The 115,343-nt window shown below is 38.6% G+C and carries 113 protein-coding genes and 1 pseudogene (2 of these 114 cut by a window edge); 71 read left to right on the forward strand and 43 right to left on the reverse strand.

Annotated elements, in window-relative coordinates; translation table 11 throughout:
- The 17 genes from HMPREF9455_RS04090 to HMPREF9455_RS04170 form a co-directional block, all read left to right on the forward strand.
- Positions 1-225, forward strand: partial view of a DUF3876 domain-containing protein gene (locus tag HMPREF9455_RS04090; RefSeq protein ID WP_006798338.1) — the 3' portion only. Its footprint begins 90 nt before the window's first position; 225 of the gene's 315 nt are visible here — the last part of the coding sequence; its start codon lies off the left edge, out of view; it ends in the stop codon at positions 223-225.
- 65 nt (positions 226-290) lie between these two features.
- Complete coding sequence (locus HMPREF9455_RS04095; RefSeq protein WP_006798339.1) at positions 291-911, forward strand: DUF4141 domain-containing protein; 621 nt, start codon at positions 291-293, stop codon at positions 909-911.
- A gap of 2 nt (positions 912-913) precedes the next feature.
- Positions 914-1,915 (forward strand): conjugative transposon protein TraJ, encoded by a 1,002-nt coding sequence (gene traJ, locus HMPREF9455_RS04100; RefSeq protein WP_006798340.1) that lies wholly within the window; start codon positions 914-916, stop codon positions 1,913-1,915.
- A gap of 45 nt (positions 1,916-1,960) precedes the next feature.
- Complete coding sequence (gene traK / locus HMPREF9455_RS04105) at positions 1,961-2,584, forward strand: conjugative transposon protein TraK (protein WP_006798341.1); 624 nt, start codon at positions 1,961-1,963, stop codon at positions 2,582-2,584.
- Between the two features lie 8 nt (positions 2,585-2,592).
- Positions 2,593-2,883 (forward strand): TraL conjugative transposon family protein, encoded by a 291-nt coding sequence (locus tag HMPREF9455_RS04110; RefSeq protein ID WP_044215458.1) that lies wholly within the window; start codon positions 2,593-2,595, stop codon positions 2,881-2,883.
- Positions 2,864-4,222 (forward strand): conjugative transposon protein TraM, encoded by a 1,359-nt coding sequence (traM, locus tag HMPREF9455_RS04115; RefSeq protein ID WP_006798343.1) that lies wholly within the window; start codon positions 2,864-2,866, stop codon positions 4,220-4,222. The genes HMPREF9455_RS04110 and traM overlap by 20 nt, the downstream gene beginning before the upstream one ends.
- A 125-nt stretch (positions 4,223-4,347) precedes the next feature.
- The gene (traN, locus tag HMPREF9455_RS04120) at positions 4,348-5,298 is read left to right on the forward strand and encodes a conjugative transposon protein TraN (RefSeq protein WP_006798344.1); all 951 of its coding nucleotides are present in this window, start codon (positions 4,348-4,350) and stop codon (positions 5,296-5,298) included.
- Between the two features lies 1 nt (position 5,299).
- A complete protein-coding gene (locus HMPREF9455_RS04125; RefSeq protein WP_006798345.1) occupies positions 5,300-5,884 on the forward strand; it encodes a conjugal transfer protein TraO in 585 nt (194 codons plus the stop codon).
- Positions 5,885-5,924: 40 nt separating this feature from the next.
- Positions 5,925-6,383: a DUF3872 domain-containing protein gene (locus tag HMPREF9455_RS04130; RefSeq protein ID WP_006798346.1), complete on the forward strand. Its 459-nt coding sequence runs from the start codon at positions 5,925-5,927 to the stop codon at positions 6,381-6,383.
- Positions 6,384-6,553: 170 nt separating this feature from the next.
- Positions 6,554-7,162, forward strand: coding sequence for a M23 family metallopeptidase (locus HMPREF9455_RS04135; RefSeq protein WP_006798347.1), 609 nt, complete (start codon positions 6,554-6,556; stop codon positions 7,160-7,162).
- A gap of 64 nt (positions 7,163-7,226) precedes the next feature.
- The gene (locus HMPREF9455_RS04140) at positions 7,227-9,356 is read left to right on the forward strand and encodes an AAA family ATPase (RefSeq protein ID WP_006798348.1); all 2,130 of its coding nucleotides are present in this window, start codon (positions 7,227-7,229) and stop codon (positions 9,354-9,356) included.
- Between the two features lie 149 nt (positions 9,357-9,505).
- Complete coding sequence (gene hsdR, locus HMPREF9455_RS04145; RefSeq protein ID WP_044215553.1) at positions 9,506-11,893, forward strand: EcoAI/FtnUII family type I restriction enzme subunit R; 2,388 nt, start codon at positions 9,506-9,508, stop codon at positions 11,891-11,893.
- 4 nt (positions 11,894-11,897) lie between these two features.
- On the forward strand, positions 11,898-13,334 hold the full coding sequence (locus HMPREF9455_RS04150; RefSeq protein ID WP_006798350.1) for a class I SAM-dependent DNA methyltransferase: 1,437 nt from the start codon (positions 11,898-11,900) through the stop codon (positions 13,332-13,334).
- Complete coding sequence (locus HMPREF9455_RS04155) at positions 13,334-15,307, forward strand: restriction endonuclease subunit S (protein WP_006798351.1); 1,974 nt, start codon at positions 13,334-13,336, stop codon at positions 15,305-15,307. The genes HMPREF9455_RS04150 and HMPREF9455_RS04155 overlap by 1 nt, the downstream gene beginning before the upstream one ends.
- A 13-nt stretch (positions 15,308-15,320) precedes the next feature.
- Positions 15,321-16,565 carry a hypothetical protein gene (locus HMPREF9455_RS04160; protein ID WP_006798352.1) on the forward strand — a complete coding sequence of 415 codons (1,245 nt, stop codon included), beginning with the start codon at positions 15,321-15,323 and terminating at the stop codon, positions 16,563-16,565.
- A 166-nt stretch (positions 16,566-16,731) separates the two neighbouring features.
- Positions 16,732-17,820 (forward strand): putative phage abortive infection protein, encoded by a 1,089-nt coding sequence (locus HMPREF9455_RS04165; RefSeq protein ID WP_006798353.1) that lies wholly within the window; start codon positions 16,732-16,734, stop codon positions 17,818-17,820.
- Between the two features lie 34 nt (positions 17,821-17,854).
- Positions 17,855-18,529: a hypothetical protein gene (locus HMPREF9455_RS04170; RefSeq protein WP_006798354.1), complete on the forward strand. Its 675-nt coding sequence runs from the start codon at positions 17,855-17,857 to the stop codon at positions 18,527-18,529.
- 269 nt (positions 18,530-18,798) lie between these two features.
- Here the strand turns inward: HMPREF9455_RS04170 and HMPREF9455_RS04180 are convergent, their stop codons facing one another.
- The 7 genes from HMPREF9455_RS04180 to HMPREF9455_RS21630 form a co-directional block, all read right to left on the reverse strand.
- Positions 18,799-18,984, reverse strand: coding sequence for a hypothetical protein (locus HMPREF9455_RS04180; RefSeq protein ID WP_006798356.1), 186 nt, complete (start codon positions 18,982-18,984; stop codon positions 18,799-18,801).
- The gene (locus HMPREF9455_RS04185; protein ID WP_006798357.1) at positions 18,981-20,225 is read right to left on the reverse strand and encodes a PcfJ domain-containing protein; all 1,245 of its coding nucleotides are present in this window, start codon (positions 20,223-20,225) and stop codon (positions 18,981-18,983) included. The genes HMPREF9455_RS04180 and HMPREF9455_RS04185 overlap by 4 nt, the downstream gene beginning before the upstream one ends.
- 61 nt (positions 20,226-20,286) lie before the next feature.
- The gene (locus HMPREF9455_RS04190) at positions 20,287-20,700 is read right to left on the reverse strand and encodes a PcfK-like family protein (RefSeq protein WP_006798358.1); all 414 of its coding nucleotides are present in this window, start codon (positions 20,698-20,700) and stop codon (positions 20,287-20,289) included.
- Between the two features lie 40 nt (positions 20,701-20,740).
- Positions 20,741-21,076, reverse strand: a complete 336-nt coding sequence (locus HMPREF9455_RS04195) for a hypothetical protein (RefSeq protein ID WP_006798359.1) — start codon at positions 21,074-21,076, stop codon at positions 20,741-20,743.
- 30 nt (positions 21,077-21,106) lie between these two features.
- A complete protein-coding gene (locus tag HMPREF9455_RS04200) occupies positions 21,107-21,367 on the reverse strand; it encodes a hypothetical protein (RefSeq protein WP_006798360.1) in 261 nt (86 codons plus the stop codon).
- A 44-nt stretch (positions 21,368-21,411) separates the two neighbouring features.
- Positions 21,412-22,413: a hypothetical protein gene (locus HMPREF9455_RS04205; protein ID WP_006798361.1), complete on the reverse strand. Its 1,002-nt coding sequence runs from the start codon at positions 22,411-22,413 to the stop codon at positions 21,412-21,414.
- 19 nt (positions 22,414-22,432) lie between these two features.
- Positions 22,433-22,669, reverse strand: coding sequence for a hypothetical protein (locus HMPREF9455_RS21630; protein ID WP_006798362.1), 237 nt, complete (start codon positions 22,667-22,669; stop codon positions 22,433-22,435).
- Positions 22,670-23,134: 465 nt separating this feature from the next.
- Here HMPREF9455_RS21630 and HMPREF9455_RS04210 point away from each other — a divergent pair, with 465 nt between their 5' ends.
- A complete protein-coding gene (locus HMPREF9455_RS04210) occupies positions 23,135-23,419 on the forward strand; it encodes a helix-turn-helix domain-containing protein (protein ID WP_006798363.1) in 285 nt (94 codons plus the stop codon).
- Positions 23,416-23,709 carry a helix-turn-helix domain-containing protein gene (locus HMPREF9455_RS04215; RefSeq protein WP_006798364.1) on the forward strand — a complete coding sequence of 98 codons (294 nt, stop codon included), beginning with the start codon at positions 23,416-23,418 and terminating at the stop codon, positions 23,707-23,709. The genes HMPREF9455_RS04210 and HMPREF9455_RS04215 overlap by 4 nt, the downstream gene beginning before the upstream one ends.
- A 70-nt stretch (positions 23,710-23,779) precedes the next feature.
- Here HMPREF9455_RS04215 and HMPREF9455_RS04220 read toward each other — a convergent pair whose 3' ends face one another.
- The 3 genes from HMPREF9455_RS04220 to HMPREF9455_RS04230 are packed head-to-tail and all read right to left on the reverse strand — an operon-like array spanning position 23,780 to position 26,639.
- On the reverse strand, positions 23,780-24,136 hold the full coding sequence (locus tag HMPREF9455_RS04220) for a hypothetical protein (protein WP_006798365.1): 357 nt from the start codon (positions 24,134-24,136) through the stop codon (positions 23,780-23,782).
- Between the two features lie 2 nt (positions 24,137-24,138).
- Positions 24,139-25,380, reverse strand: coding sequence for a site-specific integrase (locus tag HMPREF9455_RS04225; RefSeq protein WP_006798366.1), 1,242 nt, complete (start codon positions 25,378-25,380; stop codon positions 24,139-24,141).
- A gap of 29 nt (positions 25,381-25,409) precedes the next feature.
- Positions 25,410-26,639, reverse strand: coding sequence for a site-specific integrase (locus HMPREF9455_RS04230; protein WP_006798367.1), 1,230 nt, complete (start codon positions 26,637-26,639; stop codon positions 25,410-25,412).
- Positions 26,640-26,932: 293 nt separating this feature from the next.
- On the opposite strand from HMPREF9455_RS04230, the pseudogene HMPREF9455_RS20950 reads away from it, so the two are divergent.
- From HMPREF9455_RS20950 to HMPREF9455_RS04275, 10 genes and pseudogenes are all read left to right on the forward strand, one after another.
- Positions 26,933-27,103, forward strand: a pseudogene (locus HMPREF9455_RS20950) (tyrosine-type recombinase/integrase); the annotation flags it as partial.
- 101 nt (positions 27,104-27,204) lie between these two features.
- Positions 27,205-28,542: a hypothetical protein gene (locus tag HMPREF9455_RS04235; RefSeq protein ID WP_006798369.1), complete on the forward strand. Its 1,338-nt coding sequence runs from the start codon at positions 27,205-27,207 to the stop codon at positions 28,540-28,542.
- Positions 28,532-29,215, forward strand: coding sequence for a DUF2971 domain-containing protein (locus HMPREF9455_RS04240; protein WP_006798370.1), 684 nt, complete (start codon positions 28,532-28,534; stop codon positions 29,213-29,215). The genes HMPREF9455_RS04235 and HMPREF9455_RS04240 overlap by 11 nt, the downstream gene beginning before the upstream one ends.
- Positions 29,216-29,319: 104 nt before the next feature.
- Entirely contained in the window at positions 29,320-31,509 is a 2,190-nt protein-coding gene (locus tag HMPREF9455_RS04245; RefSeq protein WP_006798371.1) for a hypothetical protein, read from the forward strand.
- Between the two features lie 263 nt (positions 31,510-31,772).
- Positions 31,773-32,408: a helix-turn-helix domain-containing protein gene (locus HMPREF9455_RS04250; RefSeq protein ID WP_006798372.1), complete on the forward strand. Its 636-nt coding sequence runs from the start codon at positions 31,773-31,775 to the stop codon at positions 32,406-32,408.
- Between the two features lie 193 nt (positions 32,409-32,601).
- A complete protein-coding gene (locus HMPREF9455_RS04255) occupies positions 32,602-32,871 on the forward strand; it encodes a hypothetical protein (protein WP_006798373.1) in 270 nt (89 codons plus the stop codon).
- 125 nt (positions 32,872-32,996) lie between these two features.
- Positions 32,997-34,025, forward strand: a complete 1,029-nt coding sequence (locus HMPREF9455_RS04260) for a DUF3871 family protein (protein ID WP_006798374.1) — start codon at positions 32,997-32,999, stop codon at positions 34,023-34,025.
- Positions 34,026-34,064: 39 nt separating this feature from the next.
- Positions 34,065-34,634: a uracil-DNA glycosylase family protein gene (locus HMPREF9455_RS20605; RefSeq protein ID WP_006798375.1), complete on the forward strand. Its 570-nt coding sequence runs from the start codon at positions 34,065-34,067 to the stop codon at positions 34,632-34,634.
- A gap of 631 nt (positions 34,635-35,265) precedes the next feature.
- Complete coding sequence (locus tag HMPREF9455_RS04270; RefSeq protein ID WP_006798376.1) at positions 35,266-35,850, forward strand: hypothetical protein; 585 nt, start codon at positions 35,266-35,268, stop codon at positions 35,848-35,850.
- Positions 35,851-35,985: 135 nt separating this feature from the next.
- Positions 35,986-36,363, forward strand: coding sequence for a hypothetical protein (locus HMPREF9455_RS04275; RefSeq protein ID WP_006798377.1), 378 nt, complete (start codon positions 35,986-35,988; stop codon positions 36,361-36,363).
- A gap of 197 nt (positions 36,364-36,560) precedes the next feature.
- On the opposite strand, the gene HMPREF9455_RS04280 is transcribed toward HMPREF9455_RS04275, so the two are convergent.
- From HMPREF9455_RS04280 to HMPREF9455_RS04290, 3 genes are read right to left on the reverse strand one after another with little or no spacing between them, the layout of a single operon-like run.
- Positions 36,561-37,337: a TatD family hydrolase gene (locus HMPREF9455_RS04280; RefSeq protein ID WP_006798378.1), complete on the reverse strand. Its 777-nt coding sequence runs from the start codon at positions 37,335-37,337 to the stop codon at positions 36,561-36,563.
- Complete coding sequence (locus HMPREF9455_RS04285) at positions 37,324-38,031, reverse strand: hypothetical protein (protein ID WP_006798379.1); 708 nt, start codon at positions 38,029-38,031, stop codon at positions 37,324-37,326. The genes HMPREF9455_RS04280 and HMPREF9455_RS04285 overlap by 14 nt, the downstream gene beginning before the upstream one ends.
- A gap of 25 nt (positions 38,032-38,056) precedes the next feature.
- Positions 38,057-39,037 (reverse strand): polyprenyl synthetase family protein, encoded by a 981-nt coding sequence (locus tag HMPREF9455_RS04290; protein WP_006798380.1) that lies wholly within the window; start codon positions 39,035-39,037, stop codon positions 38,057-38,059.
- 181 nt (positions 39,038-39,218) lie between these two features.
- On the opposite strand from HMPREF9455_RS04290, the gene HMPREF9455_RS04295 reads away from it, so the two are divergent.
- Together HMPREF9455_RS04295 and HMPREF9455_RS04300 are read left to right on the forward strand one after the other, a co-directional pair.
- Positions 39,219-40,214, forward strand: a complete 996-nt coding sequence (locus HMPREF9455_RS04295; protein WP_006798381.1) for a glycoside hydrolase family 43 protein — start codon at positions 39,219-39,221, stop codon at positions 40,212-40,214.
- A 9-nt stretch (positions 40,215-40,223) separates the two neighbouring features.
- Positions 40,224-41,366, forward strand: coding sequence for an aldose epimerase family protein (locus tag HMPREF9455_RS04300; protein ID WP_006798382.1), 1,143 nt, complete (start codon positions 40,224-40,226; stop codon positions 41,364-41,366).
- A gap of 95 nt (positions 41,367-41,461) precedes the next feature.
- Here HMPREF9455_RS04300 and HMPREF9455_RS04305 read toward each other — a convergent pair whose 3' ends face one another.
- The 4 genes from HMPREF9455_RS04305 to HMPREF9455_RS04320 form a co-directional block, all read right to left on the reverse strand.
- Positions 41,462-42,220, reverse strand: coding sequence for a hypothetical protein (locus HMPREF9455_RS04305; protein ID WP_006798383.1), 759 nt, complete (start codon positions 42,218-42,220; stop codon positions 41,462-41,464).
- Positions 42,221-42,363: 143 nt separating this feature from the next.
- Positions 42,364-43,062 (reverse strand): MIP/aquaporin family protein, encoded by a 699-nt coding sequence (locus HMPREF9455_RS04310; RefSeq protein WP_006798384.1) that lies wholly within the window; start codon positions 43,060-43,062, stop codon positions 42,364-42,366.
- 241 nt (positions 43,063-43,303) lie between these two features.
- Entirely contained in the window at positions 43,304-44,791 is a 1,488-nt protein-coding gene (gene glpK / locus HMPREF9455_RS04315; protein ID WP_006798385.1) for a glycerol kinase GlpK, read from the reverse strand.
- 127 nt (positions 44,792-44,918) lie between these two features.
- Positions 44,919-46,508, reverse strand: a complete 1,590-nt coding sequence (locus tag HMPREF9455_RS04320) for a glycerol-3-phosphate dehydrogenase/oxidase (protein WP_006798386.1) — start codon at positions 46,506-46,508, stop codon at positions 44,919-44,921.
- A 296-nt stretch (positions 46,509-46,804) separates the two neighbouring features.
- Between HMPREF9455_RS04320 and HMPREF9455_RS04325 the strand changes: the two genes are divergently transcribed.
- Positions 46,805-47,569 (forward strand): DeoR/GlpR family DNA-binding transcription regulator, encoded by a 765-nt coding sequence (locus HMPREF9455_RS04325; protein WP_006798387.1) that lies wholly within the window; start codon positions 46,805-46,807, stop codon positions 47,567-47,569.
- Between the two features lie 21 nt (positions 47,570-47,590).
- Here the strand turns inward: HMPREF9455_RS04325 and HMPREF9455_RS04330 are convergent, their stop codons facing one another.
- Positions 47,591-48,898: a Na+/H+ antiporter NhaC family protein gene (locus tag HMPREF9455_RS04330; protein ID WP_006798388.1), complete on the reverse strand. Its 1,308-nt coding sequence runs from the start codon at positions 48,896-48,898 to the stop codon at positions 47,591-47,593.
- Positions 48,899-49,565: 667 nt separating this feature from the next.
- Between HMPREF9455_RS04330 and HMPREF9455_RS04335 the strand changes: the two genes are divergently transcribed.
- Positions 49,566-50,144: a hypothetical protein gene (locus HMPREF9455_RS04335; protein ID WP_006798389.1), complete on the forward strand. Its 579-nt coding sequence runs from the start codon at positions 49,566-49,568 to the stop codon at positions 50,142-50,144.
- Here HMPREF9455_RS04335 and HMPREF9455_RS04340 read toward each other — a convergent pair.
- The 7 genes from HMPREF9455_RS04340 to epsC form a co-directional block, all read right to left on the reverse strand.
- Positions 50,116-50,883, reverse strand: coding sequence for a hypothetical protein (locus HMPREF9455_RS04340; RefSeq protein WP_006798390.1), 768 nt, complete (start codon positions 50,881-50,883; stop codon positions 50,116-50,118). The two genes, HMPREF9455_RS04335 and HMPREF9455_RS04340, sit on opposite strands and share 29 nt — an antisense overlap.
- Positions 50,884-50,998: 115 nt before the next feature.
- Positions 50,999-52,357: a cell envelope integrity protein CreD gene (gene creD, locus HMPREF9455_RS04345; protein ID WP_006798391.1), complete on the reverse strand. Its 1,359-nt coding sequence runs from the start codon at positions 52,355-52,357 to the stop codon at positions 50,999-51,001.
- A gap of 62 nt (positions 52,358-52,419) precedes the next feature.
- Positions 52,420-52,719 carry a winged helix-turn-helix domain-containing protein gene (locus HMPREF9455_RS04350; protein WP_006798392.1) on the reverse strand — a complete coding sequence of 100 codons (300 nt, stop codon included), beginning with the start codon at positions 52,717-52,719 and terminating at the stop codon, positions 52,420-52,422.
- A 2-nt stretch (positions 52,720-52,721) separates the two neighbouring features.
- A complete protein-coding gene (locus tag HMPREF9455_RS04355; protein WP_044215461.1) occupies positions 52,722-53,327 on the reverse strand; it encodes a hypothetical protein in 606 nt (201 codons plus the stop codon).
- A gap of 193 nt (positions 53,328-53,520) precedes the next feature.
- Positions 53,521-53,976, reverse strand: coding sequence for a hypothetical protein (locus HMPREF9455_RS04360; RefSeq protein ID WP_006798394.1), 456 nt, complete (start codon positions 53,974-53,976; stop codon positions 53,521-53,523).
- A gap of 104 nt (positions 53,977-54,080) precedes the next feature.
- Entirely contained in the window at positions 54,081-55,598 is a 1,518-nt protein-coding gene (locus tag HMPREF9455_RS04365; RefSeq protein WP_006798395.1) for a TlpA family protein disulfide reductase, read from the reverse strand.
- Positions 55,599-55,629: 31 nt separating this feature from the next.
- A complete protein-coding gene (gene epsC, locus HMPREF9455_RS04370; RefSeq protein WP_006798396.1) occupies positions 55,630-56,448 on the reverse strand; it encodes a serine O-acetyltransferase EpsC in 819 nt (272 codons plus the stop codon).
- 183 nt (positions 56,449-56,631) lie between these two features.
- Here epsC and gdhA point away from each other — a divergent pair, with 183 nt between their 5' ends.
- The 3 genes from gdhA to HMPREF9455_RS04385 all read left to right on the forward strand — a co-directional run bounded on the left by gdhA (position 56,632) and on the right by HMPREF9455_RS04385 (position 59,444).
- On the forward strand, positions 56,632-57,969 hold the full coding sequence (gdhA, locus tag HMPREF9455_RS04375) for an NADP-specific glutamate dehydrogenase (protein WP_006798397.1): 1,338 nt from the start codon (positions 56,632-56,634) through the stop codon (positions 57,967-57,969).
- 196 nt (positions 57,970-58,165) lie between these two features.
- Complete coding sequence (gene mtgA, locus HMPREF9455_RS04380) at positions 58,166-58,906, forward strand: monofunctional biosynthetic peptidoglycan transglycosylase (RefSeq protein WP_006798398.1); 741 nt, start codon at positions 58,166-58,168, stop codon at positions 58,904-58,906.
- A gap of 7 nt (positions 58,907-58,913) precedes the next feature.
- A complete protein-coding gene (locus HMPREF9455_RS04385; protein ID WP_006798399.1) occupies positions 58,914-59,444 on the forward strand; it encodes a hypothetical protein in 531 nt (176 codons plus the stop codon).
- An 8-nt stretch (positions 59,445-59,452) separates the two neighbouring features.
- On the opposite strand, the gene HMPREF9455_RS04390 is transcribed toward HMPREF9455_RS04385, so the two are convergent.
- A complete protein-coding gene (locus HMPREF9455_RS04390; RefSeq protein ID WP_006798400.1) occupies positions 59,453-60,580 on the reverse strand; it encodes a GyrI-like domain-containing protein in 1,128 nt (375 codons plus the stop codon).
- A gap of 392 nt (positions 60,581-60,972) precedes the next feature.
- Here HMPREF9455_RS04390 and HMPREF9455_RS04395 point away from each other — a divergent pair, with 392 nt between their 5' ends.
- The 5 genes from HMPREF9455_RS04395 (at position 60,973) to HMPREF9455_RS04415 (ending at position 65,515) form a co-directional block, all read left to right on the forward strand.
- Positions 60,973-61,554 (forward strand): PspC domain-containing protein, encoded by a 582-nt coding sequence (locus HMPREF9455_RS04395; protein WP_006798401.1) that lies wholly within the window; start codon positions 60,973-60,975, stop codon positions 61,552-61,554.
- 8 nt (positions 61,555-61,562) lie between these two features.
- On the forward strand, positions 61,563-61,898 hold the full coding sequence (locus HMPREF9455_RS04400) for a PadR family transcriptional regulator (protein WP_006798402.1): 336 nt from the start codon (positions 61,563-61,565) through the stop codon (positions 61,896-61,898).
- Positions 61,899-61,910: 12 nt separating this feature from the next.
- Entirely contained in the window at positions 61,911-63,410 is a 1,500-nt protein-coding gene (locus HMPREF9455_RS04405) for a PspC domain-containing protein (RefSeq protein WP_006798403.1), read from the forward strand.
- Positions 63,411-63,595: 185 nt separating this feature from the next.
- Positions 63,596-64,072, forward strand: a complete 477-nt coding sequence (locus tag HMPREF9455_RS04410; protein ID WP_006798404.1) for a hypothetical protein — start codon at positions 63,596-63,598, stop codon at positions 64,070-64,072.
- Positions 64,073-64,558: 486 nt separating this feature from the next.
- The gene (locus HMPREF9455_RS04415; RefSeq protein ID WP_006798405.1) at positions 64,559-65,515 is read left to right on the forward strand and encodes a tetratricopeptide repeat protein; all 957 of its coding nucleotides are present in this window, start codon (positions 64,559-64,561) and stop codon (positions 65,513-65,515) included.
- Positions 65,516-65,520: 5 nt separating this feature from the next.
- Here HMPREF9455_RS04415 and HMPREF9455_RS04420 read toward each other — a convergent pair whose 3' ends face one another.
- The 4 genes from HMPREF9455_RS04420 to HMPREF9455_RS04435 all read right to left on the reverse strand — a co-directional run bounded on the left by HMPREF9455_RS04420 (position 65,521) and on the right by HMPREF9455_RS04435 (position 69,016).
- The gene (locus tag HMPREF9455_RS04420) at positions 65,521-66,102 is read right to left on the reverse strand and encodes a DUF1287 domain-containing protein (RefSeq protein WP_006798406.1); all 582 of its coding nucleotides are present in this window, start codon (positions 66,100-66,102) and stop codon (positions 65,521-65,523) included.
- Between the two features lie 28 nt (positions 66,103-66,130).
- Positions 66,131-67,111: an alpha/beta hydrolase family protein gene (locus tag HMPREF9455_RS04425; RefSeq protein WP_006798407.1), complete on the reverse strand. Its 981-nt coding sequence runs from the start codon at positions 67,109-67,111 to the stop codon at positions 66,131-66,133.
- Positions 67,112-67,141: 30 nt separating this feature from the next.
- On the reverse strand, positions 67,142-67,912 hold the full coding sequence (locus HMPREF9455_RS04430; protein ID WP_006798408.1) for a hypothetical protein: 771 nt from the start codon (positions 67,910-67,912) through the stop codon (positions 67,142-67,144).
- Positions 67,913-68,320: 408 nt separating this feature from the next.
- On the reverse strand, positions 68,321-69,016 hold the full coding sequence (locus tag HMPREF9455_RS04435) for a helix-turn-helix domain-containing protein (protein ID WP_006798409.1): 696 nt from the start codon (positions 69,014-69,016) through the stop codon (positions 68,321-68,323).
- 292 nt (positions 69,017-69,308) lie between these two features.
- Here HMPREF9455_RS04435 and HMPREF9455_RS04440 point away from each other — a divergent pair, with 292 nt between their 5' ends.
- Positions 69,309-70,031: a pirin family protein gene (locus HMPREF9455_RS04440; protein ID WP_006798410.1), complete on the forward strand. Its 723-nt coding sequence runs from the start codon at positions 69,309-69,311 to the stop codon at positions 70,029-70,031.
- Positions 70,032-70,092: 61 nt separating this feature from the next.
- Here HMPREF9455_RS04440 and HMPREF9455_RS04445 read toward each other — a convergent pair whose 3' ends face one another.
- Positions 70,093-70,917: an MBL fold metallo-hydrolase gene (locus HMPREF9455_RS04445; protein WP_006798411.1), complete on the reverse strand. Its 825-nt coding sequence runs from the start codon at positions 70,915-70,917 to the stop codon at positions 70,093-70,095.
- 556 nt (positions 70,918-71,473) lie between these two features.
- On the opposite strand from HMPREF9455_RS04445, the gene HMPREF9455_RS04450 reads away from it, so the two are divergent.
- A complete protein-coding gene (locus HMPREF9455_RS04450; RefSeq protein WP_006798412.1) occupies positions 71,474-72,019 on the forward strand; it encodes a DUF4924 family protein in 546 nt (181 codons plus the stop codon).
- 1 nt (position 72,020) lies between these two features.
- Here HMPREF9455_RS04450 and HMPREF9455_RS04455 read toward each other — a convergent pair whose 3' ends face one another.
- A complete protein-coding gene (locus HMPREF9455_RS04455; RefSeq protein WP_006798413.1) occupies positions 72,021-72,401 on the reverse strand; it encodes a hypothetical protein in 381 nt (126 codons plus the stop codon).
- Positions 72,398-72,952 carry an RNA polymerase sigma factor gene (locus HMPREF9455_RS04460; protein ID WP_044215462.1) on the reverse strand — a complete coding sequence of 185 codons (555 nt, stop codon included), beginning with the start codon at positions 72,950-72,952 and terminating at the stop codon, positions 72,398-72,400. Before HMPREF9455_RS04460 ends, HMPREF9455_RS04455 begins: the two co-directional genes overlap by 4 nt.
- Positions 72,953-73,177: 225 nt before the next feature.
- Here HMPREF9455_RS04460 and HMPREF9455_RS04465 point away from each other — a divergent pair, with 225 nt between their 5' ends.
- From HMPREF9455_RS04465 to HMPREF9455_RS04485, 5 genes are all read left to right on the forward strand, one after another.
- Entirely contained in the window at positions 73,178-73,603 is a 426-nt protein-coding gene (locus HMPREF9455_RS04465; protein WP_006798415.1) for a DUF6249 domain-containing protein, read from the forward strand.
- A 103-nt stretch (positions 73,604-73,706) separates the two neighbouring features.
- Positions 73,707-74,057: a hypothetical protein gene (locus tag HMPREF9455_RS04470; protein ID WP_006798416.1), complete on the forward strand. Its 351-nt coding sequence runs from the start codon at positions 73,707-73,709 to the stop codon at positions 74,055-74,057.
- A 219-nt stretch (positions 74,058-74,276) separates the two neighbouring features.
- The gene (locus tag HMPREF9455_RS04475; protein WP_006798417.1) at positions 74,277-76,787 is read left to right on the forward strand and encodes a TonB-dependent receptor; all 2,511 of its coding nucleotides are present in this window, start codon (positions 74,277-74,279) and stop codon (positions 76,785-76,787) included.
- A 181-nt stretch (positions 76,788-76,968) separates the two neighbouring features.
- A complete protein-coding gene (locus HMPREF9455_RS20955; RefSeq protein ID WP_169312436.1) occupies positions 76,969-77,754 on the forward strand; it encodes an IclR family transcriptional regulator in 786 nt (261 codons plus the stop codon).
- 9 nt (positions 77,755-77,763) lie between these two features.
- Positions 77,764-78,411, forward strand: coding sequence for a DUF1349 domain-containing protein (locus HMPREF9455_RS04485; protein ID WP_006798419.1), 648 nt, complete (start codon positions 77,764-77,766; stop codon positions 78,409-78,411).
- Between the two features lie 33 nt (positions 78,412-78,444).
- On the opposite strand, the gene dprA is transcribed toward HMPREF9455_RS04485, so the two are convergent.
- The 3 genes from dprA to HMPREF9455_RS04500 all read right to left on the reverse strand — a co-directional run bounded on the left by dprA (position 78,445) and on the right by HMPREF9455_RS04500 (position 81,664).
- Positions 78,445-79,566, reverse strand: coding sequence for a DNA-processing protein DprA (gene dprA, locus HMPREF9455_RS04490; protein WP_006798420.1), 1,122 nt, complete (start codon positions 79,564-79,566; stop codon positions 78,445-78,447).
- A complete protein-coding gene (locus HMPREF9455_RS04495; RefSeq protein WP_006798421.1) occupies positions 79,567-80,238 on the reverse strand; it encodes an ABC transporter ATP-binding protein in 672 nt (223 codons plus the stop codon).
- Between the two features lie 106 nt (positions 80,239-80,344).
- The gene (locus HMPREF9455_RS04500) at positions 80,345-81,664 is read right to left on the reverse strand and encodes a UDP-glucose dehydrogenase family protein (protein ID WP_006798422.1); all 1,320 of its coding nucleotides are present in this window, start codon (positions 81,662-81,664) and stop codon (positions 80,345-80,347) included.
- Between the two features lie 667 nt (positions 81,665-82,331).
- On the opposite strand from HMPREF9455_RS04500, the gene rluF reads away from it, so the two are divergent.
- From rluF to HMPREF9455_RS04525, 5 genes are all read left to right on the forward strand, one after another.
- Entirely contained in the window at positions 82,332-83,360 is a 1,029-nt protein-coding gene (gene rluF / locus HMPREF9455_RS04505) for a 23S rRNA pseudouridine(2604) synthase RluF (RefSeq protein ID WP_006798423.1), read from the forward strand.
- Between the two features lie 408 nt (positions 83,361-83,768).
- A complete protein-coding gene (locus HMPREF9455_RS04510) occupies positions 83,769-84,272 on the forward strand; it encodes an RNA polymerase sigma factor (RefSeq protein WP_006798424.1) in 504 nt (167 codons plus the stop codon).
- Complete coding sequence (locus HMPREF9455_RS04515; RefSeq protein ID WP_006798425.1) at positions 84,262-84,870, forward strand: hypothetical protein; 609 nt, start codon at positions 84,262-84,264, stop codon at positions 84,868-84,870. The genes HMPREF9455_RS04510 and HMPREF9455_RS04515 overlap by 11 nt, the downstream gene beginning before the upstream one ends.
- Before the next feature lie 221 nt (positions 84,871-85,091).
- Entirely contained in the window at positions 85,092-88,784 is a 3,693-nt protein-coding gene (gene purL / locus HMPREF9455_RS04520) for a phosphoribosylformylglycinamidine synthase (RefSeq protein ID WP_006798426.1), read from the forward strand.
- Between the two features lie 55 nt (positions 88,785-88,839).
- Positions 88,840-90,375 carry a hypothetical protein gene (locus HMPREF9455_RS04525; RefSeq protein WP_006798427.1) on the forward strand — a complete coding sequence of 512 codons (1,536 nt, stop codon included), beginning with the start codon at positions 88,840-88,842 and terminating at the stop codon, positions 90,373-90,375.
- Positions 90,376-90,435: 60 nt separating this feature from the next.
- On the opposite strand, the gene HMPREF9455_RS04530 is transcribed toward HMPREF9455_RS04525, so the two are convergent.
- Complete coding sequence (locus tag HMPREF9455_RS04530; protein WP_006798428.1) at positions 90,436-91,602, reverse strand: DUF418 domain-containing protein; 1,167 nt, start codon at positions 91,600-91,602, stop codon at positions 90,436-90,438.
- Between the two features lie 160 nt (positions 91,603-91,762).
- On the opposite strand from HMPREF9455_RS04530, the gene HMPREF9455_RS04535 reads away from it, so the two are divergent.
- The 6 genes from HMPREF9455_RS04535 to HMPREF9455_RS04560 are packed head-to-tail and all read left to right on the forward strand — an operon-like array spanning position 91,763 to position 95,854.
- Positions 91,763-92,173: an acyl-CoA thioesterase gene (locus tag HMPREF9455_RS04535; RefSeq protein ID WP_006798429.1), complete on the forward strand. Its 411-nt coding sequence runs from the start codon at positions 91,763-91,765 to the stop codon at positions 92,171-92,173.
- Positions 92,174-92,183: 10 nt separating this feature from the next.
- Entirely contained in the window at positions 92,184-92,591 is a 408-nt protein-coding gene (locus tag HMPREF9455_RS04540; protein ID WP_006798430.1) for an acyl-CoA thioesterase, read from the forward strand.
- Positions 92,592-92,632: 41 nt separating this feature from the next.
- Positions 92,633-93,253 (forward strand): outer membrane beta-barrel protein, encoded by a 621-nt coding sequence (locus tag HMPREF9455_RS04545; RefSeq protein ID WP_006798431.1) that lies wholly within the window; start codon positions 92,633-92,635, stop codon positions 93,251-93,253.
- 38 nt (positions 93,254-93,291) lie between these two features.
- Positions 93,292-94,002 carry a histidine phosphatase family protein gene (locus HMPREF9455_RS04550; protein ID WP_006798432.1) on the forward strand — a complete coding sequence of 237 codons (711 nt, stop codon included), beginning with the start codon at positions 93,292-93,294 and terminating at the stop codon, positions 94,000-94,002.
- A 6-nt stretch (positions 94,003-94,008) separates the two neighbouring features.
- Complete coding sequence (locus HMPREF9455_RS04555) at positions 94,009-94,938, forward strand: hypothetical protein (RefSeq protein ID WP_006798433.1); 930 nt, start codon at positions 94,009-94,011, stop codon at positions 94,936-94,938.
- 46 nt (positions 94,939-94,984) lie between these two features.
- Positions 94,985-95,854, forward strand: a complete 870-nt coding sequence (locus HMPREF9455_RS04560) for a cation diffusion facilitator family transporter (RefSeq protein ID WP_006798434.1) — start codon at positions 94,985-94,987, stop codon at positions 95,852-95,854.
- A gap of 4 nt (positions 95,855-95,858) precedes the next feature.
- On the opposite strand, the gene ygiD is transcribed toward HMPREF9455_RS04560, so the two are convergent.
- Together ygiD and HMPREF9455_RS04570 are read right to left on the reverse strand one after the other, a co-directional pair.
- Positions 95,859-96,689 (reverse strand): 4,5-DOPA-extradiol-dioxygenase, encoded by an 831-nt coding sequence (gene ygiD / locus HMPREF9455_RS04565; protein WP_006798435.1) that lies wholly within the window; start codon positions 96,687-96,689, stop codon positions 95,859-95,861.
- Positions 96,690-96,767: 78 nt separating this feature from the next.
- Positions 96,768-97,424, reverse strand: coding sequence for a YceI family protein (locus HMPREF9455_RS04570; protein ID WP_006798436.1), 657 nt, complete (start codon positions 97,422-97,424; stop codon positions 96,768-96,770).
- A gap of 220 nt (positions 97,425-97,644) precedes the next feature.
- Here HMPREF9455_RS04570 and HMPREF9455_RS04580 point away from each other — a divergent pair, with 220 nt between their 5' ends.
- From HMPREF9455_RS04580 to HMPREF9455_RS04590, 3 genes are all read left to right on the forward strand, one after another.
- Positions 97,645-98,556 (forward strand): LysR family transcriptional regulator, encoded by a 912-nt coding sequence (locus tag HMPREF9455_RS04580; protein WP_006798437.1) that lies wholly within the window; start codon positions 97,645-97,647, stop codon positions 98,554-98,556.
- A gap of 14 nt (positions 98,557-98,570) precedes the next feature.
- The gene (locus HMPREF9455_RS04585; RefSeq protein WP_006798438.1) at positions 98,571-99,362 is read left to right on the forward strand and encodes a tetratricopeptide repeat protein; all 792 of its coding nucleotides are present in this window, start codon (positions 98,571-98,573) and stop codon (positions 99,360-99,362) included.
- A 145-nt stretch (positions 99,363-99,507) separates the two neighbouring features.
- Positions 99,508-100,782 carry a peptidase U32 family protein gene (locus tag HMPREF9455_RS04590; protein WP_006798440.1) on the forward strand — a complete coding sequence of 425 codons (1,275 nt, stop codon included), beginning with the start codon at positions 99,508-99,510 and terminating at the stop codon, positions 100,780-100,782.
- A 45-nt stretch (positions 100,783-100,827) separates the two neighbouring features.
- Here the strand turns inward: HMPREF9455_RS04590 and HMPREF9455_RS20615 are convergent, their stop codons facing one another.
- The 3 genes from HMPREF9455_RS20615 to HMPREF9455_RS04605 all read right to left on the reverse strand — a co-directional run bounded on the left by HMPREF9455_RS20615 (position 100,828) and on the right by HMPREF9455_RS04605 (position 103,584).
- Positions 100,828-102,300, reverse strand: a complete 1,473-nt coding sequence (locus HMPREF9455_RS20615; protein ID WP_006798441.1) for a M56 family metallopeptidase — start codon at positions 102,298-102,300, stop codon at positions 100,828-100,830.
- A 34-nt stretch (positions 102,301-102,334) separates the two neighbouring features.
- The gene (locus HMPREF9455_RS04600) at positions 102,335-102,691 is read right to left on the reverse strand and encodes a BlaI/MecI/CopY family transcriptional regulator (protein ID WP_006798442.1); all 357 of its coding nucleotides are present in this window, start codon (positions 102,689-102,691) and stop codon (positions 102,335-102,337) included.
- Positions 102,692-102,921: 230 nt separating this feature from the next.
- On the reverse strand, positions 102,922-103,584 hold the full coding sequence (locus HMPREF9455_RS04605) for an OmpA family protein (protein ID WP_242052374.1): 663 nt from the start codon (positions 103,582-103,584) through the stop codon (positions 102,922-102,924).
- Between the two features lie 829 nt (positions 103,585-104,413).
- Here HMPREF9455_RS04605 and HMPREF9455_RS04610 point away from each other — a divergent pair.
- Positions 104,414-105,871 carry an ATP-binding cassette domain-containing protein gene (locus HMPREF9455_RS04610; protein WP_006798444.1) on the forward strand — a complete coding sequence of 486 codons (1,458 nt, stop codon included), beginning with the start codon at positions 104,414-104,416 and terminating at the stop codon, positions 105,869-105,871.
- Between the two features lie 77 nt (positions 105,872-105,948).
- The gene (locus HMPREF9455_RS04615; protein ID WP_006798445.1) at positions 105,949-106,467 is read left to right on the forward strand and encodes a putative periplasmic lipoprotein; all 519 of its coding nucleotides are present in this window, start codon (positions 105,949-105,951) and stop codon (positions 106,465-106,467) included.
- 63 nt (positions 106,468-106,530) lie between these two features.
- Here HMPREF9455_RS04615 and HMPREF9455_RS04620 read toward each other — a convergent pair whose 3' ends face one another.
- Positions 106,531-107,001: an outer membrane beta-barrel protein gene (locus tag HMPREF9455_RS04620; protein ID WP_006798446.1), complete on the reverse strand. Its 471-nt coding sequence runs from the start codon at positions 106,999-107,001 to the stop codon at positions 106,531-106,533.
- 271 nt (positions 107,002-107,272) lie between these two features.
- Between HMPREF9455_RS04620 and HMPREF9455_RS04625 the strand changes: the two genes are divergently transcribed.
- The 7 genes from HMPREF9455_RS04625 to porN form a co-directional block, all read left to right on the forward strand.
- On the forward strand, positions 107,273-107,824 hold the full coding sequence (locus HMPREF9455_RS04625; RefSeq protein ID WP_006798447.1) for an IS1096 element passenger TnpR family protein: 552 nt from the start codon (positions 107,273-107,275) through the stop codon (positions 107,822-107,824).
- Complete coding sequence (miaA, locus tag HMPREF9455_RS04630) at positions 107,824-108,738, forward strand: tRNA (adenosine(37)-N6)-dimethylallyltransferase MiaA (RefSeq protein ID WP_006798448.1); 915 nt, start codon at positions 107,824-107,826, stop codon at positions 108,736-108,738. The genes HMPREF9455_RS04625 and miaA overlap by 1 nt, the downstream gene beginning before the upstream one ends.
- A 20-nt stretch (positions 108,739-108,758) precedes the next feature.
- Complete coding sequence (locus tag HMPREF9455_RS04635) at positions 108,759-109,964, forward strand: DUF763 domain-containing protein (protein ID WP_006798449.1); 1,206 nt, start codon at positions 108,759-108,761, stop codon at positions 109,962-109,964.
- A gap of 101 nt (positions 109,965-110,065) precedes the next feature.
- On the forward strand, positions 110,066-111,757 hold the full coding sequence (locus HMPREF9455_RS04640) for an LIC_10190 family membrane protein (protein ID WP_006798450.1): 1,692 nt from the start codon (positions 110,066-110,068) through the stop codon (positions 111,755-111,757).
- Positions 111,758-112,107: 350 nt separating this feature from the next.
- Complete coding sequence (locus HMPREF9455_RS04645) at positions 112,108-113,061, forward strand: PorP/SprF family type IX secretion system membrane protein (protein WP_006798452.1); 954 nt, start codon at positions 112,108-112,110, stop codon at positions 113,059-113,061.
- Between the two features lie 306 nt (positions 113,062-113,367).
- Positions 113,368-114,792, forward strand: a complete 1,425-nt coding sequence (porK, locus tag HMPREF9455_RS04650) for a T9SS ring complex lipoprotein PorK/GldK (RefSeq protein WP_006798454.1) — start codon at positions 113,368-113,370, stop codon at positions 114,790-114,792.
- Positions 114,793-114,849: 57 nt separating this feature from the next.
- Positions 114,850-115,343, forward strand: the start of a protein-coding gene (gene porN / locus HMPREF9455_RS04655; protein ID WP_006798455.1) for a type IX secretion system ring subunit PorN/GldN. It continues 553 nt past the right edge of the window; the window shows 494 of its 1,047 coding nt (coding positions 1-494); the start codon lies at positions 114,850-114,852; its stop codon lies off the right edge, out of view.

The following is a 115,343-nucleotide window of genomic DNA, read 5'->3' on the forward strand; positions in this document are numbered from 1 at the left end:
GGTGCACCTGCGATAAGAATATATCGCAACATCTCCCGAAAGAAGGGAGGCATCCGCCTCTGCCTTACTTACAACAACCCGCTGGTGGTCTGCGATTGTACGGTCTACAACGTATTCGGTCTGCATTATATTGAGCTGTACGAGCGTATCGAGATTACTTACAATCGGGAGCAAGAGGTCTTGCACCTTTCCGCTTTCGGAGAATATGTCCGTCAGGAGGATTAGTCCTTTCAAGGGCTACCTCCGGCTTCGGACGGTAAACGGGTAATAACAATTAAAAAATAACGAATATGAAGAAAATACTTTTCTGCCTTATGGCATTCATGACGCTGTGTACCTATCAGGTAAAAGCACAATGGACGGTGATTGACCCCTCCAATCTGGCACAAAACATACTGACTGTTTCCAAAACAGCTACAACTGCCAGCAATGTGATAAACTCCTTTAAAGAGATGCAAAAAATCTACGATCAAGGAAAGCAGTATTACGATAAATTAGAATCGGTACATAGTTTGATTAAAGATGCCCGCAAAGTGAAAGAAACGGTAGAATTGGTCAGCGAAATATCGCAGATCTATTCTACCAACTTCAACAAGATGCTATCCGATAGGAATTTTAGTGTTAATGAGTTGGAAGCTATATCGAACGGATATGCCAAGCTATTGAACGAAAGTGGCAACCTGCTCGCGGATATAAAGAATGTCGTTTCCCTTTCCAATGGACTCTCTATGACCGATGCCGAGCGTATGTCGATCATAGATGATATACACGCCAAGATGCTTGAACATCGCAACCTTGTCCGCTACTTCTCCAAGAAAAGCATTTCGGTGTCTTTTATCCGCAGTCAGGAAAAAGGAGATATGGAGCGAGTTAAAAGTTTGTATGGTAATCCATCCGATAGATATTGGTAATCATGACACTGCTAGCAATAGATTTTGATAACCTGCATCAGCTTCTGAGGAATCTGCATCAGGATATGATGCCCCTTTGTGGTGATATGGTCGGTGTTGCTAAAGGAATAGCCGGACTCGGTGCACTCTTTTATGTAGCTTCCCGTGTATGGCAAGCCTTGGCACGGGCAGAACCGATAGATGTATATCCACTGCTCAGACCTTTTGTCATCGGACTTTGTATTATGTTCTTTCCAACATTTGTACTCGGTACGATCAACGCTGTTATGTCTCCTGTGGTAAAAGGAACGCATACCATATTGGAAACACAAATGACAGATGTGCATTCTCTGCAAGCCGAGAAAGAACGATTGGAATACGATGCACGGCTGCGTGAAGGAAAAGCATGGCTGGTCGATGACGAGGTGTACGACCAAAAGATGAAAGATCTAGGAATTACGGATGCTGCCGAAATGATCTCCATGTGGGGAGAACGTACCTGGTATGATATGAAAGTGTGGTTTCGTCAACTGATTCGGGATTTCTTTGAACTGCTGTTCAATGCCGCAGCCCTTACCATTGATACCCTGCGAACGTTTTTTCTGGTGGTGTTGTCAATCTTAGGACCTCTGGCATTTGCCCTCTCGGTTTATGACGGTTTCCAATCGACTCTGACCAATTGGATTTCCCGCTACATCTCAGTCTATCTCTGGTTACCTATTGCCGATCTGTTTTCGGCAGTGCTTTCCAAGATTCAGGCACTCATGCTGCAAATGGATATAGATATGTTAAGAGATCCGTCCTATGTGCCGGATGCCAGTAACGGTGTATATATCATTTTTTTCATCATTGGCATTATCGGATATTTTTCTATTCCGAGTGTTGCGGGTTGGGTTATTCAGGCAGGTGGCGGTAGTGCTACCCGTGGAGTAAACACAATGGCGAGCAAAGGGGCTGCGATGGCAGGAGGTGTTGCCGGAGCTGCGTCAGGTAATGTCGCCGGTCGCCTGATGGGTAAGGAATAAGCAGTCACACAGTATTGATTTATTAATTCAAAATAAAACGAACAAATGGAGTTCAAGAGTTTAAAAAATATAGAAACATCCTTCAAACAGATACGCTTGTTCGGTATTGTCTTTGTCTGTATGTGTACTATCATAACGGGTTATTCCGTATGGTCGTCGTACAACTTTGCCGAAGCTCAACGTCAGCGTATTTATGTATTGGACGGTGGCAAGTCCTTGATGCTTGCCCTGTCCCAAGATATGACACAAAACAGACCAGTGGAAGCACGTGAACACGTTAAGCGTTTCCACGAGCTGTTTTTCACTCTCTCACCCGATAAAAAAGCCATCGAAAGCAACGTAAACAGGGCATTGTTCCTTGTCGATAAATCGGCTTTCAAATACTATCAGGACATGGCAGAAAAAGGGTACTACAATCGCATCGTGTCGGGGAATATCAATCAAATTGTACAGGTAGACAGCATTGCCTGTGACTTTGATAGTTACCCTTACAAAGCGGTAACCTATGCCAAACAGATGATTATCCGGGAGAGTAATGTTACCGAACGCAGTCTGGTGACACGCTGCAATCTGATCAACTCGGTACGATCGGACAATAACCCTCACGGTTTCACGATGGAGAAATTCGAGATTGTGGAGAATCGGGATATTCGGATATCGGAAAGGTAGGCAAAGTTATGATACAAAAAATAATGAATTGCATCAATGAATGGTTGGAGGATGGTCTGCGAGGAATACTCGGCAGGCTTACCCCTGACAGACGGATTATCCTTGTGATAACGATGTTCTTCGTTTTTGGTGGTCTTTCCATCTACATGACCTTTTCCTCTATTTACAATTTCGGTAAGAATAAGGCCGAAAAGATGCAGATGGAGCAGATCGAATCGCTGAAACTGCAACTGGAACAACAGCGAGATAGTATTAACAATCTAAACAACAATTACGAATATGGACGAACAAATCAATAACAAAGCGAATCAGGAGGAAGAACCTGTTCCCGAAATCAAGAATGAGGTTAAAAAAGAACCTCCGAAACCACCAAAGCAAGAACTATCAATGGCGGAGAGACAGAAACGAAAGAAGATGTTGATTCTGCCGCTGTTCTTCCTACTCTTCGGTGGTGCGATGTGGTTGATCTTTGGTCCGTCGGATGATGGAAAAGAGCAAGCGGTAGGACTTACAGGTTTCAATGCCGAACTGCCCGTGCCAAAAGACGAGGGCATTGTGGGAGACAAACGGGATGCCTATGAGCGGGAAGCCATGCGACAAAAGGAGCAGGAGAAAATGAAATCTTTGCAGGATTTTTCCTCCATGTTCAACGATACAGAGCAAAGTAATTATGAACAAAAGGACAACGCTTACAATAGTTCGCTAGAAGCAGAACAGCCCCGAAGTTCAACTCCCCGAACGATACAGTCCTCGGCAACTGCTTATCAGGACATCAACAAACAATTGGGTGACTGGTATGAAAAGCCTGCCGAAACAAGCAGACAATCACAGTCTGACATGGAACAGCGGATACAGGAATTGGAACGAAAACAGGAAGAAGCCCAAGCTAAAAAGGCGGAAGAGGACGAACAGACAGCCTTGCTTGAAAAATCGTACCAGATGGCAGCACGCTATATGCCTGCACAGCAGAAAGAACAACCAGCAGAAGAAACGAGTGTGACACCTACAGGAGATAAGATCAAAGTACAACCCGTTAAACAAGTACATCAGAATGTCGTATCTCTACTATCTGCTCCAATGTCCAACGATGAATTTATCGCCTCGTACAGCAAACCCCGAAATACAGGATTTTTGACTGCCGCAGGTAATGAAGAAATAAAGGATAAAAACAGCATCCGTGCTTGTGTAAACCAAACCGTGACCCTAACCAATGGTAAAGAGGTACAACTCCGTCTTTTAGAACCAATGAGGGCTGGCAAGATCTTGATACCTGCCAATACTTTGGTAACGGGAGCTTGCCGTATCGGGGGCGAACGTCTGGAGGTAACGATCAATTCCATTCAGTATGCAGGAAACATTATTCCGGTTGAACTGCAAGTCTATGATATGGATGGTCAATCTGGAATCTTTGTTCCCAACAATGACGAGGTAAAGGCAGCCAAAGAAGTAGCTTCTACATTGGCATCATCGGCAGGAACAAGTATTATGATTTCAGATAATGCCGGCTCACAATTAGCAGCCGATATGGGTAAGGGTTTGATACAAGGGGCTTCACAGTATATCAGTAAAAAGATGAGTGTAGTAAAAGTTACCCTCAAAGCAAACTACAAGCTCCTGTTACTACCCAAAGAAAATTAATAAAACCACTAAAAAATCACCGTTTCAAACAGCGAGAGCAGAAGCAAACTTTATTTTGATTATGCCGAGTCGTGAGAAACGGGCAATCCAAAAATTGAATGTTTAACGAATTTAAAATCAAAAGTATGAAACGATTCTTTTTAATATTAACACTTGCTGTAAGTGTATTTACAGCCCATGCACAAGAAGTATCCCAAGATACCATTGTGGTACAGACCAAGCCGACAACGGGTGACTATTACGAGAGTTTTACCCGTCCGCTGACCTTTGATAGAATGATACCACCCTATGCGTTGGAGGTTACTTTCAATAAAACGGTACACGTAATATTCCCATCAGCTATACGCTACGTTGATTTAGGTTCGACAGATCTTCTCGCTGCGAAAGCCGATGGTACGGACAATGTATTGAGAGTAAAGGCTGCTTTGCGGGACTTCAGTCGGGAGAGCAACTTGTCTGTCATTACCGAAGATGGTGCATATTATAGTTTCAATGTAAAATATGCGGATGAACCTGTAAAACTGTCTGTTGAAATGACTGACTTCCTGCACGATGGTGAAGCGGTGAATCGGCCTAACAATGCTTTGGCGGTCTATATGCAGGAATTGGGGCAAGAATCCCCTTTGCTCGTCAAATTGATTATGCAGTCCATACATAAGAACAATGACCGGGAAATAAAACACATCGGCTCAAAACGTTTTGGAATACAACACACGCTGAAAGGTATTTATACCCATAACGGACTGCTATATTTTCATCTGCAACTAAAGAACTCATCCAACGTACCGTTCAATGTGGACTTTATCACATTTAAGATTGTGGATAAAAAAGTAGCCAAACGTACCGCTATTCAGGAGCAGGTAATTTGGCCGCTTCGTGCCTACAATAATTTGATGCTGATAGGTGGACAGCAGACAGAACGCATGATTTTCACTTTGGCGAAGTTTACGATTCCCGATGACAAAATGTTGGTGGTGGAATTGAACGAACAAGAAGGTGGACGCCATCAACGGTTTACATTGGATAATGCCGATTTGGTTCGGGCAAAAGTTATTAACGAACTAAAAGTGAAATAAAATGAAACGGTTATATCTTATAGTAACGATTGTGTTGTACCTGGTCTTTACAGACCAAGCATACGCACAACGCTCACTGCCGGGTATGCGAGGCATACAACTCACGGGTGGTACGGTAGATGGCATTTATTCATCCAAGAACGATAATGAAGCGGGATATTATTTCGGTGTAGCAATGGCGACCTATGCCAAGAACGGAAACAAATGGGTATTCGGTGCAGAATATCTGGAACGCTACTACCCTTATCGGGAAACACAATTACCAATAGCTCAATTCACGGCTGAAGGAGGTTATTACTACAATTTTCTGACTGATCCGTCCAAGACTGTTTTCCTTTCTTTGGGTGGTTCTGCCCTTGCAGGTTATGAAACATCAAATTGGGGCGAAAAGACCTTATACGATGGCTCTACACTTCAACATAAAGATGCTTTTATCTATGGCGGGGCTATCACACTGGAGATTGAAACGTACCTGACAGATCGTGTTGTGCTACTTGTTACGGGGCGAGAACGCATCCTCTGGGGCAATTCTACGGGACATTTTCACGGACAATTCGGTGTAGGAATCAAATTTATAATCAACTAAGAGGCACAGCCTCTTTTGTTTAACAAAATATACAAATACAATGATGAAAAAAATAAAGACTTTTTTCGGGATAACAGCGTGGCTGGCAGCGATAATGCTGCTGGCCTCAGCCTGTAGTAACGATATGGATATTAATAAGGTTTACGCATTTGATCTGGTTTGTATGCCAGTTCAGAAAAAAATCGTTCAGGGAGAGGTGGCGGAGATCCGTGCACAGATTGTAAAGGAAGGGAACTTTCAAGATACAAAATTCTACATTCGTTATTTTCAAGTAGATGGTAAAGGGCAATTACAACTCGATAACGGAACTGTGCTTTTACCCAACGATTTATATCTTTTGGAAAAAGAAACGTTTCGGATGTATTACACATCTCATAGTAATGATCAGCAAGTGGTAGATGTGTATATTGAAGATAGCCACGGACAGGTCGTGCAAAAGACATTTTCTTTCCAAAATGACCGGGATGACGAGGAAGATTTACCAACTGAAGCGGAATAGCCATGATGACAATGATGGTAATCTCATACATAGTTACTTGGGTAAATATGATTTATGCTTATGTAACTGCTCCTACAGACATTGAGCTATGGGGTGAAGAAATTGAATAGTGAACAATCAGATAAACGCTCGAAGATTCTTTGGGCGTTTGTCCTATATAAAACTTGACAATGAAATATATAATAATCCTATTGATAGCTTTACTCCATCTGCCTGCATGGGGACAACAAAGCAATTTTTCAAACAGAAAATCACAAATAGAACAATGTATGAAGCCGATTTATTCCATTACAGAATTTCAGCAAATAGCGGATCCTTTACAACTGACCATTGACGAATTATCAGACTATCCCGTAATATCTCCAATAAAGAAGTCTGGGCGTATCTCATCAGGTTTCGGAATGCGAAAACACCCATGTTACAAAAGACGACGTTTCCATACAGGAATTGATATTCCACAGATAAAAGGAACTCCCGTCTATGCCACAGGTAATGGAATAGTGACAGCCATAGGTTATAATTCGGGGTATGGCTATTTTATAGAGATTCAACACGCTGGTGGGTTTCGTTCATTCTATGCACATTTAAGTCGGATATTCGTAAATGTAGGGGATAAAGTATATATTACTCAACAGATCGCCTGTGTGGGTAGTACAGGGGTAACAACAGGTAGCCATTTGCATTACGAAGTGAGGAAAGGGAGACGTTATTTGAATCCAATAGGTTGGTGTTATTGCCTGCTTGAAACAACAAGGTCTTTCTTGTTAAATAACAGATAGATAATACTGAATTTGTGTTAATATTTTCATAACTTTGTTCTATTCTTTATTATCTCTAATTTATATGAAAACAAAACTTGATAGATTTAAGGTCTATAACTTTCGTTCAATAGAAGAAAGTGATTGGATAGAGGTTGCTGACAACTCTTGTTTAGTAGGTACAAATGAAGCAGGAAAAACGAACCTTCTTATTGCTTTATGGAAGTTAAATCCGGCGAATAATGAACCGATTGTACCATTAGACGATTTTCCAAGACATTTATATAGTAACTATAAAGCGGATAAGCATAGTGAAGATGTTTTTATTGCGGCTGATTTTATTTTAGATGATACTTTTCAAACAGAAATATCTGAAGAGTTGAAGTGTGATAAAGAGCAAGTAAAGAGAGTGTTGGTGAAAAGGAAGTATGATGGTGCTTATTATATTTCATTTCCATACTCAAAAGTAGATTCATACCCAATAGAGAGTTTAAACATAACGATTCACAACTTTGAAACAAATCTTTACAAAGATGATGTTTTTATTAAAGAAGATGTAGGATTACAACAAACAATAAAAGATTTCATAGGTCAACTTACTTCACTAATCACCGAAACCTGCTTTTCAAAAGCGGAAGCTGAGGCTATAATTGGTAATATAAAGAATTTCGGTGAAAAAAGTTTTGGAAAGAAAAAAAATCTACCAGATTTTTTTAATCTACATCTTATCGCACCAATTCAAAAAATGCTTGATGCTTTTAATGGTAAACCTATTGAAACAACAAAAGAAGTAAGACAAAAAATATTAAAGAAGATTCCTAAGTTTGTTTATTATTCTGACTATGGTAATCTTGATAGTGAGATATATTTACCTCGAGTTATTGAAGATTTTAAAAGAGAAGATTTAGGTGAAGCTGCACGGGCAAAAGTAAGAACTCTTGATGTTTTATTTAAGTATGTGAAATTATCACCTGAAGAAATTTATGAATTAGGTAACGATCGAAAGGTTATTATTAAGAAACTTGACTATAATAATAGAGAGGTTAGTTCTGTTGAACAAGATCTAAATGAAGAAGAGGTTAAGGAATGGTCGGATAAAAAGCGAGAAAGGAGTATCTTGCTTGATTCTGCCGCATCACAATTAACAATTAATTTCAAGAAATGGTGGCTACAAGGAAATTATATCTTCAAATTTGTGGCTGATGGGCATCACTTCAGAATAAATGTTTCTGATACTTTACGCCCTGAACCAATAGAACTGGAGGGTAGAAGTCGTGGTTTGCAATGGTTCTTCAGTTTCTTCCTTGTGTTTTTAGTCGAAACAAAAGAAGGACATTCAAACACGATATTACTCTTAGATGAACCTGGATTATCTCTGCATCCTCTCGCTCAATATGATTTAGCGAAGTTTTTCAGAAAGTTGTCAGAAGATAATCAATTAATTTATACTTCCCATTCGCCATTTTTGGTTGACATGGATAATTTAGCTAATGTTAAGGCTGTATATGTTGATTCAGAAACAGGGAGAACAAAAGTCTCTTCAAACTTAAGGTATAATGCAAAGGATGCAGAGAAGTCTATATATCCAGTTCATGCCGCCTTAGGACTTACTGTTTCGGATACCTTAATGTTAGGCTGCTTGCCTATTCTTGTGGAAGGTCCAAGTGATCAGATATATCTAAATCTGATTAAAAGATATTTGATCAGTACAGGGGATTTGAAAAATTCAAAAGAAATTGTTTTTATTCCAGCTGGAGGAGTAAAGGGAATGGCTCCACTCACAAAGATTCTTTCATCAAGAGAGGATTCTTTACCGTATGTTCTTCTTGATTCGGATAAAGCAGGTAGAGATTATCAAAAGCAACTTAAAATAGGTCGCTATAAAGATGAACAGGATAAAGTCTTAGAGGTCTCATCCTTCTTATCGGAAGGTGATTATGAAATTGAAGATTTAATACCTGCATCAGTTATTATACCAATTATTGATAGACAATATAGGTGCGATCAATATTTTGAGGATTTTTATCAAAAAGGATCTCCGATTGTTAATCAAATAGAGGCTTGGGCAAAGAAGTATAATATATCATTAAACGAGGGCTGGAAAGTTGAGATTGCACGAGCGATTCAAAATCGTTTCGATAAAATAATGGAATCTCTACCAACAGAATTAAAGGATAAGTGGATAAATCTCTTTGAAACAATTACAAGAGAATAATTGTCAATGATGTAAAATAAAAAAAGCAAAAGGATGCTGTTTTTGTATACGGTATAAATATTATTAGAAAGACTTGATTAAATATTTGTCAAGTCTTTTTTCTGAGTATTTTTGCATATACTTAGGAATAATTTAGTCCAATGTATACTATGAATAAAAAAGACTTGTCTGAAGCTGATATAAAAGCAAAATACATAACTCCGGCAATATTAAAAGCTGGCTGGGATGAGTATACTCAATTGGGACGTGAGATATATTTTACAGATGGACGCATTTATGTAAAAGGAAAAGTAGCAGCAAGAGGGAAACGAAAATTTGCAGATTATATCCTATTTTACAAGCCTAATGTGCCTATAGCAATTATTGAAGCAAAAGACAATAACCATACAACAAAAGCAGGAATTCAGCAGGCTTTAGATTATTCTAATATTTTGGATATACCTTTTGTCTTCAGCAGTAATGGTGATGGATATTACTTTCATGATAAAACAGCTACAAATGGACAAATAGAAACAGAATTATCCATAGATCAATTCCCAAGTCCTGAAACACTTTGGAGAAAATATAAGCAATACAAAGGAATTGGAACAGAAGATGTCGAAAAAGTTATTTCAGCGGATTACTATCAAGATACTTCGGGCAGATCTCCTCGCTATTATCAACAAATAGCTGTAAATAGGACAATAGAAGCTGTAGCTAAGAAGCAACCAAGAATTTTACTTGTAATGGCAACTGGTACAGGTAAAACTTATACTGCATTTCAAATTATTTATAGACTCTGGAAAAGTGGTTCGAAAAAGAGAATCTTATTTCTAGCAGACAGAACAGCCCTAATAGATCAGACAGCACGGGGTGATTTCAGGCATTTTAAAGATGCTATGACCATCATAAAAAACAAAAATATTGACACAGCCTATAATGTATATTTAGCATTGTATCAGGGTTTATCCGATAATAAGTCCGAAGATGCGTATAAGCAATTCAGTCCAAGTTTTTTTGATTTAGTTGTAGTTGATGAGTGTCATAGAGGCAGTGCAAAAGAAGAAAGTAAGTGGAGAGAAATTTTAGATTATTTTAAAACAGCCACCCATATAGGTATGACAGCCACTCCAAAGGAAACTACAGAAGTTTCTAATATACATTATTTTGGAGAACCTGTTTATACATATTCATTAAGGCAAGGTATTGATGATGGGTTTCTGGCCCCCTACAAGGTGGTGAAAATTACACTTGATATTGACGCTGAAGGCTGGAGACCTCCCCTAGGTTTTTTAGATAAAGATGGAAACCCTGTAGAAGACAGAATCTATAACCGTACCGATTTTGATAAAAACATAGTTGTTGAAGAACGACGAGTGTTAGTTGCAAAAAAAATAACAGAGTTTCTAAGAGGCAATGATCAATTTGCTAAAACAATTGTTTTTTGCATCGACATTGAACATGCAGAGGGTATGCGAACAGCTTTAGTTAATGCTAATACTGATTTGGTTGCGTTGAATAGCAAATATGTAATGCAGATAACAGGCGACAACGAAGAAGGGAAAAGAGAATTAGATAATTTTATAAATCCGATGGAGCGTTATCCTGTAATAGCAACTACATCAAAGCTAATGACTACTGGTGTTGATGCTCAAACATGTAAACTTATTGTTTTGGATAGTAATATTGGTTCCATGACTGAATTTAAACAAATAATAGGTAGAGGAACTCGTATAAATGAAGAGTATGGTAAGACATACTTTACTATAATGGATTTTAGAAATGTGACCAATCTTTTTGCTGATCCCACATTTGATGGAGATCCTGTAATGATTAAAAGTGTTTCGGAAGATGATGATATCTCAGGAACAGACGATGAAATAACAGATGAACCGATTGTTGATATTATCGACGGTGAACCGGTTGATTTCCCAGAAGGAAAGCAATCGAAAGTTGAAGGAGGTGGAGATATAATTACCGCTCCAAACCTAAGGGAAAAAGTAAGAGTGGATGGAGTAAGAGTAGCCATAATCAATGAGAGAGTGCAGTATCTTGGCTCTGATGGAAGAATAATCACAGAAAGTATAAAAGATTATACAAAAAAGAACGTAAAAGGAAAATATACTTCTTTGGAAACATTCTCACAATTTTGGAATGATGCAGATAAGAAAAAAATAATTGTAGATGGTTTGGAAGAACAGGGCGTATTCTTTGATATTCTGAGAGAAGAAGTAGGTAAAGACTATGATCCATTTGACCTTATATGTCATGTTGCATTCGATGCAAAACCTTTGACTCGAAAAGAGAGGGCTAATAATGTGAAAAAACGAAACTATTTTTCGAAATATGGAGCACAAGTACAGCTTGTGTTAAAAACCCTTTTAGATAAATATGCTGATGATGGATTACTTACTATTGAAAGCTTAGATGTATTAAAACTGTCACCACTAAACACATTAGGCTCTCCTATAGAAATTATAAATATTTTTGGGAGTAAAGAAAAATATCTTGAAGCATTAAAAGAATTACAAAACGAATTGTATAAAAAAGTAGCATAAGAGAATGGCAAATGTTGGAGCTGTTATTAGCAGCATAAGAAATATAATGCGTCAGGACAGGGGTATATCCGGCGATGCTCAGCGATTAGAGCAATTAGGTTGGATGTTATTTCTGAAAATAATTGATGATAAAGATAAAGAATTAGAGATACTTAAAGATGATTATATTTCAGTTATCCCTGAGAAATTTCAATGGCGAAACTGGGCTGCAAACTCAGAAGGGATAACTGGTGAAGAATTATTGGGTTTTATTGATAGTACATCTCATCATGATTTAGGTTTATTTGCAACACTTCGCTGTTTGTCAAGCAAAACAAATCCGAAGAGAGCCGCAATTGTAAAAGAGGTGTTTGATGGCTCAAACAACTACATGAAAAGTGGCTTTGAGATGCGTAAGGTTATTAATAAGCTTAATGAAATAGACTTTAATCGCTCCGATGACAAACATATCTTTGGTGACATATATGAAAGTATTTTGCAAGAATTAAGGGATGCCGGAAACAAGGGTGAGTATTATACGCCAAGAGCGATAACTCAACTTATGACCCAAATGACCGACCCTAAGTTGGGTGAAAAAATCCTTGACCCAGCTGCCGGAACAGGCGGTTTCTTAACAGCAGCTATTGAGCATAAAAGGGATCATTATGTAAAAACAGTAGATAATGAAGCTACGTTACAGTCTACGATTACAGGTTGGGAATTGAAACCTGTAGCTTATGTGTTGGGATTAACTAATCTTATACTTCATGGTATAGATATCCCCGATTATCAGTACATAGACAGTCTAAAGAAAGAATATAACAGTATAGACAAGAAAGATCAGGTAGATGTAATCCTTGCCAATCCGCCATTTGGAGCTAGTATTGCTGATGGAGTAGAAACGAACTTTCCTGCCATGTACAGATGTCGTGAAAGTGCCGATTTATTTGTTATTTTAATGCTCCAAATGCTAAAGCCTACAGGTAGAGCAGCCATTGTATTGCCTGATGGATCTATTACAGGAGAAGGAGTGAAATCCAGAATCAGAGAAAAACTTTTGACAGATTGCAATTTGCATACTATTGTTCGTTTACCTCAAAGTACATTTTTCCCTGCTACAGTAAGTACAAACTTATTGTTTTTTGAGAAAGGTGCACCAACCAAAGAGATATGGTATTACGAGCATCGTCTTCCTGAAGGTCAAAAAAGTTATTCCAAAACAAAACCAATAAAATTCGAAGAGTTTAAGCCACTTATTGAATGGTGGAATAACCGAGTGGAAAATGAAGTGGCATGGAAAGTAAAAGTAAAGGATTTGAATAATTGGGATTTAGATATTAAGAATAGCAATACTGTAACAGAGGACATAACTTTAAGTACAACAGATGCTATCCTAAAGCTGAAAGAGTCCATTAATAAATCAAATTCTATCATTGACGAATTGGAAAATCTACTAAAATAATGGCTAAAGAATATTTCATTAAAGATTTTCTAAAAAGGATAAAACGTCCCATTGAATTAAATGGAGATGAGGAATATAAATTAGTTACAATAAAAATGAACCATAATGGGGTCATTTTACGAGAAAGGAAAAAAGGTTGTGACATCAAGTCAAACATGTATATAGTCCATGAAGGAGATTTTATCCTTTCCGGAATAGATGCTAGAAATGGAGCATTTGGGATTATCCCTCCTGGACTTGATGGAGCTATAGTTACAAATGATTTTTGGTATTTTGATTTAGAAGAAGATATTATATCAAAAGAATTATTTCTTGAAATAACTTCAACTGGCTGGTTTGATGAAATCTGTAAAAAAGGAAGTGATGGCACAACTCAAAGAATTCGTTTACAAAAAGATAAATTCTTTAATCAAAAAATATGGCTTCCTGAAAAAGATGAGCAAAAAATAATTCTTGAAAAGATTCGCAGTTTTAAAAGTAAGTTTAAAATACTTTCTAAACAAATTGAATATCAACAAGAATTACTGCAAAAGTTTAAACAAGCTATTCTTCAAGATGCAATACAAGGAAAGTTGACTGCAGATTGGAGAGAGCAAAACCCTGATGTTGAATCAGCAAGTGAGTTATTGAAACGCATAAAAGCAGAAAAAACTAAATTAATCAAAGAAAAGAAGATAAAAAAGGAGAAGCCATTACCCCCAATTAAAGGAGATAAAATCTCATATGCATTACCTGAAGATTGGACGTGGTGTTATCTTGGTGATATTTGCTCAAAAACAGGTTCTGGTAGTACTCCTAGGGGAGGAAAATCTGTTTATACTAGTTCAGGAATTAAATTTATCAGATCTCAAAATGTTTATGATAGTAGTTTGATTTTAGAGGATATAGTTTTCATCTCAGAATCAACCCATAAATCAATGTCTGGCACAAAAGTTATCGCAAATGACTTACTGCTAAATATTACAGGAGGTTCAATAGGTCGTTGCTGTCAAGTTCCAAATGATTTTGATGAAGCAAACATAAATCAACACGTTGCAATTATTAGGGTAATTCAACCTATCCTAAACAGCATTATCCATATGATCATATGTTCACCATATTTTCAAAATAAAATCATAGAAGCTCAAACAGGTGCAGGAAGAGAGGGGTTACCTAAAAACAAAATGGATATAATACCTATTCCTCTACCTCCTTTTATAGAACAACAAATAATTGTTGAAAAAGTAGAATCATTACTGGGAAAATGTAATCAACTTAGTGTTGAAATAGAAAATCAAAGAAAATATAGCCAATACTTACAGAAAGCTTTATTTAATGAGGTTTTTGAATTAAAAGAAAAGAATACCCAAGAAAAAACTACTCTAACAGAAACAAAATCTAAGGCACAAACAATTTCATTAAAGCCGACAAATATAGATTACTATAAACGCAGTGTTTTGGCTGCTGAAATTGTTTGGCAATTACACAAGGAGCCAACATTAGGACACTTAAAGCTCCAAAAACTGATTTTCCTCTGTCAGAAGACGGGCAACATGCAGCTACACACTAACTTCCTTCGTCAAGCAATGGGGCCATATGACAATCAGTTGATGCGTTCCGTCGATAAACAGCTCAAGGATCACAAATGGTTTGAGTATAACTCGGCAGAAAAATTGAAATATCAACTTTTAGAAAAAGCAGGAGAACATCATGCTGATTATCTAAAGTATTTTTCTGAAGAAAGTAGTAATATCCAATTTATTATAGACACTTTTAAGTTAGCAAAATCTAATGTTGTTGAAATAGTTGCAACATTGTACGCCTGCATGGAAAATATATTAGAGGAGAAAAATATCATCTATTCAGAAAGCTTACTGATTCAGCGATTTTATGAATGGTCGGAAGAAAAACAAAAATTCTCAGAAGAAGAAGTTCAATCTGTTTTAAAAAGAATGAAAGAAATTGGAATTGTACCTGATGGATTGAAAAATTAAAATAATTTAGCCTATGCCCCTGCAATTATCTGTCAACTATTATAATGATGAAGAAGCGAAGCTTTTCAAAGAATACGATAATTATACCGTAATTAATCAAATGATTCGGCATAATCTTGTTATTTCAGAAGATGAGTTTAAATCATATATGCTGTTTACAGAATATGCTGATGAAGATGGGTGGAGAACCTATAGAGATTTAGCAGATAGAGTTCAACACCGTTTAGGTGACATAGAAGACTTTTTAGATTTTTCACAAGGTTCAATACAAACTAAGATGTCTTCTACCCGAATGAATGATTCTCGGATGACAGAAAGGATTGGGGTATCATTAGGGCTTAATGTTATAAATAAGTTTCATAGTTTAACCGAAGCCGATTGGGCAATTACTCCCAATGTCTATATTGGAAGCAAAAGAGTAAAAGATTTTGATTATCAAATTCCAATGGCTTCTGATGGATCAAGATTCATACAGGTAGAAAATAAAGGTTCTGTTAATGATAATAACAATAATAAAACCTCTTCAGTTAGTACCCACTATCGTAGTATAAAAGGGAAAAAAGAATCTATTCTTGACAGTGAGAAAGCTCAAGGTATAGCGAGACATCAAAATATCTATTACGGAACAATCGGTGTCTTGGATAATCATAATACAGCAAAGGTTTGGTTGGTCGATCCGGAAGCCTACTATATAAATTGGAATCCGAAAAAATATAAACTAATATCAAGATTAATCTATTATGCGAAGTTATTTAAAGAAATTGGTATTAATATAAATATTCAAAACCAACTATATATTCGAATAGAAGAATTAATACAATCTCAAAACTATATGGATTTCAATAATAAACCATTGAAATCCAATCATGGTCTACGAGTTAGTATGGTACATACAAAGAGCTTTGCTTCAATTAATTATAATGAAGTCCTTGGATCTTTTTTCTTTATTAAAAGAAATGATGGCATTCAAGCATTCATGATAGCTATCCCCAAATCACTCATCAATCTTATTATTTCTCAAGATTTTGAACAGATTCTAAATTATGAATATATTAATGATGAGATGAATGATAAGGTTACGGTTGGACTAAGGGTTAGATTAAGTCAAGTTACAGAAGAAGTTCAAGAATCTGAGCTGCAATTTGTACTAAATAAAAAGGCTAAAAGCTATGATTATCAATCTTATCAGAAAATAGACTACACTAATAGTGGTCGAATTTTTGGAATAATATCTCCTAAATTAGGAACACAGTTCTGAGACTAAAGCTGTTGTTGAAAATAATTGAGTCAGTGACAGAAGTATGGATGACTAGTTTGAAAACACCTGTCATATAGCTTTATCTGATGTTTTTTATGGGCATTTTACAGAAAATAATTTTTAATATGGTAAAGTTATTATATATAAAAATAAAAAGGAGAAACCGATGACTGAAGATGGTGATAATGAGAAAGAATTTAGCATTGGATACACAATTGGAATCGCTTCTATAATTTGTATTATTCTATGGGTTGGGGGTATGTTTCTAACACAGTGGTATGCCAATAGCCATTTTGAGGTTGGTGCCACAGATGGTAATAAATATGCATTGTTCGGAGATAGCTTTGGGGCTGTAAATGCACTTATATCTGCTTTCGCTTTTGCAGGAGTTATTGTTGCTATAGTTATTCAACGAAACGAACTAAGACTTCAAAGAAAAGATCTTGAGTTACAAAGGAACGAGTTTTCAACTCAAAATAAGACATTACAACTACAACGTTTTGAAAACACTTTTTTTAATATGCTAAGTTTGCAACAACAGATTGTAAATGACTTATATTACAAAGAAACGATTAAAGATCATATAATTGAAGATGCACCCGACCCATCACTAGGAAGACTAACAAAGGAAGTCCTTGTTGAAAAAACAATACAGGGGCGTGAATTATTTTTCTTTTCATTTAGAGAAATTGTACATCATATAACAACGAGTGATGGACAAAAAAAAGACGTATCGGGAATGAGAGGGTATTTGTATTTTAAAGGATTAGGAAGTTATGAGAATAGTTATACTCCATCCTATTTTGACCATTATTTTCGACATTTATATACTATCATAAAATTCGTTGACAAGTCTGATTTTTTATCATTTGAAGAAAAATATAAATATACAACAATGGTTCGAGCGACTTTATCTCGTTATGAATTGGTATGGCTATATTACAATGGTCTTTCTTCTGTAGGAAAACAAAAATTTAAAAAACTAATAGAAGAATACTCGCTTTTGAAAAACATACGAGAAGATTTACTAACTCTCAGTAAAGAGAATACGACTATAATCGCTGCCAAAGGTTTTAATCAAAAATGGATATTCGACAAGGGCTATTCTGGAACTGACTATGAGTTTTGGGTTACAAATATTGAAAATGACAATGATAAATACCACGTAAAAGCCTTTTATAACAATAATGATCTTGAAGAAGGTCTGAGAAAAGCCAATGAATGGCAAACATTTTACACCAAAGAATTGATATAAATTATTTGCATCCTATTTACATAAAAATGACAGAATGAATAACGGATTAAAATACATACTAATTGGCGTAATGTTTTTCCTGATAATTTTATCAGTTATTGCGTTGATTGAAATACATGTTTTGAATAGTAAAATTTATAATTTTTCTTTTTCTCCCAAAAGTGTTTCCAATTACCTCAGCACTTACTCTGAATATAAGACTTTGTTTATTTTTACTGTAACTATTATTACTGCGTATTTCGGATTAGAGAGACTAAATGAAGCGACCAACACTAACATATTAAAGATTAAACAAGACCGCTTTCAGGAATGGCAATCATCTATAGAACATAGGCTCATATATGCAGATACAGACAATCATCAAATTAGAAAAGTTTTTGCACATAAAAGATTAAGATTCTTTAATGATTTATACAAGGTGGATTTTACTATTAAAGATATAAACCAATTGACACAATTATTCGGTCATTTTAAAGATATAACATCTTTTATCGAGTCGCAAAATGATACATATGTAAAACAGGGTGGTATATACCCTACCCATAAGTACGCATATTCATATGATGCTTTTCGTTATCTGTTTCTGGGTTGTTTGTCTGAACACTATATTAAAATAGATGAAGACCTTGCAGATTTATTTCTGAATGAATTGCCAAAAGACCGCATGATAAACTCCCAGTTATATGAATCGGTAATATCAAGACGTTAGAGGAGCAAAGCGTCTTATACGGCTTTTTGCTTCTTTTTCTCCGCGCAAAGTTCTGCTAACAGCTCATGGAAAAAGAAGTGGCGGAAATTTCTCTCCGCCGTCAAGTTTTTAATTTTCGTTTCAGTTCTTCAAGTTGTTGAAGCATAAACGTGTGATTCTCTCCAACTGTATGCCCCGAATCCATCAAAAAGGGACTATCTCGACACAATTTACATTGTTTAATAGCTTTGTTTAGGTGGGTTACTTCGATAACCTTCCCTGTTATATCTTTAATTTTCATCGCCTTTTATTTCTGATTTAAACACATACCAACTATCTCTACAACTCTCTCCAAGTAGATTAAATGCTCCTGCCAGATTGCTACTTTGAGCAAATTTGTTAGCTTCCAAAATGGATTTGACCTCTCCCAACTTTTGGAAGCCAACAAATAAGGTATAAATATTATCTTTCATCATGCTACTAATCTATTTTCTATCAGTGATATATTTTGCTCTACAAGTTGAATGATTCGATTGTGGTGCTTGGTGTTCTTATTACACACTCCACGACTCTGAATAACCTTTAATTGAGAAATTGACACCTCTATTGTTTCAATGCGTTTGCCATCAATACAAGCTGAGAGTATCAGCGAATCGGCTTTTGAGTAGTAACCTCCTACGCAATGATGCATCATTTTCCCTTCCAAGATTATCTCCGCTATGCTCTCCAAGACACGAACACTAATAGTACCATCCGAAAACGCAAGTCCAAAAAAATTGCCTTTTTGTTCTCTGAATGAATCTTCTTTTGCGAGTTGCTTTTCTATTTCGGCTTGTGCATCTGCTTTGGCTCTCTTGATCACATATCGGTCATGTTCTGCTTTGAGGTCTTTGGGGCAGACGTATTTTGCATTGTGCAAATCTTTATCAAAGAATCGAAGCATATCTATATAATCGCACCAAAGAATTGCATCTTCAATTTTATATTTGTTTCTGATAGCTATTTTGATGGATTGCCAATAGCTGTCAATATTCTTCCAACTCATATTCATAATACGCTCTAATAGATTGACATAACCTGCTTTAATAAGTGTTTCGGCTCTACTATCGCTCAATAGAGTACGGAATAAGTCTAATGGGTTCTGTCCGTACAATGCTTTTTTATAACCGGTTCTTTTTAGTTCGGGTATAAGTTTCTGACGTGGGTATATTTCGCCCATGCTTCCTATCTTGTCATAGACATTTATGTAAAACTTATTGTTCGTATTCTCGTTTCTTAGTTCCAAAGGAGTATGAAATATCCATGAATCAATACAACATGTTCCCATCGTTTGGCGAAGTTTGGCAAAAGTGCAATGTTTCCCATCGTAAGCAATCCATCGTTGCATCACTTCGGAATAGCTGAGTTTTGTCGATTCTCCTATTTTGACATCATAGCTTAACATGATGGTGCGTATCACTTGATAGCCTTTGTGAGCCGTAATAATATTCATGTAATAACTATCATCGAATGTGCGTTTCTTGGTGGTCTTGACTATCAATTTGGATTGACAATTTGGGCACTCGCATCCCAAAAGGGTATTTGCTAATTCTCCCATCCCTTGCCATGTGTGACCGCACTTGGTACAGGTAACGATTCCTTTTTCGGTTCTGCGTCCAACATATTGGATAACGTGGTCATATCCCCATTGGATTTGCGTTTTGGTAAGTTTAGGCAATGTTTTACTTGCTTCTACTACTTGTTTTGGAGTTTATTGTTTGGTTTCATCGGTCGATAATTTAAAAGTCAAATAGACTTGGTTGGGTATTTAATGCTACTCTTTTGGCTTTCTTGGTTGGCTGTGTCATCTTTCGGTAGGCTTCGTCTTGTGCCTTTTGCATAGCTTCTTGTCGAGCTTGTTCTTTTTCTTCGGCTGACAATACGACTACATGATTAACTGCTACTTTTGCATGGTTTATAGGAGTGCCTATTTCTATTGAATCTTCGTCATAAAAATGTACCGCCATGCCGAATATCTCATCATCGTGAAAACCATTACAACCGCTTTTCTGCACCTGGTTTAGAATATAAGTCACACAATCCTCTAACTTCTTTTCGGGCAGGGAGTAACGAAATGAAAAAAGTAAATCGATCTCGGCACGTTTGTCTAAATATGCTTTTATCGTATTTTGAAAATGGTTTGTTGCTTTCATATCTTTGGGTATTATGGGGCAGGGTTACCGCCCCTTATTGTTATTTCACTTCGATTATTTTATCAATTCTACCATATATCATGGCTCGTAAACTTGTTTTATCTACTGCTTTGTACTCTTGGAATGAGCCGTATTGCTTCACGATATAGGTTCTCAGTATCTCGGAGAAGTCAAAACGGTAACCACTTAACGGTATGGCATTTTTGAAATAGCTGTTGTGATTTACATTTTTAGTAATCCAGTTTTTTTCTTCTCTGTTCAAGCTTTCTTCAGCGTTTACTTTCTCTCTAAGTTGGTACACTTTAGAGCCTTTCAGAGCATCTAATTCGGGAATATCCCATTTCACAAATTTGGTTGCTATTATTGTTGTTCTCATTTTATTGGATATTTGTGGAGGATTGCTCCTTTAAATAATTTCATCTTCTTGCATAACTATATGCTCTTTAGGTATATTTATTCCATAGTTTTGAGCATCCATTTTTAATAATCGTGCTATTTGGGGATAGTTGGTATCAATCCAATCAAATTCGTCTACAAAATTGTATTTGTCATCTATTCCCATTGCCGTCTCATTGGTCACTAAAATACCTTTAGGGATTGTTATTTCGCCATAATTTCTAAAATTGATGGCTACGGAATTGGCTGTTACTTTTCTATTCTTTTTCATTATATCCGATGTTTTATGTATATATTTTCTTAGTATTCTGATAATTAGTTTAATCCGAAGTAGTAGGCTAAGCGTTGTTCTTGTGATTTAGAAAATATCCATCCTGCTAATCTCTTTCCGTTAAAGGTCAGTCGGTTGTTAAATTTTCCTCCCATTGCTTTGAGTTCGTCTTTGATAGCTCTTGTTTCTCCGAATACGGCAACGGCTTTGGCTGAATACTCTACTACTGTGCAACCGTTCTTGCTTGTGCCGTTCTTGTCACTTGGTGGCATTGGTGGTGTATCATCATTCTTCTTGATGCGGATGTTATCTTCACACCCTGCGGTGTAGGCAAATTCCTTTATCATACCCTCACGGCTGTACATGGATACTTTTTCAATTATCCATCCGCTATATTTACTTTCACCTAAATAGTACCCTGCACCCATAGAATATTTCTCCCGATGTTCATAATCTGCATTGTACTCCGCTAAATAGGCTGTTTCCTCGAAGTTGGATGCATGTTTCCGCATTTCAGAAAAGATGTCTCTTTTGTGAGTTGAAAAGCCTAAAATGACAGTCCGTGTTGTTCTTGATGCAAAGTAGTCGCTTTGGCTGTCGCTCTCATCTTGTTTCAGCCTTGCCACGATAACGCCCAAAGTATTTTCGGGAAGTATTTCGGCAAAACGTTTGCTCCCGATTGCTTTGACTTCCTCTACTCGTATGCGTTCCTTTTCTTCCTCGTCCGCTTCTACATTGGCTTTGGCTTGTGCTTCTTGCAGAAGTATTGCTACTTCAAAGCTGTCTATAAATTGAAGGTTGTCGCTGTCATAATAGAAACCAATGCCAAACTTCTCTTTCAATGGTCGGATAATATCGGCTGTATGAAAATCTTTTGTCGTTAGGTTTATCAATTTGTAAGTGATACCCCATTGATTTTTTGTAATGTCGTACACTACATAGCTGTGATAACTGTACCCCTCCATTTGGATAACTTGGTTAATCTCTACCACTTGCACTGCTCTGTCTATTTCTTTGTTCGCTCCTAATAAAAATACTTTGCTCATAATTCTAAGTTTTAAAGGGTTATAAATAAGTCAGCATGAGACAAATAAGAGTGATTACAGCACCCAACATCAGCAAGCACGAAAGAATACCCCGAATCACATCATAAAAGAGATACAAGCCTACCAAAGCCCAAATAAAGCCTGCTCCCCATAAGGAGTAACCCACAATGATTAAGACTATTTTCAAAACCCAGCCTATGCTAATTGGAAGGTAGGAGGATCGTTGTTTCTTGTTTTTTTCTGCCGTTAGTTTCATAATTTCTGACCTTTTTTTTAACGCTATGCCGTATCGGAGCCGGTGAGGAGTATTCGAGTTTCAGAAGCTTAAAAAGGGGGAGTGTTTAGCTCTGCAAGGTTTTGACGAATAAATACGCTCGCCCGAATAGATACAAAAGAGGGAAAGAGGAAGATTTTTCGCCAAACCCTTTAGGGCTTGACCTTGCTGTCAGCGTGAAGAACACGGAAATACCTTTGCGACTGAAATCGAATACTCATTAGGCTCTGATGACATTTCGCTTAAAGGGGAAGAAATTATGAAACAGGTGGAAAAAATTCCGGTTACTCTTTCGTGGAACTATCGAAAGAGTATAAAATTTGGCTTTAGGTATAGACAAGTACAGCCTAAAGCTACCAGCCTGTAGATTACTTATATATGCTGTAATTTAATGACTTATATTTGCTCTCCCCGTAATCATAGTATGAACAGAAAAAGTAAATTACTATGGAGATAATATATATAGAAGCCCGAACATTCGAGGCAATGATGCAACGTTTCGAGACTTTTGTCCGAAAAGTAGATAAGTTATGTGAGCCACATGTCGGTAAAAAGTTGACAGAATGGTTAGATAATCAGGATGTATGCCTAATCCTGCATATAAGTCCTCGTGCATTGCAAACTTTGCGAGATACCGGAAAACTGGCATATACGCAGATAGACAGAAAGATGTACTACAAGCCTAAGGATGTAGAGAAACTTATCAGCAACCTAAAAATGCAAGGAAAATGAGTGAGATTATAGCAAAAGATCATGAGCGAGTTAAAGCTCTTTTCAGCTCATTCGACAGAATGTTAGATCAGTTGGAAATGGTTTTGAGGAACTATAAACCGACATTAAATGGAGAGCATTTTCTAACAGACGTAGAGGTTGCTGAGCGGCTAAAAGTCAGTAGAAGGACATTGCAACAATATCGTAGCGAAGGCAGAATCTCATATTTCAAATTTGGCGGTAAATCCCTCTATCGGGAGTCAGATATTCAGCGGATTATGGAAAAAAATTATTGTGAAGGGTGGGAGTAGCTCAACACCTATTTGTCTATCTGTATTTAATTAAGCACCCCGAAAGGAAATAATTCCGGGGTGCTTCTTTTTAGTTCAATGTCGCATTCTGTAATGGCAATACAAGCGTTGTCAGGATATTGCCCCTTATGACTTTATTTATAATCCATTTTCGAAGAATATCCACATTAGGAGATTGTAACCGAAAAGTAAGAGCAATTATCATTTCCAATCCGTAGTATTCAGAATAGATATTCTTTCCTTCAACTTTGCAAGGCGATGAAAGATCACCACCTGCAATGCCGGATTTCTCTATTGTACGAACTTCTCTTTTTGCTGTTTGGTAGAAAATACCAAACAAATTGGCTATCTCAGGAATAGTCATTTTGACTTTACTCGGAATGTTTACGCTTCCATTCTCAGTGATTGTTATTTTATACTTATCCATCGCTAAACAGTTTTAGTTTTCTTATTTTGAGAACGTTTATTTGCTGTAGTCGTCGCACTTTTTTTCCTTCTCTTTATTAGTTTATCCATATCGTCCGAGATCTTCTGTTCTGTGATTTGTGCGTAAACTTGCGTGGTAGAAATATTTGCGTGTCCCATCATTTTGGCAATGCTCTCAATGGGAAGCCCTGCCGAAATCGCCAGCGTTCCAAAGCTGTGGCGACTTTGATGGTACGAGAGATTCTCCTTCAAATCTATCAATTTACCGATCTGATTTATTTCATACCAGATCTTATCCCGAATGGGTAAGGGAAATACAGGTTGGCTGTCATCCGTAGTATTGTAAAGCATAAGAATTTGTTCTGCTATCGGATGTAAAGGGATAAATGCTTCAACATCCGTTTTTACCCTCCGTTTTCGGATATAGAGCCTTCCTTCTGCTGTTTTACCGATATGATGCGGATACAGACGGTGCATATCTACATAAGCGAGCCCTGTCAATGAAGAGAAGATAAAAGCTCTGCGTATCAATTCTAAACGAGCATCGGGCATCGGGGTTTCCATCATGGCTTTTAGATCAATTTTACCTATGTGGCGATGTTTCGGTGGATCTTTCTTCTCGTACCTTACATCTTCGAGTGGATTACTTCTTAATACTTCTTGGTCGATAGCAATATAGATCAGACGATTTAGCCAGGTTAGTCCTCGATTTATATATGAGTTCTTTCGGTTATGCTCAGTTTTTAAATAGAGTTTAAACGATTCTCCAAACTCTTCGGTTATAGCTTCAAAAGCAATATCTTCCATTCCTCTGGAGCAAAGAAATTCTTGCAGATTGTTTTGCATAAGTCTGGAATCCCTATGGGTTGAAGTGGAATTGATCTCTATTGAGCGGAGTCGTAAGCGTTCTAACTCTACCTTACCAGCTTCAAGAAGCTTGGTGGAGATTGAGTTTACTCCGACTATGGTATTCTTTAAAAGTTCACTGCTGACCGCTCCGTGTTCTTTTAAGATGTGTTCGTAGGTATGTTCTACGCGTCGTCGAAAAGCATTGAGTTGATTATTACTTCTTTCGTTTTTGGGTTCTCCCTTTTTGGTATTCCAATCATCGACCAGGCAATAGATGCCCGTTGTAATAACAGTTGGTTTCCCGTCAATAGTGATCCGACACATAATGGCTGTTGTTCCGTCTGCTTTTACTTTGTTCTTGTTGATGTAGAATAATATTTTGAATGTACTGCGCATTGTATTTCTATTTATAGGATTTGTAATGATTAAAGGACTAATTTCAGATCTTGCGTTGCTTCGATGAGCTTATCCATATCCTCGAATAGCTTTTTGGGCGTGACACGGGCATAGATCTGAGTTGTTGAAATATTGCTGTGCCCGAGCATTCTGCTGATGGTTTCAATAGGTACTCCTTCTTCGAGCGTAATCAGGCTTGCGAAGCTATGTCGCCCTGAATGATAGGTCATTGGTTCTTTTACACCCGCTAAAACTCGCAATCCTTTCATGTTGGCTTTTACCATTTCCGGCGATTGCCACGGAAATATGGTATCTCTGTTTTCGTCTTTGTATTTTTCGATCAATGCAATGGCTTCGGGTAATAGTTTAACCCTTGCCCGATAATCGGTTTTCTTTCTTGCATATTTAAGCCAGAGCTCACCTCCTTCATCCGTGAAAAGATTATCTTTGGTTATACGGATAACATCGGCGTAGGCTGTACCTGTATAGCAGGCGAAGAGAAACAAATCTCTGGTGAAACGAGTAGAAGGACAACGGGCTGGAATTTCCAAATCTCGGACTTTCTCAAAGCTCTCCCGACTTAAAGCTTTAGGGGTGGCTTCTTTTTGCTTGGGTAGTTTATAGTAGGCAAAGTGCAATTTCTCTGAAATACCTTCCTTAAAAGCTATTTTGCAGATTTTCTTCAAGATGGCCAAGTAATGGCGAACGGTTTGCATCGCATAGCCTTGTTCGCCCAACACCGAATCTTGATACTCCCGAATGAACTGTTCATTCAACTGTCCGAAAGCAACATCTTTAGTCTTGAATTTCTTTTTGATGAATTTAGCCAACGAGCGGTGTGTATATTTATATGTGGAAAGCGTAGTTGGCGCAACATCAATTCCAACACGAGCTTCTAGTTCTTCTATGTGGCGACTCAGAAGAGCAAGCAGGGTCATTTGTGCCCCCATACTACCTTGAAACAAATTCTTAACCGCTTCTGCATCGAAAGGTTTCTTTCTCCCCACCAAACTATCGAATGCCGAATGGACACCAAGTAGAAGTTTTTCTATTTTCAGATTAATTTCAACTGCCTCACGGCTCTTACCGTTTAGCCGGCTTTCACGTGGATTCCATAAGTCAGGAGTACAGGATAGCTTACAACTAAATTGAGACATAGAACTGTTGACAGTAATACGCCCCATAATTGGAGTTTTACCCGATTTGTCGGGAGAGCTTTTTTTGAGGTAAAGCAAAACCTTGAATTTTTCTTGTTTCATATTCGCTTATATTTTTTGAGGTTTCTGCCGTCGTTGCTACGACGGCAAAGTTACTTGTTATATAAGCGCTCTTTATTACGCAAAAATCAGTAATTCAAAGAAATAGAATCAGGGTTTCAAACTATTACCTGCTATCAGTTACCTATTCGTATTCGGTAACTGAGTGGCTAACGATTTGGTAACTGAACCACTTCTTAAATCGGCTTACTCGGTTTTTGCACAAATCAGCAAATCCATTAAGTATTAACCTGTTGATGTTTTACTTCTTACATCTGCATACGGTTCTTTTACGGCTAATTACTTATGTGGCCAGACATTCATTTGCAACCATTTTGAAAAGGTCTGGTATTAATGTAGCTATTATAAGTGAGGCTTTAGGACATTCAGACTTAAAGACCACTCAGATATATTTAGATAGCTTTGAAAATAGTCAAATTGATGAAGCTATGAAGAATTTATTGTAAAATATAAAAAGGGAGTAATTTGATTTTAAATTATTCCCTTAATAATTTAAGAATCTTATCTATGCATTTAACTATCTTTACTTATAAAAATCTGATAAAGCATGAGAATATATTTAGATAACTGTATATATCAAGATCTCAAAAAAGAAGAGAATAAAACATTATATAGTTCAATAATAGAAAGTAAACAATACAATATTTATCTATTTTCAGAAGCACATCTTTATGATTTATCAAGAGATGTAACAAATGAGAAATATATTGATATGGAATTTATTGAATCCATATGTGAAAATAATTGTTTATTAAATGATGCTAGTGGTGCTAGATTGCTGACTCCCAAAGAATATTACAATATGTATGATTGGGAAAATCTAATTAAAAGTGAAGATATATTTAAGAGTGAAGACCCTTTTATTAAATTGATAATGGATATGTTTAAAAATATTCCACTGCCTTTTAATTCTATTTTTAAATCAGATCTTTTTTCTTCTAAATATCCCAAAGAGTTTGTTGAGACTATGACAGAGCCTTCTGATCTTAAGGAATATACAGAGTTAATGCTTAAAGCTAGTGACCAAATGAAAGAGCATCCTTTCTTTAAAGGTATATTACAAGGTAATAGAGAAGTAAATACCACTAAAGAATTTTATATAGCAATTGGAATTAATGGTTTTGATGGAGAAAAGATCACAGATAAAGAAGAGTTTAAGCAATCATATGTTAAATATATAAACCAGAGCCATAAGTTTATAAAGAATACTAAAGTAGATTCCTATCAGACATTTATTAATATGTATATGGGGTTAGAAATCCTCAACATTGTAAAAGGGAAACCCCAAAAACAAAAGTTTACGAACTTGATGAATGATAGTAGACATGCATATTTTGGGGCAGGTTGTGATATTGTAGTCAGTAAGGATATAGACTTCATAGAGAAAACAAAGTTCATATATGATATATTTGATATAAATACATTGGTATTATCCTTTGAAGACTTTAAAAGTATTCCTAACCTTAATGATGGGAATAATTTCAACGAGTTAATTAATGAAATTACAAATATTTCAGAATATCTATATAATAACAACTTGAATGGAGAGGATAATAAAGTATTATCTATTGCATTAAGTAAAATATACATAGGATATTTTAATATGTTATATAGAGTAGAACATGAAAATAAATGGTCTTTTATTATCACGAAGAAAGTTGATGAATATAAGAACAAATCCTTAATTAAGGAAATAGAACTTATAACAAATATTTTAATAAATAATCTGGGAGAAGATATTAATAATAAAGCCTTTTTTAGTAGAGATGAAATAATTAATGAATGCTGGAATGGTAGAACATGGTATTTAGGACAAATGGGAATTTATTTAAATTTCAGAAATATAATTGAATTAATATTTTATAAAACCATAGATGAAAATTAACTTTGGAAATAATTCAACTACCAATGCTATGAAAATATATAAATACCACACAATCAATATTAATTTGCTGAATTCGTTAAGGAATAAAACAAATTGGTACAGCAAGTTATCTTATCTTAATGATCCTTATGAATGTTTATTTATAGACAACACAAACACTACTGTGTATAAAAATCTTGTATCAACCTTAAGTGTTTGTTGTTTTTCTAGAAATATGAATAATATTTTAATGTGGTCACATTATGCAGATAGCCACAGGGGTGTGTGTTTGGAATGGGAAATAGATGAAGAAGCCCCTCACATAAAAGGAGCTCTGAATCCTATTACCTATGATAACAAATTAGTAACCTTGGAAGAGGTTAAAATAACCAAAGAAGGATACTTAGATTTAAATGTAGGAGATAATGGTAAGTTTATCTTTCAAAAGTTAAAATATTGGGAGTATGAAGAAGAAATGAGGATATATAATATTGATGAAGACCCAAATTCAAATCCAAGAGGAAAATCTAAGGAATTTTTAGGAAAGCTAACAAGTATATATTTTGGAAAAAATGTTATAAAAGATACTATAGAGCTAGTGAAGTTCAACACCTCTCACATTCCTAATTTGAAATACTATAAAGTTGATTTAAATACTGATGAGATGGAATATAACAATTTAACACAATTGTAATAATTGATTTTTCAATCTGTGCATACAAATAAATCTCACTTACTTCCTAATAACAATATAAACCTAAGTGAGCAAAATGCAGTCTCAGGTACATTAAAAATAAAATGGCTAAAACAATAAGCATACTAGATAGTTTAAAAAAGTATGGAGTTGCAAAAGAAGAAGAAGAAGAAGAAGAAAAAATAATTCCTAAAGAGATAATAGAAAATCAAGTCAAGGATTTATTTTCAGAAGCAGTCTTAGATACTCTGGCAGATGCAAAACCAGAAGCAACAATTAATTCCATTCACAAAGGTTATTTTATGACTTGGGGTTCATCTCAAGGTTTCACAGATGAATACAGACTATCTAATTTTATCCAAAAGTTGCCTCATGGAATTGTAGACAAGAAGGCTACAGGGGTAGGTGCAACAACCTTAGAACTCAAATCACCCAGACATTCAATAATAGTAGCACCCACTAAGAAACTAGCCTATAGTAAATTTAAATGGGCTGAAAATAATCTGAACCCTAAAAAAGTGCTATATGTTGGCACTTCCATAGGAGAATTCAGGGACAGGGTAAGTAAAGATGAAATCATTAATCATATGGAGCAAAATTCTACTCAACCTCTAAAGTTTTTAGTGGTAGCAGACAGTTTAGATTATTTGATGAATATACTAGGGGAAGAAGCCTATAAACATTGCTTCCTAATGGTAGATGAGATAGACCTTCTCCAAGCAGACAGTAACTACAGACCTAATTTAGAAACAGTAATAGACCACTATTTTAAGTTTGATGTAAAGAACAGGTGTATTGTAACTGCTACAATGGGTGAATTCTCCAATCCTCTATTCCAGAATGAATGCAGATTTGAAATAGAAGAATTATCCCACAAGAAAAGAGATATAAGGCTTATACATATCAATCAGTCTAACAGCATCAATCATGCAGTCACAGGGTTGATAAAAAAATATCCAGAAGATAAGATATTGATAGCCTATAATACAGTCTCACAGGTAAAGAATATTATATCTATGCTGGATGAATCTACACAGAAGGAATGTGCTATCATGTGCAGTGAATCAAGCAGGAATGATGCAGGAAATTATTATTACCCATTGAAAGATGATTCTACATTACCTAAGAGAATCAATTTTATGACATGCAGCTATTTTTCTGGAATAGATATTAATGATACATATAACCTTATCACTGTTTCTAATGTAAAGTATGCACATCAAATGCTTACTACCAAAAAGATAACTCAAATCTATGGAAGGTGCAGGGTTAAAGATGGGATATTAAGTGATACCATAATCTATAATACTACAGAATATGAGCCTAAGTTTAAAAGGACTACAGCTAAATATAGAAATACACTGATAAAAAAGGCTAATAAAGTCTTAGATATAATAAAAGCTGCTGATATTATACAGGATAAGGATAAAGATTTGGAGGACTTATTCAAAGTAGTAAAAAATGCTATTTCTGATAAAGCCCTTGAAACCCCATTCAGAGGTCAGCCAATTCCACTTATAAGACCTACTATAAATGAAGGAAAATATGACATAGCCTACCTTAATATTGATTTTCTGGTAGAAAGAGAACAGCTATTTAATGATTTATATGTTAATCAAGAGAAACTATATAAAGCCTTAGTTTCAGAAGGACATCAGGTCATAGAGATACAATATAAAGATAATATGACTGATGAAGAAAAATCAGCAGAACAGGGAATAGACAACCATTTCACAGATGACAGAGAAGAATTAATAGATTCATTACAAGCTACTTTAGTTACAGACCTGAAAGAGAAAGCAGATAAGCTGCCTACAGGTGTTCTAAATAAATATGTTACAGAAAAACTAAGGACTTGCAGTAAAGAGGAAAAACCACTCTTGGATAGGTTTATAAAATTGAATGAATTTGTAGAATCAGACAAACTCTTAGACTACCTCTATGAAATAAGGCATAAGAATATTAAAGCCCTTAAAAGCCTCAACAATACAATTATGTTCTGGTGTCTGGCAGAAAACCATCCTCTAAGAATAAGCATGAGAGAAGCCTTTGAAAAAGGTAAAGAATATACTCCAGAAGAAATACATGAGAAGATAGAGCCAATAGTCAAATATCATTTCCATAAGACTATAAAACCAAGAACCTCTATCAGCTTATTTAAGGCTTATTTTGAAGTATCCAGACCAAGAAATAGCTATGTAGTCATAAAAGAAAATCCTCTCAATTTTGAAGAGAGAAAGACCTCTATAGGCAAAAAAGATAATAACCTCCTAAAATATTTTGAAATTAATTAAAATTCTGATTATCAACAAAATAGCTTATTAAATATTTGCTGAAATCAGATATTTTACTTATCTTTGTGCTTATAAATCAAACAAATAGACTATTCTACAGAAATGCCTCTTTAGTCTAAGAGGAGCAGATTCAAAAGATTTCATTTAACTAAGGGTATGCAAATTGTATGTCATACTATAATACCTACTATTTAAGTATAATATATAATAAGTAGGTAATATAGTATAGCATATGTTTTGCACACCCTGCAAAAGTAAGTATAATGAAATCATACACATTGATTCCAAATGAAGCAGGGAAAATATTTAAACCAGAAGATTTATATACTATTACCTGTATGTATCTGACAGCTAAGGATGATTATACAACTAATTCTACAAGGGAACAATTAGCTCAAATTGCAGGATTATCCTTTGCCTATATAAAAGATAAATTCCTTCCAAGATTAAGGAAATCAAAATTCTGTGAAATAGAAGGATATACAGAATTATCAGATAGCCAGATAAGAAAGAGGAATAAGTATATATTGCCTCAACCTATAACCAATTACAGAATAATAAGTAAAGAAATGTTGGAAGATACAAATCTTACTCCTACAGAAAAGGGTATAATAATTGGACTGTACTCTTTGACTGTAAATAACTCCTTTAATATTGGATTCAATAAAAGTCAAATATCAAAGTATTTAAATATAAGTAGAAACTCATATCTAAAATATGAAAAGTCTTTGATTGAGAAGGGTTATATAGAACTTCTTTCAAATGATACTACAAATGACAGACATGGAGATTTTAGTGAAGGAATAGTTTTAAATTGCAGTTGGTTAGGTACAAAAGAATTGAATAGAAAGGTGTATGAATCAACCCATAACAATGCTAATTTTCAAGAATTGGGGTAAAGGCTTGTATTATCCCCATTAGTATAATATTAACTATTCTTACTCTTTGAGAAATTGAAAGAAAAAAAATTAATTATTTTTTTTTTCAAAAAGGTCTATGCATCCACAAGCACTAGATAACCAAACTACACCCCCTCCATCTTTTGCAGTGAGGGGATAGTCCCCCTGCACAACAACAATAATATTTAAAGTTATGAATGGACTAACATTTTTAGAAAGTTGGAGTGTGAGCCAATTTAAGCAAAACCACCATGTAGAAAAGATTGAGATTAAGAAAAATGAAGCTACAGGAAAATGCTTCTTTGTCTATGGATTTGAAACAGGGGCTTGCAGTAGTAAGGTCAAAACAGGGGAATTGAATAACCCTGTAATATCACAAGTCTGTGCCTCTGAGACAGGGGAAATGTTCTACCTTCTGCATCAGAAAGGGGAAAGCAAGGCTATGACTTTAGCAGTATTATAATAAACAGATACAGGGAAGATTAAAGTCTTCCCTTTTTATTTTAAAGTATATTCTGCTCACTTAGATATATAAATAATATAGAAACAAAGTGAGCATATTAATCATTAATAAAAAATTTACTCCATATGGAAACAATGCAATTAGTACCAGTAAAAAGCAATCATAGAGATGTAATGATTCCACAATCCCTTCCTTATCAAGATATAATAGAAATTACACATACCTGTGACTGCAATCCAAGCCCTTTTATAGAAGCCAATACCAAAGAAGCAAGTTTACATCATTTAAAGCATGAATGTATTGTACCTGTCTTTTCTAAGGATAATGAGGTTACTATCAGCCATACTAACTTTATAGAAACAGTTTGGGATGCTGCAAGTAGTTTCTTTCCAAATGAGACTATTTTACAGCCAGATATAAGAGTTTCTCATGTAGTCAAAGGTAGGATTCCAGAAGCTATAAATAAGCCTGTCAGTCAGCTTTTAGAGAGTGATAAGACTATTTATTATGAAAGGATGGCTTTCTGCCTTGAAGTACCTACTATTTATCAGGATATAGAAGGAAATAGATTAAATCTTTCTATTGGTGGAGTAAGAGCCTTAAACCATGAAAACCTTTATTCTAAAAAAAGTGTAGAGAAATTCAAGATATTTATTGGTTTTACCAATAAAGTTTGTACAAACCTATGTGTATCTACAGATGGGTATAAGTCAGAATTAAGAGTTATGAGTTTGGAAGAACTATTTAAGCATTCATTACTCCTATTTCAGCAATACAACCCTAACAGGCATTTACAACTTATGTCTTCTTTGCAAGATTCTTATTTAACAGAACATCAATTTGCACAATTAATAGGCAAAAGTAAACTCTATCAGTGTTTACCTAATGCACAAAAGAAGTTATTACCTACTATGGAATTTGGAGATACCCACATCAATGCAGTAGCTAAAGCTTATTATAATGATAAGAATTTCAAAATAGAAGAAGGTGCAGATGCTATTAACCTGTGGAAAGTCTATAACTTATTCACAGGTGCGAATAAGAATAGTTATATTGATAATCTATTGGATAGGTCTTTGAATGCAACTGAATTAGTAGAAGGTATTAATAGGGCTTTGCATGGAGATAGAGAGTATAGATGGTTTATTGAGTGAAATTTTCTATTTTTACAAGAAATATAAATATTGAATACCATGAATTATAAAACATTCATTTTAGAAAAAGGGAAGCAATATGAGACATTAGAGGATATTCTTCCTGAAAGTGGAAATTTAGACATTCTTTTTATTGCAAAAACTCCTGCAACTATAAGTGTAAATAAAGGTCATTATTTTCAAGGTAAGCAAGGTAGAATGTTCTGGAATAAATTAGCAGATTATCACATATTAAATGTACCTTATGGTGAGTATGAGGATAATTATCTATTAAAAAATAATTATGGCATAACAGATATAGTAAAGATTCCAAGAGATTTTGGGAATGAGCCTTCTAAAGAAGAATATAGAGAAGGTTATCTCAGAATTTTGAAGATAATTGAAAGGTATAAACCTATGGTCATTGTTTTTGTCTATAAGAAAGTCTTAGATGAAATCTTATCTATAAAATATGGAGTTAAAATAAAAACTGACTATGGATTCAACTCTCAATATGATTCAGATTTTAATTCTAAAGTATTTGTCTATCCAATGCCAGGTACACCATGTACAAGGGAAACCTCTGAACTAGCAATGACTGAATTGTCCAAAATCATGAGGAATAGATAATTCTTAATCAATTTCTCACTTACATCTATATATAACAAACAATCTAAGTGAGAAATATTAGAAATTTATCTCTTTTTTTATTATTGTTGTATTAGCCTCATTCAGTAATGGATGGGGCTTTTTAATTATTAATGTATGGGATTATTTTTACAAATAATAGGTCATATTGTTATAGGGTATATTATTATGTATGTAATATGCTATGAGGATAGACCTACAAGAAAGAAGAAATAGTAAACAGAGAAAGTATTATTTAATGAATTTATTATTACCCTAACTCACAGCCACACCTATATATGAATTGGAAGGACTTAATTCAAAAAGTAATTGAATATTTGATGTATATCTGCTTAAATCTTGTATTTTTGCAGTATGCTAGAAATTAAATTATTGCGAATGAATATATAAGTTTAACTAAGACATATTTTTAGAAAGAAGTATTTGCTTTTTACTAGTGTAGTCCTAAAATACCACATCAAGACATCACAGCAGTAACAAAGTAGGTGCTACATCTTTTATAGGTGTGGTTTTCCTTATTTTGTGTGATGTGGGTAGTGGTATACCTAGGACTCCAATCTAAGTGATAAGCCACATCTTCTTTTTGTAGGTATGGCTACTAAAAAGAAAAAGTATGAGAAAAAGAACATTATTGCCATTGTTTATTATGCTGTTACTTGCATCGTGTAGTAGTGATGATGAAAAAGAGAGTATAGTTGCACCAGAATCTATTGAGGGCATATGGAATGTAACGAATTATTCTGGAAATATAAACAGAAAGTATACAACCTATTATGACTATCTTGATGGAACAAAAAAAGTAGAAGAAAATACTCCATCAGAAGATGATGAACCTTGGGATAATAACTTAACATTTGGTAGAAATATCTGGGCTTTTAATGCAGACAAAAGTATGACAACCCAAAATTCAGATATAAAAGATATGAAATTTGAAAAGTATCTAGTTGATACTAAAAATAATCTTCTGTTACTGTATAAAACAACTAATACATCTGTTCCAGATTCTTATAAAATAGAAGAATTTACAAGTAAAAAATTGGTTGTTTCAATCAGCAAAGAAATAAAAGGCATTTGGGACACAGATGGTATTTATGAAAAAAATCCACAAAGACCTTTAGAAAATATTCTCATTGGATACAAAGACATATATTACGATGGTACTAAATATGATAAAATAATATTTGAGAGAGTAGAATAGCTTACCAATATAAACTTCTATTCCATCCATTATGATAGGAAATAATGAAATAGTAAGTAATCTTTAATGAAATGTTAAATATTACTTACTATTTTTGTGTAGATAATCAATAGACTAACTGAATATTCTCTGCTTATGAATTCAGATTTAAAAAAAGAAATACTAAAAATTATTTCTGATATTGAATATGATGATACTTCCATATTTGAAAAGCTCAATTTATATGGAACCTTAAATCAAACAATAAAATACTTTGAAAATCTTATTCAGACTAAATATAGAAATAGGTTAAATCGCTATTTAAAAGAATACACAAAAGAGTATTATGTATACATAGATGAAATTATTAATCATTATTGCAATGTCTTTAAAGAGAGAGAGTATAAAAACATCTTATTAGAAAAAGAACTAAGGCTTAAAATAATAGATGAAATTACACGAGAAATAAAAATAGAGTATATAGGAGAGGATTACTACATAAGTAAAGACTATTATACAAGAAAAAATTATTAACCCAACTCCAAATGTTCTCTAAAATGTTACCAGCCTAAGAAACCTTGTTCAAGGCATAAAGAAATCACCCTGTAAAACACTATTATACAGTCAGATATATTTTTAATAAAATTCAGATTGTTATTCTTTCCAGGCGTGCCTCTTCAACCACTCGAGCACCTCTCCTTTTTCTGGTTGTAGCGGGTGCAAAGATAAAATTATTTTTTCAATCCGAACAGCTTTATTGCATTTTCTGTTGTTATTTCTCCTACTTCGTTTAAACTAAGGCCAAATATTTCAGCCAGTTTTTCAACAACCTTTATCGTATACGAAGATTCGTTTCGCTTGCCACGATAAGGTACAGGAGCGAGATAAGGAGAATCGGTCTCAATGATTATTTTAGATAAATCGACCTGCTTCAGAACAGTTGACAATGTAGAATTTTTAAATGTAACAACTCCGTTGATTCCCAATAAAAAGTTTTCTAATCCAAGTATTTCAGCCAGTTCGTTCTCACTTCCACCAAAACTATGGAATACCCCTCTTAACTTTTCAGGGCCTACATTCTTAATACATTCTACACACTCCAATATAGCATCACGTGAATGTATTGCTACCGGTAAATCATACGCTATACTCCAGCGAAGCTGCTCTTCAAAGACCTGTCTCTGTTCTTTTTCATATGTCTTATCCCAATAGAGATCCAGCCCTATTTCACCAATAGCGATATAGGAACGTTTCGAAAATTGCTGTTTAATAATTTCTAATTGAGAAAGCCAATCCTCACCTACACTTGTAGGATGCAGTCCCATCATCGGAATGCAATAATCTGTATATTTGCCGGCTATATTATGCAAACGCCCTATTGAATCCACATCAATATTCGGAAGCAGGATCGTTTCCACACCCGCTTGTTTTGCTCTCAGAATCACTTCTTCGATATCATTATCAAATTCTTCGGAATAAATATGTGAATGCGTATCAATTATTTTCACGATCTTCTTTCTCTTTTTCGTCTTTTCTCAGATAATACACAACTCCGTATTCTTTACATCTTTCCAAACGTTCTTTAGCGGGAAGATTTGCAAAGGCCGACTCAATCTGGTTCCATAACGTAGACAAGACATTATCTATATCTTTCCTTTGTTCACTAAGTATATCCAACTGGCGGGCGGTCGTATTCTGATATGTTTTCTGATTAAAATAGGCATCCTTAAATTGCGAAAAGGCTACGTTTACCCTCGCAATAGTAGGATTGTAGATAGGTGCTCCCCCCTGCCCCAGCCGGGCTTGCTCTCCCTTCATAAGGCTATCTCCCCAGTACAGCAATGCATCATTACTCGTTAAATCGGGTACCGTAAAATTATCCGGATCGATATTATAAAGTTGCTTCTGCTCCTTTTTTATTTCGTTACGGATAACACACAAATTCATAACCTGTATAAAATGCGATATATAGAGCCTGGCGTTCTTCACCAGTTTCTGAAATTTCCTATTCGATGCAGCCTGTGTCTCAAGACTATCTCGATAACGAAGCTGCGCATTTTCAAAGTTACGCAGCATTAATTCCATTTTGCGGATATCAAGGGATATGACACCTTGTCCGAAAAGGGAATTATGTTTTTCTATTGCTGCTTTCAACGCCTTTATTCGTGCATTATCTGTATTGGGCAAACGACGATACGGCATAATAATAAGGGTTAATGTTTAGAATTTAGGATATCCGGGATGTCAGATTTTTCGCTAGTTTAAGCAATTCAGTCTTTCTTTCATCAATTATACTGACTTTATCCAGACAACCCATTGCTTTCTCATAATAATCACTGATAAGCTTTTCTGACTTCGTTTTCAGATCAAGTTTATCGTATATCTTAGTTACCGCCTCAATTTTTTTATTTTGCTCAAAGTCCGTTTTATCTATCCATGTCAGCAATTCGTTTCTAGTCAATGGATCGGCTAATGCAGTAATCAACAGAAATGTTTTCTTATTACATAGTATATCACCGCCTATCTTCTTCCCGAAGCTTTCGCTATCGCCGTATACATCAAGTAAATCATCCTTCAACTGAAATCCCAGACCTACATTTATCCCGAATTCATACAGATTATCAGCATCTGCATCCGGAGCACCTGCCACAATAGCTCCTTCCTTTAAGGCACAGCCTAACAATACTGCTGTCTTCAATCGTATCATTTCCAGATATTCAGGGATTGTAACATCCAGCCGTTGTTCAAACTCCATATCATATTGTTGCCCACAGCATATTTCTGTTGCAGTTTCAGAAAATAAATCCAATACACGGGGTAATTGCTCCGAGTCTGTTTTAGCAATTTCCTTATATGCCTCAATAAGCATTGCATCACCCGAAAGCACGGCCGTATTATCATTCCATCTAATATGAACGGTCGGTTTACCTCTACGCATATCAGCCCTGTCCATGAGGTCGTCATGTAAAAGTGTAAAATTGTGGAACACCTCTATAGCCAGCGCTATAGGGATAACCCTCTCCACATCCTCTTTATATAAATTATATGACATAAGGGCCAAGGCAGGGCGAACCCGTTTGCCACCCAGAGAAAGTATATAGGTTATAGGATCGAAAAGTGACTGTGGTTTATTCTTATAGTTTATCTGAGTGATTCGAGTATTTACAATATCTAAAACCTCATCGAAGTTATATAGAGACTTCTTCATTGATCAGTAGTTATTTACAATTACAATTAATATTCTATGAGACGGAGAACCTTTCTTTTATTGGTGCACTCTAGCAAAGATAGTTTATTAACAACAAAAATCAAAATATTCTAAAATAGAACATTTTAATTTGAAATTATTCCTATTTTTATGGGTCATTAACAAAAAAGTGATTTTTTTCATGAAAAACTACTATTTACTACTTATTTCAAGCTTATTTATTATTCAGGCATGCAGCCAGAATAAACAACCCGGACAAAATGTTAAAGAAACGGCTGGCAATCCGATTTTTGAAGGACGGTATGCCGACCCCGAAGGTATCATCTTCGACGATAAATACTGGGTTTATCCTACATACTCGGCTCTTTATGAAGACCAGGTATTTATGGATGCTTTTTCTTCACCCGACTTGGTGAACTGGACAAAGCATGAACGCATAATAGATACCGCTTCCGTGAAATGGATTAAACGTGCCATGTGGGCGCCTGCCATTGTAAAAAAGGATAGCAAATACTTCCTTTTTTTTGCAGGAAACGATATCCAGAACGATGACGAATACGGAGGTATAGGAGTTGCTGTTGCCGACAAACCGGAAGGTCCGTTCAAAGACCATATCGGCAAACCGCTTATAGAAAAGTTCTACAATGGGGCGCAACCTATCGACCAGTTTGTATTCAAAGACAAAGACGGTAGCTATTACATATATTACGGAGGATGGAGACATTGCAATGTCGCTAAACTGAACGATGATTTCACAGCTATTGTTCCGTTAGAAGATGGCACAATGTTTAAGGAAGTGACCCCAGACAAATACGTAGAAGGCCCGTTCATGTTCATCAAAGACGGCAAATATTACTTCTTGTGGTCGGAAGGCGGATGGGGAGGACCTGACTATAAGGTGGCTTATGCTATTTCCGACAGTCCGTTCGGTCCGTTCGAGCGCATTGGCACAATTCTCGAACAAGACCCGAATATAGCCACAGGAGCCGGACACAATTCCATTATCCACGAACCGAAGTCCGATAAATGGTATATGGTATATCATCGTCGCCCGCTTACTGAAAAACACCGTGACGACAGAGAAACATGTATAGACGAAATGTTCTTCGATGAAAACGGACATATCAAGCCGGTGAAAATGACAAATGAAGGTGTGAAAAGTAATCCATTAAAATAAACTTTAATTATGAAGAAAATGTTTTTTGCAGCAATCGCTGCTAGCCTGCTTTTTGTAGGATGTAATGAAAAAGCCCCTGTAGGAAAGCTTACGGAATCAGGCTTGGATAAGAAGAATTTTGAAACGGAAGTCAATGGAAAGAAAACAGATTTGTATGTACTTACAAATCCTGCAGGAATGGAAGTTTGTATAACAAATCTCGGAGGCCGTATTGTTTCTATTATGGTTCCGGATAAAGACGGGAACAAAAAAGATGTTGTATTGGGATTCGACTCTATTCAGGACTACATCAATATACCATCTAACTATGGTGCTATCATCGGACGTTATGGTAACCGTATCGGAAACGGAACATTTCAGATTGATGATGTAAAATATGATTTACCAAAGAATAACTTCGGACATACTCTGCATGGTGGTGACAAAGGATTCCACACCGTAATTTTCGACGCTAAACTTGCAGCCGACAATATATTGGAACTAACCTATCTGTCGAAAGACGGAGAAGAAGGCTTCCCTGGCAACCTGAATGTGAAAGTAACCTACATTCTTGGCGACGACAACGCACTTCAGATAAAATATGAAGCTGAAACAGATAAACCTACTGTCGTGAATCTGACTAACCATTCATATTTCAACATGGACGGCGATCCTACTTCTAAAAACACAGACTGGTTGCTGACATTGCATGCAGATCAATACACTCCTATTGATTCTACGTTCATGACTACAGGTGAAATACTTACAGTAGAAGGTACACCAATGGATTTCCGTACACCGACTGCTGTTGGTGCAAGAATCGACGATGCTACTTTCACTCAACTGGTAAACGGTAAAGGATACGATCACAACTGGGTATTGAATACAGGTGGTGATATCAACAAAGTCGCCGCTACATTAGAGTCCCCTAAAACTGGTATCGTATTAGACGTATATACTACCGAACCGGGAATGCAGTTCTATGCAGGTAACTTTATGCAAGGAACCGACAAGGGCAAAAAAGGTATTGTTTACCAACACCGTACAGCCGTATGTCTCGAAACTCAGAAATACCCTGATACTCCCAACAAAAAAGACTGGCCTACAACTACGCTTCGTCCGGGAGAAAAATATCAGAGCGAAACAATATTCAAATTCTCTGTAAAGAAATAAGCTTTCATCTTATATGAAACAATGGGAAGCAGTCCGGATATCCGGACTGCTTCTTTCTTTAACACACAAACTTACGTTTAATTAAAAAGGAGTGGCTAAAATATATCTAATGCAATCTGCAGATTCGCTTCATTATTAGCAGGATTAAACATACCCATCACCGACACGGGCAGCGTGTAGTTTCCAAACTTTAACTTCTTCGATGCTGTAACATTAATATTTACAATCCCCGCATCTTTTGCATAAAAATGCGCATCGGTACCGTCCTCCGGATTCAGTGCAAATGCCCCGGCAACACCCAGATCCACATCTACTATACCTCCCCTGAGAACAGGATAATCCATAGATACATATGTTGAATAAAGGTTCTTCTCGTTCAGAGCCCCTCTGTCGCGCCCGAAAACAACTGTTGCCCAGCTAATATTAAGAGGGAAACTTCCCTGAAAACGGTATGCTACCGAGATATCGATAAAATGCCCCGTATCCCGCGCACTGTAATTAAACACCTGCCTGTTGTTATATGTCGCATCTTTCGAGAAGTTATAGATATCCCACAACGCAACAGTAAACCCACTCTTGGAATAAGACATGTAATAGTCGAATTCTTTATAATCACCTGTAAAGCCGGCACCACCCCACAGTCCTACAGCAAAACTGTTGCTCTTATCCTTAAGATGTAAATCAACAGCTCCTAAAGCGGTATTGGTCACCTGCAATCCTCTCCAAAGATGCATATTTTTCAACTGCAGGGAAAAATCTACCGGGGTATACTTCTCTTCATCCTGAGCAAGCAAAGATAATGACGGCAATAAGCAAAGGAATAATGCGAGAATTGTTAGTTTAAAGTATTTCATAATTAACTATTTGAAAGGTTATAAAATGGGGCATAACCCGAGAATAAAGCAATACGACTCCCACCCTATGCCTGAAAAGACATAGTTATATTGCTACAATAATATGATTAATGAGATATTTTCAGAATGCCCCTTCGAATTATTTAAGCGGCGAGAGCAATATACAATAAGGCGGCAAGCGATCCGCCACATATCGGCGCCACAACTGGCAGCCACGCATATCCCCAGTTACTGTCCCTTTTACCTTTTATCGGTAATATAAAATGGGCAATCCGGGGGCCAAGATCACGGGCGGGATTGATTGCATAACCCGTTGTTCCACCCAGCGACATACCGATGGCTACAATAAGGATGGCAACAGGCAATGGTCCTGCTATTTCCGCACCGGCAGCATAAAGGATACCAAACACAAGAACGAATGTACCGACAACTTCACTAAAGAAATTAGAGAACCAGTTTTTTATAGCCGGCCCCGTACAGAATACCCCCAGCTTTGCATTCGGATTTTCTTCCTCATCGAAGTGTGGTTTGTACATAAGATAGACGATACATGCGCCAAGTATAGCGCCTAACATCTGGGCTATAATATAGCCGATAATACTGCCTTTGAAGCTGCCTGCAATAGCCAGACCTATTGTTACGGCAGGATTGAGGTGAGCACCCGAAAACGGAGCTGAAATGAAGGCACCCACAAATACGGCGAATCCCCAACCGAAGGCGATAACTACCCATCCGGCGCTATTACCCAATGTTTTCTTTAAAGAGACGTTTGCACATACGCCTGCACCAAAAAGTATAAGTATGGCTGTGCCAATGAATTCGAATAAAATATCTTGTCCCATGGTCTTAATTATTAAAAGGTTAATTTAGTTCTGTATTATTTTAGCTTGCCAGCTCCCCGAGCCGGACGAAGAACCCGGGACGAATCCTTCATCATGACTCAATTTAAAATAACGACTAATTAGTGTTGTGTTTTCAAGATAAGGTCTCAGACCTATTTATTACTTTTATATCTGCAATAACAATAATCAGTTACGACTAAACAATACTGCATAAATCATTCATTTTTTGCGCATCAATTATTTACTTCACCCACGATTGTGCGCGGTATATCGCTTCAGACCATTTTCTCTTTGCCAGATGCATATCTACTTTCGGATCGGCTTCGAAACGGGAATCTACATGCCATTGCTTCTTCACTTCTTCGATATTTTCCCAGAAGCCGACAGCCAATCCGGCCAGATAGGCTGCTCCTAAGGCTGTTGTTTCCGTCGTTTGCGGACGAATTACTGTTTGGCCTAATACATTGGCTTGAAACTGCATCAGCAGATCATTCTTTGCAGCACCTCCGTCCACTCTCAGCTCTTTCAATCCCACACCTGCATCCAGAATCATAGCATTGATAACGTCCATAGTCTGGTAAGCAATACCTTCGAGTGCTGCACGCGCAATATGAGCAGCAGTAGTACCCCGCGATATTCCGACAATCGTTCCGCGTGCATACTGATCCCAGTATGGAGCACCCAGCCCGGTCAGAGCAGGGACAAAATATACATCACCATTATCAGGCACCTGCATCGCCAGTTGCTCTATTTCGGAAGAGGAATTAATAACTTTTAGACCGTCACGCAACCACTGAACGATAGCACCTCCCACAAATATGCTCCCTTCAAGCGCGTAAGTCGTTTTTCCGCCGATTTGCCATCCGATAGTAGTTACCAGGTTATTTTTCGACACAACAGGTTTTTCCCCGGTATTCATCAGGATAAAACAGCCTGTGCCGTATGTGTTCTTTACCATACCGGTATCCACGCACATCTGCCCGAACAATGCAGCCTGCTGGTCTCCCGCAATGCCTGCAATCGGTACTTTAGACGCGAAGATCGTAGTCTTGGTATGTCCATAAACTTCACTCGATGCGCATACTTTCGGCATCATGCTTTTTGGGATATTAAACAGTTTGAGCAAATCATCATCCCATTCCAATGTATGAATATTGTATAACATAGTGCGTGAAGCATTGGATACATCGGTAGCATGCACTTCTCCTCTGGTCAGTTGCCAGACAATCCATGTATCTACAGTGCCGAATACAAGCTGCCCTTTCTCGGCTTTTGCCCTGGCTCCTTCCACATTATCCAGTATCCATTTTACTTTTGTTGCGCTGAAATACGCATCTACGATCAATCCGGTCTTGTCTTTAATATAAGGTAGGAGTCCTTCGTTTTTCAGCTTATCGCAATATTCGGATGTCCTTCTGTCCTGCCACACAATCGCATTATAGACCGGATCGCCCGTTTCCCTGTCCCAGACAATGGTTGTTTCACGCTGATTGGTGATTCCTATCGCGGCAATATTAGTACCGTTAATACCGATTTTCGTAATTGCTTCGGCAGCAACGGCAGCCTGCGAAGCCCAGATTTCATGCGGGTTGTGTTCTACCCATCCGCTTTGTGGAAATATCTGCGGAAATTCCTTTTGTGCAACAGAGCATATTTCTCCCTTATGGTCAAAGACTATAGCTCTTGAACTTGTAGTTCCTGCATCGAATGATAAGATATACTTTTCCATGTGGTTGATATTGATTAGGTTAAAAAAATGTGTCTTTTTTAAGGTCTCAGACCTATTTATTGCTTTTATATCTGCAACAGTAATAGTTAGTTATGACTAAAAATATTACATTAAATACTTTTTTCACTTACTTATCGGGATTATACGGAACGAGCAGATAATGTTGGGCCAGTTCTGTGAACTCCTGCACCTGTGCTTTCTCCCATTCCATATCCTTTCCTGTTTCTTTTGCCATTATAGATGCTACCTCCGGAGCAATATCGATGGCTGCGCGTGCATCCAGAAATGTGGCCCGTAACCTTCGGGATAAAACATCTTCGACTGTTATAGCCATTTCCTCCCTGACTGCCCATACAACTTCAGCCCCCGTATAATCGAAACGCGGATGAAGCTTTCTTGCCAGTTCGGGTCTCTCTTGCTGCAGCTTCTGTATTTTTTCGTAATCGCTGCCATATACATAACTGAAATCCGACCTGTCAACATTTTCTTTGTATCCGTGTATTTTCAAATCCCTTGTCACACACTCTTTCCGGGGCAGGCTTCCGATTGGCAAGGCTCTGTTTACAACATCTTCGGCCATATCGCGGTATGTTGTCCACTTCCCGCCTGTGATGGTAATAAGCCCGCTATCTGATATAACTATTTTATGACTGCGTGATATTTCTTTTGTTTTCTGCCCATCGGTTCCTTTTTTGGGTGCAGCCAGTGGCCTTAATCCCGCAAATACCGAAAGTACGTCTTCACGTTTCGGTTGTTTTGCCAGATATTGACCTGCCGTTTTAAGTATAAATTCGATCTCTTCCTCCAACGCCTGCGGCTCAAGCACGAACTCTTTCAAGGGGGTGTCGGTAGTACCCAGAACTACTTTTCCATGCCAAGGCACGCCAAACATCACCCGCCCATCGCTGGTCTTCGGTATCATAATTGCGGTATCACCTCCCAAAAAAGATTTATCTACTACAAGATGTACTCCCTGGCTGGGACGTACAATATTATCTTTTTCCGGAGCATCCATCTTCATCAGGTCATCGACGAATATTCCGGTCGCGTTTATTACTACTTTCGCCTGAAGGGTATATTCTTGTTTTCCTAATTCGTCATATACTTTCACTCCCGCAATCTTTCCGGTTTCGTTTTTAATCAAATTCGAAACTTTTACATAATTTACAACAGTAGCTCCCTGCTCTGCGGCAGTTTGCAGAAGGTTAATCCCCATACGGGAATCATCGAACTGGCCATCATGATACACGACCCCGCCTCTTAGCCCGTTAGTTGCTATTTGAGGTATTTCCTTAACCACAGATTTCTTACTCATCGGCAAGGAACGACCCAATCCGCGCTTTCCGGCCAGTATATCATAAATAGTTAGCCCGATTGTGTAAAATGGCTTTTCCCACCACTTATAATTTCCTATAATAAACCGTTGATCTTTCACCAGATGCGGGGCGTTCTTCTTCATCAATCCCCTTTCGCGCAAAGCTTCTATAACCAGACTCACATCGCCTTGCGCCAGATAGCGCACACCTCCGTGTACCAGTTTTGTACTGCGGCTGGATGTTGCTTTTGTAAAGTCAGCCTGCTCTACCAAGGCGACCTTGAACCCACGGGAAGCAGCGTCGATTGCCGCACCAAGCCCGGTAGCACCGCCACCGACAACAACAAAATCCCATATTATGGATTTGTCTGCTATTTGTTCTATATGATTATTTCGATTCATAACTTTTGGCTTTAATATACACAAAGATAAATATGTATTTTAAATAAACAAATAAATTCGAAACTTTTTTATATCAAATATTAATATTTTACACCTAATTCAAAACTAAACACAATATTTCGAAACCAAATATAATCTAAAACTTCAAATAAAACAATACTTTTCGCACATTATACGCCTCAACTTTATCGAATGAAATATAAAACGAAACCGAAATCTTTCAAGTTTTTAAACCCTCCACTTCTTAAATATTTTTATATCTTTGTAGTTAGTAATTGTAATTTTCAATTTGAGATATGGGAAATATAGCTAAACGACACAAATTCATACTGGAACAGTTAAAGCAGGACGGATATGTAAAGGTCCAGGAACTCAGTGAGAAGTTAGAAGTTTCGGAAGTTACGATTCGTAAAGATTTAAAATATCTCGAAAGCAAAAAAATGCTTTATCGTAATCATGGTAGTGCCAGCAGCCTGAGTTCTATCATCACGGATAAACATATAGATGTGAAAGAGAAGATGCAGATGGAGGAAAAGACCAGGATAGCCAAAGCCGCCAATAGCCTGCTTGAACCTAACGATAAAATAATCATAGCTTCCGGCACTACCCTGCTCACTTTCGCAAATGAGATTAACGTGGATCATAATATAACCGTTATCACATCTTCGGTAAAAGTATCTCTTACCCTTTGCTACAACCCGAATATCGAGATAGTGCAACTGGGCGGTAATATGAGAAAGAACTCTGTTTCGGTCATTGGCCACTATGCCGAAAATATACTGGAAAGCCTGTCTTGCAACAAGCTATTCCTTGGCGTGGACGGCATTGACCTCGATTACGGACTGACTACCAGCGACATGAGCGAAGCCCGCATAAACCAGCAAATGATAGACGCAGCGCAAAAGATTATTATACTGACCGACTCTTCAAAATTCGGCAAACGAGGCTTCTGCAAAATATGCGATCTGAACAAGATACACCATATTATTACAGATACCAACGCGCCTGCTCATATCATAGATATGCTCCGCGAACGCGATATAGAAGTTACCCTTGTATAAGGATATTCAGACCATTCAGCATTACCCGGTATATTTCCTCGGATAGCGGAATATGATCGATGCTATTGCAGCAAGCCCTATCAGCAAAGGATAATACAAATAAGGCACAATCTGCATAGGACTTACATTAGCCAATCCCGCAGCTATAAGCAATTGCGCCCCGTAAGGTATCAAACCCTGGACAAAACAAGAGAAAGTATCCAGCAGGCTGGCGATCTTCCGATTGTCCAAATCGAATTTATCGCTGATATTTTTTGCTATCGGCCCGCTTATAATCAGGGCGATGGTATTATTCGCCGTGCAAAGATTGGTTAACGAAATAAGTCCGGCAATAGAAAATTCAGCGGAACGCTTCGACCGTATATTGCGTGTCATCTTGCCTATCAGCCAGTCGACTCCACCATTGAAGCGTATCAGTTCAAACATACCTCCTGCCATCAACGATACAATAATCAGCTCTCCCATATCCACAACAATACCCTGACTCATGGCCGCAGTCCAGTCCCAGACACCAAAGCCGCCTGTGATAAGTCCGATTACACCCGATAGGATAATCCCCAAAGCCAGTACGACCATCACATTAACTCCTACCAAAGCTGTAATCAATACAGCCAGATAAGGCAACACTTTCACCCATTCTACCTGCTCCGCCGAAACAGATGCTCCGCCTGTCAGCTCCAGCCCCTGATAGATATAAAGCAGGAGTACCAGTATGACAACAGGAAATACAATGCGGATATTCACCTTGAATTTATCCTGCATCTGGCATCCCTGCGTACGTGTAGCCACAATCGTAGTATCCGATATAAAGGAGAGATTGTCTCCGAACATAGCCCCGCCAACTACGATACCCAACATCATAGGTAAATCGAGTCCTGCCTGAGACGAGACTCCTACTGCAATCGGCGCTAAAGCGGCAATAGTTCCAGTAGATGTACCCATAGACATGGATATGAAACAAGCTGCAATAAATACACTTGCCAATATAGATTGCTCCGGCAAAAGATAGAGAAGCATATTCACCGTAGCATCCACCGCCCCCATTGCTTTGGCTGTACCGGCAAATGCTCCTGCCAGAATAAAGATAACAACCATCAGCATAATGGTTTCGTTGGCTGCACCACGGCAAAACTGGGTGATGCGGTTTGCCAGCTTTCCTCCTTTCGAATATAAGACCGCAACCATCGATGCTGTCATAAAGGCTACCGAAACAGGCATCTGATAAAGGTCTCCTGTGAAAATAAAGGTGAGGACATACAGCAGGAAAAATACTGCCAACGGCATCAATGCCCAGCCTTTTGAGTGATACCACTTTTTATCTTGATTCATTTATTCAATCTTTTTTAATAACCGGATGCAAAGATAGCTTTTTTCAGTTAACGGTTAGCAGTCAGCAGTTAACAGTATTCTCACATGGAGACATTAAGACGTAAAACCTGACCCATCGATATATTTACATTAATTAACTATATTTGGTTAAAAACTGACACATCTGACACATTTTTCAATATTTTCATTGCGTGCATTTTGCATCCATTAACTACGTTTAGTTAAAAGGTAACAAAGGTAACAGTCTTTTTAGCCTTCGTGTACTTAGTGGTTAAAAACTCTTTACCACAAGGGGCACAGAGATTTACACAACCATCGGTCACAGGAGCGTAGCGTATGTAAAGAACACTATTTACAGTCAACAGCCAACAACTTGTATCTCGTACCTCGTCTACTCGTATCTCATATAACTTTCAACTTAGTACTTAAAACTCATTACTTGTTAAAAGGTAACAAAGGTTACACCTTTTTCAATATTCCTTTTTGTCACTTTTTATTCTACTTTCCGTTCATTGACACATTGGCATATTAACCAATCGGCACATTAAAATAGTATAGATAAACTTTCTCAAAAAGATTAAATTTCATAGCTTGCCCTAAAAAGCCAAATATTGGACTCTAAGCATAGGATATTTTCTTTAAATTCGCCTTTATTAAATAACCGGATATGAAACACACCATCTATAGAATATTTTCGAAAAACACAGGGCTTATCATACTAACCTTTATATGCATTCTATTCACAATATATTTCGTTTATTTGGGTACTATTTCAGAATTCGATACCGTATATTCTATTATTGTTCTATGTTACATAATATTGAATATTCTTCTTATCAGAAGCGTCATTTTCCCTATCATAAAAATCAATAAAAGCGGAATCACATCTTATGGCTTTTTCCGGAAAAGGGAACTGGCATGGCATGATGTTAAAGACATCAAATTATTGAAAAGTAAAACACAAAATAAAAATATCCCCGTCCCGATGCAAATGTATGTGGAATGGAAATATACAGATTCGCCTGAAACACACGGGGTATGGATGAAGCGCACAAATACCTACATTATTCTTTCAAAAAAAGATATAATAAAACCGAACGACGGTATATACTCAAAACTTAACCTATATAGACATATAGCTGCCAGCAATTCAACTGTAGCTTTTGCCTATGATAAACAAGTATGGAAGATTATAGAAGAACAACTTCCGGAATCAATTATTTATCAGGTTCAGGGTCAAACTTAAATATTTCATCTTCATTGTCAAGAATATATTTTAAAGACCGGTCGAAATCTTTTTTCAGCGTAGGATTCAAGCTGTTGGCCCAATCAGGTTTTTCTTCATTCCTCATATATGCTAATAAAGCAAGAGAATATGCCCATTCATCCTGATTCATATATCCCTGATACGAATACCCCCAGCCAGAGGAAGACTGATAATATTGGAAACTGGTATTAGCACAAAATATACCGAATCCGAAAAGCACAGTTGCCAAATCTGTCAGATGTTCATCATTCTCCTCTATCCGTTTTTCTCCCAATAATTTGACATGGGACAATTCATGAGCAATAATTGCAATAGCATGTTCCGGGCTGTTAACAAATTGCTTATCAATAGCGATCGTATATTTTCCTCTTTCATCTTTTTCATAATACAAGCCTGCCGCCTGATCACTTTCACTATTCAGAAAGATAGGATTATACCCGGAATTTATTTCAGTTATTCCGGTTTCATAAAAATCCAGCTCCAATTCATTCTCAGGGATTGCCATACAACCGGCTACCATTTTCAGTGCTTTTTGCACACTATCCTCATCATTATTCCATATAAAGGGCATATTGTCTGCGGTAGGTAAGAATATCTTCCTGTCTTCCACTTTAGGCTCAGGGAATTCTTCTTCCAACCATAAAAGAGAGTTTTCGAACCATTTCCTCAGTTCATAATTGAGTGGTTCATACTTTTTCGACCTGAAGATACCAAACATATTTGACAGTATTAAATAACTTTACAAACATAGCATAAACATATAACAATTGCAAAATGAAACCCCGGTACAGGGATTCCATTTTGCAATCCTTCAAGTAATTGATTGACTAAACTTAATTCATATCACGATCCTCATCCCCAGGTGTGTATACCGGAGGGATCTCTTCGGTTTCATCATTCTCTTCGTCATTTTTATACCAGTTCACCTTCCGCAAAACATACATCACTATAGCCAGGGCGACAAATAATCCGACCGCGCCGAATAGTAAAGCCATATTTTCCTGTTGCAATACGACGTACAGATAAATATAAAGAGTAATAAGAAAAATACCCATGAAAACAGTATGTTTTTTCCCCCTGAATATAGAATGCGAATAAGCCGTGATAAGTGTAATAGTGGCTGTTGAAGATATCAGATAGGACCAATTAAAGCCTATATGTTCCGAAAACGCGAGCAATAGTGTATAAAAGAGTACCAAAGCCAAACTCACCAACAAATATTGTACAGGGTGGATTTGTCTCTTGCTAAGTAGTTCTACAAGAAAAAACACCAAGAAAGTAAGACCTATAAACATTATGGCATATTTCACCGCTCGCAAAGTTTTTTCGTAATGGTTGATGGGAAGCTGCAAATCCATGCCTAGCGCAGATTCTTCCAGATTTTTATTTTCACCTATCCACATCTGAGTATAATTGCGATTGTAGTCATATATATCCCAACGCGCGTCTATACCGTCTTTTACATCCGTTTTTTCTGTAGCTACAAAATCACCAATGTATCCTACCGATTTCCATGTAGATGTTAAATGTATGCTGGTCTGCTTTCCTATCGGCAAGAAATATAAACCTTCGGTGCCATTCAGAGTCAGACTGAAATCATATTTGAGCATCTCTTTATTTTCGGGATTAAGATTCATTTTCATTGTCAGTCCGGAATTTATCAAATCGTTTGGAAAAACGCTCGGTAGTATTTCTAGTGGATGTCCGTTCATATTGAACACAATCTTGTTTTTTATCCCTTGCAGATTAGGTATCCCCAATATAAAACAAGATTCGTCCCATAAAACCTGCGAAGGTTTGATTCCCAATTTCTCCACATCAGGAAAAGAGAATGTTCCTTTCACTTTCATATCGGCCTGATAGTTAAGTATTTTTTGTATCCCCCGTGTGCGTTCCTCCGGCTTAACAGTACCATCCACAGAGTATTCATCGGGCAGGAAATATGCTGCACCAATATCTCCCTGACTTCCAGGTACCTTTACATAGCGAACAACTAATATCGGCCCGGTTACTTGCTGTTTTCCACCCCATTTCCACCCCATTTCGGTTTGTTCTGCATTTTTGTTGCCCTGACGTTCTTTTATCATCGTCTTTATCATCTCAACAGGTATCAGCATCAACAGCACAAGCACCGATGACACAACAATTTTGATTAGAATAGGATTTACGTTTGTTCCAAAGTTTGTTTTCATAAGTTTCAAGTTAATATTTAAATAAAAGTTCTTTGAATTTCAAAGTATATAAATAAAAAATTTTATGGCAAAGGATTAATTAATTTTTCAAGTGCGTCGATATGTTCTTTAAATAGCTTTTGCCCCAAGGAGGTAACCTGATAAGAAGTATTAGGCTTGCGCCCTATAAACTGTTTTCTGACCTCTATAACCTCTTCTTTTTCCAATGCTTTAAGATGACTGGCCAGATTGCCGTCGGTAACATCAAGTAACTCCTTCATCGTATTGAAGTCCACGCTGTCATTTACCATCAGCACCGACATTATCCCCAAGCGTACACGGCTGTCGAAGACCTTATTCAATCCTGATATAATATCTTTCATAATCAACCGTTTTTTACAGACTTCATGTCATATTTATAATAAATGAGGATACCATATACTATATGTAAAACACCAAATCCAATTCCCCAGAATATCAGGTCATATCCTACAACTACTGCTGCAACCAGTCCCAGTACAATCTCACATGCTCCCAGTATTTTCACATCACGGTAGGTACGCGAACCTGCAGCAATAAGCCCCAGTCCATAAAATATCAGCATACCGGGTGCTACCAGGTAAGCGACATGCTTGTATATGAGAATGATGCAAAATAGTCCGCCAACAGCCATCGGTACACAAAAGTCCTTAGCTATTTGCAGGGTTACAGGTTGCCAGAGCTTCGCATTGCTTCGTATCGCCTTCTTGTAAGACAGAACCAATCCTGCTGTTAAAGCAGAGACCAGCACCGCAAATGCAATCAGGATGAAATCATACAGGAGCGAGCCTGTAAATGTAAACCGTCCTTTGAGAACAAGGTATGCCACTACCGCTCCTACAATAGCGAATGTACCGGCCAATACGCCCGACATACCGCTTATAGACAAGAACTTGCTCGACCGCTCCATCATGGAACGAATGTGTTTTAAATCATCCAGATTAGTATCCATAACATTTCACTTTGAAACACAAAGTAAACTGTTATATTTGGGATATGCAATAAGTTGGGGTAATATTTTTTGTGAAAGGGAAAATAAACATCACAGATCCGTCAGTTTACAAGATTTACGTGACAAATCAGCATATAAAAAACTGCAAGGTTTGTATAATGAAAAGTATGTATTATAATGGTGTCTAAAGCCGTTATTCTTTCAATAACTTATCAAGAAATTCATCGAATTCACGATCAAACTTTTCCATCAGGTCATTGTCGATTTTAACAACATCATCTTCGCTGATAAGCAGAAGTTCTTCCATTACCACAAAGTTTTCATCGGCATAATTCACAGAGAAAGGTTTGAACAGATCCAGAGAAGAGAACATATTTTCTTCATCCAGTTGTTCTGTCACCTTACGCAAAACAGATATAACTTTTTCATCCGGCAATTCATCGACTTTGTCTACCCAATTGAAAATAACGATCTCAGCCACTTTATTTTCTTCGTCGTCATAAAAGGCCACCTCTCCACTCTCTTTATCCACAGTGATAAAGATATCGGTCAGAGAACTGCCCTTATAATCCTTTGCTAAACTGTCTATGGCCTGTTTAAAAGTATCTTTTATCAGAGTAGATGTGTCCCTGTTTGCTCCTGTTCCCATGTAGATGATAGATAATATTTATGCAAAGTTAGAAAAATATTGCATTATATCCTGCTTTCTTCTATTTCTTTTATAAAATGTAAAGAGCAATAAACAGATGATAATCAAAATAATTCTTCAATCCATTCTCGCATTTTCTCTACACCCATAAAAGAGACACTCTTTCTTTTCAATTTTCCTTCCTTGTCGAAGATCAGATAGGTAGGAATTCCTTCGAAGTCAAATTGCTCCAAAATGTAGTCCCACGCTTCATCTGTTAAATAGAAATGCTCTCCCCCGATTTGTGGAATTTTCTCTTCCCACGTCTTACGTACCGAAGAAGGGTTGGTTATATAAACAAACACGACATCTTTATCCGCATATTCTGATTTGATAGACTCTGTCCTTTTCATTGCGGCAAGGCAAGGGCCACACCAGGTTGCCCAGAAATCTACGACAACAACTTTTCCCTTATATTTTGCCACAATGGCATCCATCATAGCATTTTTAGCTACGGCTGGCGTTTCGTTTTTCACTAGTTTCTTGCTACCTGCCTGCGAGTTGAGCATACTGACTATCTCTTCATTCCTCGAAAACAATACCTCAGCAAACGATTTATCAGTAAAGTATGTATCGATATCTTTCTTTTGTATTTCAGACAGGGGCTTCATTGCATCTAACTGCGCAGCATACATACTTGCAATAAGTACATTACAGAAAAATCCCGGATTTGCTCCTGTTATAATATGCAAAGGCTCTTTGGCTTTAACTAACCATTCATCAATAGTCAGCCCCTCAATAGATGGAATATTCAGAACTTTATTTTTCAGCAATTCACCAATTGCTATCTGCAAATAAGAGGCGTACAAATAGCGGGAATCATTAAAATCCAGATGACTAAGAATTGAATAATACTCAACAGAGGGTTTTTGAGGTACAAAATCTTTTCTTTCATCCTTAAGTTGATCACGGTATTTATAATTATACCTCATCTGCATATTCTCCTCATAGCCCAGATACAACATATGCAACAAAAAAGCCTTCATTTCGTATGATAAGATCTGTTTCGCATTTGCCGATAACTCTGTATAACTGTCCAGTTTAGCTATAGCATCTTTAGTGTAGTCAATAACATATTTGCTATATTCCTCTATTGTCATACTGTAATTATCATTCGCCGGATTATTGCTGAGAATATCCCTAAACACAAGCCCGATATTCATAGCGTCATAAGCAGTCTGGTTCAGGCTATTGGAAATCTTTATATGTTTAGCTCCGTTTTTATCAAAATTTATCTCCAGCTTGGTTTCCTCCTGTGGGATTATATAAACATTCCCCTCAAATACTGAAGATCTGATAACACAAGAACCCACAGCAAATACCGGAGTGGTAAATGTAAATGTCCCATCTTCCTGAACAGGTATCTGATTAATTGCATAATCAAAGAAAGGCCTGTTCAAAAGCAGATCCAGCGATACGGTTTTCATACTATCGGGTACATTTCCGGTTATCTTACCTGATAAGGTCGCTATACCATATTTAAACCGGGGTGCTGGTAACGCATTATCTGTTTGTGAATATACGATTACAGTGTTTATGCATAATAGCAGGCATAAACAGGATATTCTGATTGTTGTTTTCATGTGGTATAGGCTTTATGACATTAACAATGAACTATATATTAAAATCGATAATATGCTCTCCCGCATTAAGCGTATTGTGTATCCTTATCTCTGAATTCTGCTGAACAAGTGAATAGGGTACCACGCTTTTTGTCAGCCAGGCATTACCCCCGATTGTGGAATCGTGGCCTACAACCGTCTTACCGCCCAAAATAGTAGCTCCGGCATAGATAACCACATTATCCTCGATGGTGGGATGCCTCTTTTCATTGGCAAGGCCTTTGGTTACAAACAATGCTCCGAGAGTAACCCCCTGGTAAACTTTCACATTATTACCGATAACCGTAGTTTCACCTATCACGATCCCTGTCCCGTGGTCGATGTAAAAAGCCCGTCCTATCTGCGCTCCCGGATTTATATCTATACCCACTTTCGAATGGGCGTATTCGGAAAATAACCGGGGAATAATAGGCGTATTCATTTTATAGAATTCGTGTGAAATACGATAGACCACCTGTGCGAAAAAACCGGGATAGGTAAGAATAACTTCCTCTATCGATTTGGCGGCCGGGTCATTTTCAAAGTAGACAGCCGCTTCGTCATAGAGCTTATCCTGAAGTTCCGGTAACCCTGATATGAATCTGTCAACCATTGCCTCTGCCGTTTTTCGGTCCGACAATGCGGAAATATTTTCTACCAGAATAGAGTAGAAATAATACAGTTTTTTCTCTCTGGACTTCTCCTGATCGCAGATCGGAAACAGTACTCGATGGATCAGTGTATTCAGCGCATCTTCCAGTTCAATTCTATTGATTGGCAAGTGCTTTGACTCGGCTCTCAGTTTATTCGCGATTTCGTATATATTAGTCATAACTTTAGCTTTGAAAACAACAAATGTAATAATTAAATACAGAAAATCAGGAATTATGATTCTCCTTAATTTTTGTATGTTTTAAATCATGTATTTCTATGTGAAAAACAAAACAAAATATTACTTAAAATCGTTGTTTATTCCTACATTTGTATAGTCAAGAACCGATTTAATCGTTAAATCATGAAAATAAATAACATTTTATCAGAGCTGGAGGCTAAACACCCCGGCGAGCATGAATTTCTGCAAGCTGTAAAAGAAGTGCTTGTATCAATTGAAGATGTATATAACCAGCATCCCGAGTTTGAAAAAAACCGTATTATCGAACGTCTGGTGGAACCCGACAGGATTTTCACATTCCGTGTAGCATGGGTAGACGACAAAGGCGATATTCAGGTAAACCTGGGATACCGCGTACAATTCAATAACGCTATCGGCCCTTACAAGGGAGGCTTGCGGTTCCATGCATCAGTCAATCTATCCTCACTCAAATTCTTAGGATTTGAACAAACTTTCAAGAATGCATTGACTACACTACCTATGGGTGGCGGTAAAGGAGGTTCCGATTTCAGCCCGAGAGGCAAGTCGAATGCCGAGATTATGCGTTTCTGCCAGGCTTTCATGCTTGAACTTTGGCGCATTATTGGCCCCGACACAGACGTTCCTGCCGGAGACATCGGCGTAGGCACACGCGAAATCGGTTATTTGTATGGCATGTACAAAAAACTGGCAAGAGAAAATACCGGGACTTTCACAGGCAAAGGCCTCGAATACGGAGGTTCGCTGGTCCGTCCGGAAGCTACAGGTTTCGGTGCTTTGTACTTTGTGAACGAAATGCTGAAAGCCAAAAATATAGACCTGAAAGGAAAAACCGTAGCAGTTTCGGGATTCGGCAATGTAGCATGGGGCGCAGTCACCAAAGCGACAGAACTCGGAGCTAAAGTTATTACCATTTCGGGACCTGACGGTTATATTTATGACCCGGATGGCGTTAGCGGCGAAAAGATAGAATACATGCTCGAACTTCGCAACAGCGGTGACGACATCGTAGCTCCATATGCAGATAAGTATCCTAACTCTAAATTCTTTGCAGGCAAAAAGCCATGGGAACAGAAAGTAGACATCGCACTGCCATGCGCCATACAGAATGAACTGAACCTGAAAGATGCGGAAACACTGGTTGCCAACGGCGCTACCTGTATAGCTGAAGTATCTAATATGGGATGTACGGCCGAAGCCGTGGATTTCTTCATCGAGAAGAAAACACTCTTTGCTCCGGGCAAGGCTGTGAACGCCGGAGGTGTTGCCACATCGGGACTGGAAATGAGCCAGAATGCTATGCATCTGCAATGGACAGAAGAGGAAGTAGACCAGAAACTACATCAGATAATGAAAAATATACATGCTCAAAGCCTGAAATACGGAAAAGAGGATGGAGGATATATCAACTACGTGAAAGGTGCTAATGTTGCGGGATTTATGAAAGTAGCCCGTGCAATGATTGCGCAGGGAGTTGTATAACTTAATTTAATCAATCGAGAGAAAAGCCCTTTGGATACAGAAATCCAAGGGGCTTTTTGACTTATAAAGATGCCGGCTGTATACCGGAATATTTACCCTGAATTTTACACCATATATTTTTGCATATGTCAAATAATTGTCATTAACTTTGTATTTCAAAGTAAAATATATAATGACCCTTTTTATATAAAGAAATATGCTGAAAAAGATTTTTAAATGGATAAAGAGAATCGTAATATTTCTGTTTGTATTTAGCATATTACAAGTTATCGTTTTCAAATTTGTCCCTGTGTACTACACTCCGCTCATGGTATGGAACAATACGACACAACTCTTATCGGGAGAGGAGGTTGTTTGCAAACACACATGGGTTCCGCTCGATGAAATATCCAAGTACCTGCCATTGGCTGTGGTAGCATCCGAAGATAATTTATTCTTAGATCATTCTGGATTCGATTTCGACCAGATAGAAAAAGCGATGAACGAAGCCGAAAAGGGCAAGCGCCAACGGGGAGCAAGTACGATCAGCCAGCAAACGGCAAAAAATGTTTTCCTTTGGTCCGGCCGTTCCTATATCCGCAAAGGACTGGAAGTCTATTACACATTCCTCATAGAAACCATCTGGGGTAAAGAGCGTATTATGGAGGTATACCTCAATTCTATAGAAATGGGTAAAAATATTTATGGAGCGGAAGCCGTCGCACAAGCCCATTTCAAAAAAACAGCGAAAAAGCTGACTGCCGACGAATCTGCTTTGATAGCTGCCACATTACCCAACCCCATACGGTTCAATTCGGCAAAGCCTTCACCTTATATAATAAAGCGTCAGGGAAAGATACTGGACTTGATGGGAAAAGTAAACCCGGTTGATTTTGATAAGGAACCCGAACCCAAGAAAGATGTAAAGAAAAGTACTAAAAAGAACACTAAAAAATAACATCATTATGGAAACACAAACACTTGAAAAGCAACTACTATTTAAAGTCAGAGCATTGACGATCTTCTATATCTTCGCTCTTTTCTTCTGGGGCGTTACAGCCTTTCCTGTCGAAACCGAGATCCGGATTATTTGCCAGATTATGGGCATATCACTTGATGCTTCTCCCGATAGTTACGAAGGATTCAATTACTGGATAGCCACCGTTGCCAACGGTTTAATAAATACTAATCGAGACTACCCTTTCCTTGCTTACGGAACAGACTGGCTGGCATTTTCACATCTGGTGATCGCAGTAGCATTCATCGGCCTGTACAGGAAACCTGTACGAAATATATGGATAGTATATTTTGGGATGATTGCCTGTTTGGGTGTAGTGCCTCTGGCTCTTATATGCGGTGCGGTGCGCGGCATTCCTTTCTGGTGGAGAATGATAGACAGCTCATTTTGTATATTCGGAATAATCCCGCTCTGTTTCTTACATATTTATGTAAAGAAGTTGGAGAAGCTAACCGGATACGTACCTTCTAAATACTGAGGTTTCCCTCAAATTTTACTGACAGGAATATATATTTCTGTCAGTAATTCACTTTCAGCAACCAGCACAGGGCTATTCAGGAATTTGGAGAAAGACATATTGTCCCGTAATTCATATTCACTCTTTGGTATCCAGTACCGGTAAATGTTACAATACACCTTATCCATATCCTTATACGTTCCCCGATAAGTAAAAACCGCATATAAGCCTCCTTCTATTGTTTGCCGTCCCAGACGCCCGCCAGGCCTAAGCGCGCGCTCAGTATTTATACATGTGTATATCCTGCAATTCTCAGGACTTGTTATTGTCGAAATATCCCGGCTTAATGATAGATATTCATGGTTATTATCGGGGATTCCACTCACACCTACAATACTGATCAGCTTATCCCATGCCTTGAGAAATGCGTCTGACTGCTTGTAAGGATTTGCCACACGCAGGTAAAACACTTCTTTCGACGCTATTTTCCTTATTTCAGGTTCTAAAAAAAGGTTCTCCACAGGGCTACTCATCGGCACAGTAAGATCGTCGGACTGCATACGATATGCCGATGGCGTAATGCCATATCTCTTTTTAAATGCTTTTGATAATGCCTGAGGACTTTGATAGCCTGTTTGTTCTGCAATATCAGCCAGTGAAAATCGCGTAGTATGTAACTTAAAAGCCGTTTTCTCTAATCGTAAACGCTGTACATAATCGCCGGGGCTTTCATTCATTACAGCCCTGAAAATCCGGTGAAAATGAAAACTCGAAAGCCCGGCTATGCTAGCCAAATCAGAAAGATTAATGACCGCCGAGAGATTATCATTTATATAGTCTACTGCCCTATTTACCGATTTGTAATATTCCAGATGTGTAAACTGATGAGATTGCCAGCGCTTTAAACCGGGCAGTTTGACTGTTGTTTTTAAGCTTACCTCATTCAGAGAAAGAGTACGTCCATCCAACTTTTCGGTCTCATCATGATATTGCAGAGAATCTTCGACAAATTCATCAAAACTGAAATTATCGGTATATTTTCCATTCCGGAAGCAAAAACAACAAAAATCTTCATTCAGACTTTCATCTCCATTGGTACCAAAATATTCAACTGAAGCCATAGGCATACCACAGCTTTGGCATATGTCGTTTTTCATATCAGACAGACTTTCTTTATTCCACGCTTATTGATCAGTAAACCTATACAAAAGATTCCAAATAATCACAGCGTTTGATTTTATAAGCTAATTTATTCAATTCCATATTTGGACAATCATTCTTCAACCAAAAGTATAAAATATGTTCTTATTATCGTTTGTCCATTCTTGCGAAAGATGGGAATAAACAAGAGTATTTTCTACCCAACAAAGTTAAATAAAGTTAATATTTAAAATTAAAAAATACGCAATTCACATATAATCAACACAATAATTATTAACTATTAAATTTATACAGTATTATGCATTACATAGTACTAATATTTATTTATATATTTGCAATACAAACAACAATGTATAATATAATAAGTGGCATAAAACAATAGTAGGTTATGAAAAAAGTTATAGAAGTTAGCATAGGAGGGATCAACTTCACAATGGAAGACGATGCCTATTACAGACTAAAGGAATACCTGAGACGTTTTGAGGAAACTATTTCCGACAAAAAAGAAGCGCGTGAAGTAATGGAAGACGTGGAAGCGCGTGTTGCCGAAATATTTCAGAAAGAAATGAAATTTTCGAATCAGGTGGTAGACATGAGACTTGTACAAGTTGTCATTGACCACCTGGGCGAAGTGGAACCCAAAAACCAAAATGAGAACCAGGCTTCATCGCAAAGCAGCTATGATCCGGGAGAAGAATACTCCAAGGGGAACAAAAAGTTTTATCGCGACATGGACGACAAAATGCTGGCAGGCGTATGTAGCGGAATCGCAACATACACAGGAGTAGATGTCACCATCATCAGGCTAATATTCGTTGCACTGGCGTTTGCCTATGGCAGTGCCATCCTTGCTTACTTCATCCTGTGGATCGTATCGCCGAGGGCCGAAACCATAGCCCAGAAACTGGAACTAAGAGGGTATGCCCCCACAGCAGATAATATCAGAAAATTTACATCACAACGCAAATAATATACAATATGGAAACAATAAATGTAGACAACATAAAAGCCCAGATGCGCAAAGGAATACTGGAATACTGTATTCTCAGCATACTGTCGAAAGGCGACGCTTATGTATCGGCCATTATCAATGAACTGAAAGAATCAGAAATGATCGTCGTGGAAGGAACACTTTACCCTCTCCTTACCCGCCAGAAAAATCAGGGATTGCTGAGCTATCGCTGGGAAGAATCTACACAGGGACCTCCGCGGAAATATTATACAATCACAGATAAAGGCCGTGCCGTGTTAGATGAACTCGATACCGTATGGACAGATCTGGTCAGGGTTATAGACAATATCAGAAACAAATAAAACCGAAATACGATGAAACCAACTGTAAGAGTGAGCATAGGCGGATTGGCATTCAATCTTGAAGAAGATGCTTTCCATGTTCTCGATAGCTATCTGAAATCTTTAAGAAGGCATTTCAGCGAAAATCCGGAAGCTGATGAGATCATTGCAGATATAGAGTCGCGCCTCAGCGAGTTACTGCAAATGAGAATCAATGGAAACGATGGCGTGGTGTCGATAACCGATGCTCAGGAAATCACAAAAATAATGGGTAATCCGAAGGATTTCGATGAAACCGTATCCGGAGAAACGGAAGAAGGCATGCCTAAAAACGAATCCTACCATGATAGTGAAAACAGAGATGATCCTTCTAATTTCTTTAAAAAGAAACTGTACAGAGACGAAAACAACAAACTCATAGGTGGTGTGTGCAGCGGCTTCGGTCATTATTTCAAAATCGACCCTACGGCAGTCCGCATCTCTTTGGCAGCTATTATATTCCTCTTTAGTTTTCTTTCATTCAAAGTAGTGGGAACAATCGTACTGGCATATATTGTGCTGTGGATAGTCATGCCGGTGGCAAGGACATTCAATCAAAAATTATCCATGACCGGAGCCGATCCCTCCATTGAAAATATAGAAGACCGCTCGCAGCCTGCTCCACGAAAATATAAGGGCAGTGCCATAGGAACCATACTCAATATAATAATAAATATCATTGTCGGGGTCTTTGCCATTATTATCTTTTTCACCATGCTGAGTATGATTATCACATTAGTATGGTTATATATGGATACAGAATTATTTGGGCTGAATAATTATCTGGTGTTGCTTGGATACAACTCCATCAATCTGAAAATAGCTGTTGTACTGGCAACGTTAATTCCTATAGGAGCTTTGCTCAGCTTACTGATTAAAATATTACGTCGCTCATCATTCACATCACAGACGCTGGTCAGCTTCATCATCGGATTGGTGATCTGGATAGGGGCAGTAGTATATATCAGCAATAAGAGTATCAAGTTTGCTCATTCACATAAAGAACAGGCTGAAGCTGTAGACCATTTACCTGTAAACACAAAATCAGACACCCTGATTATAAAGCTTGGGGATGAATATCTGACTGCAAATCCTCAACCTCAAAATCCGATCATGTTTTACAAAGGGGAAAAAATGAAGGACAGACAGGTTTGCATCCTACCATATATAAAAGTCAAACAAGATACATCTTTGACAGATTACAAAGTGGAAATACTTAAGAAAGATTATGCCGACAATAATATTACAGCAAAAAGGAAAGCTGAAGCATTACAGCTGGATTATAATATAACCGACTCACTGATTACTATCAACCCAAAATGGTACAGCAATACAGACAAGTGGAACCTGGAATCATTTGAGGTTATTGTTACTGCTCCGAGCAACAAGAAAGTGATCATGGAAACACCCCTTAAAGAGTCCTATCATATCAATTCTATAAGATTCAACCGCTATGATTGCTTTGGTTATCATTATGATTTTGATTTTGATTGAACTACTCAACAAAATCCTCAGTTGAAACGTTATTTCATTTCGATAATAAATAGAATTTAGTTCCATCTGTTAAATCGGGCAAAAAATCGAAATTTTTGTCCGATTTTCATTAAAAAAACACAACAAAATTCGAGTTTTCTCGTTTATAATATATAATTTTGTGAAATAACCTTAATTATTGGGTTATGAAAGGTAAATATAGAGCGTACATTTTAATATCAATATTGACTCTGGGGTTTCTGCTATCGTCGTGCGACAGAGAAGACAATGCCTATGCCAAAAGTATAGAAGGGCATTGGGTATATGCAGAAACAAAAGCCGAAGTATATGTCACTGAGCCTTCTCTAAAGAAAACAATAGAAGATTACATCAATGACAGAAACAAGACTTATAAGGTGAGTTATGAGTTTAAAAATGATAAAACCTATTATTACTATAAAAATTATGCCGAACCTCTAAAAGGCATATATAAAACAATAGACAAGAACTATTTTAAAATGGATGATCTGCAAGGAGTAAAAACTCTTTCCTACAAAGACTCTATCATTTATATAGTATCTGACATAAAAGATGAAGTAGCCCGGGAATTGAAGATAGACAAAAATAAGATACTGAAAGCCAACACCATGGATATCTTTGAACGTGGATTGTTTTCACATTAATACCCTGGAATATTCCGGATGATCACAAGATTAAAAGAAAAGGCGACAAACAGACCTCTATCCTTTCCGTATGGTAAATACTTATACTATTAAGTAACAATAAGACTTTTATTAAAAAATCACAAATAATATATCTGATGTAACACATCAGTCTTTTTTTGCGTTAAATATATAAAGAGCACAATACACATATTACTTTTTATTTTAGATAAAAATAACACTACTAATCAGGAAGCATTTATCCGAGAGGATAGATGCTTTCACTTTTTATACATCCTTATACAATAAATAAAATCCATATAATCAATTTTTCAAAGAGCGATAAACCAGCAGCCAACAGCTAACAGATTTTATAGTATAGATAAAGTTTCTGAAATAACATTATGGATACGATAATACTATTATTATCACATTATACATTTTTTTTAATATCTTTGTTCCGCAATATATCGGGTAAGACGGGCTCATTAATTTCATGTATGAGATATGATAAAGATAATAAACGCAACATTACAAATATTCTTAAAATCACGTTTGGCTATCACGATCCTTATGTTTTCGGCATGTGTATCGTCATGTGGGCTTTTCGATAAGGAAATCAAGCAAGACAAACATATAGCTGAATTCAGATACCGGATGAACCGGATTATGGACAGTTTGGATAATCACAAAGAACGTATAAAAGCCTTTGAGAAAATCATTGAGAACATAGAGGCTGACGAAGACCTGATTACCCCCCGGAAAAAAAATATATTACTCGTAGAAGGAAATACCTTTATCAGCAATGAATATCTTAGTCTGGAGAACTATAAAAAAGCAATCAAATACACCAATATTATAATAGGAATAGATTCCACATCCCCAAAAGGATTTTATAACAGGGGTTGTATATACCAGATACTGGACGAAGACAGTTTAGCCATACTTGACTATAACAAAGCGTTAAAACTAAACTCTGATTATTCAGACGCCTACTACAACCGCGGTATTATCTACGAAGAGTCTGGCAATTATGACAAGGCGCTGGAAGATTACAACAGAGCCATTAAACTGAACCCATCCTATATTATCGATGTATATACCAACCGCGGAAATACTTATCTGGCTAAAGAAGCGTATGACAAAGCTATCTCAGATTATGGTAAGGTATTGAGTATAGACTCTACCAATATAAAAGCATACAGCAACAGAGCCGGAGCATATATTATACAGAAAGAATATGATAAGGCTCTGATCGACTGCAACAAGGCCATCGCCTTAGACTCTACAAATATAAATGCCTACAAAAAACGGGCATCGATCTTCGAAGCTCAAAAGGAATACGGTGAAGCATTGGATGACTACGGAAAAATCCTTGCCCTCGATCCACATGATAAGTTCGACACACATGAGACAGTAAGAAAAGCGATAAAAAAACTAAGACCTCTCTCCAGACGCAAATAAGCCGCTTATTTATATCGGTAGTGCCCTGTTATTTTAAAACTAAAGAGACAATCTTCCAGTACCTGTCCTCTCCCTATATTGTGAACAATCAGGGGGCGCTTACCATCCGAAGACATGCGGTCGGTAACGATTCCAATATGCGTGATTCCTCCTCCCAAGTCCCATGTAACTATATCTCCCGGCGAATAATCACTTCCTTTGTCCGACACCTTTAGTACAGTTCCAAAACGTGAAAAGTACATAGCCTGATTAGGAACCCGGCGGTGGTCAATATTCTTATCCGTACCCTTCAGTCCCCATTTTTTAGGATATTTGCTGAAGTTAGCTTTCATATCCACATGTATTTTTTGCTGCAAATCTATACCCAGTTTCCGGTATGCCCTTACAATCACATCGGTACACACACCTTTATCGGATGGCACATCTCCATTAGGATATGGAATAGAATAATAACGGGGATCGTAAATGACTTTATCTTTCGTCAGCTCTATGGCTGCTACCGACAAACGCTTGTAAAAATCGGCTTCCTGCGCATAAATGCATATATTCAGGAAGGATAGCAAAAGTATTATCTGTAGTCTTCTCATACATGTGTAGTTTAATTATAAATCACCCTCACTCACTATACACATCCATTCCCTCCAGATTACCTACAAAAGCAGAAACAACATTATGCCATTCGCTTTCATACTTCAACAGATAACTCTCATGAGGTGAATCTGGAAATATCTTCAACTCTTTAGGCTTGGAAGCAAGCCTGCCAAATATCCTTTCGGTTTCTTCTTCTGGAATGTTTGGATCTTTTCCTCCGCACATAAGCAATGCCGGGACATGAATCTGACCCGCATAATCCTGAGGATTGGCCTTAGATGCATCGAAACCGTTAATCTTGCCAAACCAGAAAGTAAACATTCCGCTCACAGGGAAATGCGGCATACGCAGTTTATCCAGCCGGGCATTTACTGTCTCTTGAAATGTGGCATAAGGCGCTTCTATTACAATGGCTTTTACCAACAGGTTATAATCGGCCTGGGCTTTCATTATAGCTACCGCTCCCATCGAAAAACCTATCAGTATAATATTATCTTCCTGCAACTGGCTCACGGCATAGTTATGTGCATATTTTACATTCTCAGCTTCCAGATAACCTAGTGTTGTCCGGTTTCCATAAGAATCTCCTGCTCCCATAAAATTCACAAGCATAACATCATACCCCATATCCAGGAATACCTCTGCCCTATCCAGCATCGATGATTTCTCATCTATATATCCATGAAATGCGATCACCAGTCCTCGCCTCAGTGTATCTGTGTGTAGCAACCATGCATCCAGTTGCTGACCCTCACCGGCCGGGATACGGAGCGAATCATATGGTTGTGAAGGAAATGCTTTGGTGCGGGGCCTGGGTAAGTCTAATCCGGTTATTGCGATCTTAACCGACTCCAAAAACGTCGGTTTATAGTCGAGTGTTAACGGTCTGGCATTCTCGTCGAAATGGGATAAACTATATGCCTGAGCAATAATGGCAACATTTAGTAATATAAATATTGCGATTAATATACCAAGCCCTATTTTAAGATGCTTTTTATATTTCATTATCAGGGTAATCCATAAATAGACTCAGCCTTATTTTGTGTAGAACACAGGCGCAAAGTAAGGCCTGTTCACCCATTTTCCGTTAAATGGATTCAGTTCGCGTATTACTCCGCCTTCTATTCCGAAGTTTTTGGTTATTTTCACTTCTATAGTGCCTCCATAATAAGTTTGCGGATACATATTCATTAATGGCCCGGCCACTCCGTTACGGTCTCCATTTACAGAATATTGTCCGTAACCGTTGAGACGAATCCGGTCATGCAAAATAAATTTGACGGCACCGTTAACACCCACATCATTATAAGTAGCACCAAACAAATTATACTTTGCTCCGTATGGTCCGGCCGAGACAACCAGCCAGTCGAGAGGCTGATAATTAAAATTCATCCCGACATTTCTTGTTGCCCCTACCAGAGGATATGTATTATAAGACGATGATGAAGACAACCACATCTGATCAGAAATGATTTGCCCTCCATAAAAGCTAAAATCATTAGCGAAGGGAAAACTTGTAAACGTATTGCTTTCGAGTGGAGGCCCCAGATAAACATCCAACGGGGGCAAATTTACATCCGGCAGTTGGTACATTTCATCCTCATTTATCAGAGGATGATAAAGAGAGGCTTTTGTCTTAGCTTGATTAGTTGCATTCTCATTATTAAGCTGCAAATAATTATCAAGTTTTTCATTCAGGTTCAACGACTCTTTTTTCAAAGGAGGAAAACTATCCTTGGGCACTTCTGTCTGACTATACGCAGTAGCTGAAATTGCCAGTAGTAATATAAAAACCAGTTTTTTCATAACCTTCCGTATTTAATTACTTTAACTGTAAAGTTAATAATTTATTGTTGTTAAAAAAAGGCTATTTATTATTATATATATGTTTTTTCATGTTTTTCTAAAAGTAACAAAGGTAACACAGAAAACAATTAATAATTAAGAATGAAAAATTAATAATTAGCTTATCGTGTTGAGCAGAGCGGAGTATCCTGTTTATAAAAAAACTCCGTGCTACTCCTTTTACTCTGTGTTTAAATAAAAAGTAACAGAGGTAACATATATTTCAGCTTTTAGCCAATAGCTATTAGCCGTTAACACAAGCTATCGCACAAGAGACTTTACAGTTAGCAACTTGTATCCCGTATCTTGTCTACTCGTATCTCATATAACTTTCAACTTACTACTCATTGCTTACGACTTTCCTCTTCCTCAATCCGTCCTCGATGTATATCCCGGAGGCAGAAACGGATAAAGATTCACCTTGGGCTTCTCTACCGGAGCAGCAGGCGGCTGTTCCATAACTTGCCCTTGTTCCGTCTGCTCTTGCCCATTTTCCACTTTCCGTTCTTCACTTTTCGTTTTTAGTTCTTCTTCCAACTTCTTATCCACGGACGCAACTACCTCCGCATTGAGCGAGCCGCCCGGACGGAAACCGTTCTCCTGTAAAATCATCAGTTGACGTCTGGTTTCCTCGTCCTGTACTTCGATGACCAGCGGACGGCGCTCCGATGCCAGTAACCGGTCTTTGTCTTTCTTCCTTTCCTCACGGTCGAGTACATACTTTATCGCGCGGATACTCGGCGGACAGAATTTCTTTTCCACTACACGGCATTTCTCCACATCGTTCACCGGATCGTTTTTGTCGGGGACATAGGTGATCTTCTCCTTTTTCTGCACATAACCCTCCAACAATTGCTTCAACCCTATGCGTGCCGAAGCTATCATCACTTCTTCGCGGTGGTCGATGGCTTCTTCTACTGCTTCTTTAAACCCGGGCTTTTCTTTTTTCCATTCGTAAAATGTCTTCCGGCTGATTTTAAATGCTTTGCAGATTTCTGAGATGCTACACAAGTCCTGTTCTATCATCCGGATAATCTCTGTTGCAATTTTTTCTTTATACTTCATAAGGTTTAAGTTTTTCGGCTCCCTAATTCCCCGCAAAGGGACTATGGCAAGCCGTATTTGTTAATAAATAAAGCTAATGGCTATTAGCTAACAACTCTTTTACTATAGATAAATGAATTTAAATTTGATTACATTTCAATAGCAAAATCATAAATATATTTATACATAACTATGATTTTTATTATTTTACAAATACATAAATAAACCTTATCTTTGTAGTGTAAAAAAACATTTTACAATTTAAGATGTTTATATTCAAAAGATTTACTCAACAAACAGAAAGGATCATTTTATGAAAACGACATTATACCGCGCATCTTCGAGAGGGCATGCTTATCATGGATGGCTCGACTCCTATCATACATTCAGTTTTGCTAATTATTACAACCCTGACCGTATCAATTTCGGTGCACTTCGTGTTGTGAACGACGATATAGTAAAAGGAGGGGAAGGCTTCGGCACACATCCTCACGACAATATGGAAATCGTATCTATACCCTTATATGGAGACCTTGAGCACAAAGACAGTATGGGACATACCGAAGTTATACGTGCCGGAGAAGTACAGGTGATGAGTGCGGGAACAGGTATTACCCATAGCGAATACAATTCGAATGAGGACAAACCTGTCAATTTCTTTCAAATCTGGGTTTTCCCTGACAAGAGGAACGTAACACCACGCTACGACCAAAGGGCTTTTGACTATATGCACAGCAAAAATCAGCTTGTACAGATAGTAGGGCCAAAGGATGACGCCGACAATACAGGTTTGTGGATACACCAGAATGCCTGGTTCAATATCGGTACATTCCAAAAAGGAAAAGAGATAGAATATAAAATAAAAGGAAAAGGTAACGGTGTTTTCGCCATGGTAGTAGAAGGTGAGTTCACAGTAGAAGGACAGAAGCTGCACCACCGCGACGGCTTTGGCATACAAGATACCGATACGGTTAAAATAACAGCAGATTCTGATAATGCCCGCATCTTATTAATAGATGTGCCAATGGAATTTTAATGGTAAGTAATGTATAAGTAAGCGAGGTGAATAGCCCGGAAATAAAAACTCCGGGCTTTTTTTATTTATTTTTATCTGAAGCTATATAATCATCATTAAGCCTTTTCACCTTACTCATCTTTACTACGGCATCGTGGCAGTATATAAGTATACATCCTCTTTTTTCTGCATCTACAAGAAACCGTTCTTTCTCAGACAACGACGTTAGCGCACAAATATCATAAGCCGAAATCCATTCCAGCGGCACATGAGCCGATGTAGGTATCAGGTCGCCGGGAAAAGCATACATTCCGTCATCGCCATTGATATACACAACCAGCTGCCCTTCGCTATGTCCGTCGAAAAGCTGTAACTCAATCCCATCGCACAGTAGCGTATCTTCATCTATTAAATGTAATTGCCCCGAATCGTACACAGGCAGGATATTATCCGCAAAAAGAGAATCCTTCTCCAAACGGTTAGGTTTCAGAAAATTAGCCCACTGTTTCCGGCTGAGCCAGTAACGGGCATTCGGAAAAGATGGAACCAGCCGTCCTTTTTCATCTATACGGGTGGCACCTCCGCAATGATCGAAATGAAGATGCGTAAGCACCACGTCAGTTATTTCACCGGCCGTATATCCTGATTCTTTTACAGACTCGTCTGCACACTTCAAATCATATGGACGGTAATAAGATACCTTGTCAAGGTGCTTATCTCCCATACCGGCGTCTATCAGTATCCGGCGATCCGCTGTAGTCGCCAATACACACCGCATAGCCAGCGGGCACAGGTTATCTGTATCGGCTGTATATTTTCGCTGCCACGCACGCTTAGGTATGGCGCCGAACATAGCCCCGCCATCGGCCATAATATATCCTGCTTCTATAATCTTTATATCAAACATACCCCTAAAGATATAAAAAAGAAAGAGACGGTTCTCACAACCACCTCTTCCAGACCTTAACACTAATATAAAACTAACATATACTATGATTAAAAAACAGGTAATAAAAAATCAACTAAACAATCTATCTAACACACTATGAAAAAAGTAAGAACCTGTTTTGTAGATAGAACACTGATTAATATATCTTTGTTCAATCTTATTGTTATATATTTTATTTATTAAAGAATAAATCCCATCTACACACATATTTAGGTTATTTATTTAAGAGCCTGTTTAAATTTTATTCGTTCTAATTTTCAGAGCTGTTTTTAGGATAATTTGTTCTTCCACAAAGCGATAATAGCGGGCTATTCGAGTTGAGTGAAAGGATAAATTAGGCAAAAAGAGACTGAAAATGAACGAAAAAAGAACTATAACAAAATATTTTGGTAAAATTCAAACAGGCTCTAACATTCACCATATATTATTTACCTTTGTAGAGAATTTATAAAATTGAAAATCTGCAATAACATCAGTACTCAATCCATTATTTATAATTCATAATTACTATACAATGCTTATAGCTAAAAAACTGAAAGAGGAAAACATAGGTGAATACCTTTTATATATGTGGCAGGTAGAAGACATGATACGTGCCAACGGTTTCGATATCGACAAAATCGATGAACAGATTATATCCCGTTTCGATCAGCCTGATAATGTAAAAAAAGAAATAAGGGAATGGTACGAAAACCTTATCGGGATGATGCACCGGGAAGACGTCGCCCAACGGGGGCACCTGATTATAAATAAAAATGTGATCTCGGAACTCACCGATCTGCATCTCCGCCTGTTAAAGGCTCCGGATGAAAGTGATTATTCGGCAGCATATTACAAGACATTGCCATTCATTGTAGAATTGCGCTCCAAATCGCCAGACAAAAATATTCCGGAACTGGAAACATGTTTTGCAGCATTATACGGTTATTTGCTGATGAGATTGCAAAAGAAAGAAATTTCGGGAGAAACACAGGCAGCTATATCGCAGATATCTTCATTCCTGCGTATCTTGTCACAAAGGTATAAGGCTGACAGAGATGGCAGCCTTAATATCCAGTAACTTAGTCCTTGTGTTTTTTCTCCCAGATACGGCGGCGGATCAATGTATCGCCTATCAAAAGCAAGAGTACTACACACGCTATGGAGATAATTAACGGATCAAATTTCATCTCGGGCATGGTAAATGTCAGATCAATTTCCACTGGCTTCAATTCCGGTATAGACACCACGCCGAATAGCCAGAAAATAAGAGCGGGAATACCGAGCATCCCGATAATTCCTCCGGCAATAGCCAGAGTAGATTTCAAACTCCTCCGTTTAGTTTGCTTTGCAGCAGCTATATGTACATGCTTCATCAACCGGTTTTCGAAATCGGCCGACGGCTCGTCTAATTTCACTTCCTGAAATAAACTCCTGAGCTTGTCTTTTTCTTCTGCTTTCATAATTGTATGAGTTTATTTATTTCAAAGTTCATAAATTTTCTTATCCTGTGCAACTTTACTTTCACATTTGCGATACTGTTGTTCGTTATATCACTTATCTGCTGTATGCTCTGGTTGTTCAGATAAAACATCGAAATCAGCAAAGCGTCGTCCGGAGGCAGCTTTTTGAGCACTACATCCAGATATTGCAATTTATCTTCAATACTTATTTCGTCAATTGTATCAGCTATTTCCGCATCGGGCACATTGGCAAAATTATCTTCTATGGCCGTAAATTCATGTTTCCGTTTGCGCAATTCCGATATCGTTGTATTATAAGCGATGCGGTATAGCCATGTAGCAAATTCAGACTCTTCGCGAAATTTATCCAGAAACTGAAACGCCTTGATAAATACTTCCTGCGTAATATCTTCGGCCTCTACCTTGCGGGAAACGATTTTGCTGACAATGGTAAATACCATTCTCTGATAGCGGCGTACTATATGCACGAAAGCATCAGTATGACCATCTTTGATCCGGCGTACATAATAAATGTCATCAAAATCTGCCATACCCGTATGACGCAACAAGATTGAATAGGTTACAAATGTAAATGAAAAAATTTCAGAAAAATATTTTAAAGCTCATAGTCACCATCTATTTATAACAAATATGACCTAATATTGAAATCCGGCAATAAATATTTTTTCATTTATTTTGTAACCTTTCTGTAACCCTTGCGTCAAAATGGACAAACGAACAAAACAAGAATGTTTAACTTCTAAAATTAGAAAATTATGGAAATGATAGGAATTGTATGCGTTGTAGGCATAATCACTTATGGAGTCTACCGCTTATTCGAATTATTCGCACGCCGCAGGGAACGTATGGCAATGATAGAGAAACTTTCGTCGGGTATAGATCCGCAGATATTAAACAACCCTCTGCAAATACAGAAATACAGGGATATTATGGTCGGATCATGGGCCATTCGCATCGGATTGCTACTTGTAGGTGTGGGACTGGGAGTAGTGACTGCTACCGTTGTTGACCTCCTTGCTGTAGCGCCGGTTGACACCGACAGCAGAATATATCACGAGTTCAGGAATACCATTTCGGTACTTTATCCTGCATGTGCAGCTGTTTTTGGTGGCATAGGACTTGTTATAGCCTACTTTGTGGAACAAAAGAACGAGAAGAAATCGAAAAGAAATGAAGAATAAGCAGAAGATAGTATCTGATGATATATATTTTCAATCTAACTGCTTATTGTATTTATTCTAAACAAAGTAACAAATAGGTCCGTGACCTTAATATCTATTGAATATGAAAGATAGATTATCTCCGATATTGTTCACTCTTATTATTTTGGTAATCGTCTTTGGTGCATGGTTTGCAGGAAACCGTCAGGGCTGGTTTCTCAGAAAAACAGCTGATGATTTCAGTATATGCTTCAATGTAAAGGATACTGTTATATCCATCCAAAGCAAGATTCCCGGATATGGAATTACAGGATGGAGCACAAGCAGATACAACGACAACATACTGCATATCGACTTAAATGTATCCAGAGACCGCCGGAATGATATGGCATTTAAGATTGATACGGTAAATGTTCATTATCTTGAACTCTACGGTAAAATATACCATATCAAAGAGTTGCCTGTCTGTCAATAGCATTGTGACTATATAATACTTAAAGCGCCAAACTTTGTTTACAGGCGCTTTTTTTATATAACAAATGCATTATTTTGTTAAAAAGAATAAAATAAATCGACACTTAGTGATAAAAATATAATTATTACGACAAATTCGTAGAAGGTGGATCGATAAGTAAAATCAATTTATATCTTAGCCATCCCAAATTGAACTAAAAAAACATATAAAAATTTCTTTATGAAAATCCGTATCCTGTTAATCGTCCTGTTTATTACAGGTTTTTCATCTATGTCGGCACAGACCAGTACCCCGGCTGCCAATATCGTAAATGTTCTTGTGAAAGGACAGCTGGTAGATTCTCTGACAAATGAGACAGTGCCTTATGCCACAATTAAAATAACAGACAAAGGAGCCACTCCTCAATTGCTAAAAGCTGTAGCAAGTGACGACAACGGTAAGTTTCAGCTGACTATGAACAAAAAAGGCGAGTACCTTTTCACTGCCGAATTTATCGGAAAAAAAACGGTTACAAAAACAATTGAAATTGGAAATGCAAAAACACTCGATCTCGGCACAATCCTTATGCCTGATGATGCCCAGGCTCTGTCGGAAGTGGTCATATCGGCTCAGAAACCGCTGGTGAAAGTAGATTTGGACAAAATCACGTACAGTATGGAAGATGATCCCGAGTCTAAAACCAACAACGTATTGGATATGTTGAAAAAAGTACCCATGGTAACTGTCGATGGAGAAGAAAACATACAGCTCAAAGGCTCCTCTAATTATAAAATATACCTCAACGGCAAACCATCGAATATGATAACAAGCAATCCGAAAGATGTATTGCGCAGCATGCCGGCGAGTTCTATAAAGGATATAGAGGTCATTACCGACCCGGGAGCAAAGTATGATGCGGAAGGTGTTGCAGGGATTATTAATATTATAACCCAGAAAAATACATCGATGGGTGGCTATACCGCTACATTAAACGGACGTGTAGATGATCTGGGCGGATTCGGAGGCGGCCTTTATTTGCAAATGAAATATGGAAAACTAGGATTTACAGGTGGATATAATTATTATGAGTATAAACGTCCATGGGGAAGTTCAAACTCATTTACTGAAGATTACACGAGCACCAATAACAAATATCTGTATCAGGATGGAGCATCAAAAAATAATGGAAACGGCCAGTACGGAAACGGTGAAATAAGCTTTGAACTGGACACTCTCAATCTTATCAATGTAGGCTTCAACCGATATTATGGAAACGGCAAATCCCAATCGGAGCAAGTCGTGGAAATGCTGAATAAAGATCGTGATTCACAATATAAATATAACAACGACAGTCATTCGAAGCAAAACTATGGAGGCACCGATGTCAATGTCGATTATCAACGTACATTTAGCAAGAAAGATCAATTACTGACCGCATCTTACAGGTTCAGCCTCAGTCCTAATGATCAGGAATCAAACAGCGATATAAATCTCTTAAGCGGGACAAAACCAGCTACAGCTGTCACTAACCGCCAATATACCGATGCCGATATGAAAGAACATACTTTCCAGGTAGACTTTGTCACACCATTCGGTAAGATACACAATCTTGAAGCAGGTGCTAAATACATCATCCGGCTCAATCAGAGCAACAGCGGCTATGATATCCTTAATGGATCAGGTCAATGGGTAAATGTACCACAAATCTATGACGAATTCAGGCACGAACAGGATATCCTTGCTGCTTATGGTGGATATAGCGCTAAATTCCAGAAATGGGGCGTTAAAACAGGTCTAAGATACGAAGCCACTTGGTTGGACGCAAAGTTCCCCCAAAAAGACGATATGGACTTCAAAGTCGATTACTCCAATCTGGTTCCGTCTGCAACCCTTACATACCAAATAAAACCGGCTCAGAATATCCGCTTCGGATATAATATGCGCATACAGCGTCCGGGAATTTATCAACTGAATCCTTATGTGAATACAACGAACCCCAATTATATCCAGCAGGGTAATCCGGGACTGGATGCTGTAAAGAATCATAACTTCAGTTTAAATTTCGGTTCATTTAGCCAAAAGTTAAATTTCAATGCAAATCTGTCTTATGATTTCGAAGACAATGGCATTGAAAATATTACTACACGCGAAGATGGAGTTTCTACAACAACCTATGAAAATATAGGCGAACGAAAAAATCTTGGTTTGTCGGCTTATGTAAACTGGAGTCCTAATGACAAGATCCGTATATACAGTAACATGTCGGGAAGATATGTGGATATAAAATCTAACAGGACCTCCATTCTCAATGAAAAAACAAGCAACAACGGCTTTGCCGGTAATATATTCGCCGGAGGGCAATACTCATTTCCTCAAAATTTTAAAGCATATTTAAACACCGGATTTTTCAGCCGTCAAATAAACCTGCAAGGTGAAGGCCCGTCTTTCTTCTTTCATAGCATCTCCTTCTCGAAAGGATTTATGCAAGATAGATTGCAATTCCGTGCCTATGCACAAAATCCATTTAAGAAAGACAATGAGTTCAAAACCAAAACCATCACAGATACATTCCATACAGAGTCAATAATGAAGGGCAGGATGCGCCAATTCGGTATTTCTGTTTCGTTCCGCTTCGGAGAGATGAAAGCCCAGATAAAGAAAGCTCAGCGAAGCATCAATAATGATGATAATATGGGTGGCGGACAAGGTAATCAAGGTACTCAAGGCGGACAAGGTGGCGGACAGAATTAGCCGGCATCTTAATAATATATGGGAGGCTTTTCAATAATTGAAAAGCCTCTTTTTGTTTTATATCAAATCAAAAACCGATTTTTCATTTGTAATAAAAATAATAAATATTACATTTATACACAAACAGAGACTATATACACATATAGAAATAAAGAGCAATATGATTCATAAATATGAACTTATGGTTGAAAATAGAGATAGAACGAATATATCGATGATTACCAAAGCGATGGAGTTGCTGGAATCCCTATCGAAGTACCCTAAAGGATTGACCCTGCAGGAGATAGTAGGCATACTCGATTATCCCAAATCATCAATATACAAAATAGCGACTAATCTTCTCGATCTGGGTTATGTAGGCCGTGAACCGGACAGCCTTCGTTATTTTCTGTCTCACAAATTGCTATTGCTTGGCCTGACCGCTGTCAGCAGTTACGACATTATAGAAAAATCGGAAGAATATATGAAACGGTTGCGAGACAAGGTGGGCGAATCGGTAATGATAGGGACGCTTGTAGATACAGAAGTCGTTCTGATTAAACAAGTACAAGGTAACCTCGATTTCGTATTTACCCTACAACAGGGAATGCGGTTTAATCTACATTCGACTGCTCCGGGTAAAGTCCTGTTAGCTTTTATGCCTGAGAAAGACCAAAGAGAGAAACTTTCAGAAATCCATTTCGAAGCACATAACGAGTATACCATCACGGAGAAAGGCCTATTAAAGAAGGAACTCGACAGAATTGTTACAGACGGATATGCCCTTGACCTGAACGAAACAGTAAAAGGAGTACATTGTATTGCCGCACCCATCTTCGACGAACGGGGCAATGCAATCGCCTGCATATGGACATCAGGCCCGGCAGGGCGGCTATCCGAAGACAAAGTCAGAAGTGTAGGTTTGCAGACTCGTAATGCAGGGTTGGAAATATCCCAAAACATCGGCTATAAACATAAATTAAAATAAAATAATAAGATGAAAAAAGTTATCATTTGCCTTCTGGCAATTGCCTCAGTTCAGTCAGCAATGGCTCAAAGCCTCGAAAAGATGCAATGGTTCAACGAACCCGAAAAATGGGAAATAAAAAATAATACATTAAGTATGTTTGTTACTCCGCAAAGCGATTACTGGCGTATCTCGCATTATGGCTTCACAGTAGATGACGCACCTTTTTACTATGCAACCTATGGCGGTGAATTCGAGGTGAAAGTAAAAATCACAGGCGACTATAAAGCCCGCTTCGACCAGATGGGGCTAATGCTTCGTATAGACCATGAAAATTACATAAAAGCAGGTGTGGAATTTGTTGATGGGAAGTTTAACCTGAGTACGGTTGTTACTCACAAAACAAGCGACTGGAGCGTTATAGCATTGGATAATACGCCTTCATTTGTCTGGATCAAAGCCGTAAGAAGACTCGATGCCGTGGAAGTATTCTATTCCTTCGATGACAAAACTTATACAATGATGCGCAATGCCCATCTACAGGATAATATCCCCGTTATGGTGGGGCTAATGGCGGCATGCCCGGATGGAAAGGGCTTCGATGCTAAATTCGAAAATTTCAAGGTTACTCATTTGCCGGATCAACGGCGTTTGCAATGGCTAAAGAACAATCAATAACAAAATGGGGCGATAATATCCGCCCTTTTTTATTTAGGCAAGAGCATACATATTGCCCGGAAGGTTCTTTATCAGCCCTTTCATTTCCAACTCCAGAAGAGTGGTAAACAATTGATATGCCGGGATATTCAGCTCTCTGGCCAGCTGATCTATATGTAGCGAATCTATTGTGCCCAGCTTATCTGTAATGATCTTCTCTTCGTCTGTAAGAACGACAAACAGGTTTTGCTGACGCGGCATTTTCTTCTTTTTCTGCGACGCATCGTCCCAACCCATTTGCTGAAGGAAATATTCTGTCGACTGGAACAAATCCGCTTTATGAGAGGCTATCAGTTTATTGCATCCGCGCGAATACCTGTCCGACATCCGGCCGGGTACAGCGAATATATCTTTACAGTACGAGCCTGCAATCTCAGCAGTTATCAGTGAGCCTCCTTTTTCGTCCGATTCCACAACCACAACAGCATCTGCCATGCCTGCCACAATACGGTTCCGGCGAACAAAGTTATAGCGGTCAGGATCGGTCTTGCTCGGAAAATCGGAAAGTAACCCTCCTTTTTCTAACATCTCTATCGCAGTTTGCCTATGTACAGCCGGATAAATCATATCCAAGCCATGGGCCAGCACTCCCACCGTGGACAGGTTATATTTGAGAGCAGCTCTGTGGGCATGTATATCTATTCCATAAGCAAGCCCGCTAACAATAAGTGTATCGGGTAACACTGCGGATATCTTTTCTAAAAATGCATCACAAAAGCTGTTGCCATAATTCGTTGAATTGCGGGTACCGACAATACTTATTATCTTGTCCGCATTAAAATCAGCTTTCCCTCTGAAATAAAAGAGTACCGGAGCATCGGCACAATCTTTCAGACGGTGGGGATAATCTTTATCACTGATAAAGTAGGTAGAAATACCATTCTTTTCTACAAACTCAAGTTCTTTCTCTGCCCTATTCAATACTTCCGGATTTAATATCTCTCCAACAAGTTTGGGCGAAAGTCCCTGAATACTTAATAGCGATTTCCTGCCCGACCTGAATATTGCTTCTTCATTACCTGTCACCTGCAGCAGATTACGCGCGGTAATATCGCCCACCCCTAATATCCGGGTAAGGGCGATCTGATAAAGACGCTTATCAGCAGATATACTCATTTATAAAAATTCAGGCTGGTTTTCCAATATCATACCATCCTTCATATGGATGGTGCGGTCAGTTATAGAGGCCAGATGCTCGTCATGCGTTACAATAACAAAAGTCTGACCAAGCGTATCACGTAGTTTGAAAAACAGTTGGTGCAACTCGTCTTTATTTTCAGAATCAAGACTGCCTGAAGGCTCATCCGCAAGTATCACAGCCGGATTATTTATCAGCGCACGCGCAACGGCCACCCGCTGCTTTTCCCCTCCCGACAACTCATTAGGCTTATGTTCCATACGGAGCGATAATCCAAGCATATCCAGAAGTTCTTTCGCTTTGGCTTTGGACTGCGATTCCTTCACTCTTCCTATAAGAGCCGGGATCATTACATTTTCCAATGCTGTAAATTCCGGCAATAGCTGATGGAATTGAAATACAAATCCGATATTTTTGTTACGGAAATCCGAAAGGCGAGAATCATTCAGTCTGCTCAGATTCTCATTATTAATATAAACAGTTCCGCTATCAGCCTTATCCAGCGTCCCCATAATTTGCAGAAGAGTGGTTTTACCCGCACCACTGGCACCCACTATAGATATTATCTCCCCTTTTTCTACACGGAGGTCTATTCCTTTCAATACTTTGAGAGAACCAAAGCTTTTGGTAATTCCTTCTACTGCAATCATTTTATTATCAATTAGCAAATTCGAAAATTAGCAGATTAGCAAATTAAATAACAGAGTTTTAGGGCTCATTTGCTAATTTTCAAATCTGCTAATCTGCCAATTAAAATTAGATACCTATTCCGAAATAATCGAAACCTGCATCATTCATCTCTTGTTTATTATAGATATTACGCCCGTCAAAAACGACAGGTTTATTCATTGTTTTCTTAATCACTTCCCATGTTGGCAGACGGAATTCATTCCATTCTGTCACCATCAGTATAGCATCAGCATCGAGGGTCGCATCGTAAATATCTTTCGCATACACTACTGTATCTCCCAAATGGTGCTTTCTTGCTTCTTCCATTGCTACCGGGTCATAAACACGTACTTTCGCTCCGGCTTTTATCACTTTTTCTATTAGCACCAGAGCAGGAGCCTCACGCATATCATCGGTCTTCGGTTTGAAAGCCAATCCCCATACAGCAATGGTTTTTCCTTTGATATCGCCATTGTAATATTTCATTAGCTTATCAAAAAGGATGTTTTTCTGGCGTTCATTTACATTTTCCACTGCCTCAAGTATCTCCATTTTATACCCGAGTTTGTTTGCTGTTTTTATAATCGCTTTCACATCCTTAGGAAAGCAACTGCCCCCGTATCCGCAACCGGAATACAGAAATTTAGAACCAATACGGGCATCCGAACCGATCCCTTTACGCACCATATTTACATCTGCTCCTACAATTTCACACAGATTTGCTATATCGTTCATAAAGCTGATACGTGTAGCAAGCATAGCATTCGCTGCATATTTAATCATCTCGGCAGATGGAATATCTGTATAGATAATACGGTAGTTATTCAGTGTAAATGGTTTATATAGTTTTTCCATCAGTTTTTGAGCTTCTCCCGATTCTACACCCACAACTACACGGTCGGGCTGCATAAAGTCTGTAATAGCAGCTCCTTCTTTCAGAAATTCAGGATTGGAAGCCACATCGAACTTCAAGTCAGATAAACCTCTTTTGTCCAGTTCTTCCTGTATAGTCTTTTTTACCAATTTGGCTGTTCCTACAGGCACAGTACTTTTGGTGACAATCACCATGTATTTATTTAGGTTTTGTCCTACTGTACGGGCAACTTCAAGCACATACTTGAGGTCTGCACTACCATCTTCATCCGGAGGTGTACCCACAGCTGAAAACACAATATTAACATCGTTAAGGACTGCACTCAGGTCGGTAGTAAAATGTAAACGTCCTGCTTTATGATTACGTTCCACCATTTCATCCAGTCCTGGTTCAAAGATCGGTATGACACCATTCTTCAGATTTTCAATCTTCTTTTGGTCAATATCGACACAATAAACTTCTGTACCCATCTCTGCAAAACAAGTCCCCGTAACAAGACCCACATACCCCGTACCAACTATTGCTATTTTCATTAATGATAAATTTTATTTTTGCGTTTTATAAATACTTGTGATAATATATAAACTTAACAGGTTTGATTTTCTGGCACAAAGATAATATATTTTTAGTAAATACGTACGCATAAGCATTAATGTGCAAATCCAATTAAAAAATCTTAGACATTATCAGATTAGAAAACATCTCTCCTCACAGCTTTCAATATAACAAGCTAATTACCAATCACTTTCATTAAAACAATAAAAAAAAGGTAACAAAGGTTACAGTTTTTATGTCTTTTGTAGAAGTGAAACACCTTTCACCCGCTGATCATTGCCGTCGAAAAATATTTCGCCCCTACAGTTTCCCCAAAAGGTAACAAAGGTTACACAGAAAACAATTAATAATTAGTTTTTCACTCTCCCTATAGCCTCCCACTCGGAGAGGTTGGAGGGCTTAAAAGGTTACACTTGTTCTATTTATTGCTTTTTACCCTCATTGTAAGTCCCCCTTGGAGGATTAAGCGGGCTAATCAATACTTCAAAGAACTATTCTCTAATAGTTAATAACTATCAGCCACCGATATAGATAAAGTTTTCCAACACTAATTCTCTTTATCAATGAATATTCCAACAAAAGAAATAAACGAAACAAATTAATTATCTTTGCACAAAATCATCTCCGACATCACTTATACTAAAAATGGAATATAGATTAAATAAATATATCAGCAACTCCGGATTCTGCTCCCGGCGCGAGGCCGACCGCTTCATCGAAGAAGGCCGTGTGACTATCAATGGCAAACGCGCCCAAGTAGGAATGCGTGTTCTTCCGGGACAAAAAGTAAAAGTAAACGGAGAACTTATCGTAAATAAAATCGAGCCGGTATACATCGCTTTCAATAAACCGGTAGGTATTGTCAGCACTACCGATCCGCAGGAAAGAGATAACATTATCAATTTCATCCGGCACGAACAACGGATATTTCCTATCGGACGACTTGATAAAGATTCTCAGGGGTTAATTCTGTTAACCAATGATGGCGATATTGTAAATAAAATATTGCGTGCAGGGAACAATCACAAAAAAGATTACCTTGTAAAAGTGAACCGTCCTATTACCAAAGACTTCCTTACACGCATGGCACAGGGTGTTCCCATACTGGACCGCGTTACCCGCCGATGCGAAATAGTAGAGATAAACCCCTACATGTTCCGCATATCGCTTATACAGGGGCTAAACAGGCAGATCAGACGTATGTGCGAATATTTCGATTATGAAGTACTCAAGCTGGAACGCATACAGATAATGAATATCAAACTCGGCGATCTGGGACAGGGTAACTGGCGCAACCTGACACCGACTGAACTGGAAGGACTTTTCGATATGCTGGAAAACTCAGAAAAAACTCAGATGTCTAAGGCGCCGAGCAATAAAGCTTTTAACAAAGCCCTTGAAGAGTTTGATATAAAAACGGACTATAGAAAAGCCAGTATTGCTGCAAAGTACGGAAAGAAGGACAAGACAGACAAGCCGGGCAGCACAAATAGTAAATCTTCAAATACCGCTGCACCATCCTCTGACGAAAATGAACACAAGGCAAAACCGAAACGAAAAGGTAAACCTGCCAGCGGACTACGCGTAGGCAAACAAAAAGTAGCTGCGAACAAACCAAAAGGAGGTCCGAAACCGAAAGCGAAAAATCAATCTAAAAAGAAACCTCTGAAATAGGATTTTCAATTCTTAGAAGCTGTTTGAGTTATATTGCCTGCCTGTTTTGAGCTGATTTAAGATAGATTTTTAGCCTTTTTATCGCAGATTTAGCGGGCTAAACCAAGAGAAAAAGGTTAAAAAGATGCTTAAAGCAGCCAAACAGAGGCTGGTAAAGGTTGTTAAAAGTTTGTTTTTATTTATTCCGGTATAATTCAAACAGCTTCTTATTTTTCACTGAGTCTGAATTCTAAATCTCCGCTAAATAAAACCCTTTTTAATTTGGCAGAGATTTAGAATTCAGTTTTTTTTTGTGAACCCTGGACGGATAAAAAAGAAATCGATAATAATATTCAACACAAATATTGTATTTTTTGTAATAAATCCCTGTCGAGTCCGACTATATAGTAACATCGAATATTTTAAGTAATGGAATCACTCAAAAAAGATTTCCTTGAAATTCTTTCCAACTATCAGGGAATCATACACAAAATTTGTCTTGTGTATTTCCGTACAGAGACCGACAGGCAGGATAACTTCCAAGAGGTCGTTTATCAGCTATGGCGATCTTTTCCCAAGTTGGAAGACAAAAGAAAGATAGGTTCGTGGATGTACAATATAGCCATCAACACCTCTATCTCAAAGATACGTACCGACAGCCGCTTTATCGCACAGGAGTCTTTTCCGGATTCGCAACAGGGGCTCGACCCTCACAAGGGAATGGATAAAAAAGAGGATATGGAAATATTACTCGAAGCTATTCACCGGCTCAACGACCTCGACAAATCGCTGATGCTGCTCTATCTCGAAGAACGCAGTTATGAAGAGATTGCCGAAATACTCGGCATATCGAAGTCGAATGTAGGGACACGGATAAACAGGGCAAAGAATGAATTGAAAATCCAATTAAATAGATTAAGTCATGGAAGATAGTACATTAAAAGATTTCTGGAAATCAGAAATAGACAACAAAGTAAGCAATTATACAAAAGATGAACTAAACGAAATATTATTGGCCAAGGCCAGAACTTCGATACGCAAATTCTACCCTCTCGATACCCTGCCATTTATAGCGGTGGCATTTTTGCTGTATTTGGTATTATCGGCCGTAAGCCGTTTACATGATCCTCTTTTTGTAATAGGCAATACGATCCTTGCAGTCTCAATGATTGCGACATATATATTTAAGATTATATCGTTCTCTAAAATGAACAGATACGCCCCCGATCAACCGTTGAAAGCATGGCTCAAATATAGAATAGACGTTTTGGAGAAATCGTCATATTCATTATCGAATCAGTTTGTTCCTCCGGTCGTTTTCATACTTACGCTCATTTCTGTCAATGTATATATAGCAAACAAGCCTTATATGGAATTCCTTCTGTCTCCCGAATTCTTTACAGCCCTGCTCGTGGGAACTTTTGTCGGGGTGCCTGTGGCTTATCTCATAGCCCGAAAAAACAGGAATAATCGGATAAAGAATCTGTATAACCTCAGAAAATTATATCAGCAAATAAACTGGGAGAAATAAAAAATAGCATCAAAATCCAAGAGCCTGTTTGAATTTTATATATATAAAGTTTAAACAGGCTCCAAAAGCAATATAGTTTTCTTTGTCATGTACTAAAATAAATCTGTTCGGAAATTTAAAATTAATGACCGTTCACCATCCATATTTTTATTATTTTATAATTCTTTTCACTACCTTTGTATGCCTATTAAAAAGTCAATTTATTAACTTGAAATAAAAATATGGTTTCCTTCTTTCAAACCCCTTCCAAGAACATCATTGCTGTTCAAACAAACTCAAGTCTTAACGCCGATTTTATCCAACGCCTCACATGGGCATTCAGTGGTGCGATCTTGCTCGAAGCAGAAAATGTTCCGGGCTTTTTTGTTGGTCCCCGCCGCGAAATGATTACACCATGGAGTACAAATGCAGTGGAAATCACGCAGAATATGGGTATCGACGGAATCATCCGTATCGAGGAATTTTTTCCGGTAGATACAAACGATGCAAAACACGACCCGATGCTTCAACGCATCTATGACGGGCTTAATCAGGAAGTATTCAATATTTACAAGCAACCTGAACCGATCATCGAAATAGATGATATAGAAGCATACAATAAGCAGGAAGGCCTTGCCCTTAGCGAAGATGAAATAGAATATCTGAACGAAGTAAGCAAAAGACTGAACAGGAAACTGACCGACAGCGAAGTATTCGGATTCTCACAGGTAAATTCGGAACATTGCCGCCACAAGATTTTCAACGGTACATTTATCATCGACGGAGAAGAGAAAGAAAGTTCGCTTTTCAAATTAATAAAGAAAACATCGCAGGTAAACCCCAACAAGCTGGTATCCGCATACAAAGATAATGTAGCTTTCAGCCAGGGACCTGAAATAGAACAATTTGCACCGGAAAAAGGAGAAGAGCCAAGTTTTTATCAGAAAAAAACAATCAAATCCGTGATCTCACTGAAAGCCGAAACCCATAACTTCCCTACTACCGTAGAGCCGTTCAATGGTGCTGCTACTGGTTCGGGAGGTGAGATCCGTGACCGTCTGGGCGGAGGAAAGGCATCCCTGCCAATCGCGGGAACCGCCGTATATATGACATCCTACCCCCGTACAAAAGCAGGAAAAACTTGGGAAGAAACTATGCCGGAACGCCCTTGGCTATACCAGACACCGGAAGAAATACTTATAAAAGCATCGAACGGGGCATCCGATTTCGGAAACAAATTCGGACAACCGCTTATCTGCGGCTCCTTGCTTACATTCGAGCATCAGGAAAACCAGAAGAAATTTGCATACGATAAAGTAATCATGCTTGCCGGAGGTGTCGGCTTTGCGAACAAGCGCGACGCGCTGAAAGGCGAACCGAAACCCGGCGAAAAAGTGGTCATCCTCGGAGGAGACAATTACCGTATTGGTATGGGCGGAGGCGCTGTATCGTCAGTTGACACAGGACAATACTCAAGCGGTATAGAACTGAACGCTGTACAACGCGCCAATCCCGAAATGCAGAAACGTACCGCAAATGTGATACGTGCATTGGCAGAATCGGATAATAATCCGGTTGTCTCTATTCACGACCACGGCGCAGGAGGACATCTGAACTGTCTTTCGGAGCTTGTAGAAGCTACCGGAGGAAAAATAGACATATCCAAACTTCCTATCGGCGACCCTACCCTTTCGTCAAAAGAAATTGTAGGAAATGAGAGTCAGGAGCGTATGGGCTTACTTATCCCTGCCGACGCTGCCGACAGGATTAAACGTATTGCGGAACGCGAACGTTCTCCGATGTATGTCGTAGGTGAAACTACAAACGACATGAAGTTTGTTTTCGAACAGGCTGACGGCAAACGTCCTATCGACCTCAAACTGGAAGACTTCTTCGGAAAAGCGCCTAAGACAATCATGCGCGACGAGACAATCGACGAAGTTTATGCAAATCCTGAATATGATCTATCCAAACTGGAAGAATATATAAAGAACGTGCTCCAACTGGAAGCCGTTGCCTGCAAAGACTGGCTGACAAATAAAGTTGACCGCTCGGTTACAGGCAAGGTTGCACGCCAACAGACACAGGGGGAAATTCAGTTGCCATTGAGTGACCTTGGCGCCGTAGCCCTCGATTATAAAGGAAAGGCTGGTATTGCGACATCTATCGGCCATGCACCACAGGCTGCTATGGTAGACCCGGCTGCAGGTTCCGTGCTGGCAATAGCCGAATCGTTGACAAACATTATCTTCGCGCCTATCGAGGATGGACTGAAAGGTATTTCATTAAGTGCAAACTGGATGTGGCCTTGTAAGAATCCGGGAGAAGACGCAAGATTATACAAAGCCGTAGAGGCATGTTCGGAATTTGCCTGCGAACTGGGAATAAACATTCCTACAGGTAAAGACTCTCTGTCGATGACACAGAAATATGGAGATGACAAAGTATATTCACCGGGTACGGTAATTATATCAGCTGCGGGTGAAGTGAAAAATATCCGCAAGATTGTATCTCCGGTATTGGCATATATCAAAGGTACTTACCTTTATTACATCGATTTTTCTTTCGACACCTTCAAACTTGGAGGTTCCGCTTTTGCTCAGACAATGAGCAAACTGGGTGAAGAAGTGCCGACCGTGAAAGACCCTGAATATTTCAAGAATGCATTCAATGCAGTGCAGGAACTGATAGACAGAGGTCTGGTACTTGCCGGACACGATATATCTGCCGGAGGACTTGTTACAGCCATGCTGGAAATGTGTTTTGCCAATCCGCAGGGAGGACTCGAAGCCCGCCTTGACAAACTGCACCATGCAGACCTGATTAAAGTATTATTCTCTGAAAATCCGGGCATCCTCATTCAGGTGAAGCATCACCATCTGGTAGAAAAAATACTGGACGATTACGGTATCGGCTTCGCCATCGTTGCCCGCCCGATAGAAGAGCGTAAGTTTGTTATCCAAAAAGATACTTTCAGTCAGGAATTCAATATAGACGAACTGCGTGATACCTGGTACGAACCATCATATCTACTCGACAGGAAACAAAGTACCGAAAAACTGGCGTTGCAACGTTTCGAAAACTATAAGAAACAACCACTTCAATTCAAGTTCAACCCTTCGTTTACAGGTAAATTCGCTCAATACGGTATCGACCCTAACAGGACTGCCCCAACAGGGCTGAAAGCCGCCGTTATACGTGAGAAAGGTACAAACAGCGAACGTGAAATGGCTTATTCCCTGCATCTTGCCGGCTTTGACGTAAGGGATGTGCATATGACTGACCTTGCTTCGGGACGTGAAACGCTGGAAGACATCAATCTGATAGTATTTTGCGGAGGATTTTCCAACTCGGATGTACTTGGTTCGGCAAAAGGATGGGCCGGTAGCTTCATCTACAACGATAGAGCAAAAGAGACCCTTCGTAAATATTACGAACGCAAAGATACACTGAGCCTCGGAGTATGTAACGGTTGCCAGCTAATGATGGAACTCGACCTCATTTATCCGGAACATGACAAACACCCGAAAATGGAACACAATACATCCCATAAATTCGAATCGACTTATGTGAGCGTAGAAATTCCGCAAAACAACTCTGTCATGTTAGGTTCACTATCAGGCAGCACACTTGGTATATGGTCAGTACATGGTGAAGGACGTTTTGCGATGCCGAAGGCCGAATCCGAATATAACGTAGTAGCCAAATATATCTACAGTGAATATCCGGGAAATCCAAACGGTTCCGATTATAATATAACAGGTGTTGTTTCGAAAGACGGACGCCATCTGGTAATGATGCCTCACCTTGAGCGTTCTCTGTTCCCTTGGCAATGTGGACACCATCCTTTCGAACATCGGAAAGATGACTTTACCCCTTGGATGGAGGCATTTGTAAATGCAAGGGAGTGGGTGAAGAAAGTGAAAAGTGAATGAGCCCCCTAAATCCCCCACCTTGCAATGAGAGTATAAGCTAAGATAATAAAAAGGCATGGGTTTACAGCCTGTGCCTTTTATCCTTATAATTGTAAATCATATCCTTGCACCAATGACTAAAAACAACGATACATCGACCTCTTTCTTCTCATTCCTGAAAGCGAAAGAGCAACGAATAGACTGGGTTATACTAATCCTTAGTTGTATAATCGGATATATCGTACTGAAAATATGTTATCCTTACCCTGCTACAATCTCCGATTCGGGTACTTATGTGCATGCGGCCGCTGAAGATATGTTTACATTCTACCGTCCGTTCGGATATTCATATTTCCTACAGATAGTGCATGCCATATCCGGCAGTATTCATGCGGTATTTATTGTACAAACTATATTGTATTTCTTTTCCGTTGCAGCTTTTTCTTTTGTATTGAAATATGTAATTCCTCCTGTCAGCTCCATATTCTGGCGCATTTTGTTGTTTTTGTTTGTTTTCAGCCCTGTAGCACTCTATATGTCGAATGCACTGATGAGCGATCTGCTGTTTGCCGTAATGATCTATTTCATGCTGGCATCGTTCATGTACTTTATCAAGACACAAGGATGGGTCGCGCTTAGCCTGTTCGTACTGTCATTATTCTTCGCTCTGCATATCCGCTATTCGGCCATTATGTTCCCTGTGCTGTTTGTATGTTTTTTCTTTATGGTAAAAGGAAAGATGCGCTGGATAGGAATAGCTATGACACTCGCCGTAACACTCATTTTTTACAATCAGGTAAAAAATGATATGCGTAAAACTACGGGATTCAACCAGTTTTCGACCGGATTCGACGGATGGCAGCTGGCTAACAATGCAATGCATGTAGTGCCTTACATAGACCTGAAGCCTGAAAAGATAAAAGACCCCGAAATGAGAATATTGCATCAGTATATGCTCACGCAAACCGATGTAATAAAAGAACGGACGAAAGACGGGTCGGAAGCCGTTGCCGCATTTATGTGGATAAACGACCTGCCGCTGAAGCAGTTCATGTTCTCATATATCCAGCAGACCGGACAAGGATATTCTCCTTCGTGGATATGGCTGGGAAGCCGTAATTACAAAGAATATGGCACTTATATTATCAGCCACTATCCTTTGCAGTTTGCTCGATACTATTATCTGCCGAACAGCAAGGAAGTATTCTATCCCGACCACCACGAAATCATCGGGAAGTATTATCCGATAAATATGAAAAATGTATTGGAATGGTACAAAATTCCCGAGGGTACTAATATGGATGCCAAATGCACTATTTACAGCGATTTTTTAGATAAACCGATAACAATGTCTTACCTTATTACATGGCTCATTATTGCCGTAGCAGCTGTACTATCCATAGTATGGAGGAAACAGTTGGTATGGGCAGAGAACGAGCGGAAGATATTCTGGATAATCGCAGCAGTGGGAATAATATATTATGCTGCTACCACGTTTGCCAGTCCGGTTTCCACACGATTCTGGATACCGATGAATGCCGTTTTCTTTGGAGTTATATATATCTTATATAACCGGATAATTGCATATAAGAAGGGAAAGAATATAGCTTAAATAAAAAATGAGGTGCAAATTAAAAACTTACACCTCATTTTTATTTCAGATATATCAGAATTACTTCTTCGCCCCAATCCACGTCGCCTTTTTCCAAATATATTCCAATGGGCCATGCCTGTGTTTTTTCAGCCAGAAGTAAGCAAAAGTATATTGAATGGCAAAGATTCCCATGCCAACCAATATAGAGAAGGTAACCGATAATTCCTTAGCCAAGCCCAATCCCCAGTTATAGAATATAAATCCTCCTATTACAGACTGTGAAATATACATCGTCAGACTCATTTTTCCATATGGTTCCAATTTTGATAACCATTTGTGGAAACTGCTCTTATAATAGAAAAGTACAAATAAGGAGGCAAGTATACATAAAAAAGCAAAAGACGAATAACACCCGAGAATAATATTTAACTGTTGTTTTACATTCTCATTTTCCACAAACGTCTCCATTATCGGCAGAAGTCCTGCCAGCGGAAAATAACAAATTATACTTACCATAAGCATTTTTCCCCAGAACCGGATATTATTATCCGTATTGATAAAAAGTCCTTTCCTGCCAATCAGCATACCCAGCAGAAAAAGTGCGGCTACCTGAAATATGCGGCCTTGACATGTCCACCACAGGAAGCTATACAATTGGCTGTTGACAACGCCTGTAACCATATCCATAAAATTACCGCTCTTCATTACTGTCAGGGTTTGCAGATAGAAAGGAACATGTGGCTGCGCTTCGAGAGGCAGCTCGGCATTGAACAGGTAAAAAATAACTTTGCCCCATTGGAGTGGCATTAAGAAAAAGAAAACAGCTAGAATAAACACTGTTCTATCTGCTAGCTTTGTGGTTATAATCAGTAAAAAACCAAGCATGGAAAACAGAATGAGCACATCCCCCGTATAAAATATAGAATTAATTACTCCCCAACCAAAAAGAAGTACCAACCGCCATGCAAACCTACCCCTGAAATCTTTCCCTTTCTGCAATTGATTATCATTCTGGATAAAAAAACTCAATCCGAAAAGCAGTGCGAATATTGCATAAGCTTTTCCTGCAAAGAGAAAAGGTATGGAGTTATTGAAAACAGAATCGGTAAATAATAATAACCGGTTTTCGACCGTCGGATAATCAAAAAGATTAAATTGTTCTAAACTATGCATCATCAGAATTCCCAGAATGGCAAATCCTCTCAGTGCATCTACAACATTGATGCGTGCTGTGGTATTTTTCATTTATTGGCTTTATATAAAATAAAGTACAAAACTATTATAATTATTTAGAAACACAGCCTTTCCCCATTATTATATTAATAGAAGTCCATCTGACTTTTGACAAGATGATAAGGCGGAAAATTGTATATTTGCACTTTAAATGAATTGAATAACATATTACATGGCAGAATCCATATTTGAATATAAATTGAAAGTTCGCGACTACGAATGTGATGCGCAGGGCATAGTAAACAATGCCAATTATCAGCATTATTATGAAGTAGTGCGTCACGAATTCCTGGAGCAACACGGATTGAATTTCTATGAATTACATGAGCAAGGTATAGATGCAGTAGTAGTGAGTGTTTATATACGATACAAACATTCCCTGCGCGGAGCCAACGACTTTGTCTGCACCGTTGATTCCATCGAAAAAGATGGCATCCGCTATATCTTCAACCAAAAAATTATCCGGCTGAAAGATAATAAAGTTTGTTCGACAGCAAGAGTAGAAACAGCCTGTATGGTAAATGGAAAAGTAGGAAAGCCTGAATTATTCGATAAAACTCTCGGACATTTGCTTATTAGCTAATTATAAAATCATGGCACTTACATACGAAAACAGCATGAAAGTACGCGACTATGAATGTGATTCGCAAGGCGTAGTCAACAATGCTATCTACCTTCATTACTTCGAAGCTACCCGCCACGAACTGATGGAAAAATGCGGTTTGCGATTACGTGATCTTACTGAGGCTAATATCATCCCGGTTGTACGTAATGCGAATATCAATTACAGGAATTCTTTGCGAGGTTCAGAACGCTTCGTTTGCTCTGTCAACATAGAACGCAAAGGCGTCAGATATTACTTTCATCAACAAATAATCCGTGTGCCTGACAACACTTTATGCGCCAGTGCTGTTATAGAGGTAGTCTGTTTAATGGATGGCAAGGTTTCTGCGCCCGAAATGTTCGACAAAGCTTTTGCAGATTACATAGATTGGAAGTAAACTATTGCTTATTATATCAATCATCAACAATATGTATCTTTATGAATAAGAAAAATTTTATTTCCGCGTGTATTCTAATAAGTTTCCTTTTTGGCGGATTAGGAACAGGAATTGCGCAGGAAAACAAAAAGTCAGGAAAAATCGGGCTTTATTTTGCTTCTTTCGGAGTAAATGAAATTTTTACATTCGAAAGCTTAGATGGATCCGGAAGTTATAAGAATGATAACTTTTTTACTTTAGGCGTAAATTATTTGCATAGTCTGAATAAGCGAATAGCGATTGAAACAGGAGTTGAATATTCGAAGCACAATGTAAAAATACAACCCGCTTTCACCGGTGAAGGAGTAGACTATTCCGATAGGAAAGAAAGCTTCAAATTAATATCTGTACCTGTGGTCGCAAATGTATATTTCGGAAAATACATATTTGCTAACGGTGGGATCATACTGGATTTTGATATCTCCGGAAGCAATTCGATAGATAAACAAACCGGAATGGGAACAATATTGGGTATCGGAGCAAAATATGATTTCGAATCAGGTGTGTCTGCATACCTGAATCCATATTTTAAACTTCATACATTAGTACCTTTTTCCTCCGAGAGATATCATCAACGTGTTTGGGAATCCGGGATAAAGTTAGGAATAACATGCAGCTTGTAAAAGATAGATGCTGTGGATAGTTTAAATAATATATAAAGATGAGTTCTAAAATTACGTTATACATTGCCCGTCACGGCAAGACGATGATGAATACCCTCGACAGGGTACAGGGATGGTGTGACTCACCGTTAACAAAAGAAGGTATAGATGTAGCCCGTTATCTGGGTTACGGAATGAGCGATATAAATTTCCGTACTGCTTATTGCAGCGATCTGCGCAGGACTGTGCAGACAACCAAGATAGTTCTGGGAGCCAAAGGACAGGAAGATATTCCCGTGATTGAGCTCGCGGGATTACGCGAAGCATGCTTTGGTAGTTTCGAGGCTGACTTTAATCATCATATGTGGAACAGTGCCGCTTTATACCTCCACCATACGTCTTCGGAAAGTATGATCAAAGCGATTATGGAGAAAGAAATCAGCTACCGGGAGGTGCTCGATGCCGTCAAAAAACTGGATAAAATGGGCATGGCCGAAAACTTCTCCCAAGTGGAAGCACGCACACAGGAAAGCCTTCTCGAAATAGCAAAGAATGAGTCTCGGTACGGTGATGGCAATATACTGGTCATTTCGCATGGAATGAGTATACTGGCTATGTTATTAGGATTGGGGGGAGACAAATTATTCAAGAAGCCATTGGAAAATGCCGCTGTATGTAAAGTTATTTATCAGGATGATAAGTTTACAGTGGAATCGATGGCAGATATGAGTTATGTGGAAAAAGGTAAAAAAGAAGCGACTGCAATATAAAAAACAATGAAAAAAATATATATAATAATATCTCTCACCTTATTTAGTATTGCTCTGTTTGCACAGAAAGAGGCAGTCCCGACGTTTGCATATGATAGTACTGCTAACTTCCTGGGCAAATATGCAATTGGATACACAGGGCAGGAACTATATCTGAAAGGACTGGATAAATCGTCCCAATCTTTCGGATATAGCGGTTTTATACTGAAATATAAGAAAGACGACGACCTGCTGAACGACGAAAAGAATATATATAAGCCGAACGACAATTACAATTCCCGTTACGAAGATCTGGCCGGAAAGTATTTTCATGTAATAGAAGTGATCCGACACCCGAAATCAAAAACAGAAGGAAAAGATTATAGTGACGATTTCTATCTGAAATTACAAGAACTATCGAGCGGAGATATCATGTACTATAAATACAACGCAGAATCTGAATATACTTTTCCTTTTATCGTAAAAGGCTTTTTCGAAAAGCAGAAAGAATTACTCACCGGAAAAGAATATGTAGTATCGGACGATATATTAAGAATGTCGCGTAATCTGGTTACAGGCAAGGCTCTGGCTTTCACCACCGGGCAGACATGGAAATGTACGGATGTGACAATGGATAATACAACTAACGAACTTTCATTGGTTCTGCAAAATGCAAAGGGTATAAAAACAGCTGTCCCCTACTCTGTTACTCTGAATAATGAGAGCATCAGGAAAGTATATACTGCGGCTGAAGCCGCAGCCCTGACAAGAAAATATAATGCGAATAATTTTCGCCGTATCCTGCAAAACAAAATCAGGGTTGGGATGACAAAGGAAATGACCCGTCTGGCATGGGGTGAGCCTACAGACATAAAAGAAAACGGAAATACCGAACAATGGTTTTATCCTGCCGGAAACCTGACTTTCAGAGGTGATAAAATTACGAGTACAAAATAAATTTCAATTACTTAAAACTGTATATTTGTACTTTAAATATAGATAGATGGATAAAACCGAGACAGCCCAAAAGGCATCTATTTTTAGTATAATAGGCAATACTCTTTTAGCGGTATGTAAATGGTTGGCCGGATATTTCGGAAATTCCTATGCTCTGATTGCCGATGCGATTGAATCCACCGCCGATATATTTTCCTCTATTCTCGTTCTTCTAGGCTTAAGGTATGCCAGTAAACCTGCGGATGAAGACCACCCATACGGGCATGGCCGCATAGAGCCGCTTGTTACGTTTGCTGTTGTAGGCTTTCTGATTGTTTCGGCTACGATCATTGCGATAGAAAGCATAGAGAATATACGCACTCCTCACGAAGGCCCCAAACTATTTACATTATTCGTATTGGGAGCAATCATATTATGGAAAGAGGCATCCTACAGATGGGTAATAAGAAAAGCAAAACTAACAGACAGCACATCTCTCAAAGCCGACGCCTGGCATCACCGCAGCGACGCTATTACTTCCGTTGCGGCATTTATAGGGATATCCATCGCTATTTATAAAGGGGACGGTTATGAATCCGCTGACGACTGGGCAGCATTGTTCGCAGCCTTTATTATTCTCTACAACAGCTATCGCATACTTAAACCAGCATGGGGAGAAATGATGGATAAAGATATGTATACCGATATGGCCAACGATATCTGCAACTTTTCAAAAACGGTAGACGGAGTAGTAGATACCGAAAAATGCCATATCCGCAAAACGGGAATGTCTTACTATGTAGACTTACATATCATTGTGAATAAGAACATTACAGTAAAAGACGGTCATGAAATCGCTCACGAACTTAAACGCAGGCTAATAGCCCATAAGCCGGAAATAGCTGATATACTGATACATGTAGAACCTTCGAGATAAACCTCTAACCTATTACAAGAGAGGTCATACTGAGCGACCCCGCGATTACCTTATCGTTGAATATCCGGACAGGTTCATCCCTCTCCCTCAAGGCCAAGGTGTAAAGCAACGGAATATAATGTTCGGGAGTAGGAATAGCCAGACGGGACGCGTCATGCAAACGGGTATAATCTATCAGGGAATGGAAATCGCCGTTCAATATCTTATCTTTGAATAAATCGTTCAGCTCGAAAGCCCAGTCGTAACCATATTCCGTATTAAAATCATCCCCTTCGACGCGTACCATCCGCAGATTATGGATCATATTTCCACTACCTATCACCAAAACGCCTTTGCGACGCAGAAAAGCCAGTTCCCGCCCCAGATCATAATGATATTGCATTCCTTTGAAATGGTCTATACTCATCTGCACTACCGGAATATCCGCCAAGGGATAAATATGTTTCAACACGCTCCAGCTACCGTGGTCGAGCCCCCATTCGTAATCTTCCCCGATGGCAACATCGTTTATTTGTTCTCTGACTAACTGCGCCAGTTCTTTCGATCCCGGGGCAGGATACTGTTGGGCAAACAATTCACGGGGAAAGCCATAGAAATCGTGTATTGTCTTAGGCTCGTTCATGGCTGTGACGAAAGTTCCGCGTGTTTCCCAATGGGCTGAAATACAAAGAATAGCCTGTGGTTGCGGAAGATTCTGCCCCAATCTGCCCCATGCCTGTACAAACTCATTATCCTCAACGGCATTCATCGGTGTACCATGTCCGACAAATACAACCGGCATAAGCGGTGTATCGTGAAATTGCATGGCTCGTTTATGTAAATCTTTTAGTGTCATAAATTTATGTTATTAATAAAAATAACGGCCTTGACATTATAGTCAAAGCCGTATATAATAAAAATACCGTTTAATGTATTATTGAGCCGCTTTAGCTACAACTGTTATCTGCAATTCAATATTATCGTTTACAATATTTTCTTTCAGATTGGCAAACAAAGTTTTTGAACCGTATTTCACATTCCATTGAGTACGGTCGATAGTAAACGGAACGGTAACAGCCTTATACAGTTCACCTTCTTTGGTAACTTTTGCGCCGAAAGAGATATTCTTTTCCACATCTTTCAGCTTCAGATTTCCGCTAACCGTATAGTTTACACTGTCGTTCGGTGTTGCCAGAGCTTCTACTTTAGTAATAGTAAAAGTACTTTCAGGATATTTTGCGACATCAAAGAAATCTTCACTCTTAAGGTGGTTTACCAGCATTTCATTCATTTTAGCTTCGGTAAGATCTTCATCTACAATTGCATTCATATCTATTACGAACGAACCCGAGGCCACTTCCTCTCCATTAACAGCAAGGCTACCACTCTTTATACCGATAGTTCCATGATGAGAACCTCCTACTTTAGATCCTACCCAATGGATGGATGAAGCTGAAGGGTCTACCGTTAGTTCAGCTCCGGTTCCCGATGCTGCCGCCTGAGCGTCAGTTCCTTCCACTTTATTTTTGGCAGCATTGTTGCACGATGCTACGAATATCAATGATGCGATTGCTAATAAATATGTTTTCATTTTCAATTTCCTTTTTTAATATTAATATAATTTTGATTTAAATATGTCGCAAAGTTAAAATACTTTATTCTATTATCAAAATAGTTATATTGATACATAATCATAAAAAAATTAATAGATTTGCAGAATAAATCAATTAAATAAATATCTATAACTAAAGAGTAAACAGATTTGATATACGACATGTTCACTCTATAAAACTATAAATCAAAATTATTTTATGGTCAATCTGGAATGGTATAGAACATTCAAAGCAATTTATCAATACGGAACACTAACACGGGCTGCACAGGAGCTGATGATATCTCAACCTAATATGAGCATTCAGCTGGCATCATTGGAAAGCTATATCGGCCAGCAATTATTTGTAAGGCTGCCCCGGAAAATGATGCCCACCGAATATGGCAAACAGCTCTATACACAAATAGTAGAATCGATAGACAATCTGGAACGGGTAGAAACCGAATTTAAACGTACCGTTCTGAATAAGGCCCCCAGCATCCGCTTAGGCACACCCGCCGAAATCTTTAATGATTACCTGGCCGAACATGTCGGTAACCAGAAAGACCTCCATCTGACAGTAGAATACGGTCTTGCTGATACTCTGACCGAAAAAATCATCAGTCACGATCTAGATATAGCTATCATCACACGACAGAACAAATCGGCGGATAATCTTACCTACGAAGCCTTATTCACCGAATCGTTTATGATTGTCTGCAATCCGGCTATGAATACGACAGATTTTGACGTCTGTGCAGAAAAGAACAATATAGAAGATATCGAGAAATGGCTTAAGGCTCAGAAATGGATTGCTTATAGTACCGATCTGGCATTAATAAGAAGATTCTGGCGGGAGAACTTCAAGAAACGTCCTATGCTGAAACTGCATGCGACCATACCTGACAATGACGCCATACTGCGGGCAGTAGGAAATAGCGACGCACTGGCTGCATCGTCCGATTTAATTGCGGGAAAAGCCCTGGAGGAAGGATTGGTAAAAATACTCTGGAAAGGAAATATACCTGCAACAAATACTCTTTATCTGGCTTACAATAAGGATAAAATACAACCTCAATATGTAGAAAAAGTAAGAACCTTTATAAAAACATATATTAATACCACTGAATAAACTCTATCTGCCACATGAAATATATTATAATATCCATACCCTTCTTATTCACATCCTGTAATGTAAGTTCTATTGCAGGATTCGGTATTGCAGGCATTATTGCCATGTTTGCGCTGATGTTTATACTCTTTGCGGTCATGTTTTTTCTGATTGCAAAAAGGCGTAAACAGGGAGAAAAAAGCCTTGTAAAATTTAATAATGACATCTATATTGCGCTCAACAAACTATCTGCTCCTCAGCAGAAAATAAATATGCTGAACAATCTGATCGAGCGCATCAATAATGATCCGAAATATAAGAAAGATACTGAATGGCGGGATAAAGTACTGGTAAAAACATATATGCATCTTGCAACTATTTATTACCAGACCGGCAACGAAATGGAGACACTCAATACATGCACTAAGATTATAGAGCTTGATCCTAAAGATGGAATGGCGTATTACAACAGGGGTTCTATTTATAGCAATATCGGATTATACGAAAAAGCTCTGAATGATTTTAACCGGACTATAGAATTGTTACCCGACTATGCCAGCGCCTATAACAACAGGGGGTTGACGCATGAAAAAATGGAACATTACGAAGAAGCTCTAGCCGATTTTAATGAAGCTATAACCCTGGAGGGTTCACCTGTAGCCTGGTACAACAGAGGAAACACACATTACGAACTGGCCAATTACCAAGAGGCCTTGAAAGATTACCTGTCGGCACTGGACAATCTCGGTGCCGACAGTGATAGCGATATAAAAAATGATATAGAAATCAGTATACGCGCAACAAAAGAAAAGATAGCTGATATATAAAATTAATGAAAGCATAGGTGCTATCTATACTCCAAAGTTGTCCGTTCAGTTTAAAAAGTATAATTTTGCACATCTTTTTCAGATCAGACTTCTTATTATCTGGAAACATCATGTATTTTACATTGAAAATATTTAATCATCCATAATGAAAAATAATATATCCGATTTTGAAATAATGGCGCCTGTGGGGTCATACGACTCTCTTACGGCAGCTATACAAGGAGGAGCTGATTCTATATACTTCGGCATTGAAGGACTGAATATGCGTGCAAGGTCATCCAACAATTTCACTATCGACGATCTGAAACAAATAGCATCCGTCTGTAAGGAGAACGGTCTCAAAAGTTATCTTACAGTCAACACCATTATCTATGATAATGATATTTCATTGATGCATCAGATAGTAAATGCCGCCAAAGAAGCCGAATTATCAGCTATCATTGCGTCCGATGTATCGGTAATGATGTATGCCCGCAGTATCGGTGTGGAAGTACACCTCTCCACCCAATTGAATATTACCAATACAGAAGCGTTGAAGTTCTACGGGCAGTTTGCCGATGTCGTAGTATTGGCCCGCGAACTGAATCTCGATCAGGTAGCAGCTATATATAAAGACATTGTAGAACAGAATATAAAAGGTCCTAACGGGGAACTTATCCGCATTGAGATGTTCTCACACGGCGCACTCTGTATGGCCGTATCGGGCAAATGTTACCTCAGCCTGCACGAACGCGACCTGTCGGCAAACCGTGGTGCATGCAACCAGATATGCCGCCGCAGCTATATTGTGAAAGATAAGGAAACGGATATAGAGCTTGAGATAGACAACGAATACATCATGTCGCCCAAAGACCTCAAGACAATCCATTTTATGAATAAAATGATGGACGCAGGTGTACGTGTATTCAAAATAGAAGGCCGTGCCCGCGGTCCGGAATATGTGCGGACCGTAGTAGAATGTTATAAGGAGGCCATAAAGGCTTATTGTGAAGGCACATTCACTGAAGAAAAAGTTGAGAACTGGGATGAACGGCTGGCTACTGTGTTCAACCGTGGATTCTGGGATGGTTATTACCTTGGGCAAAGACTCGGTGAATGGTCCAGCAATTATGGCTCGGGAGCGACCAAACGGAAAGTATATATTGCAAAAGGAATCAAATATTTCTCCAATCTGGGTGTCGCAGAATTTCTGATGGAAACCCAGTCATTGAAAGTCGGAGACGAAATATTGATTACAGGCCCTACTACCGGAGCTGTCTTTCAAACAATAGAAGAGATTCGTGTCGACCTCAAATCTGTTGAGGAAACAGTTAAAGGTGAGAAATTTTCTATAAAAGTGAATGATAAAATCCGTCCTTCGGATAAGCTCTTCAAGCTAGTAAAAGTGGAACGGAAAAAGAAGTTTGTAGAAAAAGCATAATAAAAAAGGCTGCCCCATAAGCAAAACTAGGGCAGCCTTTTACTTTTATTCTTTACATCCTACCATGTAGAAACCCGGAGTCTTAGCCCCATCTGTAGTAATTCCATATAGTTCTGTTATCTTGCCATCTTCCGGTTTTATCTTACTCCTGTCAAAAAAGACTTTACCATAACGGCATTTATCCATAAATTTGTTCCATGAATATTTCTTTCCGTCTATCACATACCAATAGATGCGAAGATAACCCGACTTATCCCCGTCTGCTTTTTTATTGAATGACCTTGGAAAAACTGTAGTTTTGTTTTCCAGATCTCGTGCGTCGCTCATCATTATTACTTCAAACTTACCTGTCGGAGGATTACCGATTCTTGTTTCCGATTTATAGCTGGTGTTATCTATATATTCACTGAGAACTTTACTTACACTGTCCCTTTGCTGCTTCATATTCACAGCACCTTTCTGAAAATTCTGTAAAGGAGGTGGTGGTGGAGGTGTATTGCTCTTACTTTGCTGCTTGGTATTCAGCGGCGGAGGGGGTGGTGGTACTTCTTTCTTTTTCTGAAAATTATTCGTACTTTCGTAATTGATGAGCGTACTTAATGGCTCATTTACTGAAGGGCGGGCAAAAGCGTATACAGTAAGTATACCTAACGGGAGCAATAATAAGAGCTTCAACCGTGCCCATTTGTTTGATTTTTCTTTTAACATCATAGTAATTCGTTTTTTAATTTTACTGTGGTTAAAGCTGTTGGCTAGAGTGTAGGAGCTTGCGCCAACGGCTTTTTTCACTAATAAGAGTTGATATTTTGTCGCATCGATACCGGATTCTAAAACACTTATATCCGCCTGATATTCGTGTATATCTTTCAATTCTCTTTTCAACAGCCATACAGCCGGATTGAACCACTGCATAAGGATAACCAGTTCCATATAAATCAGGTCAATAGAATGCCGATGCTTGATATGAGCCATCTCATGCGTTATAATTTCTGAAGAATTACCTGCATAATCCATTTCCGACAAAACAATATACCTGCCCCAGCTAAAGGGATTTATATCGGAAGAAACTACAACAAATATATACCTGCCCTGTACAATCTTACGCCCCCCCCGGATAAGGCGGTACATCGAATAAATCGACCTGCTCAATATTATCAGATTAACTCCGCCACCTATCAGGTATATAAGCAGTAATACCGTACCAATTGATACAGCCGGATTCTCAGGTTCGGACAAGGGAGGCAAGACACTCACGTCATATTGATATAATTCCGGATGAGAAGATTCTTCAACAGGAACGAGGGCTTCTTCTATGAGGGCAAAGGGCTTCTGAATAGTACTATATTCCTGAATATCCATCTCGGCCAGAGGTAAGGCAAAGCAGGCCAGTGTACCAATAAGGATAACCGCACGATTGAAACGATGAAAAGTTTCATTAGTAAGAATAGCTCTCACCCAAATGTAAAATAGAGTAAGACACACAGTGACTTTGAATATATATAGAAGAAATGCTTCCATTGTTTTCCGGGATTTTTAAGGTATTGACACTGCCCTATTTGTTTTTAATCTGGCGGATTAATTCCTGCAGTTCATCTATCGATAACTTTTCTTCTTCGATCAACGATGAAACTACACGTGTATACGAATTGCCGAAATACTTATCTACTACATTGCTGAGCGAACTTTTACGGTAATCGTCTTCTGAGATCAGAGCATAGTACTGATATGTATTCCCATAAGCCTTATAGCCTATATATCCCTTTTCTTCCAGTGTACGCACAATCGTGGAAAGGGTATTATAATGGGGTTTGGGTTCTTCTTGCAAATCAAGTAATTCACGCACAAACATCGGACCGTTACTCCAGAAACAAGCAAGAATTTCTTCTTCTTTTTGCGTCAGTTTTTTCATGGAAATATTCTTTTATAATAACTATATCACAAACTTAACTATATTTCCCAGTAAAACAACTATAAAATATAGTTATATTACTATCATTAACAATAGTTAACTATCTCACAATACAGAGACACTTGCCCACAAACAACACATTAAACTATAAATAAGCACATTACAATACTTATAAATAAAAAAAGACCGCTAAATTAGCGGTCTTCTCATTCTATCTATAAGTATTTCTTTTATGGATTTATCAGGAACAGTACTGCCCTGTTCTTGTCATTATCAAGTTCGAACGGTTGCAATCCATCACCTTTCCAGTTTACGGAAATTCTATTCTTGCTAATACCGTACTTTTCTTCCAACGCCTTTGCCACAGCATTTGAGCGCTCTTTTGAGAGACGCAGGTTAATCGCGGCATTACCGGTTTTCTTATCTGCATACCCTGTAACAACTACAGTAGATCCGGCATTTGCATTCAGATAATTAACAGCCAACTCAATTTTAGACCATTCTGTCGGGTCTATTACCCATTTATTGATCCGGAAAAATACCGGGTCCGGTAAAAAGAATGGCTTACCTTTTACTGGTGGCTCCGGAGCCGGGGTTTGAGGTAATGTCGGTTGAGTAACTTCTATTTTAGGATCTTCCGGTTGCGGAGCCGGAGGGGCAAAAATATCTGGACAATCGAAATATTTTCTGCGCTTAGCCATATTTGACTGGCTCACACTTAATTGTTGCGCACTTCTTTTTACAACTATCACTTCCTCTCCACTATTCAGTTGAAGAAGTATAGAATCTCTGGAAGTTTCACAATTGCAAGGGTCCGGATTAGCCTTATTGTCTTGCGCACTTAAAGAAAAAGTCAGCACCCAAAACAAGATTGGCAGTAATAAAAATCTCATTTTCATAATTTCATATGGTGTTAAGGTAATACCTATTACAGTTTTAGTGAGTTCAAAGTTTTATTCTAGGATACAAATTTAGACATTATTCTCAAATTATTTTTTATTTTTTATGAAAAGATTCATTTTTAACGATAAATAAGAGTATTTCAGCTATTTAGTCGAAAGAATATTCGTTTCCCATCAGTTTTAAAGCCGGATAATAATCTATATTGATAAAGTTATTCAATATAGGGCACACCCGAAATTATTTAATTATGCGAATCAGTAGTTGAGATTTAATGTTCTATATTTTAATGTGCCTGCCAGCTTGTTTTTCTTAACTTTTTCTTGATAAAAAGTTACAAAAATCAAGGCTGCATCCCTCTGGCGACCCAAAACCGCAGCTGCGGTGGGGTAAAATAATACGGAATCATCTTTTACCGGCTTATCAGCCGTGTATAGCAGCCACCCTATTTTGCCCTACACCTCCGCTTTACGGATTGGGCACCCCGCCTGCGGAATGAGGCCGGAATCGCGATGCGGCGACAGGACTGTGTTTCTTTATGCTTTAGCTCCACGTGCGTCAGCCCTCGCGCATTAGTGACGCAGGCGGGGTACCCAATCCGTTGCTGACGGCGTAGAATCAAACGGGGCGATAGCCCGTGTGTTTGATTCAGCCGTCAAGACGGTTTTGGGTCGCCGAGGAGCGAAGCGCTAGCCTTTTGGTTCGTTTTGGGCAATGCCAAAATGAACATTTAAGTGAAACAAAGTGGAGCAGAAAAAAACAGAAAAATATAAATAAAACACTACTTTTGTTACTCTTTTATACATTTCACATAAGAAAATAATGGAGCAAGAAACAATCATAGAAATATCAGCGGCCGTACCCCGCTTGGAGCATCTACAATTTGAAGAAGCCATCAACTGGCAGATAAAAAGCGGGGAACACTGGGCTGTTATAGGTCCTAATGGAAGCGGAAAAACGATATTAATAGACATTCTATTGGGTAAATACGCTCTTAAATCCGGTGAAATAGCCTGCAAGAACAGCAAAGGAGAAAACCTGCCGATATCATCTGTAGTCAAAAGCGTCGCTTTCCGCGACATATACAGCATCATTGATTCCCAAAACAGCTATTACCAGCAACGATGGAACAAGGGCGACGAACAGGAAATACCACAGGTCAAAGAGCTTGTATCCAAAGCCGACCCTATATGGCTGAACACTTTGCTGGAGTGGTTTGGCATATCTGAATTGATGGATAAGGAAGTGAATATGTTATCGAGCGGAGAGCTTCGCAAATTCCTTATCGTACGCTCACTACTGTCCAGGCCGCGCATCCTTATACTCGACAATCCATTTATAGGCCTGGATGCGGCTTCACGAACTGTATTAAACGGCTTGCTGGCGCGTCTGGCCGAATTAGAGAACCTTCAGATTGTCCTCATCCTTTCTAACCCGCACGATATACCCGAAGCCATTACACATGTGCTGCCCGTATACAATAAAAAAGTGTTGCCAGCCCTATCTTGCAAAGGTTTTCTTAACGATGCGGATTTGAAGGCCTCACTATTTACTCAAACAGGCAAACTGGACATTACTTCTCTGAAAAATGATTTTGGCAACGAATCGTATTCATTCGCATACGCCGCGGATATGAAAAATATACACATCCGGTATGGAGATCGCACAATACTAAAAGATCTGAACTGGCAAGTAAAGCGTGGCGAAAAATGGGCATTACTGGGTGTCAACGGTTCAGGAAAATCAACTCTGCTTAGCCTTATCTGCGGAGATAACCCGCAAGCCTATGCAAACGACATCACTCTCTTCGACCGGAAGAGAGGAACAGGAGAAAGTATCTGGGATATAAAGAAAAGGATCGGTTATGTTTCGCCTGAGATGCATTTATATTATCAGAAAAATGTAAGATGTCTCGATGTTGTTGGTTCAGGGTTCTTCGATACAATCGGTCTGTACCGTAAATGTAATCCGGAACAGGAAAACCTTGCACTGGAATGGATGAGAGCCTTCAATATCAGCCACCTCAAAGACATCTCGTTTCTCAATGTATCATCAGGAGAGCAGCGGTTAGTGCTATTGGTACGGGTATTTATAAAAAATCCCGATTTACTTATTCTGGATGAACCGCTTCATGGACTTGATATCGCAAATAAAAAACGTGTAAAAAAACTGATAGAAGATTTTTGCGATAAGGATAAATCCTTGATATATGTTACACATTACGAAGACGAAATACCTGATGTTGTGAACAAACGGCTGGTATTGACCAAAAACGTATAAATACCGGACTCTTTCGCAATCACTAAACATTGCAAGCCAAAAGTTGTTAATATAAATAAATTAAATAATACAATTTTATGAAGACAATACTATACTTTGCTGCTTTGTCCTTATTGGTTTCATCCTGCGGACAAAACAAAAGTAATGATATTACGAAATCTACCACGGGGGAAAATGTATCCCAATCGGAGAATGACCTTCAAAATCTGAAAAACGTGGAGCTAACAGAGGTGGATGGTTATTTTTCGACAAAGAAGGTCACTTCTCCCGAAGTTATGCTGCTAAACGAAACGGATTTCAACGAGCATTTCCACCCAGCAAAGACATTAAATAATGTATTGACCATAATAGATTTTGATACGCAAAAGGCAGCAGCTATCATTTTGCCCGAAACAAAAAATGATGTCACTATCTCGCTGGACAGTTCGTACCTGAAAGGAAGAACTCTCAACATAGTATATTCTATTATGCAGGGATCTGCCGAACGATCGTTTACAATAACTCCTGTCAAAGTTTTCACGTTCGATACAAGCCTGAATGTAGATTCGGTTGCTTTCTACAATGGCGATTCGATTGTAAAGTTTGCTATTAAATAATATAGAGCAAAAAAATGGGATAAGCGACATTTGCTTATCCCATTTTTTTATTTTATACGGTAATCAGAATCTTACACCGTATCCCAACATGATATTGGCATTATCTACATCCTGGAACGAATATTTAAATTCTACGTTCAAATAACCATTATTACCTATGTCGAAACTACCTCCAGCTCCTATATTCACACCGAAATCAGTACTGCTATCGGAATATCCGCCAAAAGATAAGCGATTATTTACCATGGCAACACCAGCCAATGGATATAATGAAAAACCGCTCTGTATAGGAAATACATAATGTATATTTGCATTAAAATCCAATCCTGTCAGATGATTATTTGGAAAATAGAAAGTGAAATCCGGTGCCAGGCGAAGATTATTTGTTATAGAATAACGTCCTTCAACACCTAAACCAAATCTTTCATAATCCGTTTGGTATCCGGCTTTAACTAATACTGACTTGGAACCGCTTTGAGAAAAAGCCCCAATAGAGAGACCTGCCAGAACTAATACTAAGAGTAATTTTTTCATTTTGTGATAAATTAGTTTATAAATAAATGAATTTTTATCGGTTTTCTTTAGCAACAGCAAAATTATTACTATTTATGATAAATTAGTTTACAATAAGTGAATCTTTATCGATTTTTCTTTTCTCTATAACAACAAGATTATTCATTAGGTTCATTCACCTGTATTACTAAACTGAAAAGAATTCCTTTGTTGAAGTCATTTTTTATATGATTCTATGCTCTTTGTAAAAAAATTATTACTTTTGAATTAGGATTAAAAATGTCTATTTAAAATGGTATTCAGATTTTTACTTTTATCGGATGAAGTGGAAGACTTCAAACGTGAAATTCAGATAGATGCAGATGCTACATTCTTTGATCTGCACAAAGCTATTGTCAAATCGGTCGACTACAAAGAAGGTGAGATGACTTCATTTTTCATTTGCAGCGACGATTGGGAAAAAGAGCAGGAAATTACCCTTGTGGAAATGGATACAAGCCCCGAAGAAGACTCCTATACAATGGAGGCATCTATATTAAACGACTTCCTGGAAGATGAACGCCAAAAACTGATGTATGTATTCGATTATCTGACCGAACGCGCATTCTTCATGGAGTTACGCGAAATCATCACAGGAAAGAATCTCGATGAAGCCACCTGTACTAAATCTATCGGTAATCCGCCTGCACAAGTGGTTGATTTCGACACAGTAGCGGCAACATCCACCTCTCTCGATATAGGTGAGAATTTCTATGGTGACGAAGGCTATGACATGGACGAACTCGATGCCGAAGGTTTCGACGGTCTGGATAATGCCCCGCTACCGAGCGACGAGGAGTATTGATGAAACAGCTTATAGTCCTGCTTGGTCCTACCGGTGTAGGAAAAACGGCGCTTAGCCTCAATCTTGCAGAGTACTATCATTCGCCTGTCATTTCTGCCGATTCCCGGCAATTTTTCAAAGGATTGGAAATAGGTACTGCTGCACCAACGACAGAACAATTGTCGCAAGTGCGGCATTTTCTTGTTGGCATGCTCGGTATCACAGACTACTACAGCGCCAGCGAATTTGAGCGGGATGCATTGGATATAATAGCTGAGCAGCATAAGACACATGACGTACTGGTTGCCACAGGCGGCTCCATGATGTATATAGATGCATTGTGTAACGGCATAGACGATGTGCCCACAATAGACGAGGAACTAAGGAAAGAGTTATATGACCTTTACGAAAAAGGCGGATTAGAACCTATTCGTGCACAATTAAAAGCCCTCGATCCTGATTTTTACAACATAGTAGACCTCAAAAATCACAAACGGGTGATCCATGCACTGGAAGTATGCCTGATGACAGGCAAACCATATTCCTCCTTCCGTACCAATACAAAAAAGCCACGGCCATTCAATATTGTAAAGATAGGACTGATGCGCGAGCGTGAACAGCTTTACGAACGTATCAACCGACGGGTGGATGAGATGATGGGACAAGGGCTGCTCGAAGAGGCGAAGCAATACTATCCGCAACGCCAGCTCAACTCCCTTAATACGGTAGGATACAAGGAACTGTTCAAATACTTCGATGGTGAATGGACCCTTGATTTTGCTGTCGACAAAATTAAACAGAACAGCCGCATCTATTCCCGTAAGCAAATGACATGGTTTAAGCGGGATAAAGCTATACACTGGATAAATCTTTCGGAAACGGCTGAAGAAGAAGCTTTACAACAAATAATTTCTATCGCAGGTAATCATCTGTAATTTTTTCCTACCTTAGACGTATGAAACGAGGACATGCCGATTTACCCCTCCACTACGGAACTGTACCCCCCTGGCTGGCTCAGCGAATGAGTCTTTTGGGTGGAGCTATTGCCGAAGCCATCGTTGTCGAATACGGGCGTCCGGCATTGTTGCAGCGCCTTAGCGACCCGTTCTGGTTTCAGTCATTAGGATGTGTATTGGGTATGGACTGGCACTCGTCGGGTATAACCACCTCTGTGATGAATGCTCTGAAAAAGGCAATAAACAAACGTTCTGCCGAGTTGGGCGTCTACGTTTGTGGCGGACGAGGAAAATCTTCACGGCAGACGCCTGCCGAACTTATTGAGATAGCCAACAAAACAGGTTTGAACGGGGATGAACTGGTAAGAAACAGTAAATTATCGGCCAAAGTGGATAATACAGCCGTTCAGGATGGCTACCAACTATATCTGCATTCTTTTGTTGTAACCATCGATGGAGAATGGACCGTTATCCAGCAGGGCATGAACGGGAGCAACCGTATGGCACGGCGTTATCACTGGCTTTCGTCGTCACTTGAATCCTTTATGGAAGAGCCACATACTTCTGTCTGCGGAAAAAATCAAGGTTTAATACTGAACCTGACAGATAAGCTCGCTGTACCAACAAAAGAGGGGATACTGGAACTGACAAAAGAAACTCCGGATAAACTGATGAATGAGGTTTCCATCATTTTGCCGAACCATCATGACGTACGATCCGAAGATGTAAATCTGAAACGTCTGGGAGCCGCGCTTATTCTTGCCCACGAAACCAATGTATCTGATATAGAATCACTCTTGCTGCTCGAAGGTGTAGGGCCACGCACATTACAATCGCTTACTCTGGTCAGCGAAGTGATACATGGCACACCTTCACGGTTTTCCGATCCGGCACGCTTCTCTTTCGCGCACGGAGGAAAAGACGGGCATCCGTTCCCTGTTCCGACCCGGGTATATGATGAGACTATCGAAATATTCGACAAAGCTATCCATCAGGCAAAACTGGGAGATAAAGACAAATCGGAGGCGCTCAAGAACCTTTCTAAAATATCGCAGGATATGGAGAAAGGATATACCCCGAGCAACTACTTTGACGACTTGGTACAACACGAGCGGAATACTTCATACAAATATGGGGGGAAAACCGTATTCGGAGATGCCAGGAAACCAAAGGATGAAGGGACGCAGCTGAAACTGTGGGACTGACAACGGGTTTAGAAGCTGCTTAATACAGAGCGAAGTATGCTTGTTTCACGGAATAAATTCGTAATTTTGCAATCTCTTTATAAAACTTTAAAACGACCCGAATGATTGCCGCCATAGTATGCTGGTTCTTAACAACACTTGTTTTCTTCTCATTTGGAGATATTTTCATCAGCCTTTATTCGAAAGTCCTGAAAAGGAAAGAAAGCTATTCTTTCTTTGAGACATTTCTTATCGGCTTGTGTGTTACCGGGACAATAATCTGTATATCATCCATCTGGTTGCCTTCCGATATAAAGATAGCCCTTGCTCTGGGTATAATCTCTGTTTCCTATCTGATTACTGTCAGGAGAAAAGATATTGTAAGTAAAGGATGTGCAACAATCAAAAGCCTGTCGCCATTACAGATTATCTTAATTGGTTCTGCCGGATTACTATTTATGCTATTCTTTCTGGTTCCGCCTCAATTCCCTGATATATACTATTATCACATGCAAAATATATTGTGGAATGAGCAATACCATGTTGTACCCGGACTGGCAAATCTGGAAGAACGTTTCGGATTCAACAGCAACCTGTTCCTCTTATGCTCTGCATTTGGCCTGCGCCTGCTATTCGGAGAATTCGTCTTTGGTATAAATGCGCTATGCATGGCATTTATGATGATATATATTGTAAGGCAGGCAAACCAGCGTCAATTATTCCTTACGGCGCTATTCATCACGGTATTTATTCCATTCTTTATGGAATACAAGACGCATATAGGCTGTTCTTCTGCCGATTTGCTGCCTAATTTACTAATTGTATACCTGTTGTTTACGCTTTTGACAGACCAGCAAAACCTCAGGAAGAAAAGTATCCTGTTCTGGCTGATACCGATATTCTGCATCACGCTGAAAGTATCCACTGTATTTATATGCCTCGTATCACTGTATCTTCTTATCCTGCTTATCAAAGAGAAAGATTATAAAGCCACTGCGTTTATCTGTATTATTGCCCTGATAGTCGTTGCCCCGTGGCTGGTACGCAATGTTATCATATCAGGCTACCTGATACACCCCTACCCTGCTGTCGACTTATTCACCTTCGACTGGAAGCTACCTGTCGAATATTCCATAGAATCGAAGCGGTATATCGAATCTTTTGCCATCAGTTACGATGCCATGTACAATTCCAGTGATTATATTCTGGATATGCCCTTGGCGGTAAAAGTCCAGAAATGGCTGGGTGAAAGGCATCCCCTGGACATTTGTATCGCAGGTGCAGGGCTGATATCTCCATTGCTGATGCTCGGTGCGTTATTCAGGAAGAAAGGATTTGTAAAAGATTATTCTACGCTACTGCTTGTATGGGTTATAGGGCTGATGGGCTTTTTATTCTGGCTGGTAATGGCTCCGGCTGTAAGATTCGGGTATGGATTTATAACTATCATATTTTCCATCCCTGTATATCTGCTGTTCAAAGATTTGAAAAACCCGGTCAGGATTCTATCAGCCAATGTATTGCTGATAGCTACAATAGCCTATTTCGGAGTATTATCTGTTCGTTACTTCCTTATTGTAAAAGAACCTTACGTTTCTTATACAGAGATACTCTATAAGCCACAGAGCATACAGACCCGTCTTGACAAATATCCCGTAAAAATGGAAGTATTCAATCTGAACAACACAGACTTCTATAAACCCCTTGATGGTGGTTGCTACGATCATGCTTTACCATGCAGCAATAATTATATAAAGAATCTGGAGATGAGAGGTAAAACTTTGCAGGAAGGTTTCAGGGAAAAGAAGAATTAAGAAACTGTTTAAATTTTAGTCAATGAAGCATTTTGAATCTAAAACGGCTCTTATCTTGTCAGAAATTTTATCGTTTAGCCCGCTAAACTCAAAAATTTTGACTTCGAAATAGCTCATTTTATCCTTCAAAATCATATTCTTGAAAAATTTAAACAGATTCTAAAAGTATCGAAGACTGAACTATGCAATTTATCAGGTGTTTAACCGTTAGTAAGTTACAGATAGAATTTGAAGATTCTTTGTCGAATCGGAAAGAACGATTGTTGTTATAAATACGAAAATAATAAATAGGTCTGCGACCTTAAATAAATTATCGTTACTTTGCATACCATAATCCACTAAGTTTGTGAATGAGGTTTAAATATATCATATTATCCGTCTTGTTTTTTGTCTTTGGTTTCAGTACTGTTTACGGACAGTGGGATGCCCAGATAAGCCAGTACTGGCGGATGAAAAACTTCTACAATCCTGCCTTTATCGGCGAAACGGGCAATATTGAAAGCTCTATGCTTCACCGTCGCCAGTGGGTAGGTATGACCAATGCCCCCGTTACTTCTGTAGTATCACTGAATATGCCCTTCAATTTCCTTGGTAAAGAGCATGGCATTGGAGCTATAGTCACAAACGAAAAAGCGGGACTATTTTCTAACACATATTTTCTCGGACAATATGCTTATAAGTTTAAGTTTAAGAATAATAAGGTATTGCATATAGGATTACAGGGCGGCCTGCTCAATGTGAATTTCGATGCTGCCGGCATACGCATTCCCTCCAGCGACTATCACACCCCGGGTGACCAGGACCCGGCATACCCTTCCGCTGCGGGAAGTAAAATCATTGATGCAGGATTGGGAGTAGCGTGGATTACACCCGACTACTATGTAGGATTCTCGGCTACCCACCTTTGGGAACCGAAGTTCGACCTGAACGACAACAGTTCGGCATTCGTAGGCCGTGCTTATTATTTGATGGGCGGATACAATATAAAGCTGAATAATCCGTTGATAGAATTGCAGCCTTCTGCTTTCTTTAAATCTGATGCTGTGACCTATCAGTTTGATATTACGGCAAAAATTGAATATAATAAGCTGTTCAATGGAGGAATATCTTGGAGAAAAGACGAAGGTTTTGTATTTTTGTTGGGCGTAAAAATAAGGAACATAGACGCAGGCTATTCATACGACTTATTGACATCGGATGTGTCGACAGTCAGTCATGGAAGCCATGAGTTGTTTATACGCTACAGTATTCCGTTACAAAAGAAACGGGAAGTAAAAGCGAGCAAAAGTATAAGGATATTATAAAAGTTATAAGTTATGAATCAGGGCAAACGCATCAAATTGTTCAACTTCTATCGAAGGCCTGTAGGGGCGTATTGCATACGCCCGCATAACAAAATATCACAACCGGGCGTATACAATACGCCCCTACAGGAGGCTGAAAACAGTTTTATGAATTTTGATGCGTTTGCCCTGGTTATGAATTGCTATCATTACAACACAACTTGTTTATTTGTATCTTGCAGATTAAAAAATATATTTTACAAAATTACGACAAACTATTAAAATCAAGCCTAAAAAATAAGTAGCCGAAGGCTAACATACATATATATGAAACAACTGTTTTTTGTAACTATAGCTTCACTTGTATTACTGGTTTCCTGCGGAAGGTCGACAGGTGGTTCAGGAATTGGCGGTGAAGTAACGGGCGAAAAAGGCTCATCATGGGCCGAACCGTCACCTTACGGTATGGTACTGGTATCGAGAGGTTCGATAGAAATGGGCCCGGCCGAAAACGATTCCCTATGGGATATAAAGGCTAATCCGAAAGGTGTATCCGTCGATAACTTCTGGATGGATGAAACCGAGGTGACTAACTCCAAGTATCGCCAGTTTGTATATTGGGTACGGGATTCTATTATCCGCGAACGTCTGGCCGACCCCGCTTTCGGTGGAGATGAAACATTTAAAATAACAGAAGACCGCTACGGAGAACCTGTAAAACCTTATCTGGACTGGAAAAAGCCAATCCCCAAAAGACCTTTGGAAGAGGAAGAGCGTGCCATCAACAGTGTAACTACCATTCACCCGATCACAGGAAAGAGAGGTTTGGACCCTACCCAGATGAATTTCAAATATGAATGGTTTGACTATACGGAAGCTGCCAAACGCAGAAACAGGCTGAATCCGCAAGACCGGATATTAAATACGGACATAGCAGTGGACCCGAACCAGGTGGTAATGATTTCGAAAGACACAGCATATATAAATGAAGAAGGCGTTCCGGTGAACGAAACAATCGTCCGCCCTTTGAGTTCGCTTTTCGACTTTGTCCACACCAAGATTGTAAATATATATCCTGACACAACAGTCTGGGTGAATGACTTCAATAATGCCTACAACGAACCTTATATGAGGATGTATTTTTCCCATCCGGGCTACAACGACTATCCCGTAGTAGGCGTTTCGTGGGAACAAGCCTCTGCTTTTGCCGAATGGCGTACAATGTTTTACCGTATGGGACAGCCAAAGAATGCCCGTCCGATAGAGAATTTCCGCTTACCTACCGAAGGTGAATGGGAGTTTGCCGCACGAAACGGGCGTAGCGAGAATAAATATCCGTGGGACAGGGAAGGTACAATGGACGAAAAAGCCTGCTTCATGGCTAACTTCAAACCGGGGGAAGGAAACTATACCAAAGACGGAAACCTGATACCTTCGCGTGTAGCATCTTATATTCCAAACCGATTTGGCATATACGACATGGCCGGAAATGTATCGGAATGGACATCAACATCCTATACAGAGTCAGGCACAGAACTGATGAATGATATGAATCCACAATACAAATACGACGCAGCTAAAGAAGACCCTTATGCTGTAAAGAAAAAAGTCGTAAAAGGCGGTTCGTGGAAAGACATAGGACGCAACATCAGAGGAGATCTGAGAGAAGGTGAATTCCAGAACCAACCACGCTCTTACATCGGCTTCAGATGTGTAAGGACACAAATAGGCTTTGCAAAATCAAAGAAATGAAGATATTAATTAAGAATTAATAATTAATAATGGCGTAAGCGACTTGTAACTAAAATAATGAAAAGAATATTCCATATAACAACAATACTGCTCTGTATCCTCAGCCTGACCAATATAATGCAGGCACAGAACCAGCAGGAATCGCTTCGTGACAGACTGGCCCGAAAACAGCAGCAAGAACAAGGAGCGCAAGGTCAGAACAATGGCCCTAAGGTTCCTCAATTATCCGTTCGTGCCGAAATGATGAACGAAAATCAGACACAGGATCTGGCAAATGCCACATGGATACGCGAAGTATACCGATTTCTGGACCTGACCAAAGGAAAAAATGCAGCATTACTATATCCGGTACAACCCGTAGGACAGAAAATGAACCTGTACACAATGATTTTTAAACTGATGGCTAACGGAAGCCTTATCGGATACGACTGGAATCAGGGACAGGATTTATTTACGGACAACCTCATTATAGATTTCGGCGATGTGCTCAACCGGCTTGAAATCCCATATCAGAAAAACGGCAACGTCTATACATTCGACGAGTTTAGCAT

The organism is Dysgonomonas gadei ATCC BAA-286, from assembly GCF_000213555.1.
Taxonomy (GTDB): domain Bacteria; phylum Bacteroidota; class Bacteroidia; order Bacteroidales; family Dysgonomonadaceae; genus Dysgonomonas; species Dysgonomonas gadei.

Excerpts from the sequence above, each read along its gene's own strand:
- traK (WP_006798341.1), top strand. The coding sequence starts at position 1,961 with ATGGAGTTCAAGAGTTTAAAAAATATAGAAACATCCTTCAAACAGATA.
- HMPREF9455_RS04385 (WP_006798399.1), top strand. The coding sequence starts at position 58,914 with ATGGAAACACAAACACTTGAAAAGCAACTACTATTTAAAGTCAGAGCA.
- HMPREF9455_RS04140 (WP_006798348.1), top strand. The coding sequence starts at position 7,227 with ATGAAAACAAAACTTGATAGATTTAAGGTCTATAACTTTCGTTCAATA.
- HMPREF9455_RS04340 (WP_006798390.1), bottom strand. The coding sequence starts at position 50,883 with ATGTTTGGTATCTTCAGGTCGAAAAAGTATGAACCACTCAATTATGAA.
- HMPREF9455_RS04250 (WP_006798372.1), top strand. The coding sequence starts at position 31,773 with ATGAAATCATACACATTGATTCCAAATGAAGCAGGGAAAATATTTAAA.
- HMPREF9455_RS20605 (WP_006798375.1), top strand. The coding sequence starts at position 34,065 with ATGAATTATAAAACATTCATTTTAGAAAAAGGGAAGCAATATGAGACA.
- HMPREF9455_RS20615 (WP_006798441.1), bottom strand. The coding sequence starts at position 102,300 with ATGGAAGCATTTCTTCTATATATATTCAAAGTCACTGTGTGTCTTACT.
- porK (WP_006798454.1), top strand. The coding sequence starts at position 113,368 with ATGAAACAACTGTTTTTTGTAACTATAGCTTCACTTGTATTACTGGTT.
- rluF (WP_006798423.1), top strand. The coding sequence starts at position 82,332 with ATGGAATATAGATTAAATAAATATATCAGCAACTCCGGATTCTGCTCC.
- HMPREF9455_RS04420 (WP_006798406.1), bottom strand. The coding sequence starts at position 66,102 with ATGAGAAGACTACAGATAATACTTTTGCTATCCTTCCTGAATATATGC.
- HMPREF9455_RS04165 (WP_006798353.1), top strand. The coding sequence starts at position 16,732 with ATGACTGAAGATGGTGATAATGAGAAAGAATTTAGCATTGGATACACA.
- HMPREF9455_RS04180 (WP_006798356.1), bottom strand. The coding sequence starts at position 18,984 with ATGATGAAAGATAATATTTATACCTTATTTGTTGGCTTCCAAAAGTTG.
- HMPREF9455_RS04205 (WP_006798361.1), bottom strand. The coding sequence starts at position 22,413 with ATGAGCAAAGTATTTTTATTAGGAGCGAACAAAGAAATAGACAGAGCA.
- HMPREF9455_RS04325 (WP_006798387.1), top strand. The coding sequence starts at position 46,805 with ATGGGAAATATAGCTAAACGACACAAATTCATACTGGAACAGTTAAAG.
- HMPREF9455_RS04135 (WP_006798347.1), top strand. The coding sequence starts at position 6,554 with ATGAAATATATAATAATCCTATTGATAGCTTTACTCCATCTGCCTGCA.
- HMPREF9455_RS04580 (WP_006798437.1), top strand. The coding sequence starts at position 97,645 with ATGGTCAATCTGGAATGGTATAGAACATTCAAAGCAATTTATCAATAC.
- HMPREF9455_RS04300 (WP_006798382.1), top strand. The coding sequence starts at position 40,224 with ATGAAGAAAATGTTTTTTGCAGCAATCGCTGCTAGCCTGCTTTTTGTA.
- HMPREF9455_RS04560 (WP_006798434.1), top strand. The coding sequence starts at position 94,985 with ATGGATAAAACCGAGACAGCCCAAAAGGCATCTATTTTTAGTATAATA.
- HMPREF9455_RS04215 (WP_006798364.1), top strand. The coding sequence starts at position 23,416 with ATGAGTGAGATTATAGCAAAAGATCATGAGCGAGTTAAAGCTCTTTTC.
- HMPREF9455_RS04500 (WP_006798422.1), bottom strand. The coding sequence starts at position 81,664 with ATGAAAATAGCAATAGTTGGTACGGGGTATGTGGGTCTTGTTACGGGG.
- traN (WP_006798344.1), top strand. The coding sequence starts at position 4,348 with ATGAAACGATTCTTTTTAATATTAACACTTGCTGTAAGTGTATTTACA.
- HMPREF9455_RS04295 (WP_006798381.1), top strand. The coding sequence starts at position 39,219 with ATGAAAAACTACTATTTACTACTTATTTCAAGCTTATTTATTATTCAG.
- HMPREF9455_RS04255 (WP_006798373.1), top strand. The coding sequence starts at position 32,602 with ATGAATGGACTAACATTTTTAGAAAGTTGGAGTGTGAGCCAATTTAAG.
- HMPREF9455_RS04445 (WP_006798411.1), bottom strand. The coding sequence starts at position 70,917 with ATGTTTGATATAAAGATTATAGAAGCAGGATATATTATGGCCGATGGC.
- hsdR (WP_044215553.1), top strand. The coding sequence starts at position 9,506 with ATGAATAAAAAAGACTTGTCTGAAGCTGATATAAAAGCAAAATACATA.
- HMPREF9455_RS04310 (WP_006798384.1), bottom strand. The coding sequence starts at position 43,062 with ATGGGACAAGATATTTTATTCGAATTCATTGGCACAGCCATACTTATA.
- HMPREF9455_RS04510 (WP_006798424.1), top strand. The coding sequence starts at position 83,769 with ATGGAATCACTCAAAAAAGATTTCCTTGAAATTCTTTCCAACTATCAG.
- HMPREF9455_RS04635 (WP_006798449.1), top strand. The coding sequence starts at position 108,759 with ATGAAACGAGGACATGCCGATTTACCCCTCCACTACGGAACTGTACCC.
- HMPREF9455_RS04400 (WP_006798402.1), top strand. The coding sequence starts at position 61,563 with ATGGAAACAATAAATGTAGACAACATAAAAGCCCAGATGCGCAAAGGA.
- HMPREF9455_RS04390 (WP_006798400.1), bottom strand. The coding sequence starts at position 60,580 with ATGAAAAACGACATATGCCAAAGCTGTGGTATGCCTATGGCTTCAGTT.
- HMPREF9455_RS04435 (WP_006798409.1), bottom strand. The coding sequence starts at position 69,016 with ATGAAGTATAAAGAAAAAATTGCAACAGAGATTATCCGGATGATAGAA.
- HMPREF9455_RS04150 (WP_006798350.1), top strand. The coding sequence starts at position 11,898 with ATGGCAAATGTTGGAGCTGTTATTAGCAGCATAAGAAATATAATGCGT.
- HMPREF9455_RS04270 (WP_006798376.1), top strand. The coding sequence starts at position 35,266 with ATGAGAAAAAGAACATTATTGCCATTGTTTATTATGCTGTTACTTGCA.
- HMPREF9455_RS20955 (WP_169312436.1), top strand. The coding sequence starts at position 76,969 with ATGGTTGAAAATAGAGATAGAACGAATATATCGATGATTACCAAAGCG.
- HMPREF9455_RS04475 (WP_006798417.1), top strand. The coding sequence starts at position 74,277 with ATGAAAATCCGTATCCTGTTAATCGTCCTGTTTATTACAGGTTTTTCA.
- HMPREF9455_RS04155 (WP_006798351.1), top strand. The coding sequence starts at position 13,334 with ATGGCTAAAGAATATTTCATTAAAGATTTTCTAAAAAGGATAAAACGT.
- HMPREF9455_RS04330 (WP_006798388.1), bottom strand. The coding sequence starts at position 48,898 with ATGAATCAAGATAAAAAGTGGTATCACTCAAAAGGCTGGGCATTGATG.
- HMPREF9455_RS04495 (WP_006798421.1), bottom strand. The coding sequence starts at position 80,238 with ATGATTGCAGTAGAAGGAATTACCAAAAGCTTTGGTTCTCTCAAAGTA.
- HMPREF9455_RS04540 (WP_006798430.1), top strand. The coding sequence starts at position 92,184 with ATGGCACTTACATACGAAAACAGCATGAAAGTACGCGACTATGAATGT.
- HMPREF9455_RS04130 (WP_006798346.1), top strand. The coding sequence starts at position 5,925 with ATGATGAAAAAAATAAAGACTTTTTTCGGGATAACAGCGTGGCTGGCA.
- HMPREF9455_RS04235 (WP_006798369.1), top strand. The coding sequence starts at position 27,205 with ATGAGAATATATTTAGATAACTGTATATATCAAGATCTCAAAAAAGAA.
- HMPREF9455_RS04335 (WP_006798389.1), top strand. The coding sequence starts at position 49,566 with ATGAAACACACCATCTATAGAATATTTTCGAAAAACACAGGGCTTATC.
- HMPREF9455_RS04550 (WP_006798432.1), top strand. The coding sequence starts at position 93,292 with ATGAGTTCTAAAATTACGTTATACATTGCCCGTCACGGCAAGACGATG.
- traM (WP_006798343.1), top strand. The coding sequence starts at position 2,864 with ATGGACGAACAAATCAATAACAAAGCGAATCAGGAGGAAGAACCTGTT.
- HMPREF9455_RS04355 (WP_044215461.1), bottom strand. The coding sequence starts at position 53,327 with ATGGATACTAATCTGGATGATTTAAAACACATTCGTTCCATGATGGAG.
- HMPREF9455_RS04200 (WP_006798360.1), bottom strand. The coding sequence starts at position 21,367 with ATGAAAAAGAATAGAAAAGTAACAGCCAATTCCGTAGCCATCAATTTT.
- HMPREF9455_RS04410 (WP_006798404.1), top strand. The coding sequence starts at position 63,596 with ATGAAAGGTAAATATAGAGCGTACATTTTAATATCAATATTGACTCTG.
- epsC (WP_006798396.1), bottom strand. The coding sequence starts at position 56,448 with ATGACTAATATATACGAAATCGCGAATAAACTGAGAGCCGAGTCAAAG.
- HMPREF9455_RS04240 (WP_006798370.1), top strand. The coding sequence starts at position 28,532 with ATGAAAATTAACTTTGGAAATAATTCAACTACCAATGCTATGAAAATA.
- HMPREF9455_RS04625 (WP_006798447.1), top strand. The coding sequence starts at position 107,273 with ATGGTATTCAGATTTTTACTTTTATCGGATGAAGTGGAAGACTTCAAA.
- HMPREF9455_RS21630 (WP_006798362.1), bottom strand. The coding sequence starts at position 22,669 with ATGAAACTAACGGCAGAAAAAAACAAGAAACAACGATCCTCCTACCTT.
- HMPREF9455_RS04160 (WP_006798352.1), top strand. The coding sequence starts at position 15,321 with ATGCCCCTGCAATTATCTGTCAACTATTATAATGATGAAGAAGCGAAG.
- HMPREF9455_RS04220 (WP_006798365.1), bottom strand. The coding sequence starts at position 24,136 with ATGGATAAGTATAAAATAACAATCACTGAGAATGGAAGCGTAAACATT.
- HMPREF9455_RS04415 (WP_006798405.1), top strand. The coding sequence starts at position 64,559 with ATGATAAAGATAATAAACGCAACATTACAAATATTCTTAAAATCACGT.
- HMPREF9455_RS04290 (WP_006798380.1), bottom strand. The coding sequence starts at position 39,037 with ATGAAGAAGTCTCTATATAACTTCGATGAGGTTTTAGATATTGTAAAT.
- HMPREF9455_RS04530 (WP_006798428.1), bottom strand. The coding sequence starts at position 91,602 with ATGAAAAATACCACAGCACGCATCAATGTTGTAGATGCACTGAGAGGA.
- HMPREF9455_RS04610 (WP_006798444.1), top strand. The coding sequence starts at position 104,414 with ATGGAGCAAGAAACAATCATAGAAATATCAGCGGCCGTACCCCGCTTG.
- HMPREF9455_RS04585 (WP_006798438.1), top strand. The coding sequence starts at position 98,571 with ATGAAATATATTATAATATCCATACCCTTCTTATTCACATCCTGTAAT.
- mtgA (WP_006798398.1), top strand. The coding sequence starts at position 58,166 with ATGCTGAAAAAGATTTTTAAATGGATAAAGAGAATCGTAATATTTCTG.
- HMPREF9455_RS04600 (WP_006798442.1), bottom strand. The coding sequence starts at position 102,691 with ATGAAAAAACTGACGCAAAAAGAAGAAGAAATTCTTGCTTGTTTCTGG.
- HMPREF9455_RS04210 (WP_006798363.1), top strand. The coding sequence starts at position 23,135 with ATGGAGATAATATATATAGAAGCCCGAACATTCGAGGCAATGATGCAA.
- HMPREF9455_RS04605 (WP_242052374.1), bottom strand. The coding sequence starts at position 103,584 with ATGAGATTTTTATTACTGCCAATCTTGTTTTGGGTGCTGACTTTTTCT.
- purL (WP_006798426.1), top strand. The coding sequence starts at position 85,092 with ATGGTTTCCTTCTTTCAAACCCCTTCCAAGAACATCATTGCTGTTCAA.
- HMPREF9455_RS04555 (WP_006798433.1), top strand. The coding sequence starts at position 94,009 with ATGAAAAAAATATATATAATAATATCTCTCACCTTATTTAGTATTGCT.
- HMPREF9455_RS04485 (WP_006798419.1), top strand. The coding sequence starts at position 77,764 with ATGAAAAAAGTTATCATTTGCCTTCTGGCAATTGCCTCAGTTCAGTCA.
- creD (WP_006798391.1), bottom strand. The coding sequence starts at position 52,357 with ATGAAAACAAACTTTGGAACAAACGTAAATCCTATTCTAATCAAAATT.
- HMPREF9455_RS04230 (WP_006798367.1), bottom strand. The coding sequence starts at position 26,639 with ATGAAACAAGAAAAATTCAAGGTTTTGCTTTACCTCAAAAAAAGCTCT.
- HMPREF9455_RS04515 (WP_006798425.1), top strand. The coding sequence starts at position 84,262 with ATGGAAGATAGTACATTAAAAGATTTCTGGAAATCAGAAATAGACAAC.
- traJ (WP_006798340.1), top strand. The coding sequence starts at position 914 with ATGACACTGCTAGCAATAGATTTTGATAACCTGCATCAGCTTCTGAGG.
- HMPREF9455_RS04450 (WP_006798412.1), top strand. The coding sequence starts at position 71,474 with ATGCTTATAGCTAAAAAACTGAAAGAGGAAAACATAGGTGAATACCTT.
- HMPREF9455_RS04275 (WP_006798377.1), top strand. The coding sequence starts at position 35,986 with ATGAATTCAGATTTAAAAAAAGAAATACTAAAAATTATTTCTGATATT.
- gdhA (WP_006798397.1), top strand. The coding sequence starts at position 56,632 with ATGAAAATAAATAACATTTTATCAGAGCTGGAGGCTAAACACCCCGGC.
- HMPREF9455_RS04570 (WP_006798436.1), bottom strand. The coding sequence starts at position 97,424 with ATGAAAACATATTTATTAGCAATCGCATCATTGATATTCGTAGCATCG.
- HMPREF9455_RS04395 (WP_006798401.1), top strand. The coding sequence starts at position 60,973 with ATGAAAAAAGTTATAGAAGTTAGCATAGGAGGGATCAACTTCACAATG.
- HMPREF9455_RS04535 (WP_006798429.1), top strand. The coding sequence starts at position 91,763 with ATGGCAGAATCCATATTTGAATATAAATTGAAAGTTCGCGACTACGAA.
- HMPREF9455_RS04190 (WP_006798358.1), bottom strand. The coding sequence starts at position 20,700 with ATGAAAGCAACAAACCATTTTCAAAATACGATAAAAGCATATTTAGAC.
- HMPREF9455_RS04615 (WP_006798445.1), top strand. The coding sequence starts at position 105,949 with ATGAAGACAATACTATACTTTGCTGCTTTGTCCTTATTGGTTTCATCC.
- HMPREF9455_RS04470 (WP_006798416.1), top strand. The coding sequence starts at position 73,707 with ATGAAAGATAGATTATCTCCGATATTGTTCACTCTTATTATTTTGGTA.
- HMPREF9455_RS04125 (WP_006798345.1), top strand. The coding sequence starts at position 5,300 with ATGAAACGGTTATATCTTATAGTAACGATTGTGTTGTACCTGGTCTTT.
- HMPREF9455_RS04405 (WP_006798403.1), top strand. The coding sequence starts at position 61,911 with ATGAAACCAACTGTAAGAGTGAGCATAGGCGGATTGGCATTCAATCTT.
- HMPREF9455_RS04110 (WP_044215458.1), top strand. The coding sequence starts at position 2,593 with ATGATACAAAAAATAATGAATTGCATCAATGAATGGTTGGAGGATGGT.
- HMPREF9455_RS04350 (WP_006798392.1), bottom strand. The coding sequence starts at position 52,719 with ATGAAAGATATTATATCAGGATTGAATAAGGTCTTCGACAGCCGTGTA.
- HMPREF9455_RS04460 (WP_044215462.1), bottom strand. The coding sequence starts at position 72,952 with ATGGCAGATTTTGATGACATTTATTATGTACGCCGGATCAAAGATGGT.
- HMPREF9455_RS04430 (WP_006798408.1), bottom strand. The coding sequence starts at position 67,912 with ATGAAAAAACTGGTTTTTATATTACTACTGGCAATTTCAGCTACTGCG.
- HMPREF9455_RS04545 (WP_006798431.1), top strand. The coding sequence starts at position 92,633 with ATGAATAAGAAAAATTTTATTTCCGCGTGTATTCTAATAAGTTTCCTT.
- HMPREF9455_RS04195 (WP_006798359.1), bottom strand. The coding sequence starts at position 21,076 with ATGAGAACAACAATAATAGCAACCAAATTTGTGAAATGGGATATTCCC.
- HMPREF9455_RS04425 (WP_006798407.1), bottom strand. The coding sequence starts at position 67,111 with ATGAAATATAAAAAGCATCTTAAAATAGGGCTTGGTATATTAATCGCA.
- HMPREF9455_RS04640 (WP_006798450.1), top strand. The coding sequence starts at position 110,066 with ATGATTGCCGCCATAGTATGCTGGTTCTTAACAACACTTGTTTTCTTC.
- HMPREF9455_RS04095 (WP_006798339.1), top strand. The coding sequence starts at position 291 with ATGAAGAAAATACTTTTCTGCCTTATGGCATTCATGACGCTGTGTACC.
- glpK (WP_006798385.1), bottom strand. The coding sequence starts at position 44,791 with ATGGAAAAGTATATCTTATCATTCGATGCAGGAACTACAAGTTCAAGA.
- HMPREF9455_RS04440 (WP_006798410.1), top strand. The coding sequence starts at position 69,309 with ATGAAAACGACATTATACCGCGCATCTTCGAGAGGGCATGCTTATCAT.
- HMPREF9455_RS04225 (WP_006798366.1), bottom strand. The coding sequence starts at position 25,380 with ATGCGCAGTACATTCAAAATATTATTCTACATCAACAAGAACAAAGTA.
- HMPREF9455_RS04285 (WP_006798379.1), bottom strand. The coding sequence starts at position 38,031 with ATGCCGTATCGTCGTTTGCCCAATACAGATAATGCACGAATAAAGGCG.
- HMPREF9455_RS04645 (WP_006798452.1), top strand. The coding sequence starts at position 112,108 with ATGAGGTTTAAATATATCATATTATCCGTCTTGTTTTTTGTCTTTGGT.
- HMPREF9455_RS04455 (WP_006798413.1), bottom strand. The coding sequence starts at position 72,401 with ATGAAAGCAGAAGAAAAAGACAAGCTCAGGAGTTTATTTCAGGAAGTG.
- HMPREF9455_RS04245 (WP_006798371.1), top strand. The coding sequence starts at position 29,320 with ATGGCTAAAACAATAAGCATACTAGATAGTTTAAAAAAGTATGGAGTT.
- HMPREF9455_RS04620 (WP_006798446.1), bottom strand. The coding sequence starts at position 107,001 with ATGAAAAAATTACTCTTAGTATTAGTTCTGGCAGGTCTCTCTATTGGG.
- ygiD (WP_006798435.1), bottom strand. The coding sequence starts at position 96,689 with ATGACACTAAAAGATTTACATAAACGAGCCATGCAATTTCACGATACA.
- HMPREF9455_RS04365 (WP_006798395.1), bottom strand. The coding sequence starts at position 55,598 with ATGAAAACAACAATCAGAATATCCTGTTTATGCCTGCTATTATGCATA.
- HMPREF9455_RS04305 (WP_006798383.1), bottom strand. The coding sequence starts at position 42,220 with ATGAAATACTTTAAACTAACAATTCTCGCATTATTCCTTTGCTTATTG.
- dprA (WP_006798420.1), bottom strand. The coding sequence starts at position 79,566 with ATGAGTATATCTGCTGATAAGCGTCTTTATCAGATCGCCCTTACCCGG.
- HMPREF9455_RS04590 (WP_006798440.1), top strand. The coding sequence starts at position 99,508 with ATGAAAAATAATATATCCGATTTTGAAATAATGGCGCCTGTGGGGTCA.
- HMPREF9455_RS04320 (WP_006798386.1), bottom strand. The coding sequence starts at position 46,508 with ATGAATCGAAATAATCATATAGAACAAATAGCAGACAAATCCATAATA.
- miaA (WP_006798448.1), top strand. The coding sequence starts at position 107,824 with ATGAAACAGCTTATAGTCCTGCTTGGTCCTACCGGTGTAGGAAAAACG.
- HMPREF9455_RS04170 (WP_006798354.1), top strand. The coding sequence starts at position 17,855 with ATGAATAACGGATTAAAATACATACTAATTGGCGTAATGTTTTTCCTG.
- HMPREF9455_RS04360 (WP_006798394.1), bottom strand. The coding sequence starts at position 53,976 with ATGGGAACAGGAGCAAACAGGGACACATCTACTCTGATAAAAGATACT.
- HMPREF9455_RS04260 (WP_006798374.1), top strand. The coding sequence starts at position 32,997 with ATGGAAACAATGCAATTAGTACCAGTAAAAAGCAATCATAGAGATGTA.
- HMPREF9455_RS04465 (WP_006798415.1), top strand. The coding sequence starts at position 73,178 with ATGGAAATGATAGGAATTGTATGCGTTGTAGGCATAATCACTTATGGA.
- HMPREF9455_RS04525 (WP_006798427.1), top strand. The coding sequence starts at position 88,840 with ATGGGTTTACAGCCTGTGCCTTTTATCCTTATAATTGTAAATCATATC.